Source organism: Micromonospora sp. WMMD1155 (assembly GCF_029581275.1).
Lineage (GTDB): Bacteria > Actinomycetota > Actinomycetes > Mycobacteriales > Micromonosporaceae > Micromonospora.
Genome location: NZ_CP120742.1, coordinates 1821403 through 1936334, shown reverse-complemented (window position 1 = coordinate 1936334; position 114932 = coordinate 1821403). Strand labels below are relative to the sequence as shown.

The following is a 114932-nucleotide window of genomic DNA, read 5'->3' as shown; positions in this document are numbered from 1 at the left end:
CGGTCGCGGAGGCGTTCCCACCGATGTCGGTGACGGTACGACTGGACGACGAGATCGACATCTCCCGCGGTGACCTGATCTGCCGGCCGAACAACGCACCGGCGGTCGCCCAGGACATCGAGGCGATGGTCTGCTGGATGGACGAGACGGCCCCGCTGCGGGTCGGCGGCCGGTACGCGATCAAGCACACCACCCGGTCGGCGCGGGCGATCGTGCGCGGGTTGCACTACCGGTTGGACATCAACTCGCTGCACCGCGACGAGTCGGCCGACGAGCTGCGGCTCAACGAGATCGGTCGGGTGCGGCTGCGGACGACGGTGCCGTTGCTGGCCGACGAGTACCGGCGCAACCGCACCACCGGTGGCTTCGTCATCATCGACGAGACCACCAACCGCACGGTAGGCGCCGCCATGATCGTCGAAGCCGCCTAACCGACCCCACCCTGCGTCCCCCGGCCCCCGTTCCGCCCCCGGTGATCAAGAGGTTTGCGTCAGTCCGGGCCCGGATTCTGACGCAAACCTCTTGATCAACCGCGGCGGTCAGGGTCAGGCTCAGGGGAGGCGGGTGGCGCCGGGGGAGGGTAGGACCGTCACGGTGGTGGGGGCGGTGAAGCCTCGTTCGGCGTACGCGGCCGTGACGGCGGCGGCCACCTCGTCGGCGCGGTCGGCCTCGACCAGGGCGAGGACGCAGCCGCCGAAGCCGCCGCCGGTCATCCGGGCCCCCAACGCGCCGGCCGCCAACGCCGCCTCGACCGCGGTGTCGATCTCCGGCACGGTGATCTCGAAGTCGTCGCGCATCGAGACGTGTGAGGCCGTGAGCAGCGGGCCGATGTCACGGACCCGGGCGGCGCGGAGCAGCGCCACGGTGTCCAGTACGCGCTGGTCCTCGGTGACCACGTGCCGGACCCGTCGCCGGGTCTCCTCGTCGTCGAGCCGGGTCAGCGCCGCGTCGAGCTGGTCGACGCCGACGTCCCGTAGCGCGGCGACGCCGAGCGCACTCGCCCCGGCCTCGCAGGAACGGCGGCGGGCAGCGTACTCACCGTCGGCGTGCCGGTGCGGCGCCCGGCTGTCGACGACCAGCACCGCGAGCCCGGCGGCGTCCAGGTCGAACGGGATGTGCTCGACCGACTCGTCCCGGCAGTCCAGGAAGAGGGCGTGCCCGGCGCGGCAGCGGATCGCCGCGGACTGGTCCATGATTCCGGTCGGCGCACCGACGTAGACGTTCTCCGCTCGCTGCGCCAGCCGGGGTTGCCGCTCCGGCGGCAGCTCCAGCCCACCGAGGTCGAGCAGGGCGGCGAGCACCGCCGACTCCAGCGCGGCCGACGAGGACAGCCCGGAGCCCAGCGGAACGTCGGAGGTGATCGCCAGCCGGGCGCCCGGCACCGGGTGACCCGCCTCGCGGAGCGCCCAGACCACTCCGGCGACGTACGCGCCCCAGCCGGTCACCCGACCCGGCTCGGCGACCTCGTCCGCGCCGAAGGTGATCGTCTCGTCGGAGAGCTCGGACCACACCGTCCACTGCTCTCCGTCCTGCCGGTCGGCGGCGACGACGGTGCGCAACGGCAGCGCGAAGGGCAGCACGAACCCCTCGTTGTAGTCGGTGTGCTCGCCGATCAGGTTGACCCGGCCGGGAGCTGCCCAGCGCCCGGCGGCCTGGCCGCCGTACCGGATGGTGAAGCCCTCGGCGGCCCGTGCGGCGACCTCGCCGTTCGGGCCGGTCACGACTGCCCCAGGATGTGCTCGCGGTAGAAGGCCCAGGCGTCGCCCACCATGTCGTGCAGGGTCGGCTTCTGGGGCGTCCAGCCCAGCTCGTCGTGGGCCAACGCGGAGGAGGCGACCAACTCGGCGGGGTCGCCCTCGCGGCGCGGTGCCACCTCGACCGGCACGGGTTGCCCGGTGACCTCCCGGACCACGTCGACGACCTGGCGGTTGCTGAAGCCGTTGCCGTTGCCGAGGTTGTAGATCCGGTGTTGACCCGGGGTGGCGGTGTCCAACGCCAGCAGGTGTGCCCGGGCGAGGTCGGCGACGTGGATGTAGTCGCGGACGCAGGTGCCGTCGACGGTCGGGTAGTCGTCGCCGAACAGCTGGAGCTTCTCCCGCCGACCGGCGGCGACCTCCAGCGCGATCGGGATCAGGTGCGTCTCCGGGTCGTGTCGTTCGCCGAGCGAGACGTCACCGTCGAGGTGCGCGCCGGCCACGTTGAAGTAGCGCAGCGAAACGGCGGCGAGCCCGTGTGCGACGGCCTCGGAGGTGAGCGCCATGTCGACGGCGAGTTTGGTGGCACCGTACGTGTTGGTGGGTGCCTTGACGGCGGTCTCGGTGATGGGCAGCTCGGTGGGGTTGCCGTAGACGGCGGCGGTGGAGGAGAAGACCATCCGGGGCACCCCGGCGGCCCGGACCGCGTCGATCAGGGCGAGCGTGCCCACGGTGTTGTTCTGCCAGTACAGCTCCGGCTTGACCATCGATTCACCGGCGGCGATCAGGGCGGCGAAGTGCAGCACCCCGTCGAAGCCGGCGTCGGCGGTGACGATGCGGGCGGCCTCGTGGATGGGCGCCTCGACGTGGGTCGCATCCGGGGCGAGCGCCTCGCGGTGCCCGGTTCGCAGGTCGTCCAAGACGACCACCTGGTGGCCTGCGTCGAGCAGCATCCGGGTCACCACGCTGCCGATGAAGCCGGCGCCCCCGGTCACGAGCAGTTTCACGTCGTTGCCTCCCTGCCTGGCCCGCCCGGGACGTGGCCCTTCGGTGATCACCCTAAGGCGGCGGTCGGCACCCTCGCCGACCCGCCATCATCCCCATCTCACCATAATCTTTCACGATTAAACAGAGCCGAACATTCACCGTCCGGCCCGTCCGATTCCGAGTGCGATGGGCGAACGGTGTCTACCATCTCTGTCATGCGGGAAGCGGCCCGTACCGGGCTCCGGCGACGCGTGCGGGTGCCGCCCCGCCGCGATCCCGGTCCGCTCGCCCGGGCCGTCGCCCGCGTGCTGGTTCGCGCCGCAGATGGTGCCACCCGACTCGTCACCGACCTGCTCGGGGCCGGGCCGGCGGCAGGCCGCGAACGCATCTCCGAGGCCGACCTGCGGGACCTGGTCGCGGCGAACACGGTGCTCGACCCGGACGAACGCCGGATCATCGACGAGGTCCTGGTGGCCGGCGCCAGCCTGATCCGCGAGGTGATGATGCCGCGCACCGAGGTGGTCTTCCTCCCGGCGCGGCTGACCATCGCCGAGGCCGCCCGACTGGTCCGCGCCGAGACGCACACCCGCTACCCGGTCACCGACGGCACCCACGACGACGTGGTCGGCTTCGTGCACCTCCGTGACGTGCTGCTGCGCCCGGACGCCGACCGGTGCGTCACCGTCGGCGAGCTGGCCCGGGAGGTGAAACGGCTCCCCGGCAGCAAGCGAGTGCTACCGGCGCTCACCGAGATGCGCCGGGAGGGCCAGCACCTGGCCGTGGTGGTCGACGAGTACGGCGGCACCGCCGGGATCGTCACCCTGGAGGACCTCATCGAGGAGGTGATCGGCGAGATCCACGACGAGTACGACGCGGCGCCGGATCCCGTACACGACGGCCTGCCCGCCGTGGTGGACGGCCGCCTCAACCTCGCCGACTTCGCCGAACGGACCGGAGTGGCACTCCCCAGCGGCCCGTACGAGACGGTCGGGGGGTTCGTGATGGCGTCGCTGGGCCGGTTGCCGGTGGCCGGCGACGAGGTGCCGGTGACCGGTGAACTGAGCGAGGTCGCCGTGCCCGACCCCGCCGAACCGCCGGGCGGCTGGCTGCTGCGGGTGCTCACACTGGACGGCCGCCGGGTGGCCCGGATCGCGGTCTCCGCCGTCCGGCTGTCCGAGCAGTGTCACGAGCAGAGCGGGGGGTCGGGCCGGGAGGTCGGCCCCGGGCGGCCGTGGGAAACCATTTCCGGGCAGCACCGCCGGGTCGTCGTCGGGCCGACGCGCCGGGTCGGCGCGGGCGAACCACGCCAGGTCAGCAGCCCGACACCGGCGGGCCGGAGCCGACCCGCCGGCCCGTCATGACGGACCCGGTCGCGTGCTGACAGAATTGTCGCCATGTCCGACGTTCCCGCCCGCCCCCGCGTCTTCTCCGGCATCCAGCCGACGGCCGACTCGTTCCACCTCGGCAACTACCTGGGCGCGGTCCGGCACTGGGTGGCTCTCCAGGAGACCCACGACGCCTTCTACTGCGTCGTGGACCTGCACGCCATCACTGCGGGGCACGATCCGGCGCTGCTGCGTCAACGGTCCCGGGTGGCCGCCGCCCAGCTCTTCGCGGTCGGGCTCGACCCGGAGCGAAGCACCCTGTTCGTGCAGTCGCAGGTGCCCGAGCACCCCCAGCTGGCCTGGGTGCTCGGCTGCATCACCGGCTTCGGCGAGGCCAGTCGGATGACCCAGTTCAAGGACAAGTCGCAGAAGCACGGCAACGAGCGGTCCAGCGTCGGGCTGTTCACGTACCCGATCCTGCAGGCCGCCGACATCCTGCTCTACCAGGCCAACGCGGTGCCGGTGGGCGAGGACCAGCGCCAGCACCTGGAACTCTCCCGGGATCTGGCCCAGCGGTTCAACGCGACGTTCGGCCAGACGTTCACGGTGCCCGCGCCGCACATCGTCAAGGACACCGCGAAGATCACCGATCTTCAGGACCCGACGGCGAAGATGTCCAAGTCGTCGTCGTCACCGGCCGGCATCATCGACCTCCTGGACGACCCGGCGCGGTCGGCCAAGAAGATCCGCTCGGCGGTCACCGACACCGGCCGGGAGATCGTCTTCGACGCCGAGACCAAGCCGGGTGTGTCCAACCTGCTCACCATCCACTCGGCGCTCAGCGGGCGCGGCATCGACGAGCTGGTGGCCGCGTTCGCCGGCCGAGGTTACGGCGACCTCAAGAAGGAGTTGGCCGAGGTCGTCACCGACTTCGTCCGTCCGATCCAGGAGCGCACCCGCACCTACCTCGACGACCCGGCGCAGTTGGACAAGCTGCTCGCCGGCGGTGCGGAGAAGGCCCGAGCGGTGGCCGCGACGACCCTGCGGTCGGCGTACGAGCGGGTCGGCTTCTTCGCGCCCGTCCGCGGCGAGTAGCTCCACGGACAGGTGGGCGGGTCGGTGGCCGAAGGGGCGGCGCGAAGCGTGGATCGCAGTGGCGGGGTTTCGCCGACCGGCGACACCACCCAGATCGGCATCGCGGTGGACATTCCCGAGCCGTGGGGTGGCCTGCTCACCCGGCGACGGGTCGAGGCCGGTGACCCGCTCGCGGTGCCCGCGCATGTGACGTTGCTGGGGCCCACCGAGATCCAGACGGCCACCCTGCCGACAGTCGAGCGGCATCTGGCCGCCGTCGCCGCCGCGCACCTGCCGTTCACGTTGCACCTGCGCGGCACCGGCACGTTCCGCCCGGTCACCCAGGTGGTGTTCGTCGCGGTGGCGGCCGGGATCAGCGAGTGCGAGCTGTTGGCCGCCGCCATCGCCGCCGCGCCGGGTCTGCATCGCCAGGCGCGCTTTCCGTACCATCCGCACGTCACCGTGGCACAGGACGTGGCACCGGAGGCTCTGGACAAGGTGTACGAGGACCTGGCCGACTTCTCCGCGATGTTCGAGGTCGACGCGTTCACCCTGTTCTCGCACAGCGGGCAGGCCCGGTGGCAACCGCGCCGGGATTTCCGCCTCGGCGACTGACCGTCGGCGACGCGCCGGTCGGCGAGCATCGTCAGCCGGTTGCCGACACAGCAGTGGGAGATCGGCGAGGATGATCGCGTGAACGTGATCGGCCGGATCGAGGCGGGCATCGACCGCTGGGTGAGCGCCGCGCGCCACCGGTCGAGGATCTTCGACCACGTGTGGCGGGCCGGCACGCTGTACGCCGACGTGTTGGCCGGGCGGTTGGCCGCCGCGATCGCCTACTACGGCTTCTTCGCGGTGTTCGCCCTCGCCCTCGTCGCGTACTCCGTCTTCGGGGCGATCCTCGAGGACAACGACGAGGTCAGTGCGGCGGCAGCCGACTTCCTCAAGGACAATCTGCCGTTCCTGGACGCCCAGCAGATCGCCAACTCCAGCAACACGGTCGGCGTGGTCGGCCTCGTCATCCTGGTCTTCACCGGCATCGGGTGGGTGGAGGCGATCCGGTCCTCGCAACGGTTGATGTACCAGCTCAACCAGCAGCCGGGCAATCTGGTGATCCGACGGTTGGTCGACCTGGGTGTGATGATCGGCGTCTTCGTGCTGCTCGGCGTCTCGGTCGCGGCGGTGGACGCGTTGGAGTCGCTGCTGCGTTTCCTGCTGCGCAGCACCGGGTCGGTCGGTCTGACCACGATCAGCGCCGTCCTCAGTGTGCTGGTCAACGCGGTGCTCGCCACCGCGTTGCTCCTCGCGGTGCCCCGGCTGCGGATGAGCAGGTCCCGGTTGCGCCCGGTGGTGCTGCTGGTGGCGGTCGGCATCACGCTGCTGAACACCGTCGGGCGGTACTACGTGGTGCGTACCGAGCGCAATCCGGCGTACACCGTGGTGGCCGGTGCCGTCGGTCTGCTGCTCTATCTCTACCTGCTCAACCAGTTGGTGTTGTTCGGTGCGGCGCTCCTCGCGACCTCCTCGAGCGGGCGGGTGGTGGACCTGGCGGAGGCCGCCGCCCCGCCGAGGGATGTGGACGAGGACACCGACCCCGGTACGCCGGGCGGTGCGGGCTGATGACAGAAGGTGCAGAGGTGCTGATCTCGGTCGACCCGGACTCGTCGGTGCCCCCGTACGAGCAGGTACGCGGGCAGCTCGCCGAGCTGATCGGTGACGGCCGGTTACCGGTCGGCAGTCGACTCCCCACCGTTCGGCAGCTCGCCGCCGACCTGCGGTTGGCCGCGAACACGGTGGCCCGGGCGTACCGGGAGTTGGAGGCGGCGGGGCTGCTGGAGACCCGGGGACGCAACGGCACCTTCGTCGCCCCCGGCCGCGACGACGCCGTCGACCGGTTGCAGCGGGCGGCGGCCGGGTACGCGGCCGAGGCGGCTCGCCTCGGTGTGGCGCCGGCCACCGCGCTCGCTCTGGTCCGCGCAGCCCTGGATGCCGCCCGCCCCGGCTGACCGACCACCGATCGGCCGCCGGACGGGCGGTAACTGTGCCGAAAGGCGTCGTGAATCGTGTTCGCGGACCATGATGAGCCGGTGGGCGCACTCATGACACTGGACCTGCCGGCGGACTCACCGCTCCTCGGCCTGCCGTGGATCATCACCTTCGGTCCACTCGGTGACCTCGACGAGTGGGAGCCGGTGGTCTGCGGGCCCTACGAGCGGCCGCACGCGTTGGCGTTGGCCGAGGCGGTGGTGGCCGAGGAGCAGTTGATGGCCGTGGTGGAGCCGTTGCTGCCGGCGCTGTCGGCCGACGAGATCCGCAGTGAGATCGCCGCCGCGCAGGTCGCCGCCGAGGACGAGGCCCGTCAGACGGAGGGGGCCGACCTCTACGGCGACTTCGAGGACGTGATCGACGAGGAGTTGGACGCCGCCGCCGACGAGGCGGGGCACGGGGAGCCCGTCGAGCCGCCGAACGAGGCCGAGGTGCGGGCCGGCTTCACCCGGATCGCGGCGCTGCTGACCGCGAAGTGATCCGAGGGCGTCGGTGCCTCGTGCGGTACCCGGGGTGGCGGCGGCGCACACATCGGCCCAGACGGACACCGGCGCCGCGCGGAGTCGAATCCGCGTGGCGCCGGTACCACCTCGCCCCCCACCACAAGGGGCCGGCAGCCCAGTCGCCCGTCGGCGCGGGGCACGACGGACGACCAGGTCGAGAACGAGGTACCCGCTGAGCGCCGTTCCAACCAGGCGTCCGCGCGGTGGGCGACGACCTGCCGGCCGGACCGGGCGTCAGAGGTGCGGGCCGGCAGGCTAGGCGGACCTCGCGTAGGGGAGCCGCCGCGCGGGGTTCGGGACGACCGCGGTGGAGCCGCGCACCACCAGTTCCGGGCGGAACAGGTACTCCGAGTGCGGGGCGCCGTGCCCGTTGATCTCGTCCACCAGGGCCCGGACGGCGGCCACCGCCATCGCGGTGACGGGCTGCCGCATGGTGGTCAGCGGCGGGTCGGTGAACGCCATCAGTGGTGAGTCGTCGTAGCCGACCACGGAGAGGTCATCGGGGACGCCGAGGCCGCGTTGGCGGGCCGCCCGGATCGCGCCGAGCGCCATCAGGTCGGAGCCGCAGACGATGCCGGTGACGCCCCGGCCCAGCAGGCGACCGGCCGCCGCCTCGCCGCCCTCCACACCGAACAGCGACAACTCGGCCAGCGGGCCCAGTTCGGATTCGGCGACGCCGGTCAGACGGGTCATCGCCGAGCGCCAGCCGGCCGCCTTGCGTTGCACGGGAACGAACCGGTCCGGGCCGGTGATCAGACCGATCCGTCGGTGCCCGAGCGCCACCAGGTGCGCGACGGCCAGTTCGGCCGCCTCCCGGTCGTCGCAGGAGACGAAGGGGGCGCCGATGCCGGGTACGTACCCGTTGATCATCACGACCGGCAACGGTCGGGCGAGCAGCGCGCGGTAGCGGTCGTGGTTCGCGGCGGCGTCGGCGTGCAGACCGGAGACGAAGACGATCCCGGAGACCTGCCGGTCCAGCAGCATCTCCACGTACTCGTCCTCGGTCACCCCACCGGCGGTCTGGGTGCAGAGCACCGGTGTGAAGCCGCTCTGCGCCAGGGTCGACTCGATGACCTGGGCGAAAGCGGGGAAGATCGGGTTGTCCAGCTCCGGCACCACCAGGCCGACCAGGCCGGCGCTGCGTTTACGCAGTCGGGCCGGGCGCTCGTAGCCGAGCACGTCGAGTGCGGTGAGGACGGCCTGGCGGGTCTCCGCGGCCACGCCGGGGCGGTCGTTGAGCACCCTCGACACCGTCGCCTCGCTGACGTCGGCCTGCTGGGCGATGTCGGAGAGGCGAGCGCGCATGGCGGCACTGTATCCGCAAGCTCTCCCGATGCCATCCCGGCGACGGGGCGCCGGGACACGCCACGCCGGCCGACCCCCTACTACAAACCGTCGTTGATAGGAGAGGATGTGCGGCGTGGAAGCACTTCGACTAATCCTCCTCTATGTCCATCTGATCGGCTTCGCCCTGCTGCTCGGCGGCTCGATCGCCCAGTACGTCAGCGGCCCGATCCGGATCAACCAGGCCATGCTCTGGGGAGCGGTGATCCAGCTGCTGACCGGGCTCGGGCTCTCCGCCCCGCTCCGCGACGGCGACGAGCCGGCACCCGCGAAACTCGTGACGAAGCTGGTGATCGCTCTGCTGATCTTCGTCATGGTCTTCTTCTCCCGGAAGCGGGACGTGGTGAACCGCGGCCACTTCCTGGCAATCGTCGGCCTGACCCTGGTCAACGCGGCGGTCGCGGTCTTTTGGCGGTAACGTCCGGGGAGGGGACCGCCCCCCGAGAAACGGACGTTGCGGACGCCTTGGCGCTCGGTTACCAGCACGAAGAGTGACTTGCCCCACGCAAGGGTTACACCCGGGTAACAGGCGCTCAACAGTCGTGCACGATTGTCGGCCGGTGGGTGGGCGCGGGCGTACGCTCCCGTCCGTAACGTGGGACAGCCGGCGGCACACCCGCAGGCCGGCTGATGGGCTGCCACCGCACAAGGCGCGGTGAGCAATGGGAAGGAGACGTCTTGCGCTCGGTGCGTGGGATGCGGATCGCTTCGATTATCGCGGTGGGTGGGCTCGCGCTCACCGCCGCCGCTTGTGGCGAGGCCCCCGAGGATGACAACAACGCCGGCAGTGGCGCCAAGAAGTTCAGCGCCTGCATGGTGACCGACGTCGGCGGCATCGACGACAAGTCGTTCAACGCCTCGGCCTGGAAGGGTCTGCAGGAGGCCAAGGCCGCCAACGACAACATCGACATCAAGTTCGTCGCGTCGAAGGCCGAGGCCGACTACGAGCCGAACCTGACGCAGTACGTCAACCAGAAGTGCAACTTCATCCTCGCGGTCGGTGGCCTGATGGCCAACGCCACCTCGAAGATCGCCAAGGCGAACCCGAACCAGGAGTTCGGCATCGTCGACGCGAACCCGGGTGACGCCAACGTCTACCCGATGCAGTTCGACACCGCCCAGGCCGCGTTCCAGGCCGGTTACCTGGCCGCCGGGATGAGCAAGTCCGGCAAGGTGGCCACCTACGGCGCGCTGCCGATCCCGCCGGTCACCATCTTCATGGACGGCTTCGTCGACGGCGTGGCGTACTACAACACCACCAAGAAGAAGAACGTCCAGGCGCTCGGCTGGAACAAGGAGACCCAGAAGGGCTCCTTCACCAACGACTTCGCCAAGCAGGACGAGGGCAAGAAGGTCTCCGACGCGCTGGTCGCCCAGGGCGCGGACATCATCATGCCGGTCGCCGGCGGCTCCGGCCTCGGCACCACCGCCGCGGCCAAGGCGTCGGGCGGCAAGTACAACACCATCTGGGTGGACGTCGACGGCTGCGAGAGCACCCCGGACTGCTCCGCGATCATCACCACCGTGGTCAAGAACATCCCGGAGGCCGTCAAGGAGGCCGTGGTGAAGGCCGCGGCCGGTGACAAGCTGCCGGCCAAGCCGGGCTTCGTCGGCACCCTGGCCAACAACGGTGTCTCGATCGCCCCGTACCACGACTTCGACAGCAAGGTTCCGGCCGAGCTGAAGGCCGAGGTCGACAAGATCAAGGCGGACATCGCCGCCGGCACCATCACCGTCACCTCGAAGGCCCAGCCGACCAAGTGACAACCGGCCGCCTGCTCCGATGAGATCATCGGGGAGGTCGGCGGGGAACAGGTACGACCGATCGGCCGCTTCGGCCCTGCGGGTGACCGTGGGGTCGGAGCGGCCGATCGCGCACCACGTCGGCCGGGCCGGTCCGGCCGGGCAGACGGCAGCTAGGCTGCACCATCGCTCGCACTCCAGGAGGTTGCGCTGAGACTCGAACTGCGCGGCATCACCAAGCGGTTCGGTGATCTGGTCGCCAACGACCACATCGACCTGACGGTGGAGCCTGGAGAGATTCACGCCCTGCTCGGCGAGAACGGCGCGGGCAAGTCGACCCTGATGAACGTGCTCTACGGGCTCTACCAGCCCGACGAGGGCGAGATCCTGGTCGACGGCGAGCCGTTGAAGCTGAAGGGCCCGTCCGACGCGATCGGCGCCGGGATCGGCATGGTGCACCAGCACTTCATGCTGGTGCCGGTGTTCACCGTCGCCGAGAACATCATGCTCGGCGCCGAGCAGACCCGGGGCGGCATCGCCGGTTTCCTGGACCGGCGTCGCGCCCGGCGCGAGGTCGCCGAGGTGTCCGAGCGCTACAACCTGCGCGTCGACCCGGACGCGGTGATCGAGGACCTGCCGGTCGGCATCCAGCAGCGAGTCGAGATCGTCAAGGCGCTCACCCGCGACGTCGACCTGCTCATCCTGGACGAGCCGACCGCGGTGCTCACCCCGCAGGAGACCGAGGAGCTGCTGACGGTCATGCGGTCGCTCAAGGCGGCCGGCAAGTCGATCGTCTTCATCACCCACAAGCTCGGCGAGGTCAAGGCCATCGCCGACCGGATCACGGTGATCCGACGCGGCAAGACCGTCGGCACCGCCTCACCGGAGGCCAGCCGCGACGAGCTGGCCGCGCTGATGGTCGGGCGCAACGTCCGGCTCACCGTGGACAAGGCCCCGGCCACCCCGGGCGAGCCGGTCCTGGAGGTCGCCGGTCTGGTCGTCGACGACGACCGGCAGATCCGCGCGGTCGACGGGGTGGACCTGACCGTGCGCGCGGGTGAGGTGCTCGGCGTCGCGGGCGTACAGGGCAACGGTCAGACCGAGCTGATCGAGGCGATCATGGGCCTGCGGCCGGTGCTCGCCGGCACGGTCAGCCTGGCGGGCGACCGGATCGACGGCTGGAAGCCCAAGAAGGTGCTCCGGGCGGGCGTCGGTTACGTGCCCGAGGACCGCAGCGTGGACGGCCTGGTCAAGGAGTTCAGCGTCGCGGAGAACCTGGTGCTGGACATCTACGACCGGCCGCCGTTCGGCGCCGGGCTCGCGCTGAAGCCGGACGCCATCGCGGCCTCCGCGAAGGAGCGGATCGAGCAGTTCGACGTCCGCACCTCATCCGCCGACGCGGCGGTGGGCACCCTCTCCGGCGGCAACCAGCAGAAGGTGATCGTGGCCCGGGAGCTGTCCCGGCCGCTGAAGCTCTTCATCGCCGCCCAGCCGACCCGTGGCGTCGACGTCGGGTCGATCGAGTTCATCCACAGCCAGATCATCCACGAGCGCGACATCGGCACCGCCGTCATGGTGGTCTCCAGCGAACTCGACGAGGTCATCGGTCTGGCCGACCGGATCGCCGTGATGTACCGCGGTCGGATCATCGGCATCGTCGGCCCGGACACCCCGCGCGAGGAGATCGGCCTGTTGATGGCCGGCATCAGCCCGGACGCCGCACACGAGGCCGTCGCGGCACCGGCCGCCGACCAGGCCGCCGCACCCGCCGCGGGCGAGTCCGGCGTGGCAGACGGGAGCCCGGCGAGTGACGCGGGCTCCGCGAGCGAGGACAAGGCATGAGCGAGCGCCAGCGAGCGAATAGTCGATACCGGGGTTTGGTGCCTCATGGCGTCACGCAGCGAAGCGGAGTGACGGCATGAGCGACTCCCCCAACCCGCAGTCGGGTTCGCCGGACAAGGAGCCGGCGAGCGAGGCGCAGGCCGCGCAGAACGCGCTCGGCAACACCGAACGGGCCGAGGTGGCGACCCAGCCGGACCGCTCCACCTCGACGCCGGGGGAGAGCCCGGAGCCGAAGCCCAGCCTGGGCCGGTTGTTCCTGGACAACCTCTGGGCGGCGAACACCTTCACGGTGACGCTGCTGTCGTTGGTGCTGGCCATCGTGGTCGGCGCGGTGCTGATGATCGTTTCCGATCCGGCGGTGCTGTCGACGTACTCGTACATCACCTCGCGCCCGTCCGACGCGATCAACTCCAGTTGGACGTTGGTCAGCGAGGCGTACGCGAACCTGTTCAAGGGCTCGGTGTTCGACCCCGAGGCGTTCACCGGCTGGTTGAACGGCTCCAACGGGTGGGAGCCGGTGCTCGCGCCGATCTCGGAGACGCTCACCTACAGCGCGCCGCTGGTCTTCACCGGCCTGTCGGTGGCGTTGGCCTTCCGGGGCGGCCTGTTCAACATCGGCGCGCAGGGTCAGGCCACCATCGGCGTGATCATCGCGGCGCTGGCCGGCTTCCTGCTGCCGCTGCCGCCCGGCCTGCACCTGCTGGTGGCGGTGCTGGCCGGCGCGCTCGGTGGGGCGATCTGGGGGTTCATCCCCGGCATCCTCAAGGCCCGCGCCGGTGCGCACGAGGTGATCAACACGATCATGCTCAACTACGTCGCCACGTACTTCCTCACGTGGTTGATCGTGCAGAACGGCGTACAGGACCCGACCCGTACCGACGCGATCAGCAAGGCGGTGGACCCCTCCGCCCAACTGCCCCGACTGCTCGGCGACAACCTGCGGGTGCACGCGGGCATCCTGCTCGCCGTGCTGGCGACCTGGGCGGTCGCCTGGTTGCTGAACCGGTCGACGCTCGGCTTCGAGCTGCGGGCGGTCGGCGCCAACCCGGACGCCGCTCGTACCGCCGGCATCAGCGTCACGCGGACGTACATCCTGATCATGGTCTTCGCCGGCATCCTGGCGGGTCTCGGCGGTTCGAACATGGTGCTCGGCTCCACCGCCAGCGCGTTGACCCCGCTGGTGGTCGCGCAGATCGGCTTCGACGGCATCCTGGTGGCGCTGCTCGGGCGGGTGAAGCCCTGGGGTGTGCTGCTGGCCGCGCTGCTGTTCGGGGCGTTGCAGGCCGGAGGTAACCGGATGCAGTCGTACTCCGGGATCTCGCTGGAGCTGGTGACCGTGCTCCAGGCGCTGATCGTCATCTTCATCGCCGCGCCGGCCCTGGTGAAGGCGATCTTCCAGCTCCGGGCCGCACGCGCCGCCCGGTTGCAGACGAGCCTGGCGAAGGGCTGGTAACTCATGTCCACCATGGCTGTCCCCGATATCGCCGTCGCACCGGTCGACGAGGGTTTCTGGACCCGTAACCGCAAGGTCGGCATCACGCTGCTGGGGCTCGGCGTGCTGGCGGCGGTGCTCTTCGGTGCGCTCGCCACCGACCAACAGGCCCGGTTCACGCTCAGCGACGACGCGGCCGGCACCGCACTGGAGATCAACGGCACGATCGGGGCGATCCTGTTCGGGATCATCACGATCGCCGCCGGTGCGGCGCTGCTCGCCGGGGTGCCGAAGCGGTGGTTCCTCCTCGTGCTCGGGGTCGGGCTGGTCGCCTTCGTTCTCTCCTTCCTCTGCTGGCAGGTCTCCGCCGCACCGGCCGGGCAGAACTTCATGCCGCTGGTCAACATCATCCGGGGTACGTTCATCCTGGCCCTGCCGTTGATCTTCGGTGCGCTCGCCGGGGTGCTCTGCGAACGCTCCGGCGTGGTCAATGTGGCGATCGAGGGCCAACTGCTGATGGGTGCCTTCAGTGGCGCCCTGTTCGGCAGCATCTCCGGCAGTGTCTGGGTGGGCCTGGTCGCCGCCGCCATCGGCGGCGCGTTCATCTCGCTGCTGCTGGCCGTCTTCGCCATCCGTTACCTGGTCGACCAGGTCGTCATGGGCATCGTGCTGAACCTGCTGGCGGTCGGCGTCACCGGCTTCCTCTACGAGCGGCTGATGCAGACCGACGCGGCGAAGTACAACAGCGCACCCCGCTTCAGCAACTGGGAGATCCCGCTGCTGAAGGACATCCCGGTGCTCGGGCCGGCGCTGTTCCGCGGCAACATCTTCCTCTACCTCGGGCTGCTGCTCGTGCTGGTGATCCACATCGGGCTCTTCCGCACCCGGTGGGGTCTGCGTACGCGCTCGGTCGGCGAGCACCCGATCGCCGCCGACACGCTCGGCGTCAAGGTGCTGCGGATCCGCTACCGCAACGTGCTGCTGGCCGGAGTGGTCGCCGGGATCGGCGGCGCGTCGTACACCCTCGCGCTCTACTCGTTCACCAAGAACATGATCGGCGGTAAGGGCTTCATCGCCCTGGCCGCGCTGATCTTCGGCCGGTGGAACCCGACCGGTGCGCTGCTCGCCGCGCTGTTCTTCGGCTTCGCCGACCAGCTCGCCACCTACCTGGGCGCGATCAGCAGCTCGATCCCCAGCCAGTTCCTGGCCATGCTGCCCTACCTGGCGACCATCCTCGCCGTCGCCGGGCTGGTCGGCCGGGTCCGCGCACCGGCGGCCGACGGCAAGCCGTACATCAAGGGCTGACGCCCGAGCCGTGCCCGGCGGGCCTTTCCGCCGGGCACGCTTCGTGCGCCGTCCAGCCCCTCCCACACGTTCTTCCATGGTCAAGTGATGAGAAGTAGGCGTCAGAGGCGTCTCTCACCTACTTTTCATCACTTGATCACGAATGCGGGAGCGCGAGCGGGAGCGAATGCGGGAGCGGGAGTGGAGTGGGGAGTCAAGCGGGAGTGGGAGTGGGCGGGAGCCCTGCCCGCTTCTGACCTGGGCTACTTCGGCAGAATGGCAGCATGACCGACATTGACTGGGCGCGGTTGCGCGCCGCCGCGACCGACGCGATGCGGCACGCCTACGCGCCGTACTCGACGTTCCCGGTGGGTGCCGCCGCGCTGGTCGACGACGGCCGCGTGGTGGTGGGTTGCAACGTGGAGAACGCCGCGTACGGTGTGACGCTCTGCGCGGAGTGTGGGGTGGTCTCCAGCCTGCACGCCACCGGCGGCGGTCGACTCGTCGCGCTGTCCTGCGTCGACGCCACCGGCCAACCGCTGATGCCGTGCGGTCGCTGCCGCCAGTTGCTCTGGGAGCACGGCGGCCCGGAGTGCCTGATCGAGACCAAGGGCGACCCGCTGCGGATGGCCGAGTTGCTGCCGCACGCCTTCGGCGTGGAGGACCTGGAAGCCGTCACCGGGGAGACGCCGGTGCCGGTGGTGCCGGAGCGGTTGGCCGCATGGCGTGGGCGCGGCACCGTCTTCGTGCACGCCGACCTGTCCGCCGGCCGGCAGGTCTGGACGGCGTACTGGGAACGCTCGGCCGGAGACGACGCGGGCGCCGAGACCGGTGTGCTGGAGGAGGCGCCGAGCTGGGATGATCCGGCCGAGGCGATCACCTGGGGGATGGCCCGCACGCCCCGGGTCGTGGTGGTGGACGAGACCGGCACGATCTTCTGGGCCGGTGAGGGTGAGCCGCCGGCGGAGATCCCGGTTCGTTGGGGTTGAGCTTTGGGGATTGGGCCGACCGTGCCCGGCTCCGGGCGGTCAGGCTTGATCCCTCCGCCGGGCACGGTCGGCCCAATCCCTCGGTGCTCGCTGTCCGTGGGCCGGGATCCCAGACGACGAGGAAAGATATTTCTTGATGAGTGGGTTTGCTGCTGTTGACGTTATTCGGGCCAAGCGGGACGGCGGGGTGCTGTCGGACGCGCAGATCGACTGGGTGGTCGACGCGTACACCCGGGGAGCTGTCGCGGACGAGCAGATGTCCGCCCTGGCGATGGCGATCCTGCTCAACGGCATGACCGGGCCGGAGATCGCCCGCTGGACCGCCGCGATGATCGCCAGCGGCGAGCGCCTCGACCTCTCGGCGGTACGCCGGCCGACAGTCGACAAGCACTCCACCGGTGGTGTCGGCGACAAGATCACGCTGCCGCTCACTCCGCTGGTGGCGGCGTGCGGAGCGGCCGTGCCGCAGTTGAGCGGCCGGGGTCTCGGGCACACCGGTGGCACGTTGGACAAGTTGGAGTCCATCCCGGGTTGGCGGGCCACGGTCAGCAACGACGAGTTCATCAAGCAACTGGACGACGTCGGCGCGGTGATCTGCGCGGCGGGCGCCGGGCTCGCACCAGCGGACCGCAAGCTGTACGCGCTGCGCGACGTGACCGGCACGGTCGAGGCGATCCCGCTGATCGCCAGCTCGATCATGAGCAAGAAGATCGCCGAGGGCACCGGTGCGCTGGTCCTCGACGTCAAGGTCGGCTCGGGCGCCTTCATGAAGTCCGTCGACCAGGCCCGCGAGCTGGCGCGCACCATGGTCGAGTTGGGCGGCGCGCACGGCGTCCGGACGGTCGCCCTGCTCACCGACATGTCCACCCCGCTCGGCCTGGCGATCGGCAACGCCGTCGAGGTGACCGAGTCGGTCGAGGTGCTGGCCGGTGGTGGGCCGGCCGACGTGGTGGAGCTGACTCTCGCCCTGGCTCGGGAGATGCTCGACGCGGCGGGACTGCCGGACGCCGACCCGGCGGCGGCGTTGCGCGACGGTCGGGCGATGGACTCCTGGCGGGCGATGATCCGGGCGCAGGGCGGTGACCCGGACGCTCCGATGCCGAGGGCCGCCGAGGTCGAGGTGGTCCGCGCCGATCGGGACGGGTACGTCGCCGCCGTCGACGCGTACGCCATGGGGGTTGCGGCGTGGCGGCTCGGCGCGGGTCGGGCCCGCAAGGAGGACCCGGTCAGCGTGCCGTCCGGTGTGGTTCTGCACAAGCGACCGGGGGACCCGGTGCGGGCCGGTGACGCGCTCTACGAGGTGCGGGCCGAGGACGCGACGCGGATCCCGGCGGCGTTGGCGGAGGCCGCGAGTGCGGTGCGCGTCGCGCCGACGGCTCCGGCGTCGACCCCGCTGGTCATCGAGCGGGTCGGCTGACCGGAACAAGGGCCGGGGTGGGCGTGGTGCCGGTCACCTGGGAGCGCTATTGTCGCAGGCCAAGGGGGGACACCGGCCGTGCGCCGGCGCGAGCAGACAGGAAGATCCGCCGTGACCGTTGCTGCCCCCGACCCACGTGAGGTGCGCGAGGCGAGCCTGGAGGAGCTGTCCCGGCTCGGCCTGCCTCTGCCGCCGGCTCAGTTCCCGCTGGTGTGGGAGCCGGGTGACGAGATCGACCTGCGCCCCACGGGGGAGATCGAGGCGCGGATCGCCGTTCTGCACCTGATCCTGGCCCGGTGCTTCGGGATGCCCCCGCAGGCGGCGATGAGCTGGCTGCTCGGCTCACACCTGGTGGAGATGGTGACCCCGCCGGAGTGGCAGTTCGTGATGGGCGGCAAGGGCGACCACCGGTCGTTCGTGCTGCACCACGACGCGCTCTTCGCGCTGGCCTGGGTGCTCGGGTTGAGCAAGCAGCTCGACCCCACCCTGGCCGTCGACGAACGGCTGGTCGAGCAACTGCCGCACATCGCCGGCGGGGAGACCTTCCCGCACTGGCGCTCCCGGATCCTCACCGCGCCGCAGCACCCGGCGGACGCGGCGGCTCTGCTCGACCTGCACTACTGCCTGGACTGGGCCTACCTGGAGACCGAGCGCGACGGCCGCCGGGCACCGGGGCTGGTCGACGCGAACGCGATCGGGCAGCGCCGCTGGGCACTGGAGTGGGCGGTGATCCTGCGCGGGCCGTACCACGACGAGCCTCCGGGTTGGGAAGAGGTCGACCTCTCCACCTGAGGTCAGCGGGGTCGGTACGCGGCCACCCGGACCGCCACCGTCACCCGGACGGGCTCGGGCAGTGCGGCCAGTCGCTCGGTGCGGGAGACCTGATCGGTGTGCCACGCGCTCGGGCCCATCCCGACCAGGCTGGCGGCCTCCGCCCGGGTCAGGGCCAGCTCCGCTCGGTGCCCGGTGGAGCTGACCTCGGTGAAGTGCCCGCCCAGGGTGGCGGTCACCCGGTCCGCCTTCTCGGGGTCCACCCGGAGCAGGTCGAGCGCGTCCACCAACTCGGCGAGGTGGTCGGTGTCCGGTGTGACCACGAGCAGGGTGCCGGCCGGGTCGAGCACCCGGTGGAACTCCGGGCCGTTGCGCGGTGCGAAGACGTTCAGCAGTACGGCGGTCGAGGTGTCCGCCAGTGGTAGCCGCTGCCAGGTGTCGGCGAGCGCGGCGGCGGCCCGGGGATGCGCGCGGGCCGCGCGACGCAGCGCCGGCTTGGACACGTCCAGGGCCAGACCCACGGCGTCCGGCAGCGCCGCCAGCACCGCGCCGAGGTACCGGCCGGTGCCGGCGCCAGCGTCCACCACCAGGGGGTACGCGTCGACGTCGGGCACCGGGGGCTCGACGCGTACCCCCGGGGTGGTGTCCTTTGCTCTGCTTACCTCGGTGCGACGGTGCCGCCCGGAACCGGCCGACGCGTGGAGACGGCCGACGGCCTCGGTGGCGGCGGTGGCGAGGGCGGCGGAGATGACGTCGTAGTGACCGGCGGCCTGGAAGTCCGCCCGAGCAGCGATCATCTCGGCGGTGTCCCCGACGTGCGGGGCCCGACCGGCGAGCAGGTTGACGTAACCCTGGCGGGCGATGTCGAAGCTGTGCCGGCGCGGGCAGCGCAACGCCCGGGCGGTGCCGGCGGTCGTCTCGTTCAGCGGCTCACCGCAGACCGGGCAGCGCAGTCGGTGCAGGATGCGGGGATCCACGTCAGGTCGCCGGCTCGTGCCGGGGGCGGGGCGTCCGGCCGCCGAGGTGGTCGACGACCCGGTGGGTGAGTGCCCCGAGGGCTTCGACCTCGGCCGGGGTGAGCAGGTCGATGAGGTTTCGACGGACGGCGGCCAGGTGGCCGGGGGCCGCGGCCTCGATGGCCTCCCGGCCGGCCGGGGTGAGCACGACCATCGAGCCCCGGGCGTCGTCCGGGCACTCCTCCCGGGTCACCAGGCCACGGTGCTGCATGCGGGTGAGGTGGTGCGAGAGCCGACTGCGGGACCAGAGCATCCGGTCGGCCAGGTCGCGGAGGCGCAGCCGTCCCTCGGGTGACTCGGAGAGGTCGGACAGCACGTCGTAGTCGGGCTCGGAGAGACCGCTGTCCTGTGTCAGGTCCCGGGCCAACTCCAGGTCGAGCAGGCGACGCATCCGGCGGTAGCCCCGCCAGGCGCGGTCCTCCCGCTCGTCCAGCCACCGTGGCGCGTCCATGCCGCCAGCCTACCCGGATCGTTGACATGTCATCGAGCTGACCCCTACGGTCGATGACATGTCAACGAATTCTCTCTGGCGGCTCTTCGGCGAACGCGGGCGCGGGGTCCTGGTCACAGTGCGCCGGGACGGCCGACCCCAACTGTCGAACCTCGACTACCTGGCCGAGCCGGGGCTCATTCGATGCTCGACGGTCGGCGACCGGGCCAAGGCCCGCAACCTGCGCCGCGACCCCCGGGCGAGCTTCCACGTGACCACCGCCGATGGTGGCGCGTACGCGGTCGCCGACGGCACCGCCAGCCTCACCCCGCCCGCCGCCACCGAGGACGACGCCACGGTGGAGGAGTTGGTCGAGGTCTACCGGCGCATCCGTGGTGAGCACCCCGACTGGGCGGAGTACCGGGCCGCCATGGTCACCGACGGCCGGTTGGTCATCCGACTCGCCGTCGAACGCGTCTACGGCTGGCCCGGATGAGCGGCCTGGTCCGGTGGACGGCGGCCGGCTGACTAGGGTCTGACCATGGTCGCAACAATCCGGTACGAGGACATCGTCAAAGCTCCGAAGGCACTGCTGCACGACCACCTCGACGGCGGGCTGCGGCCGGCGACAATCGTCGACCTGGCCGCCGAGGTGGGCCACGAGCTGCCCGCCACCGATCCCGAGGCGCTGGGACGCTGGTTCGCGGAGGCGGCCGACTCCGGTTCCCTGGAGCGCTACCTCGAGACGTTCGCGCACACCGTGGCGGTCATGCAGACCGCGCCGGCACTACGGCGGGTCGCCCGCGAGTGCGCGCTGGACCTGGCGGCCGACGGGGTGGTCTACGCCGAGGTGCGCTTCGCCCCGGAGCAGCACCTGGAGCATGACCTCAGCCTGGACGAGGTGGTCGAGGCGGTGCTGGCCGGGTTCGCCGAGGGCACCGCCCAGGCCGTCGAGGCGGGCCTGACCATCCGGGTGGGCACCCTGCTCACGGCGATGCGGCACGCCGCCCGCTCCCAGGAGATCGCCGAGCTGGCCGTGCGGCACCGGGACGCCGGGGTGGTCGGCTTCGACATCGCCGGTGCCGAGGCGGGCTTCCCGCCCACCCGCCACCTGGACGCCTTCGAGTATCTCCAGCGGGAGAACTTCCACTTCACCATCCACGCCGGCGAGGCGTTCGGTCTGCCCTCGATCTGGCAGGCGATCCAGTGGTGCGGAGCGGACCGGCTCGGCCACGGCGTGCGGATCGTCGACGACATCGCCCCCGACGGCGCGCTCGGTCGACTGGCCGCGTACGTCCGGGACAAGCGGATCCCCCTGGAACTGTGCCCCTCGTCGAACGTGCAGACCGGTGCGGTGCCCTCCATCGCGGACCACCCGATCGGCCTGCTGCGGGACCTGCGCTTCCGGGTGACCGTCAACACCGACAACCGGCTGATGAGCGGCACCTCCATGTCGCGGGAGATGTCGCTGCTGGTGGACGCGTTCGGCTACGGCTGGAAGGAGTTGCAGTGGTTCACCATCAACGCGATGAAGAGCGCCTTCATCCCGTTCGACGAGCGGCTGCGGATCATCGATGAGGTGATCAAGCCGGCGTACGCCGAGTTGCTGGCCTGACCGCCTCAGCCGTGCGGGTGGCCGGCGAGCAGGCCGGCCACCCGGCGCAGCACCTCGCGTGCGCGGGCCGCCTCCGCGCCCAACCCGGTCTGCCGACGCAGGACCGCGGGCTCGGCCCGCAGGAGCGCCACGCCCCGCCGGACCAGCACCCGGGGAGCCTTGCGCTGTTCGGACAGATCGCGGGCCAGCCGACGGAGGAAGGTCGCCCCGCGCGGGCGACGCAGCGCGTACGCCCCGGCAAGCAGCCCACGGCGTCGACACTCCTCGACGATCTCGGCGGCGAAGATCCCTTCGGCCACGAAAAGTGGCGATCCGTCGACGTCGAATGGCCGGGTGGCCACCCTGCGGTCCGCACCGATCGCATAAACCGGCACTTCGGCTCGGCCTTCGCGAGCTAGACGAGCAATGATTTCCACCGCTGTCGAGGCGTCCCAGGACTGGGGGGATTCCCAATCCACCTGGCCGTTTCGTCGCGGCAACGTAGGGTCATCGCCGTCTTTGTAGAAGTCGTCCAAGCACAGCACGGGCAACCCGGTTTGCTGTGCTATGTACGACTTTCCGGAGCCCGAAGGGCCGGCGAGCAGGACAACACGGTGCGGATGTTCCATTACCTTCAGTTACTCCGGCCAGACGGACTGCTATCAAATCGCATCAACATCTCATCACACCTTCGGTCGGGGACAACCTGGGCTTTCTTCTTGCGGACCGGCGTGATGGAATCTCGGGGGTCCGACCCGCCGGGTCGGTCGCTGGGCGTTGCCCGGGGCAACGCGTTGAAGCTGTAATCGCGAGGGCGGTGTTGTGAGCAAACGGCCAAAGATGGCGGGCTCCCTCCTGTCGCGGCTGCGCCAGCCGGCCAGCCGGCTCGGGGACATGCCGATCTGGTCCAAGCTCGGTCTAATCATGATCGTGCCGACCATCGCCACGGTCGTGGTGGGCACCAGTGGTCTGGTCGACCACGTGGAGACGCTCAACAATGCCAACCGGGCCGGCGACCTGGCGAACCTGTCGAGCTACTCCGGTGACCTGGTCGACAGCCTGCAGGACGAGCGCACCGCCGCCGTGCTGCTGCTGGGCGCGGACGGGACGCAGCCGACGGCGCAGTACCAGGAGGCCTACAACCGGGTGAACTCCCGGGTGGACCAGGACGCGATCCCCTACCGGCAGCAGCGGGCCGACATCGAGGACCTGCCGGGCAGCCTGGAGGGCCTGCTCGACGGCATCGACCAGAACCTGCAGGACCTGTCGGGCATCCGCAGCCAGGTGTTCAACGGCAAGCTCGCGCTCACCGAGACCGTGCAGGCGTACGAGGGTCTGATCAGCGACCTGCTCGCCATCCGCGACTCGGCCACGCAGCTCGCCGGTGACAACGACCTGAGCGACCGGATGCGCGCCGCCGCGGCGGTCGCCCGGGAGAAGGAGTTCCTCGCCGTACGCCGGGTCGTGGTGCACCGCGCGCTCGGTGTGAAGGGCGGGAAGCGCCTGACGCCGGCGCTGCGCACCGACTACATCGCCAGTGGCACCGGCCAGCAGCAGGCGCTGCAGAGCTTCAAGGCCGTCGCCACCCCGGACGACGCCAAGTTCCACGACCAGACCGTCGCGGGTGGCGACCGTCGGCAGGCACAGAACTACACCGGCTGGATCGACGGCAACACCACCGGCGACATGCGGGGCGCGCCGTTCGGCCCGGACCAGTGGGAAGCCGCCATGACGGCCAACGCGAAGCTGATCCGCACCGTGGAGACGCAGCTCGACAGCCAGGTGGTCAAGGAGGCCGACGCCCTCCGCTCGGACGTCCAGCGCCAGGTCTTCCTGGAGACCGGTCTGCTGCTCAGCATGCTGCTGCTGGCGATCCTCTTCGCGTACCTGGTCGCCCGTTCCATGGCCCGTTCGCTCCGCGAGCTGCGGCAGGGTGCCCTCTCCGTCGCCCAGTACGGCCTACCGCAGGCGGTTGCCCGACTGCGTGACCCGCAGGTCGTCGGGCAGCTCACCCCGGTGCAGCTGGCCAACCAGATCGCCGAGCCGCTACCGGTCCGCAGCCGTGACGAGTTCGGCCAGGTGACCGAGGCGTTCAACGCCGTCCACCTGGAAGCCGTCCGCACGGCCGCCGAGCAGGCGGCACTGCGCGCCTCCGTCGCGACCATGTTCGTCAACCTGGCCCGCCGTTCACAGATCCTGGTCGACCGCCTCATCGGGCACCTCGACCGGCTGGAGCGCGGCGAGGAGGACCCGGACCGGCTGGCCGAGCTGTTCCAGCTCGACCACCTGGCCACCCGAATGCGCCGTAACGACGAGAACCTGCTGGTGCTCGCCGGTGCCGACTCCACCCGTGTGCAGCGGGAGCCGGCCGCGCTCATCGACGTGCTGCGCGCCGCCCAGTCCGAGGTCGAGCACTACACCCGGATCGAGTTCGGCGTCATCGACCGGGACATCGAGGTCGCCGCGCACGCGGTCAACGACCTGGTGCACCTCGTCGCCGAGCTGTTCGACAACGCCACCGCGTTCTCCCCGCCCGACTCGCAGGTGATGGTCGAGGCCCGCCGGGTCGGCGACCGTGCCTCGCTCTACGTCGAGGACCGCGGCATCGGCATCAGCGCCGACCAGCTGCACGACCTCAACGAGCGGCTCGCGACGCCGCCGCAGGTCGACGTGGCCGTCTCCCGGATGATGGGCCTGGTCGTGGTCGCCCGGCTGGCGTCCCGGCACGGCGTACGGGTCGAGCTGCGCCCCGGCTCCGACCGCGGCACCGTCGCCGACGTGACCCTGCCCACCTCGGTGCTGGTGCCCAGGGCGCTCTCCGGTCGGGTGCAGCAGCCCCCGGCCCTGCCCGCCGTCGGCAACCCTCAGCAGAACGGGCCCGCCCCGGTCTTCGGCGCGCTGCCGGCGCTGGGCAACGGCCCTCGCCCCAGCGAGTCCGGCAACCAGGTCACCCTCGGCGGTCGCCCGTTCGAGCCGGCGTCGCGCAACGGATCCGGCACCCCGGCCAACGCCGGTGGCTACCGCTCGATGCCGGCCTGGTCCGACCTGACCGGCGCGGCCGGGACGAACGGCGTCAACGGTGGCGACGGGTTCACCCCGCGGCCCGCCAACGGCCAGGGAATCGACCCGCTGCCGCAGCGTCGCGCCGGAGATGACGGCCCGAGCACCGGCCAGCAGCCGTCGATTCCCCGGCAGTTGCCGAGCAGCCCCGAGACGCAGCCGTACTCGGCGCCCCCGGTCTCCGCGCAGCCCTACTCCGGTGCGCCGGTCTCCGCCTCGCCGGCTTCCGGTCAGCCCTACTCCGGCCAGCCGTACTCCGGAGCTCCGTACACCGGTCAGCCGGTGTCCGCCGCCCCGGCCTCGGGCCAGCCGTACGGCGTTCCGCCGGTGTCCGCCTCGCCCGTGTCGGCGTCGCCGGCGTCCGGTCAGCCGTACTCGGTGCCGCCGGCCTCCGGCCAGTCGTTCAGCGGGTTCACGCCCCGGTCGGCTCCGCCCGCGCCGGCCGCCGGAGCCCCGGCGCCGCCGGCCTGGCCGCCGGTGCCGAACGGCGACCGGGACGCCGCGACCCCGCCGGTGCCCGAGCGGCTCGCCGCCGCTCTGGACATGACAACCGAGCTGCCGCGAGTGCCGCGACCCGGCGAACAGCCGTCCGCCGCAGCCGCCCAGCCTCCGGCTCCGGCCCAGCCTCCGGCCCCGGTTCCCGCCTCGGCTCCCGCTCCGGCTGCGCAAGGTCGACCGGCCCCGCAGCAACCGCAGGCGCAGAACCGCCAGCGGTACGCGGACGAGACGATGGAGCTGCCGATCTTCCGGGAGCTGGAGTCGGCCTGGTTCCGTACCCGCCGCCCGGGTCCGGAGGAGGGTGCCGGCGGTGCCCAACCGGCGAAGAACGGCGACAACGCGACCCAGCAGTTCGCCACGGTCGAGGCCACCGGTCAGGCGGTCCACAAGACACCACCCGGGACGACAGGTAACACACCGATGGCAGACACTCCGACGGCCGGAGGAGCGCCGCGGGGCACCGGCTCCACAGCAGCTGAGGGCGGTCGCCCCAGCCTCGCTGAGAGCCTGCCGAACCGCCGGCCCCAGCCGCAGACCAACGGCTGGCAGACCGCGGCCGACGACGGCTGGCGTGCTGCCTCGGCAGCCGCTGACGCGGTGCCGGTGAGCGAGACCACCACGACCGGTCTGCCGAAGCGCAAGCCGATGGCGCAGTTGGTGCCGGGTGCCGTGGAGAAGCCCACCACCTCGGTCCAGCGGCGCTCCCCGGAGGCGGTCCGTGGCCTGCTCTCCGCCTATCACCGGGGCGTGCAGCGAGGGCGTAGCACCTCGGACAACCCGACCAACCCGGAGGCGACTTCGGGTGGGCAATCCTCGCAGTCTGGCTCAGGCCCGGTGGCCGGGAGCGGGCAGAAGGAGCAAGAAGGATGACAACTACTCAGGATCTTGGTTGGCTTCTGGCCAACTTCGCCGACCGGGTGCCCGGTGTCGCGCATGCGGTCGCCGTCTCGGCCGACGGCCTACTCCTGGCGTCGTCACGGGACCTGCCGCGCGACCGGGCCGACCAGCTCGCCGCGATCTCGTCGGGTCTGGTCAGCCTGACCCAGGGGGCAGCGCGCTGCTTCGAGGGAGGCGCGGTTTTGCAGACCGTCGTGGAGATGGACAATGGCTTCCTGTTCCTGATGTCCATCTCGGATGGCTCGTCCTTCGCCGTGCTGGCTGCTCGCAGCTCCGACGTGGGCCAGGTCGGCTACGAGATGGCGCTGCTGGTCGACCGGGTCGGTGACGCGCTGACCCCGCAGCCGCGTGCGGCTGCGGGAATGCTGGGTTGACGCCTCGCCGATCGATGAGGTCGGCACAACTGCAACGACGACAACGACGGGTTTCACCGGTGGGAGCCGGTAACGGGTGCGAAGGAGGTGAGCGGCGAGATGGCCGATCGTGACGAACCGACCGGAGCGTTGGTCCGTCCATACGCCGTGACCCGTGGTCGTACCCGTCCCCGGCTCGACATCGCGCTGGAGGCGCTCGTCGAGACGACGGTGCGCGGTCGCGCCGCTGCCAACGGCAACGGCGGCCAGGGCCGCGAACACCAGTACATCGCCGCGCTGTGTGACGGACGCGTGCAGTCGCTCGCGGAGATCGCGGCGCGGATGCAGCTCCCGCTCGGTGTGGCCCGGGTGCTCATCGCCGACATGGCGACGGACGGCCTGGTCGCGGTCCACGAGCCGACCATCCTGGACGACTCCGACGACGCGGTGGGCACTGAACTGCTGGAGAGGGTGCTGAGTGGACTTCGCAGGCTCTGACATGTCGCACCGCCCGCCGAACCCGGGCGGCCGCGTGACGTCGGCGAAGATCGTTATCGCCGGTGGATTCGGCGTCGGTAAGACGACGCTGGTCGGCTCGGTCTCGGAGATCACGCCGCTGACCACCGAGGCCATCATGACCTCGGCCGGCGTGGGCGTCGACGACACCCGGCAGGTGCCGGGCAAGTCGACGACCACGGTGGCCATGGACTTCGGCCGGATCTCGATCGACCGAGACCTGATCCTGTACCTGTTCGGTACGCCGGGTCAGACCCGATTCTGGTTCATGTGGGACGAACTGGTTCGGGGTGCGATCGGCGCGGTCGTGCTGGTGGATACTCGCCGGCTGGCCGACTGCTTCGCGGCGATCGACTTCTTCGAGCACCGACGCCTCCCGTACCTGGTGGCGATCAACTGCTTCGACGGGATGCAGTACCACGACCCGCAGGACGTTCGGGACGCCTTGGCGATCTCCAGCGACGTGCCGGTGGTGGCCTGCGACGCCCGTAACCGGGAGTCGACGAAGCACGTGCTGATCTCGCTGGTCGAGTACGTGCTCACCATGCGCCGTACGCGCGCCGTCGCCCCGGCCTGATCGGGACGCCGTACGCCCGGTGGTGGCTCCGGCCCCCACCGGGCGCGGCACCCTGCGCGCCCCACGCCGCTTCCAGAGAGCCTTGGAGCTGTCGACCCCCGGGCACCCGGTGGCCGGTAGCTCTCCGGGCTCTTCAGGAGGCGGCGTTGTCGCGTCCTGGCCCCCCTGCCCCCACCACACATGCGACAGCGCCCCCGGTCGACCGACCGGGGGCGCTGTCGTGTGTAGAGGGTCAGGACTGGTAACCGGCGGAGCGGTACTCGTACTCCCGGTCGTCGTCGCGGTCCCCGTGGTCGCGGCTGAAGTCCCAGCCGCCGGCCGCCTCGCGGCCGGGCCGACCGCCCACCGCGAAACCGCCGATCTCCTGACCGCGACGCCAGCCACGGAAGTAGCCGGTGGTGTTCTCCGCGAGGCTTGCCGCATCGCGCACTATCCGCAGTGGACGCTCCTCGCGCAGCGGGGAGCCCGGGACCAGATTGGCCTGTGGCACGCGCTTCGGCAGCCCGGCGTTGGTCTCGGCGCCCACCGCGGGACGGGCGGCCTGTTCGGCGGCCTGCCAGCCGGTGTCGGCAGTGGTCGACCAGTCCAGGTCGGACTCGTCGGCATGGCCGACGAACCACGCCGACTTGGCCTGCGCGAAGATCAGCAGGTCACCGTCGCCCTCGTCGGCGACCGGCGGTGGCCGATGCTCGACCGGCGGTGGCCGGTGCTCCATGGGCGGCGGTCGGTGCTCCATCGTGGGTAGTGGCCGGTGCTCGGCGGCGCGAGCAGCCGCTCGGCCGCCACGAGCAGCCTGCTCCCGGTCGACCAACCGCAGCGGGGGCGTCTCCAGGTGCGGCTCGGTGGGCGGGTTGAGCCCTTCTCGCAGCGCGCGGTCGGCCAGCGGCGGTGGCTCCACCAGCCGCAGCATGGGCGGCTCCTGGGGCAGGTCGTCGGCCAACCAGGGCGGGGTCACCCGACCGTCGGCCCGGCCCGGGTCGGTGGGGGCGTCGATACCGCGCCCGCCACCGTACGGGTAGGCCACCGGGTTGTTCGGCGAGCTGTCGGCCGGGTCCTCCGGGTTGTTGACCAGCGGCCAGTTGGCCCGGGATCCGGGGGGAGCGGCGTCCTGACCGGGCCGGGGGATCGGCACCGGGATGCTCAGGTCGGTGGCGCTGAACCCGCCGGTCGGCGGTTCCTCGACCGGGCGTTGCAGGTGGCTCGGCCGCTCGCCGTTGGTCTTCGGGCGGGGCGGGATGACGGTGCGCTGCCGCTCGGCCCGAGCGCTGTTGATCGCGGCGGTGGTCAACGTCGGCCGGAACGGCTCACCGGCCTCGGCCGGAGGCACCGTGCCGCGTTGCGCGGGTGCGATCGGGGTGATCCCCGGCGGCGGAGGTGGCGGCGACGACACCGGCCGGTTGGTCGGGCCGTCGATCCGGCTGGGCGCCGGCTCGGTGCGACTGGGCAGTGTGGACGCCGGGGGCGTGGCCGAGGCGGCCGGAGCCACCGGCGCGGGTGCGACCGGCGGAGGCGTGACCGGAGCCGGTGCCGTCGGCGGAGGCCCGAGTGGGCGGGGCGACGCCACCGGAGTGTTGCCGGGGACCGGCTCGGGACGGCTGCGTCGACCCACGGCGGGGGCGGGCTCGGCGGGCGGCGTGGGCCGGACCGAGCGCAGCCCGGCACCGGTGCCGGCGAGCCCGGTCAGCTCGCCGACCGGCTCACCGCGACGGGCGGCGGCACGGCGGCCGGGCGCCTGGGCAGGCGTGGTCACCCGGGAGCCGAGCGCACTGACCAGAGCCTCACACCCCGCGTCGCAGGCGCGGACGGAGGCGACAGCCTGCCGGACCGTCTCGGCCACCGCCGAGGTGAGCGCCCGGTTGACCGCGGCACGTCGGGGCGTCTCGGAGATGGCGACCCGCAGGGCGGTGACCGCCTCGTTGATCTCCTCGGCGTCGGCGACCCCGTCGGCGGCGAGATGCGCGGCGATGGCGTCGGCCGCGACCGACACCTCGCGACCACGGGCGACGGTGCCGCCGAGCATGCCCGGCTCGGGCAGCGCGTCGAGCACCGCCAGCGAGACCGGCTCGGCCGGGTCCGGGTATGCCCGCAGGGCCGCCGGGTAGAGCTCACGGAGGACCTCGCGCAATGCGACGGCGGCGGAGTGTCGACCACTGGCCAGCGCGGCGTGCGCGGAGAGCACCTGCTTGTAGCCGGCGAGATCCCGGGGCGCCGGCAGGGTGACGGCCGAGAGCGCGCCCGCCTGCAACGCGCGGGCCAGGCCGACGGCCCGTCGTTCGGCCGGCGGCGACTGCATCTCCTCGAGGGAGTCGTCGTCGGCGAACCGCTCGGCGAAGTCGTCCACCGAGTCGTCGTCGGCGATCGCCAGGGGTCGACCCGCCGCGCTCAACAGCGAGATGACCGTGTGGTCGTCGCTGTCGGCGGCGATGGCCGCACCGCTCGGCCCGCCCGACCGCTCCACGAGCAGCGCGACGAGCTGGGCGTAGCCAGCGGCGTCGTCGCCGATCTCGCAGACATGCAGCAGACGGCCTGCGTCGTCGACCACAGCGGACGTCAGCGTCGAGCCGGCGGAGGCCGGTCGGTCAGCCGGATCCGCCGAGGCCAGACCGCAGTAAACGCGCACGAGCGCCACGGCGTCGTCCTCCTCCCGGGACAGGTCTTTCCTCTGCCAGCAACTGATGCTCCCCGGTACGGGTCAGTCGCGCCAGTCCACCACCGCAGAGATCTTGCCGACAATGGTGCGCCAACCCAAACTCGCGGTCTGCGCACCGATCTTCTTCAGCCGCCGCCGACCCATGAAGGCGCCGATGCCACCGTTGGCGGTGGCGCGCAGCGCCTCGTCCAGATCGTCGAGGCTGGAGCCGGCAGAGAGCATGTCCAGCACCGCAGGCAGCCGCAATGCGTACGAAAGGTCACGAGCGACCTCGCCGGCCTCGATCAGAAGGGTCGAATCCCAGCTGTCGTGACCGCCGCGCAGGTTCTCCACGACGAGGTCGAGCTCGTAGGTGTCCTCGTCGAGCGGCACGATATCTGCCGGCTCCACCCGTTCGGACAATTCATTCCAGCTGTCCAGTTGGGACAGATCGTTGGGAGCACCGGACCGGATGAAACTGACCAACGACTCGGGCGTCTTGAACAGCAGCAGCTTGCCCTGGTTGCTGAGGAAGACCGGCACCTCCTCGTCGTCGGCCTCGTCCTCGTCGGCCTCGTCCTCGGTGTCGTCGGTGCTGGCGTCGCGGCGGCGCGTCGACTCGTCCTCGTCGCTGTCGGCGAACTCGGCGGCGACCTCCTCGTCGAGGATGACGACGGTCTCGTCGTCCTCCTCCTCCTCGATCACCTGGCGGCGGGCGAGGAACGGGTCGTCCAGGTCCCGCTCGGTGACGTCGGTCGGGGTCAGCGTGTTGGCCGGCCGGTACGCGCGCAGCGTGAAGCCGGTGCCGGCGGGGAGGGCGATCTCCACCGGATCGATGCGCAGCTCGTCCCAGAGCGCACGGTCGACCGGACCGGCTGGGCGGTCGGTCTCCTCGATCTCGTCTGGCTCGGCCGCGCCGGTGGTGTCGTCGAGCTCGGGCTCGTCGGCGTCGGGCCGTTGGGGCGACTGGCGGGCCACGCTGACCTCCGTGTGCTTCGGGTTGCCCACTCGCCGGGGTCTCCGACCGGCGAGTGACTCTGGGCACATACCCTAGTCGGCGGACCTGGGTGACCGATGCCCGCACCCCGGTGGCCGCTCGGCGCACGGATCCGACCTGCTGGTTGCGGGCGCTGGCGAACCGGCCGTTCGACAAGTAGCGTAGCTACGTATGAAGGCCCAGGCGTTGCACGGCCACCTCGACGCTCTGCTGCTCGCCGTCCTCGAACAGGGCGCGCTGCACGGCTACGCCATCATCGAGGCGCTGCGCGAGCGCAGTGACGGCAGCCTCGATCTGCCCACCGGCACCATCTATCCGGCGTTGCGTCGCCTGGAGCGCGCCGGGCACGTGGCGAGCACCTGGAGCACCGTCAACGGCCGGGAGCGACGGACGTACCAGCTCACCGACTCCGGTCGGCGGGCGCTGGCCGGGGAACGCGCCGGTTGGCACGACTTCCAACTGACCGTCGGCCGGTTCCTGGGCCCCGGCGACACGCCCACCTCCCCGGCCTGACGCCCAGGCCGGGCGTGGCTCAGCGGGCGACGGCCAGCAGCCAACCGCGTACCGCCCGGGTCAGCGAGAAGTAGGCGCCGCCGACCAGCACCGCACCGATGATCATCGGAGGCCAGCGCAGCGCGGCGTCCCAGAGGTTGACCGACCAGCCGAAGAGCGCGCATCCGGCGAGGATGGACAGCGCCAGCACTCCGGTCAGGCCGACGCCCACCGCGCGCTGCGCCCGCGCCAGGGCCGGCCGTGGCGACCGGGCGCTGGCCGCGACCACCAGCAGACCGGCCACCGCGAGCAGCAGTGCACCCGCCCAGATCCAGTCGACCGAGGTGGAGAGCAGCAGGTAGCCGGCCGGAGGGCGTGGGCCGTCGTTCCAGCTCGCCCCGTGCCAGGTCAGATCACCCGCGACCATCCCCACCCCGGCGATCGCCAGCATCCGCAGGGACAACCCGCGCAGCGCACCGGTCGCCAGCTCGGCCTGCCAGGAGGGCAGGAGCTGCGCCGGCGAACCGAACTCGACGACGGCCCGGCGCTGCGCCTCGGTAGGCGGCACCCCACTCTCGCGGTACGCCTCGACAGCATCCAGCAGCCCGTGCCGGGCCTCGGTCAGCAGGTCGGACTTGAGTCGCGCCGGCCCCTGCAACCGGGCGGCCAACTCCCGCAGGTGCTCGTCGACCAACACGTCCTCACGGTGCGGCATGACCCCACCCTGCCATGCCGAACCCGCCCCCGACGTCGGGGAGAACCCTGGTCCGTCCCCGAGCCCGGTCAGGGAGCGAGAGCCAGGTAACCCCGTTCGGCAGCGGCCTGGAGCAACCACTGGTCGCGGTACCAGCCCGGGACGGCGACCAGTTCGGCGTGCCGACCGCGCTGGATCACCCGGCCGTCGTCGAGGACGACGATCTCGTCCAGCTCGGCCAGCCCGCTGAGCCGGTGGGTGATCAGCAGCACCGAGTGCGTGGCGGGCGTGGCGGCGAGAGCGGACGCGAGCACCGCGTCCGCCGCGGCCGGATCCAGACCTTCGGTGGGCTCGTCGAGGACCAGCACCGGTGGCGCGGCGAGCAGTGCCCGGGCGAGCGCCAGGCGTTGCCGCTGGCCACCCGAGAGTTGCCCGCCCTCCTCGCCGACGAGCGTGTCCCAGCCCGCCGGCTGGGCGCGTACCCACTCCAGCAGACCGGCTGCGGCGGTGGCGGCCGTCAGCTCGTCCTCGTCCGCACCGGCCCGTCCGAGCAGCAGGTTCTCCCGCACCGTGGCGTGGAAGACGTACGCCTCGGCGAGCAGGCCGCCGACCGCCCGGGGCAGTGCCTCCTCGGCGTACGCCGAGAGGTCCCGGCCGTCGACGGTGACCCGGCCGGACACGGGCCGGACGGTGCCGGTCAGCACGGCGGCCATAGTGCTCTTGCCGGCGCCGCTCGGGCCGACCACGGCGATCCTCCGCCCGGCGGGCAGGTCCAGGCTGACGCCGTCCAGGGCGGGCGCCGCACCTTCCCGGTACCGCACTGTCACGTCGACGAAGCGCAGCTCGTGCGGCCCGACCAGCTCGGTGGTCGCATCGGGGGGTGGGGGAGCCGGCGTACCGGCGTCCAGCAGGGCGGCCACCCGGGCCAGGCCGGGCCGCAGCTGCGTCCACTGCCGCGCGGCCGTGACCAGGGCCAGCGTCACCTCGACGGCGGCCAGCGTGCCCACGGCCAGGACACCCACCAGCACCCCGGACACGTCGGCGGCCAGCGCGGCGAGCACCACCGCCGCCGCGGTCAGGCCGGCGGTCAGCACGCCGGCCGCGTCCACCGCGAACCCGGTGGCGGCCAGCCGTCGCTCCAACCGGGCCAGTCGGTCGGCGCGCTCCTCGGCGGCGCGCAACGCGACGTCGGTCGCCCCGAACGCGGCCAGGTCGGCGGCGCCGTGGGTGAGGTCTATCGCGTCGGTGGCCAGTGCGCCGCGCAGAGGCGCCACCTGGGCCGCGCTGCGGCGGGTGACCGCGGTGGCCAGCGCGGGCAGCGCCACCCCGGCGACCAACACCCCGACGGCGAGCACCCCGGCGGCGGACGGTGAGATCAGCGCCGCTCCGGCCACCGCGAGCACACCGACCAGGGCCGCCGCCGAGCCGGGAACCAACACCCGCAGCAGCAGATCCTGGACGGCCTCGACGTCGGAGACCAGGCGACTCAGCACGTCCCCCGACCGGTGCGTGGCGTCGCGGCGGGCCGCGAGGGTGGCGAAGACCCGGGCCCGGACGTCAGTGATCATGCGCAGGACCGCGTCGTGCCCGGCGAGCCGTTCGGTGTAGCGGAACACGCCACGGCCGATCGCCAGTGCCCGGACCGCGACGATCGCGACGGTGAGCCGGTCCAGTGGGGGCTGGCCGGCGGCGCTCATCAACAGCCAGGTGGCGGTGGCCATCAGGGCCAGCCCGGCGAACTCGGTGGCGGCGGCGAGCAGCCCGGCCCCGACCAGCCGATTGAGGTACGGGCGGGCCAGGCGCAGCACGGCCCGCTCGGCGGCGGCCCGGCCGCCCGGTGCGGCGTCGGTGGCGGCCCGCCTGGGCGGTGCCGGGTCGGCGACCGGCGTCGCGTCTGCCGGGCCCGGCCCGGGTGGCGCGCTCATCGGGTCGCCTTCCCGGTCGGCTCGGGGGTCAACTCCGTCACCCGGCCGTCCTCCACGCGCAGGATCCGGTCGGCGTCGGCGAGCAGCGCGGGCCGGTGCGCCACCAGCAGTGCGGTCCGTCCGGCGACCAGGCGGCGGGTGGCGTCGAGAACCACCGCCTCCGCCGCCGTGTCCAGGCGGGCGGTGGGCTCGTCGAGCAGCACCACCGGCGCGTCCCGCAGAAACGCCCGGGCCAGCGCCACCCGCTGCCGTTGGCCGCTGGACAGCCCGTGACCGCGCTCGCCGAGCAGGGTCTCCAGGCCGTCCGGTAGGCCGGTCACCACGTCGTCCAGCGCGGCGTCGCGCACGGCGGCGGCGAGTGCGTCCGGAGGGGTGTCGGGTGCGCCGAGCTGGATGTTGTCGGCCAGCGAGGCGGCGAAGAGGTGCGCCCGCTGCGGCACCCAGGCGAGCTGTCGGCGCCAGGCGTCCGGGTCGGCGGTGGCGAGGTCGACCCCGCCCACGGTGATCCGGCCGGTGGTCGGGGTGACGAAGCCGAGCAGCAGGCCGAGCAGAGTGCTCTTGCCGGCGCCGCTGGGGCCGATGACGGCGATCCGTTCGCCGGCCCGGATGGTCAGTGTGACGTCGCGCAGCGCGGTGGTCCGCTCGTACGCCACGGTCACCCCCTCGAACCGGATGTCGCGCCGGGCGTCCGGCACGGCGGCGCCCTCGGCGGCCCGGGGTGTGGCCGGCGCGGCCGAGACGGTTAGCGCCTCGTCCAGCGCGGCGAGGCCCTCCATGCTCGCGTGGAAGCGGCTGCCGGCGGCCCGCAGCGGCAGGTACGCCTCCGGGGTGAGCAGCAGCACCAGCAGCGCGGTCTGCAGGGCCAGCCCGCCGCCGAGCAGCCGGATGCCGACCGGCACCGCCACCAGGGCCACCGAGAGGGTGGCGACCAACTCCAACACCAGCGCGGAGAGGAACGCGATCCGCAACGTCTTCATGGTGGCGACCCGGTGGCCGTCGGCCATCCGGCGCACCACGTCGGTCTGTGCCCGGGCCCGCCCGAACGCCCGCAGCGTGGGCAGCCCCGCGACCATGTCCAGGAAGTGCCCTCCCAGCAACGAGAGCCGCCGCCACTGCCGTTCGGTGGCGGCCTGTGCCTGCCAGCCCAGCAGCGCGCCGAAGACCGGGATCAGCGGCAGGGTCAGCGCGATGATCACCGCCGAACTCCAGTCGGCGAAGACGACCCGGGCCAGCACGGCCACGGGCACCGTCACGCTGAGCACGAGCTGCGGCAGATATCCGGTGAAGTACGCGTCCAGCGCGTCCAGCCCGCGACCGGCCAGGGTGGCGACCTCACCGGCCCGTTGCCCGGCCACCCAGCCGGGCCCGTGTCGGCCGACCGCCCCGAGCAGGTCGGCCCGCAGTGTGGCCTTGACCGTGGCGGCGACCCGCGCCGAGACCGTGCCCTGCGCCCAGACCAGTGCGGAGCGGGCGGCGACCGCGACCACGAAGGCGCCCAGCGCCGGCCGGTCGAGCCGACCGTCGAAGGCGGTGGCCAGCACCGCCGCGAGGGCCGTGGCCTGCGCCACGATCAAGCCGGCGGCGAGCACGCCCAGGAGCGCGAGCACGGCGAGGTCGCGCCGGGCCGCAGGGACCCGGCGCAGCAGACGCCTGTCGAACGGACGGCGCTTCACCAGTACACCGGTGCCCTACCGTCGGTCCGTCCTCGAAAAACCCACCAGCACATCGCCTGGAAGCCTAGTAGGGCCGGAAGGAGCGGCAGCGCCACCCAGCCGAGCAGCCGCAGCGTCGGTGCGCTCGCGGCGGCGTCGGCCACGGTCAGCGACGCGCCGGGGTCGGTCGTGGACACCAGCACGTAGGGCCAGAGGGCGGCGCCGACCAGCACCACCGGCAGCGCCAGGGCCGCGCCGGTGGCGATCAGAGCCCACCCCGGCCGCCGCCGCCCCAGCGCCGCGCGGGCCGCCAGCAGCGCCACCACGAGCAGCATCGGCAGGAGTACGGCGACCGCCGGCCGCTGGATCGCGTCGCGTACCCGGGCGGAGAGCAGACCCACGACGGTGGCCAGGGCGACCGCGGTGAGCGCCACCGGCACCAGTCGGCGGGCCGTGCGGCCGACCACGGCGGCGGCCTCGGCCGGTAGGCGCAGGGCGAGGAACGTCGCGCCGTGCACCGCGACCAGCGCGACCATGGCCAGCCCGACGGCTGCGGCGAACGGGGTGGCCAGGTGCGACACCCCGGCGACGTGCCCGTCGGCCTGCCGGGGCACGCCCTGCAACAGCGCGGCGAGCACCACGCCCCAGCCCAGTGCGGCGAGTGCGCTGCCGATCATGACGACCCGGTCCCAGCGCGCGCGGACCCGTTCGTCGTCGGGTCGGCTGCGGAGCTGCACCCCGACGGTGACCAGGATGACGCCGGTCAGCGCGCCGACGACGGCCGGATAGCAGCCGGAGAGCAACTCACCCTCCAGCATCGGGAACGCGCCGAAGAGGATGCCCACGGCGGCCACCAGCCAGACCTCGTTACCGAGGAAGAACGGGCCGAGAGCGGTGAGCGCCTCCCGCCGCCGCGCCGCGCCGCCGCCTCGGGCGAGCAACAACCCGACGCCGTAGTCGTAACCGGCGAGCACCAGGTAGCCGGCGAACAAGAGGCCGAGCAGGGCGTACCAGGCGAGGTCCACGGTCTTCTCCTCAGGTGCTCAGACGAGGGCGGGTTCGGGGTGGGTCGGCTCGTTCGGGGGCGCGGGCGGGCGGCCGAGCGCCGGATCGGCCGCGCCTCGGGCCGCGTGCCGGGCGAGCAGCACCCAGTTGGTGACGGCGAGGGTGCCGAGCAGCAGGCTGAAGCCGATCAGCGAGGTGAGCATCACCGGCGCGCCGACCGGGGAGACGGCCTGCTCGGTGGGGAGCAGCCCGTACGCCACCCAGGGCTGGCGGCCGACCTCGCGGGCGATCCAGCCGAGGATCACCGCGACGAACGGCAGCGGCAGGGCGAGCAGGACCAGCCAGAGCGGGAAGCGCAGCCGGATGATCCAGTCGCGGAAGAGCAGGGGGAGCAGCAACCACACGCAGCCGAGGGTGAACCCGATCAGGATCATGAAGCCCAGCCCGACGTTGGCCAGCACCGGCGGCGTGTAGTCGCCGGGGCCGAAGCGGGTGGTCCATTCGGCGATCAACGCCTGGCCCTCGGGGCCTTGGCCGAACTTGGTGGGCTGCACCGCACCGACCGGGCCGAACTGGGCGAACCCGAAGCCCTGCACCATGCTGATCGCGAACGCCGAGGTCACCAGACCGATCCGCAGCGAGGTGCGGAACAGCGCGAAGTCGGGAGTGCGCCGGATCAGGTGCCAGGCGCTGACCGCTGCCATCAGCATCCCGCCGACCAGCAGCGCGGCCGAGACGACGTGCCCGAACGCCATGCCGAGGCTGGGGTTGGTGAGCAGCGCGCCGAAGTCGGTGAGGTGGGCGATGCCGTCGCGTACCTCGTAGCCGACCGGGTTCTGCAGCCACGAGTTGGCCACCATGATCCAGAACGCCGAGGCGTACGCGGTGATCGCCACGCCCCAGAGCAGTGCGAGGTGGACGCCCCTGCGGAGCCGGTGCCAGCCGAAGATCCACATCCCGAGGAACGTGGATTCGAGGAAGAACGCCACCAGCGTCTCGATGGCCAGTGGCGCGCCGAAGACGTTGCCGACGTAGCGCGACAGGCCACTCCAGTTCAGCCCGAACTGGAACTCCATCACGATGCCGGTGGCGATGCCGAGCACGTAGTTGATCACGTAGAGCTGGCCCCAGTAGCGGGTCAGCCGCTCCCACTTCGGGTTGCCGGTGAGCACCCAGGCGGTCTGCATCGCGACCAGCAGTGTGACCAGCCCGAGCGTGACGACCACGAAGAGAAAGTGGATCGAGGTGGTGGTGGCGAACTGCAGGCGGGCGAGGAGCAGGGTGTCCATGGCCGGCTCTCCGTAGTGTTGGCTCCCTTGTCGTAGCCACCCTACACGTAGTTTCTCTACACGTCTGTCTACTACGCGACGTCGTAGGCAAGTCTACGACATGGCGTAGTAGTTGTGGGGTGGGTGGATCGAGCGCGATCTTGTGATCAGCGGGTGGCGTTGCGGCGGCGGCGCGGGCGTTGCGGTGCGGTGCGGTGCGGGGCGCGGGCGTCGCGGTGCGGGGGTGGCGGCGCGGGCGTCGCGGCGCGGCAGTGCGGGGCGCAGGGGTGCGGGTGCTCGGGCCAGGCGACCCCGCGTCAGGTCGCCCAGGTCAGCTCAGGACAGGAACAGGGTGATCGGGAGGGCGACGAGCGTGCTGGCCACCGCGAGGGCGGTGGCGCCGAGCACCCGGGGCGGGCGGTCGCTGACCAGCAGACGCTGCACCCGTACGTCGAGGTCCCGGTCGCCCACGCCCAGCGCACCGGCCGGGGTGATCCGGTGACCGGCTGCGGCGAACCGGCGCAGCGCGCCGGCCAGCGGCGCCTCCGCGTGCAACTCGCGCGCCTTGTCGTCGGCGCGCATCTCGACCAGCAGGGCGACCCGCTCGTGGGCGTCGTGGACCCAGCCGAACCAGGGCAACGCCCGGCACAGCGCGGTGAACGGCAACAGCACGAGATCGTGCCGTTCGTGGGCGTGCGCTCGCTCGTGGCTGAGCACCGCGGCCAACTCGGCGCGGTCCAGCATGCTCAACGTGCCGGCGCTGACCACCACCTGCGGCTTCACCCCGGGCAGGCAGTACGCGGCGGCGCTCGGATGATCCAGCACGAGCGCGCCGGGCGCGGCCGGATCGTCCCGGGCGACCAGCGAGAGCAGGTCCCGGTGCCGACGCTGGGCGCGTACGGTGCCGTGGATGCTGCGCACGGTCGTGGTGACCAGGACCGCGCCGATGCCGAAACCGACCCCGACACCAGCGAGATGGAAGGTGCTCAGCCCGACCGGCAGCGTGCCGTGGGCGAGGTCGTCGGCCAAGGTGAGCAGTGCGCTCCCGGTCGGCAGGCCGTACGCGCTCAGCCCGAGCGCCATGGGCAGGCCCATCGCCGATAGCCCCAGCGCCAACCCGACCGCCTGCCAGCAGACGATCGCCACCCGCGGGCTGCGCCACGTCCAGGTGGAGCGGGCCAACACCTGGGCCGTCAGATAGCAGGCCAGCATGGTTGCGGCGAAGTGCACGGCGTAGGCCACGGCGTGCGCCCTACCGCTCCGCTGCCTCGCCGGCGGGCCGTCGGCCCGTCGGCCCGTCCAGACGGTCGGTCAGCTCGGAGCCGCCGTCGGCGTCGGCGGAACCCGGCCCGGTCAGACCGGCCTCGCTCCCCAACGCCGCCCGTAGCACCTCCGCCTCGGTGCCGGTCACCGATCGGGCGAACCGCACCAGCGCGGCGTCCCGGCTGCCGCCCAGGTCGAGGGCGTCGAGCATGAGCTGGGCGATGTGCGCCTCCCGGCTGGCCGCCGGCCGGTACCGCCAGGCCCGGCCCTCACGCTCCCGCTGCACCATGCCCTTGCCGGCGAGCCGGTCCAGCACGGTCATCACCGTCGTGTACGCCAACTCGCGGCCGTCGAGCGCGTCGGCCACCTCACGCACGGTCACACCATCCGACGTGCCGGGGACCACGTCCCACAACACGTCCATCACCGCACGCTCAAGATCGCCCAGCCGAGTCACGAGCCAATCCTACCCCCGGTAGTAGACCCCCAGCTCACCCCGGGCCGGCCTAGGAGCACCCCAAGATCCGCACAAGAACGGGGATATTGCTGCCTCCAGCGCTCCAGAGGCAGCAACATCCCCGAAGTTGCGCAGATCTTGGCCCCGGCGCGGGAACCCGTTGACCGGCAACCCGACCCGAGGCAAGACCCGTGCGCTGACCCGCCCGACGGGCCCGGCCCACGTCAGGTTTTCCGGGGGAGCCCGCCCACGCAGGGATCAAGCCTGACCGCCCGGAGTGGGCGGGCTCCCCCGGAAAACCCAAAAACCAAGACCGATCACACCCCCTTGGGGTGCCACACCGTCTTGGTCTCCAACAGCGTCGTCATCCGGGTCACGCCCGGGTCGGCGGTCCAGTCGTGGTCGGTCGGGGTGGGTCGGAGCACCCGCTTGAGGTTCTCGGCCGCCTTGACCTCCAACTCGGTGGCGAGCGAGGCGTCGGTCACCCCGGTCAGGTCGAGCGCGTTGACGTCCATGTGCGCCGCCAGCGTCGGTGCGGTCTCGGTGATCGCGCCGGTGAGGATGTTGACCACCCCGCCGGGCAGGTCGGAGGTGGCCAGCACCTCGGCCAGCGTCACCGCCGCCAGCGGCTCGGTCGGGGAGGCGGCCACCACCACCGTGTTGCCGGTGACGATCGCCGGGGCGATCACACTGACCAGACCGAGCAGCGCCGGGCGCTCCGGGGCGACCACGGCGACCACGCCGGTCGGCTCGGGCGCGGAGATGTTGAAGTACGGGCCGGCGACCGGGTTCGCGCCGCCGTACACCTGGGCGAGCTTGTCGGCCCAGCCGGCGTACCAGACCCAGCGGTCCACCGCCGCGTCCACCTCGTCGCCCGGGATGCCCAGGGCGACGAACTGCTCCCGGCGGCCCTCCAGCATCTCGGCGACGCGGTAGAGGATTTGACCCCTGTTGTACGCGGTCGCGCCGGCCCAGCCCTTCACGGCGGCGCGGGCGGCGACCACCGCGTCCCGGGCGTCCTTGCGGGAGGCCAGTGACACATTCGAGGACTGCACGAGATACGACCGTCCCGACTCGCTGCGCGGGAACTTCCCGCCGATGAAGAGCTTGTACGTCTTGCGTACGGCGACCCGCTCAGACATTGAGGTACCCCTCCAGCCCGTGCCGGCCGCCCTCGCGACCGTAGCCCGACTCCTTGTAGCCGCCGAACGGCGAGGTGGGGTCGAACTTGTTGAACGTGTTGGCCCAGACCACGCCGGCGCGTAGCCGGTCGGCCATCCACAGGATCCGTGAGCCCTTGTCGGTCCAGATGCCCGCCGACAGCCCGTACGGCGTGTTGTTGGCCTTCTCCACGGCCTCGGCCGGGGTGCGGAACGTGAGCACCGACAGCACCGGCCCGAAGATCTCCTCGCGGGCGATCCGGTGGGCCTGGGTGACGCCGGTGAAGATGGTGGGCGCGAACCAGAAGCCGCGGTCGGGCAGTTCGCACGGCGGTGACCAGCGCTCGGCGCCCTCGGCGGAGCCGGCGTCGGACAGCTCGCGGATCCGCTCCAACTGTGCGGCGGAGTTGATCGCGCCGACGTCGGTGTTCTTGTCCAGCGGGTCGCCCACCCGGAGCTGGGCCATCCGCCGCTTCAGCGACTCCAGCACGCGGTCGGCGACGTTCTCCTGGACCAGCAGCCGGGAGCCCGCGCAGCAGACGTGCCCCTGGTTGAAGAAGATGCCGTTGACGATGCCCTCGACGGCCTGGTCGATCGGCGCGTCGTCGAAGACGATGTTGGCCGCCTTGCCGCCCAGCTCCAGGGTGAGCTTCTTGCGGGTGCCGGCGACGGACCGGGCGATGGCGCGACCCACCTCGGTGGAGCCGGTGAAGGCGACCTTGTCCACGCCGGGGTGCTCGACCAGCGCCCGGCCGGTCTCACCGGCGCCGGTGACGATGTTGACCACGCCGGCCGGCAGGTCGGCCTGCTGGCAGATCTCGGCGAAGAGCAGCGCGGTCAGCGGGGTGGTCTCGGCGGGCTTCAACACCACCGTGTTGCCCGCGGCGAGCGCCGGGGCGATCTTCCAGGCCAGCATGAGCAGCGGGAAGTTCCACGGGATGACCTGCGCGGCCACGCCGATCGGTTGCGGGTTCGGCCCGAAGCCGGCGTGACCCAGCTTGTCGGCCCAGCCGGCGTAGTAGAAGAAGTGCGCGGCGACCAGCGGCAGGTCGACATCCCGGGACTCGCGGATCGGCTTGCCGTTGTCGAGCGATTCCAGGACGGCCAGCTCGCGGGAGCGCTCCTGGACGAGCCGGGCGATCCGGTACAGGTACTTCGCCCGGTCCCGGCCCGGCATCGGGCCCCACACCTTGTCGTACGCCTTGCGGGCGGCCCGGACCGCGCGTTCCACGTCCTGGGCGCCGGCCTCGGCGACCTCAGCGAGGACTTCCTCGGAGGCGGGGTTGATCGACTTGAAGCTGCCGCCGTCGCTCGGGTCGACGAACTTACCGTCGATGAACAGCCCGTACGAGGGTTTGAGGTCCACCACCGAGCGGGACTCGGGGGCGGGGGCGTATGCGAACATCGGCTATCAGTCCAGGGTGAAGTAGTCGGGACCGGAGTAGGTGCCGGTCGTCAGCTTGGTGCGCTGCATCAGCAGGTCGTTGAGCAGGCTGGACGCGCCGAAGCGGAACCAGTCCGGGTCGAGCCAGTCCGGGCCGACGGTCTCGTTGACCATCACCAGGTACTTGATCGCGTCCTTGGTGGTCTTGATGCCACCGGCGGGCTTCACGCCCACCTGGCGCCCGGTCGCCGCCCGGAAGTCGCGGACCGCCTCCAGCATCACCAGGGTCACCGGCAGGGTCGCCGCGACCGGGACCTTGCCGGTGGAGGTCTTGATGAAGTCGCCGCCGGCCAGCATGGCCAGCCAGGAGGCGCGCCGGACGTTGTCGTACGTGGCCAGTTCGCCGGTCTCCAGGATGACCTTGAGGTGGGCGTCCCCGCAGGCTTCCTTGGTGGCCACGATCTCGTCGTAGACCTCCTTGTACCGCCCGGCCAGGAACGCGCCCCGGTTGATCACCATGTCGATCTCGTCGGCGCCGGCCGCGACGGCGGCCCGGGTGTCGGCCAGCTTGATCTCCAACGGGGCCTGGCCCGACGGGAAGGCGGTCGCCACGCTGGCCAGATGGACACCGGACCCGCGCAGCACCTCGGCGACGTACGGGACCATCGCCGGGTAGACGCAGACCGCCCCGACGTGTGGGCAGGACGGGTCGGCCGGGTCCGGGCGCAGCGCCTTCGCAGCCAGCGCGCGCACCTTGCCCGGGGTGTCCGCCCCCTCCAGCGTGGTCAGGTCGACCATCCGGATCGCCAGGTCGATCGCCTGGGCCTTGGCGGTGGTCTTGATGGATCGGGTGCCGAGCTGTGCCGCCCGCTGCTCCGCGCCGACCTGGTCCACCCCGGGCAGGCCGTGGAGGAAGGTCCGCAGAGCGGTCTCGGATCGTCCCAGCTCGGAGAGCTCCGACCGGGCCGACGTCGTTGTCGCCGTCATGCCCCGAAGTCTACGCACCGGAACGCGGAGTGATCTTGCTCACGATCGGTGCGCGGACGTGAGCGGCGTCGCTGGTCCGACCGCGCGCGCACCACCGCGCCCTACGGAACGGTAGGTTGAGCGATCGTGGACGTACACGTCATTGACCACCCGCTGGCCCAGTCCAGGTTGACCGCCATGCGGGACGCGCGCACCGATTCCTCGACGTTCCGGGCCGCGCTGCACGAACTGACCACCATGCTGGTGTACGAGGCGGCGCGCTCCTTCCCCGTCGAGCGGTACCCGGTGCAGACGCCGGTCACCGGCACCGAGGGCACCCGGCTGGCCAACCCGCCGCTGCTGGTGCCGGTGCTGCGGGCCGGTCTCGGCATGGCGGACGCCGCACTCGGCCTGCTGCCCGAGTCGTCGATGGGCTTCGTCGGCCTGGCCCGCGACGAGGAGACCTACGAGCCGCGCGCCTACATGGAGTCGCTGCCCCGCGACCTGGCCGGGCTGCCGGTGCTGGTGCTGGACCCGATGCTGGCCACCGGTGGCTCGCTGGAGCACTCCTGCCGCCTGCTGGCCGATCGCGGCTGCACCGACATCACGGTGCTCTGCGTGCTCGCCGCCCCGGTGGGCATCGAGCGGTTGGAACGCTCCGGTCTGCCGATCCGCCTGGTCACGGCCTCGATCGACGAGGGGCTCAACGACAGCATGTTCATCGTCCCCGGGCTCGGGGACGCCGGTGACCGTCAGTTCGGCGGCATGCCCCGGTTCTGAGGGCTCCACCCGGTCGATGCCGGGTCCGGCGGGTCCGCGCGCGGTGGTGCGCGGACCCGCTACCGTCTGCGGCCATGACTGGTGTTGCGCTCGCCGAGGAGTTGCTGCTCCTCGCCTACGACGACTCGACCGGCAAGGCGACCATGCCGCGGATCAGCCTGGACCTCGGCATGGCCGCCGCGGTGCTGGTCGAGCTGGCCATCGCCGGCCGGATCGCATACGCCGACGGGTCGTTGGCCGTGGTCGACCCGACGCCCACCGGTGAGCCGGTGGCCGACGAGGTGCTGGGCCGGATCGCGGCCGACACCCCGCACACCCCGGCGTCGTGGGTGCAACGCCTGCGGCACGGCCTGCGCGACAAGATCCTCAACGACCTGTGCGCCCAGGGTGTCGTCCGGGATGTCGACGAGACCGAACTGGGGTTCATCCACGTGCACCGTTATCCGGTGGTGGACGCCTCCGTCGAGGCGGAGACCCGTCAGCGGCTGACCGAGGCCCTGACCGGCGCGGCGGCCCCGGACGAGCGGACCGCCGCGCTGGCCACCCTGGTCGTCGTGCTCCGGATGGAGACGGCGCTGGGCGTAGGTGCCGAGGAGGTCGCCACCGCTCGCCGACGGCTGGAGGAGATCGCCACCGGCGCGGGCTTCTCCGGTCAGGTGAGCACCGACGACTCGGTGGTCCGCCCGTCGGTGGGTCTGGTCGTCGCCGCCCTGGCCGGAGCGGTGGACGCGGCGCTCGGCAAGCGCGCCTGAGCGTCCGACCCGGCGCACCCCCTGACCGCAGCGTTCGGCGCGGCGCTCGGTGAGCGCGCCTGACGGCCCGCGCCGTCAGAGGCCGAGGGCGGCGCCGACCTCGGCGCGCAGCCCGGCGACGGCCTGCGCCGCCCGGCTGCGCGCCGCCGGGACGTCACCGTCGGTGACCGGCTCCACCACCTCGAGGTACGCCTTGAGCTTCGGCTCGGTCCCGGAGGGGCGGATCACCACCCGGGCCGACCCGGTACGCAGGATCACCACGTCCGCCTCGGGCAGCAGGTCCCGGACGCTGTCCACCGGCTGGCCGAGCAGGGTGGTCGGCGTGGCCGCGCGGATCCGGGCCATCGCGTGGGTGATCACCCGCAGGTCGTCCACCCGGGCGGACAGTTGGTCGGTGTGGTGCACGCCGAACTCGGCGGCCAACTCGTCCAGCCGGTCGGTCAGGGTGCGACCCTGCGTCTTGAGGCCGGCGGCCAGCTCGGCCACGGTCAGCGCGGCGGTGATGCCGTCCTTGTCCCGGACGTGCTCCGGTGCGACGCAGTAGCCGAGCGCCTCCTCGTAGCCGAACACCAGGGGCGCGCTCCCGCCGCCGGCCCGCACGATCCACTTGAAGCCGGTGAGCGTCTCGTCGTAGGGCAGACCCCGGGCCGCGCACATCGCCCGCAGCAGTGACGACGACACGATCGTGGTCGCGTAGAGCCCGGTCACCCCTCGGCGCATCAGGTGGTCGGCCAGCAGCACGCCCACCTCGTCGCCGCGCAGCATCCGCCAGCCGTGCCGGTCTTCGCGGACCACCACCGCGCAGCGGTCGGCATCCGGGTCGTTGGCGATGGCGAGGTCGGCGCCGGTGGCGTCGGCCAGCGCGATGAGCCGGTCCACCGCACCCGGCTCCTCCGGGTTGGGGAACGACACGGTGGGGAAGGCCGGGTCCGGTTCGGCCTGGTCGGGGACGACGCCGGGCACCGGGAAACCGGCGCGGGCGAAGGCGGCGGTGAGCACCGCCGCGCCCACCCCGTGCAGAGGGGTGTACGCCACCGACAGGTCCCGTGGCCCGTCCGGGTCGATCACCGCGGTGGCCTGCTCGACGTACGACGCGACCAGGTCGTTCCCGAGCACCTGCCCGGGTCGGCCGAGCGGGACCTGGGTCAGCGGACCGACCGCTCGGATGGACGCCTCGATGCCGGCGTCGGCGGGCGGCACGATCTGTGCGCCGGCACCCAGTTCACCGCCCAGCTCCGCGCCGAGGTAGACCTTGTAGCCGTTGTCCTGGGGCGGGTTGTGGCTGGCCGTCACCATCACCCCGGCGACCGCGCCGAGGTGGCGCACCGCGTACGCCAGCACCGGGGTGGGGAGCGGGCGGGGCAGCAGCAGCGCCGGGCGGCCGGCCCCGGTGGCCACCTGGGCGGTCCGCTCGGCGAACTGCTTGGAGCCGTGCCGAGCGTCGTACCCGATCACCAGGGGACCGGTGCCGCCCTGGGCCGCGAGCCAGCCGACCAGGCCGGCAGCGGCCTGGGTGACCACGGCGAGGTTCATGCCGTTCGGGCCGGCCCGCAGCGGCCCACGGAGGCCCGCGGTGCCGAAGGTCAGCGGGCCGGCGAACCGGTCGGCCAGTTCCGGGGCGCTCGCCGGCAGCCCGTCGAGCACCGCCGTCAGCTCGTCCCGGCTGGCCGGGTCGGGGTCCTCGGCCAACCAGCGCCGGGCTTGCTCGCGAATGTCGTCGATGTCAGTGGTGTCCGCCGCCATGCCCCTTGATAGCACGGCGGCGGATCATCGCTGCGGGTTCCCTCCGGCTCAGCCGTCGCCGGTGAGCTGGAACGTCCGCACCATCTCGTCGAAGATCGGCTTGCTCTCCGCGAACTTGGCGTCGGTCGCGGTGAGGTAGAACGAGTACGCCTTGCCGCCCTCCGCCACACCACGCCACACGCCGTGCCGCATGGTGTCGCCCTCGCCGCAGGTGTACTCGAATTCGGCGGCCGCCTTGCTGGCCAACTCGGTCTCGGTGGCGCTGACCTGCTGGTACGGCTTGACGCAGGAGGTCGACTTGGACTTCAGACCGTTTTCGGCCGTCTCCGCCCACCGGGCCGAACTGCTGGACCACTTCTCGGTGATGATGCGCACCTTGCGGCCGCTGTCCTCCGGGTCGATGTAGTCGGTGTAGGAACCGCCGGTGGCCTTCTTCCAGCCCTTCGGCACCATGACCTGGATGCCCCGGGCGGCGTGTTCCTGCATCTCGACCGCAGGAGCCGCCGGAGCGGACGGGGTCGGTTGCGCCACCGGGGTGTTCGGCGGGGCGTCGTCGCCACCGCTGAGCGCCACCGCGGTGATCAGCAGCACGACGACCAGGCCACCGGCTGCGGCGAGCTGAACCTTGCGCGGCCAGCCCTTGACCCGGTCGACGAGCTGACCACCGGTGGCGCGGACCTTGCCCAGAGCGCCACCGTTCGAAGCGCCGGGGGTGGTGGCCCAGGGCTGGCCGGTGCCGGGCACCGACCACTGGTTGCCGCCGCCGTAGGTGCCGCCCACGCGCTGGGTGGCCTCCGGTGCGCCGCCGAAGCCGACCTGCTGGGTGGCGTCGGCCGGCGTGCCGTAGGTGACCCGCTGGGTGGCGTCCGGGTGCGCGCCGGCGTCCACCCGCTGGGTGGCGTCCGCGCTACCGCCGTAGGAGCGCCCGGGTGTGGGCATCGCCCCGGTGGGAGTGTGCAGTGGGCCGGCCAACGCGTCCGCGCTCGTCTCGTCGAGCCCGGTGGCGCCGGCCGGGGCGGCGGACGGCTGGCGTTTGCCCCGGTTCAGTGCCGCCAGCCGGTCGGTCAACGACTCGCCGGGGGCCAGCATGGCGGGCCCACCGATCTGGCTGTCCGGCTTCGGCTCCGCCGGAGGTGGGGGCAGGACGGGCACCGGGCGCTGCTGCACCGGCACCACGGCGTACGGGTCGGTGACCGAATGCACCGCGGTCGCGGTGCTGCCCAACGGGCCGGCGAGCAACTCGCGCAGCATGGCCCGGGAGGTGTGCACGTCCAGACGACGCGCCGGATCCTTCTCCAGCAGGCCCATCAGCACGCGGGTCAGCGGGCCGCTGCGCTGCGGCGGCGCGGGCGGGTCCTCGACGACGGCGTGCATGGTCTCGATCGGGTCGCCCTTGTCGAACGGCGGCCGCCCCTCGACCGCTGTGTAGAGCGTCACACCCAGCGAGAAGAGATCGCTCGGCGGGCCGAAATCCTGACCCATGGCGCGCTCGGGGGAGATGAAGTGCGGTGAGCCGAGCACCATGCCGGGGGTGGTGAGCTGCACGTCGGTGGGCATCCGGGCGACGCCGAAGTCGGTGAGCACGCAGCGTCCGTCGGTGCAGATGAGCACGTTGGCGGGCTTCACGTCCCGGTGCAGCACGCCGATCGCGTGCGCGACCTCCAACGCGCCGAGCAGGGCGATGCCGATCTTGGCGACGGCCCGGGGCGCGACGGGACCGTCCTCGATCACCATGTCGGCGAGGCTGCGGGCGTCCAGCAGCTCCATCACGATCCACGGTCGACCGGCCTCGGTGACCACGTCGTACACCTGCACCACAGCGGGGTGCTGGATGGCGGCGGCCGCGCGGGCCTCGCGCAGGGTGCGTTCGTACATGGCGTCACGGTCGCTGGGGGCCAGCCCCGGAGGTAGGACGACCTCCTTGACCGCCACGTCACGGCGCAGCAGGGTGTCTGTGGCGCGCCACACCGTGCCCATGCCGCCGTTGCCCACCGAGGACCGCAGCGAGTACCGGCCACCGATGGTGGTGCCGGGCGCCGCTCGTCCGTTGGCGGGACTGACTGGTCCGCCGCTCCACGTCGGGATCTGAGTCACAGAAAAGCCACCGGGGGAAATCGAGGGGGGCTGGGACACAACCCCCCTATCTTGCTGGTTCCGACGCCCGATGCGAAAGCCGACGCGACGGACGTTTATCGAAGTCGACAGAACGTGCCCTGTCGTTCACCTCGTGTCGACCGCTCGGGACGCACTGTGCGGTATCCCTCACCCGACGGCGTGGCCAGGCGTCCTACCATCCGGGGATGAGTGAACGGCGGTCAAGCGAGTCCGGTTTCCCGATCAACGGCGTCTACACGGCTGCCGACCTTCCGGAGGACCTGGACTCCCGGCTGGGCGGCCCGGGCGAGTTCCCGTACACCCGGGGGGTCTACCCCACGATGTACACCTCCCGTCCGTGGACCATGCGCCAGTATGCCGGTTTCGGCACCGCCACCGAGTCCAACGCGCGGTACCACCAACTGTTGCGGGCCGGCACGATGGGTCTCTCGGTCGCCTTCGACCTGCCGACCCAGATGGGGTACGACTCCGACGAGCCGATCGCGCACGGCGAGGTCGGCAAGGTGGGTGTCGCCATCGACTCCATCGAGGACATGCGGCTGCTCTTCGCCGACATCCCGCTGGACAAGGTCTCCACCTCGATGACCATCAACGCGCCCGGCTCGGTGCTGCTGCTGCTCTACCAGCTCGTCGCCGAGGAGAACGGGGTGCCGGGCTCGGCGCTCAACGGCACGATCCAGAACGACATCCTCAAGGAGTACATCGCCCGGGGGACGTACATCTTCCCCCCGAAGCCGTCGCTGCGCCTGGTGGCCGACACGTTCGCGTACTGCCGCAAGGAGTTGCCGAAGTGGAACACCATCTCCATCTCCGGCTACCACATGGCCGAGGCCGGCGCGACGCCCGCGCAGGAGATCGCGTTCACCCTGGCCAACGGCGTGGAGTACGTGCGGGCGGCGCTGGCCGCCGGGCTCGCGGTGGACGACTTCGCCCCCCGACTGTCGTTCTTCTTCGTGGCCCGCACCACGCTGCTGGAGGAGGTGGCGAAGTTCCGCGCCGCCCGGAAGATCTGGGCCCGACTGATGCGTGACGACTTCGGCGCCAAGGACCCGAAGTCGATGATGCTGCGGTTCCACACCCAGACCGCCGGTGTGCAGCTCACCGCGCAGCAGCCCGAGGTGAACCTGGTCCGGGTGGCGGTGCAGGGGTTGGGCGCGGTGCTCGGCGGCACCCAGTCGCTGCACACCAACAGCTTCGACGAGGCCATCGCGCTGCCCACCGAGAAGGCCGCCCGGCTCGCGCTGCGCACCCAGCAGGTGCTGGCGTACGAGACGGACCTGACCGCCACCGTCGACCCGTTCGCCGGCTCCTACGTGGTGGAGGCGATGACCGCCGAGATCGAGGCCGCCGCCGTCGAGTTGATGGAGCGGGTCGCCGACCACGGTTCCGCCGTGGACGCGATCGAGGCCGGGTTCCAGAAGCGGGAGATCGAGCAGTCCGCGTACCGGATCGCCCAGGAGATCGACTCGGGCGAGCGGGTGGTGGTCGGGCTCAACCGGTTCACCGTGGACGAGGAGGAGCCGTACGAGCCGCTGCGGGTCGACCCGACGATCGAGGCGGCCCAGGCCGAACGGCTGGCGCGGCTGCGCGCCGAGCGGGACGCCGACGCGGTGGCGCGGGCGCTGGCCGATCTGCGGGCGGCGGCCGACGGCACCGACAACGTGCTGTACCCGATGAAGGCGGCACTGAAGGCCCGCGCCACGGTGGGTGAGGTCTGTGGCACCTTGCGCGAGGCGTGGGGACTGTACCGGCCGACCGATCGCTTCTGATCATCGCCGACCGCTGAGCGCGGTGTGTCCATCGCGCTCAGCGGGTACCCCCTCGGTCGAGTGCGAACGCACACCGTGTGCGCCCGTGGTGGGTGCCTGCGTGTGAGCGTCCTTATCCGGCTCGTTGCGGAGTGTGGTCGGCTAATTGTCGGAGTGTCAGTTCACCACCCCGACTAATGCGACAATTTGCAACAGGGGTCCCCTGAGTGTCGCCGGATTCGTGACCGCCACGACTGGTTACGCGTTGTAGGAGGTGAGGGGCGGATGGCGGCGTTCGAGCACGATCTACCTGCTGTCCCGCACATCTCCGAGCGTCCTCAGCAGGGCATACGTGACGCTACGCGCACCGATCATTACCGTAACGAGGTTGCGCAGCGTCACCGCCGGAGGTCTAGGCTGTCTGCTGTCCCCGATGATCCATCCATTCCTAGTGATCGAGAATTCGACGTGACGAGTGCGTTGACGCTGCCCACGGATGGCCAGCTTGCGTCGTCCTGGCTGGAGACGCCGCCCGGGTCCCAGCCCCTGCCCCGCGACCTGGACCACCTCCTCGCGCTCCGGGTACCGGGGCTGATCGCTACGCGCCGTCACCTCCACTCGCATCCCGAGCTGTCCGGCAACGAGTTCGAGACGGCCGCGCTGATCGCCAGGGAGCTGTCGCTGGCGGGGCTGACCCCGCGCCTGCTGCCCAAGGGCAACGGTGTGATCTGCGACGTCAACGGCAGGCCGGACGGCCCGGTCGTCGCGCTGCGCGCCGACATCGACGCCCTGCCCCTCGACGACCCGAAGGACGTGTCCTACCGGTCGACCGTGGAGGGCGTCTGCCACGCCTGCGGCCACGACGTGCACACCTCGATCCTGCTCGGCGTCGGCATGCTGCTGGCCCAGCTCGCCGACCTCGGCGAGCTGGACGGGCGGGTCCGGCTCATCTTCCAGCCGGCCGAGGAGATCCTGCCCTGCGGCTCGCTGGAGGTCATCGAGGCCGGTGGCCTGGACGACGTGGTGCAGATCTTCGCGTTGCACTGCGACCCGAACCTGCCGGTGGGACAGGTCGGCCTGCGGGTCGGCCCGATCACCGCCGCCGCCGACAACGTCACCGTCCGGCTCTCCGGTCCGGGCGGCCACACCGCCCGGCCGCACCTGACCGTCGACCTGGTCGACGCGCTCGGCCGGTTGATCACCGAGGTGCCCGCGCTGGTCAGCCGCCGGGTGCCGGCCAACAGCGGGCTGCTGCTGGTCTTCGGCCACGCCTCGGCCGGCACCCGGTACAACGTCATCCCGTCCGAGGCGAGTGCCTCCGGCACCCTGCGGGTGATGGACCGCGACACCTGGGAGCAGGCTCCCAAGATCGTCGCTCAGGTGGTCCGGGACGTGATCGCCCCGACCGGCGCGACTGTCGACCTGGAATACCTGCGTGGCCGACCGCCGGTGTGCAACGACTCCCGGGCCATCCAGGTGCTGACCGCCGCCACCGCCGCCGCGCTCGGCCCGGAGGGGATCGCCGAGACCCCGCAGAGCATGGGTGGCGAGGACTTCTCCTGGTATCTGGAGTACGTCCCCGGCGCCCTCGCCCGGCTCGGCGTGGGTCGCTCCGGGCCCAACGTCGACCTGCACCGCGCCAGCTTCGACGTGGACGAGCGGGCCATCCCGGCCGGCGTACGCGTCATGGTGCAGACCGCGCTGCGGGCACTGGCGGCGGCGCGCTGACCGGTGCGGCCGGGCCCGCGGTCTTCTTCCGCCGACGCAGCACCAGCAGCAGCACCGCCACCGGCACGCCGAACGCCACCAGCCAGGGCAGCAGCGCCCCCAACACGGTGAGCAGGACGGTCAACGAGGCGACGAAGGCCTTCCAGCCGCCCTTGAGCCCGACCAGGAAACCGGTCTCGGCCTCCTCCTGGGCGGCCTTCTTCGCCGCCGGCCCGGCCAGTGACACGGTGATCGTGGAGAGAGCGGTCAGGTCGGCCAGTCGCCGCTTCTTCGCCTCCAACGACGCCAGGTCGGCCTCCCGGCGACCCAACTCGTTCTCCAACGTCACCAGGTCGGTGATCGAGCTGGCCCGGGAGAGCAGCCGGCGGGCGCTGTCCACCCGGGCCCGCTGACTCGTGATCCGGGCGTCCAGGTCGACGGTCTCCTCGGTGACGTCCTGGGTGTCGATCTCCCGGCTCTGTTGCTGGCCGAGCTTCGAGATCTCCTCCACCACCTCGGTGAACTTCGGTGCCGGCACCCGCAACTGCAACTCCGCCACCGCGTCCTGGTCGGCACTGCGGCGTTGGTCACCGCCGACGAAGCCACCGGCCCGGGTGGCCACGGCGACGACCTCACGGGCCTTCGCGTCCACATCGTCCACCTGCACGCGCATCGTTCCGGTGTAGATGATCGCCCGCTGGTCGACCCGCAGGTCCGGGGCGCCGGCACCGGCCGCCTGCTGCTCCCCACCCTTGGCGGCGTCCCGAGCCGCCTCGCCGCCGTTGGCCGCCGCCGGTGCCTCGGCCGCCGAGCCCGCGGTGTCCTCCGCCCCGCTGTCGCCGGCGCTGCAGCCCGTCAACACCAGTGCGGCCGCCAGTGCCGCTACCGCCAGCGGTGTCCCGCGCCGTCGTACCGTCCATTCATCCATCCCCGCTCCCATCGTCATCGTCCGGTGTGGCGATAGCTCGGACGCGGCGCACGCACCGGCTGGTTCCGGCAGACTGCGCTGAGGACGTCACGATTCGATAATCGAGGAGTCACGATGCGGCTCACCAAGTACGCCCACTCCTGCCTTCGGGTGGAGCACGACGGCGGGGTGCTCGTCGTCGACCCGGGGGTGTTCAGCGACCCGACGGTGGCGCTGGACGGTGCGGACGCGGTGCTGATCACCCACGAGCACCCGGACCATCTCGACCTGGCGGCGCTCCGCCTCCAGCTCGACCGGCGGCCGTTCCCGATCCACGGTCCCGCCTCGCTCGCCGAGGCCCTGGGCGACGCGGCCGAAGCCCTGCGCCCGGTCACCGCCGGTCAGTCGTTCACCGCCGCCGGGGTCGCCGTGCGCGCGTACGGGGGGCGGCACGCGGTGATCCACCCGGACATCCCGGTGATCGACAATCTCGGCTACCTGATCAACGACGTCGTCTACCACCCGGGGGACTCCCTGGTGGTGCCCGACGAGACACCAGTCGACACGCTCTTCGCGCCGATCCATGCGCCCTGGTCGAAGTTCTCCGAGGTGCTCGACTTCATCCGGGCGGTCGCGCCGCGACGCGCGTACGCCCTGCACGACGCCCTGCTCAACGACAACGGGCTGGGTGTGCTCGACAGGCAGTACGCGGCGCTGTCCGGCACCGACTACCAGCGGCTGGAGCCCGGCAGCCGGGTGGACGTCTGACCCGATGCCCGGCCCCTCGACGGAGCTGGTGCAGCAGCTCTACCGCACCCCACCGGACCGGTTCGTGGCCGCCCGGGACGCCGCCGTGGCCGAGGCCCGCCGGGCCGGGGACGCGAGCACCGCCCGACAGTTGGCCCGGCTACGTCGCCCGACGGTGGCCGCCTGGCTGGTGAACCTGCTCGCCATCAGACGCCCCGAGCTGGTCGCCGACCTGGTGCACCTCGCGGACGCGCTGCGCACCGCCCAACGGGAGCTGCGCGGACCCCGGCTGCGGGAGCTGTCCGCGCAGCGCCGGGCGGTGGTGGGTGCCCTGGTCGTCGAGGTCCGCAAGCTCGCCGCGGCGGAGCCGGACGCGCCACCGGCGGGTCGGCTGCCGCTGGCCGAGGTGGAGGCGACCCTCAACGCCGCGTTCTCCGACGCCGAGGTCGCCGAGCAGGTCCGGGCGGGCCGGCTGCTCCGGGCGGCCAGCTACGCCGGTTTCGGTGAGGTGCCCCGGCCACAACTGCGGCTGGTCACCGACGACGAGGAGCCGGAGGAGGAACGCCCGGCCCGCCGACCCGGTGCCCAGCGGGAACGCGCCGGGGCAGCTCCCCGCCCGGACCAGGTGACCTCCCGCACCGACCAGGCGACCTCCCGCAAGGACCGGGCAGCGGAGCGCGCCGAGCAGGCGGAGCGGGCTGCGCAGCGGGCGGCCCGCGCCGAGCGGGCCCGGCAACGCCGCGCCCTGGACCGGGAACTGGCGGCGGCCCGGGCCGACCAGGAACGCGTCGAGGCGGAACTGACCGAGGCGACCGCCCAGGAGCGGGACGGCGTGGCCGTACTCGACGGGATCGGGGCCGAGCTGGCCGAGTTGGAGCGGCGGCGGGCGGTGGCCGAGCAGGATCTCAGCCGGGCCAAGCTCGCCCGGCGCGCCGCGGAGCGCACGGTCACCTCGGCGCGGCGGCGCGCGGGCGAGGTGGAGGCGGCGATCGAGGCGTTGGCGGCCGAAGAGGGGGATGCGGACGCGGGTGCCGGCGCGGCAGACTGAGGATCGATGGACGACGACGAGTACGCGGAGCGTCCACGGCGGGTGACCCCGATGCGGGGAGCCGTCGTCGTGGGTGCCGGGTCGGGTTGTCCGAGGACGCCCGTGACCCGAGGGCGATCCGGATGGGCGGCGCTCGGATGACACCGGAGCAGGCCGCCGCCGCCAGCAAACCCCTCGTGCTCGACCTGGGGGACGCGTTCAGCCGGGACCCGACCACGCTGCGCCGGGCCCGGTTGCTCGGCATCTCCGGCTGGGCGTTCTACATCGGCGGCCGGGCCGGCGCCCTCGGTCACGTGCGGGCGGAGACCGTCGCAGCCGCCCTCGGTTTCCTCGCCCCGGACGCCGTCGCCGACGGTTGGGACGCCGCAGGCCGGGTCGTCCCGCCGATCGAGGTGGCCGCCGCGAGTCTCGCCGAGTGCTGTCGATGGGGCGCGCAGCGACTCGGCGCCCTGCCCGGCACCGAGCGCCTGGCGGCGCTCGTCGAGCGGGCGGTGGTCGCCGCGGACGCCAGCGGCATGCCGCTCTTCGCCGCCTGGCGGGCCATGCCGCTGCCGGATTTCAGCGCGGGGGCCCGGACTGCCGCCGGCCTGCGGTTGCTCCGCGAACACTTCACCGGCGCGTACCTGTTGGCGGTACGTGCCGCCGGGATGACCCCGCTGGAGGCGGTGCTGGCCGGGCCGGAGGGGGAGGCCGGGGCGGTGGCCTGTGGCTGGCCGCCGCCGTACCCGCCGATCGGGCCGCTGGTGCGTCGGCGACTCTGGGCCGAGGCCGTGACCAACCGGCTGGCCGCGCCGGCGTTCACCGCCCTCGGCCCGGCCGACTGCGCCGAGTTGGTGGAATTGCTGCACCGCACCCGGGCCGACCTCGTTGGGCAGGCCGAACACCTGGGTACGTAGAACATATTGTTCTACACTTCGTCCATGGAGCGCATCGGTGTCCGGGAGCTGAACCAGAACACGAGCCAGGTGTTGGCGCGGGTGCGCGGCGGCGAGACCGTTGAGATCACCGACCGCGGCCACCCGATCGCCCGCCTGGTTCCGGTCGGAGATGACAGGTCGATGCTGGCCAAGCTGGTAGCTGCGGGGCGAGCGGTCCCCCCGAACGGCACCGGTCCCGTGCCACTTCCGCCGAAGCTCGGTGACGAGGACGTCGACGTGGCCGCCACGCTCACCGCGATGCGTGACGAGGAGCGCTGGTGATCTACCTCGATTCCGCCGCGGTCGTGAAGCTGGTTCGGCAGGAGGCGTGCAGTGCTGAGCTCGTCTCCTGGCTCAACGCCCATCCCGACGCGGCTTTGGTGTCCTCTGCCCTCGTCGAAGTGGAAGTGCCCAGAGCGCTGCGCCGATCAGCTCCGCAGGCGTTGATCGGAGTGCCTGCGGCCGTCGGGCGGCTTTTCCGGCTGGAGATCGACAGTACGATCCGCGCGACCGCCGCCGCGTTCGCCGAACCGATGCTGCGCAGTCTCGACGCCATCCACCTGGCCACCGCCCAGGTCCTGACCAACGAGTCCGGAACCGAACTCGTCGCCTTCGTCTCCTACGACCGGCGACTGCTCGACTGCGCCAAGGAAGTGGGGCTGCCCGTGGCGAGCCCCGGCCAGAACTGACTCGCGGTCCCGCGCCTGCCGGCACCGACCCACCCGCCGCTGCGGTCGCGGCAGGATTCCCACCCCTCGACCCGCGGAAAATGAGCGGCGCCGTCGGCTGTCCGCTGTCAGGATGCTCTGCCGTGACCCTTCCCGCAGGTTGGACAACGCGTCGGCCCACCCTCGCCGACGTGCCGGCGATCCTCGCGGTGGTGCACGCCGCCGACACCTTCGCCATCGGCCATCCCGACTTCGACGCCGAGGACGTGGCGGAGTCGCTGACCGCCCCACACTTCGACCCCACCCGGGACTCCTGGCTGGCGGTCGACCCGGACGGCACGGTGGTCGGCTGGGCGACGGTGGACAACCCGACCGGCGTGGGCCGGGAGTTCGTGGAGGTCTACGTCGACCCCGTACGCGCGTCGACAGTTCGGGCGGCCCTGCTGGGCCGGCAGCTCGACCGGGTCGCCGAGCGTGCCGCCGAGCGCGGGCTGCCGGCGCTCACCGTCCGCTGCGCGGTCTTCGCGCCCGAACGCGCCTGGGAACGAGACCTGACCGAGGCCGGGTTCACCCTCGCCAAGCGGTACGTCCGGATGAGCCGCCCGCTGACCGACCTGCCCGACGAACCCGCACCGCCACTTGGTGTGACGGTGCGACAGGTACGCCCCGACGACGAGGCCGACCTTCGGGAGTTCCACCGGATCTACGACGCCTCCTTCGCCGACACCCCCGATCACGAGCCACTGTCGTACGAGCGGTGGCGGGCTCGGATCGGCGATCTCACCGCCTGGGACGAGTGGTTCGTCGCCGAGGTGGACGGGGTGCCGGCCGGCGTGTTGCAGTCCTCGGACCAGGCGCTCGACCAGCAGGAAGGCTTCGTGAAGAACCTGGCGGTGGGGTCCGCGTACCGCCGGAGGGGTGTCGGTGCGGCGCTGCTGCGCCGCGCCTTCGCGCGCTACGCCGAGAAGGGCCGGCGGTCGGCCGGTCTGGGCGTCGACCTCGGCAACCCGACCGCGCCGCTGTCGCTGTACGAGTCGGTCGGCCTCCGCACGACCCGGTGGACCGACATGTACGAGCGGTCCGTCCCGGCCGCCGGTGTGTGATTGACGACCCCGGCCGGGCCCGACGGGCGACCCGGTCGACAGCGGGAGCAGACTGGAGGCGTGCGATACGCGCTGCTACGCCGACGCGGTGCCGGTGGGGCGGGACCGCAGCTCGGTGACGTAGTCGTCCGGGGCGCCCGCCTTCTCGGCGGCGTTCGCGATCTCGGAGAGATACCACGACGTCGGCAGGCCACCCTCGTACCCGTTGAAGACGTAGATCCACGCGGTCACGTCACCGTCGAGGGTGGAGACCCGGACGTGCAGCTTGCGGTACGTGCCGGCGGCGACGCCCTCCAGCTCGTCGAGCTGCTCGGCGTCGTACGGGTGGATGTCGTAGAGCGCCACGAAGACCCGGTCGCCGGGAGACTCGACGAGGGTGCTCACCGCGCCCTCCCAGCCGATCACGTCCGCCCCGGCGAAGGTCAGCCGCCAGCCTTCCAGCCAGCCGGTGCCCACCATCGGCGAATGCGGACAGTAGGCGCGCATTCGGGCGGGGTCGAGATTTGAGCCGTAGGCGGCGTGATGACGCACGGCGATGACGATAGCCCGGCGGACGGGTGGGGGAGAATACGACTGTGCGTGTCGAACGCGCTCGGGAGAAGAAAGTCACTGTGAGCATGGACGAAGGGCGAACGCTGTGAGCCGGATCGTGATCATCGGTGGAGGGCCGGCCGGGTACGAGGCGGCTCTGGTCGCCGCCCAGCTGGACGCCGATGTCACAGTGGTGGAGGCGGACGGTGCGGGTGGGGCCTGTGTGCTCTCCGACTGCGTGCCGTCGAAGACCTTCATCGCCAGCTCGGGGGTGGTGACCGGTTACCGCGACACCGAGGAGTTCGGGGTGCACTCGGACGGCCTGGAGGCGGTCACCGTCGACGCCCAGGCGGTGCACGAGCGGGTGAAGCGGTTGGCGTTGGCGCAGTCCGCCGACATCCACGCCAAGTTGCTCAAGGCCGGTGTCACCTTCGTGGCCGGCACCGCCCGGCTCGGTGAGGACTCCCTCGGGCACACCCACCGGGTCGTCGTCACCCCCGCCGACGGGGGCGAGCAGTACTTCATCGACGCCTCGACCGTGCTGGTCGCGACCGGTTCGACACCCCGCCAGTTGCCCACCGCCGTACCGGACGGTGAGCGCATCCTGACCTGGCGTCAGGTGTACGACCTGCCGGAGCTGCCCGAGCACCTGATCGTGGTCGGCTCGGGTGTGACCGGCGCGGAGTTCGCCAGCGCGTACCTGGCGATGGGGGTGCAGGTCACCCTGGTCTCCAGCCGGGACCGGGTGATGCCGCACGAGGATGCCGACGCCGCGTCCGCCATCGAGCGGGTGTTCCGCAACCGGGGCATGGAGATCCTCAACAACTCCCGGGCCGACGCGGTCCGGCGTACCGCCGACGGCGTCGAGGTGGAGCTGTCCGACGGCCGGAAGGTGACCGGCTCACACGCGTTGATCACGGTCGGCTCGATCCCGAACACCGCCGACCTGGGCCTGGTGGAATACGGGGTGGAGCTGGGCCGGGGCGGCTACATCACCGTCGACCGGGCGTCCCGGACCAACGTGCCCGGCATCTACGCCGCCGGCGACTGCACGGGCGTGCTGCTGCTGGCCAGTGTCGCCGCCATGCAGGGCCGGATCGCCATGTGGCACGCCCTCGGCGAGGCGGTTCGTCCGCTGCGGTTGCGTACCGTCGCGGCGAACGTCTTCACCGATCCCGAGCTGGCCACCGTGGGCGTCTCGCAGGACGAGGTGGACGCGGGCAAGGTGCCGGCCCGGCAGGTGATGTTGCCGCTGTCCGGCAACGCCCGGGCGAAGATGGACGACCTCGCGGACGGCTTCGTGAAGCTCTTCTGCCGCCCGGCCAGCGGTCAGGTGATCGGCGGTGTGGTGGTCGCCCCGAAGGCCAGCGAGCTGGTCCTGCCGATCACCATGGCGGTGGAGAACAACCTGACGGTCAACGAGTTGGCCCAGACCATCACCATCTACCCGAGCCTGTCCGGCTCGATCACCGAAGCGGCCCGCCAGCTCATGCTGCACGAGCTGGAGTGACAGGCCGGACCTGGAGGAGCGCGACGGTGGCCAGGACCCCAACCTCGGTGAGGATGAGGAGGCGTTCGGCCAGGCCGATCAGCAGACGGTCACCGGGGTAGGCGGACCAGATCATCGCCGCCGCCAGGGCCAGGCTCAGCAGGACGAGGGTGCGTAGCGTCCGGGCGGCGGGGGCCAGGTCGGGCCGACGGGCCAGCAGCCAACCGGCCGCCGGAAGGGCGAGAAAGGCGACCACCGAGGCGTACCGGTGCACGTACGCCGCCGTGGTCATGGCGGTGCCGGGCTCGTTCGTCGGCACCAGCGCGGCCAGCAGCAGCCCGGACACCCACGCGCCGAGCAGCAGATCGACCGGGCGACCGGGCTGTGCCGGGCCGGTGCGGCGCAGCCCGTACAGCAGCGCCACGGTGGCGAGCGCGAGCACCACCATGGCGCCGTCGATGACCCCGCCGCGATCGGAGACCGCGAAGTCGCTGATGGTCAACGCCCACGGGCTGAGGTCGTCGTTGACTTCCAGGTGGCCGATCACGGTGAGCAGCGCCGCCACGGCGATCCCACCGAGGGCCAGCAAACCGGTGCTCCGGGTTCCAGGCATGCCTCAGCCTGTCGCCGGAGGCACCCGAGCCGAATCCGGGACGCCCACCGAATTACGACCCCGGGAACACCCCTAGTCAGTCGATCGGTAGGTCGGCTCCGGCGGTGCGGGCGTGGCGGGCGCTGACCAGTGTCATCGCCCATCCGGCTGCGGCGAAGCCGACGGCTGCGGCGGTGGCGATGATGGCCAGGCGCCACGCCGACTCGGTGAGCGCGGTGCCGCCGAGATGCCCGACCAGTGCGCCGTACGTGGCCCAACCGAGCGCGGCGACCGCCTCGTAGAGCATGAACAGCCGGTACGGGTAGCGGCTGCGACCGGCCGAGAAGCAGGCTGCCATGCGCCCGCCGGGCACGAACCGGCAGAGCAGGATGACCATCGGCCCGGGTTGTCGGAGCCCCTGGGTGACCCGGCTGGCGACCCGGCGGGCCCGGCTCAGCTCGGCGTGCCGGGGTGGCCGCCGGTCCGGTGCGCTCCGCCCGAGCAGATAGCAGGCCAGGTCACCGGCGAACACGCCGAGCGCGCCGACGGCGATGGTGACCGGCAGGCTGAGCCCGCCGTAGACGGTGAGCGCACCACTGGTGATCATGACGATCTGGGTGGGGATCACCGGGACGAAGGCGTCCGCGATCAGCAGGGCGACCAGCACGAGGTACGCCCACGTCGGAGACGCGACGTCAGTCAGTAGTTCGGGCACGCCTGCCACCTCGCCGGATGCGGCCGATTGGGTGACTTGAGCCTGACGGCGTGTCCGGCGTCACCGTGGACAACCCCGGCCGGTCGTGACCGCCGACACGGCGAGGCCGCCCGGAGTACAACGAGGCAGAACGATCCCGGGTGACGGTTCCACTACCGTCCCACGGCCGCCGGAGCGGTCGGCGGATCGGCGTACGTCGGCGTACCGTTGTCCGCGCGGCCACGCCCGTCGGGTCCCCCGTTCCCGACGATTCCGGCCGCCAGGGCCGCCGGCGGGTCCCGCGCCGGCGGCCCGCCCCCGTCCACGCTCCGACGGTCGTAATCCAGGTGCGTCAGCGCTCGCGCGACGGGTAGCGTCGCGGTATGCGCAGTGCGGTAGTGGTGACCACGACGCCGGGTGTCCCCGGCGCGCCGCTCTGATGTAACCACCGTCGACCAGGCCCCGGGGCGATCCGCCCCCGAGGGCCGTGCGGCGTTCGGTGCCCAGGTCGCCTCCGGGTCGTACCCGATCCAGGAGCTTGACATGATCGACCACCGTAGGCTCGGCCGCGAGCTGGACCTCTTCGTCTCCGATCCACTGGCCGGCGCCGGCCTGCCGATCTGGCTGCCCGCCGGTGCCGCCGCCCGGCACGCCGTCGAGGAGTACGTCCGGGAGTTGGAGCGTCGCTCCGGCCACCAGCACGTCTACTCGCCGCCGCTGGGCAAGCGGGAACTCTTCGAACTCTCCGGCCACCTCGGCTACTTCGCCGACGACATGTTCCCGCCGATGCGGCTGAGCGCCGACGACGAGTTCGTCCTCCGTCCGGCGCTCTGCCCGCACCACGCGCTGGTCTTCCGGGCCCGCGGCCGCTCCTACCGGGAGCTGCCGCTGCGGATCGCGGAACTCGGCGGCATGTACCGCCCGGAGCGCTCCGGGGTGCTCGGCGGGCTGTCCCGGGTACGCGCCATCTCGCTCAACGACGCGCACACCTTCTGCGCCCCCGAGCAGGTCGGCGACGAGGTCGCCGAGATCCTCCGGCTGATCCGGGAGGCGCACGCCGCGCTCGGCGTACGCCCGGCCGGGTTCCGGCTGTCGCTGCGCGGGCCGGGCGAGAAGTACGTCGGCGACGACGCCCAGTGGGCCCGCGCCGAGGACCTGCTCCGCGGTGCGTTGGCCGGGATGGCGTACGTCGAGGCGCCCGGTGAGGCCGCGTTCTACGGGCCGAAGATCGACATCCAGATCGTCGACGCGGCCGGTCGGGAGTCGACCATCTCCACCATCCAACTCGACTTCGACAAACCCGAGCGCTTCGACCTGTCCTACACCGACTCCGACGGCAGTCGGCGTCGACCGGTCATGCTGCACCGCAGCCTGGTCGGCAGCATGGAGCGGCTGTTCGCGTACCTCGTCGAGGTGCACGAGGGTGCCTTCCCGGCCTGGTACGCGCCCGTCCAGTTGCTTCTGCTGCCGGTCGACGCCGCGCAGGTCGACGCGGCTGCGGAGCTGGCCCGGCAGGCCGTCGACGCGGGCCTGCGGGTCGAGATCGACGCCTCCGGCTCGCTGGGCGCCCGGATCCGGGACGCGGCCCGCCGCCGCGTCCCGTACCTCGGGGTGATGGGTGCCCGGGAGGCGGCCGACGGCCGTCTCGCGCTGCGCCTGCGCGGCGGCCGGGCTCTGGACCCGATGCCCGCCGCCGCCGCACTCGCCCTGATCGGCGCGCAGGTCGCCGCCCGCGCGACCGACCTGCTCCCGGACTGACATCGCTAGACCGACGCCGGCTGCGCGGCCGGTTCCTCGTCGGTCACGGCACCGGTGAACTGGGATCGGTAGAGCCGGTGGTACGCGCCCTGGGCGGCGAGCAACTGCTCGTGGGTGCCCTGCTCGACGATGCGGCCGTTCTCCATCATCAGGATCAGGTCGGCGTCGCGGATGGTGGAGAGCCGGTGCGCGATGACGAAGCTGGTCCGGTCGGAGCGCAGCGCGGCCATCGCCCGTTGGAGCAGCACCTCGGTGCGGGTGTCCACCGAGCTGGTGGCCTCGTCGAGGATGAGCAGTGACGGCTCGGCGAGGAACGCCCGGGCGATGGTGATGAGCTGCTTCTCGCCGGCGCTGACGTTGCTGCCCTCCTCGTCGATGACCGTGTCGTAGCCGTCGGGCAGGCTGCGCACGAACCGGTCCACGAAGGTGGCCCGGGCCGCCGCGAGGATCTCCTCCTCGGTCGCGTCGGGCCGCCCGTAGGCGATGTTGTCGCGGATGGTGCCGCCGAAGAGCCAGGTGTCCTGCAGCACCATGCCGATCCGTCCGCGCAGGTCGTCGCGGCGCATCGTGGTGACGTCCACCCCGTCCAGGGTGATCCGGCCGGCGTCCAGCTCGTAGAACCGCATGATCAGGTTCACCAGTGTGGTCTTGCCGGCGCCGGTCGGGCCGACGATCGCCACGGTGTGCCCCGGCTCGGCGACCAGCGACAGGTCGTCGATCAACGGCTTGTCCGGCTCGTACCGGAACGAGACGTGCTCGAACTCGACCCGGCCGTGCGGGTCGGCGACCCGGGTCGGCTCGACCGGGTCCGGGGTCTGCTCGTCGGCGTCGAGCACCGCGAAGACCCGCTCGGCGGACGCCACCCCGGACTGGAGGAGGTTGGCCATCGACGCGAGTTGGGTGAGCGGCTGGGTGAACTGGCGGGAGTACTGGATGAACGCCTGCACGTCGCCGAGGCTCATCGTGCCGGACGCGACCCGCAGGCCACCCACCACGGCGATCGCCACGTAGCTGAGGTTCCCGATGAACATCATCGACGGCATGATGATCCCGGAGATGAACTGCGCGCCGAAGCTGGCGCGGAACAACTCCTCGTTCTTCGCGTGGAACGCGGCCTCCACCTCGCGCTGCCGACCGAAGACCTTCACCAGTTCGTGGCCGGTGTACGCCTCCTCGATCTGACCGTTCAACGCACCGGTGTGGGTCCACTGGGCGACGAACTGCTTCTGCGAACGCTTCGCGATGCGCTGGGTGACCAGCACCGACAGCGGCACCGCGACCAGCGCCACCAGGGCCAGCAGCGGCGAGATCCAGAACATCACGCCCAGCACGCCGACGACGGTCAGCAACGAGGTGAGCAGTTGGCTGAGGGTCTGCTGGAGGCTTGTGGAGATGTTGTCGATGTCGTTGGTGACCCGACTGAGCAGCTCGCCCCGGGGTTGCCTGTCGAAGTAGGGCAACGGCAGCCGGTTGAGCTTCTCCTCCACCTCGGCGCGCAGCCGCAGCACGGTGCGCTGGACCACCCCGTTGAGCAGCCACCCCTGCCACCAGGAGAGCAGGCTCGCCGCCAGGTAGAGGCCGAGCGCCAGCAGCAGCACCCGGCTCAGGGCGCCGAAGTCGATGCCCACCCCGGGCACCACGTCCATCCGGGCCAGCATGTCGGCGAAGCCCTCGTTGCCGCTGGCCCGGGCCGCCGCGACGGCCTGCTCGGTGCTGGTGCCCGGCTCCAACTGCCGACCGATCACACCGTTGAAGATCAGGTCGGTGGCGTGACCGAGGATCTTCGGCCCGGCCACGCTGAAACCGACGCTCACCACGGCGAGGGTGATGATCGCTGCCAGGTGCACCCGGTGCGGGCGCAGCCGGCCGAGCAACCGCCGGGCCGACGGCCCGAAGTTCATCGACTTCTCGGCGGGCATCCCGGCGCTCATCCACCCCGGACCGCCGCCCGGTCGACCCGGAGGCAGCCGCTTCGGCGTCCGCGCGTCGCCGCCGGGTGGCTTCGCGGCCTCCGCGCCGGGCTGCCGCGCCGCGTCGCCGGCCGGCTTCTGACTGGGTACGGCCGCGGTGCGCGGCTCGTCGTGCTCGCTCATGCCGCCACCTCCGCCGTCTGCTGCGAGGCGACGATCTCGGCGTACGTCGGGCAGGTCTCCACCAACTCCGCGTGCCGTCCCACCCCGACGACCCCTCCGTTCTCGAGCACGATGATCTGGTCGGCGTCGACGATCGTGGAGACCCGCTGGGCCACGATCACCACCGCGGACTCCGCGGTGACCGGCCGCAGCGCCGCCCTCAGCCGTGCGTCGGTGCCGAGGTCGAGCGCGGAGAACGAGTCGTCGAACAGGTAGATCTCCGGCTTTCGGACCAGGGCACGGGCGATGGCCAGCCGTTGCCGCTGCCCGCCGGAGACGGTGGTGCCGCCCTGCGCGATCGGCGCGTCCAGCCCGCCGGGCATCTGCGCCACGAAGTCCCGGGCCTGGGCGATCTCCAGCGCCGCCCACAGCTCCTCGTCGGTGGCGTCCGGGTTGCCGTAGCGAAGGTTGCTCGCGATCGTCCCGGTGAACAGGTACGGCCGCTGTGGCACCAGACCGATGCGCCGCCACAGTTCGTCGGGTGCCAGCTCCCGCACGTCCACCCCGTCGACGAGCACCGCACCGGCGGTGACGTCGACCAGGCGGGGGATGAGCGACAGCAGTGTCGTCTTGCCGGCGCCGGTGCTGCCGATGATCGCCGTGGTGGTGCCCGGGGTGGCCCGGAAGGAGATGTCGCGCAGCACCGGCTCCACCGCGCCCGGGTACTGGAAGCGCACCCCGCGCAGCTCCAACTCGGCGCGGCCGGGCAGCTCAGTGACCGGCGCGCTGGCCGGGACCACCGAGGAGTCGGTGTCCAGCACCTCCACGATCCGCTCGGCGCAGACCGCCGCCCGGGGCACCATCATCAGCATGAAGGTGGCCATCATGACCGCCATCAGGATCTGCATCAGGTACGCCAGGAACGCCGTCAGCGCGCCGATCTGGATGGCGCCGGAGTCGACCCGGTGGGCGCCGAACCAGAGCACCGCCACGCTGGAGACGTTCAGCACCAGCATGACCACCGGGAAGATCAATGCCAACAACCGGCCGGTACGCAGCGCGGTGGCGGTCAGGTCGGCGTTGGCGACACCGAAGCGGTCCGTCTCGTACGGCTCACGGACGAACGCGCGGACCACCCGGATTCCGGTGATCTGCTCGCGCAGCACCCGGTTGACGGTGTCGATGCGGGTCTGCATCAGCCGGAAGCCCGGCACCATCCGGCGGATGATCGCGCTCAACGCGACGGCCAGCACCGGCACGCTGACCAGCATCAGCCAGGACAACCCGAGGTCCTCGCGCAGGGCCATGAACACCCCGCCGACGCTCATGATCGGTGCGGCGACCAGCATCGTGCAGCTCATCAGCACGAGCATCTGCACCTGTTGGACGTCGTTGGTGTTGCGGGTGATCAGCGACGGCGCCCCGAACCGGGCCACCTCACGGGCGGAGAACCGGTTGACGTGCCCGAACAGTTCGGCGCGGACGTCCCGGCCGAAGCCCATCGCGACCCGTGCGCCGAGATAGACGGCGGCGATCGAACAGGCGATTTGGACCAGGCTGACCAGCAGCATCCAACCGCCGGTGCGAACGATGTAGTCGGTGTCGCCCCGGGCGACGCCCTGGTCGATGATGTCCGCGTTGAGGCTCGGTAGGTAGAGCGAGGCCATAGTGCCCACGAACTGGAGCAGCACCACCCCCAGCAACGGTCGTCGGTAGGTGCGCAGTTGGTCGCGCAGTAGTCGGATCAGCACGCCGGATCCTTCGGTTCGGTGAGGCGTCCGGTCATCCGCGGGTCGTCCCCGCTGCCGATGACCTCCAGCAGGAACTCGCGGATCACCTGGGCCTTCTCCGGGTCGGCGTCGACCGAGGTGAGCGGGCGTCCGGAGTGCATCAGCGCGCTGAGCGCGGCGGCCCGCTCCCGCCCGGCGGGAGTGAGGGCGAGTCGGATGCTGCGCCGGTCGCTGTCGTCGCGCTGCCGCTCGACCAGACCGTCGCGTTCGAGGGTGTCGACGATGCCGGTCAGGGTCGCCGGGCGGACGAAGCCCTTCTCGGCGACCTGCCGGTGGGGCAGCTCGCCGTGTCGGGCGAGCGTCATCAGGGTGATCATGCCGGCCTGGGTGAGGCCGTGCTCCTCGGCGAGGTAGCGGTTCCACCGCTGCCCGACCAGGTGCCCGGCCACCACCAGGAGCCGGCCCAGCGGCACGTCCTGAAGGGTCACGAGTTCCACGGGAAGTAGATTAGCCCCCTGATAGTCAGGGGCCAAACAAAATAGCCGCAGCAGCCGCGACGAACACGAGTTGCAGTGCGGTGCGCTGCCCGAGCGGGGTGACCGGGCGTCCGGCGAGGGTCAACCTCCGGTGGGCGGCCGAGACGTTGGCCGGGAACATCGCGAGCATCAGCAGGGCGAGCCCGGCCGCCGCGACCCGGGCGGTGGCCGGCACCAGCAGGCCGACCGCGCCGACCAGTTCCAGCACTCCGGTGAGGGTGACCAGCACGCCCGGTCGGGGCAGGCGGGGCGGGACCATCGCGATCAGGTCGGCGCGGCGCTCGCCGGCGAAGTGCGCGACGGCGGTCAGCGTGAACATCGCGGCCAGTCCGACGCGCAGCGCCGGGTGCCATCCGTCCAGGGCGGAGACGCCGGCCAGGCCGGCGAGACGGGCCAGCGTCATGCCGACGAGCAGGGCGATCAGGGGTGCCATCGAATCCTCCTCAAAACTTGTCATTGACAAGATTGCGTGCCGAAGCGGCATCTTGTCAATGGCAAGATAGGATTCCGGCGTGACCGAAACGCGTGCGTACCATCACGGGGATCTCCGCCGCGCACTGCTCGTCGCCGCGCAGGAAGCCATCGAGGAGGTCGGACCTACCGCGTTGAGCCTGCGTGACCTGGCCCGCCGCGCCGGCGTCTCGCACGCCGCCCCCGCGCACCACTTCGGAGACAAGGCGGGCCTGCTCACCGCACTCGCCGCCGAGGGTTTCGACCGGTTGGCGCAGGCGCTCGTCCGAGCCGATGACGACCTGCTCGAAGCCGGCGTCGCGTACGTGGACTTCGCCGTCCGGCACCGCGCGTACTTCGAGGTGATGTTCCGTCCCGAGCTGCACCGGGCCGACGACCCCGAGCTGCTCGCCGCACGGGAGCGCGCGGGCGCGGCACTCCGCTCCGGGGTGGCCGCCCTGCCCGGCGGTGGCGCGCCCACCGACACCGACCGGGACGCGCTCGCCGCCTGGTCGATCGCCCACGGCTTCGCCACCCTCTGGCTGGCCGGCGCTCTACCCGACCGCGTAGGAGACAACCCGAGCGACGCGGCCCGCGAAGTCCTAAGCCGCCTGACGACGTAAACCCCAGGCCCGCCCCCCGCCCCTGTTGATCATGAGGTTATCGCCACGACACGCCGACGCGAGAGGCGATAACTTCATGATCAACGGAGGGTCGGAGGGCGGGCGGGTCGGTGGGTGGGTGGGTGGGTGGGTGGGTGGGGGTTACCAGCTGGTGGGGAGGGGCATCCCTTCGGTGTAGCCGGCGGCGCTCTGGACGCCGACGATCGCCCGCTCGTGGAACTGCGTCAGGTTGCGGGCGCCGGCGTAGGTGAAGGCGCTGCGCACCCCGGCGATGATCTCGTCGATCAGGTCCTCCACGCCGGGGCGGGCCGGGTCCAGGTACATCCGGGCCGAGGAGATGCCCTCCTCGAACACCGCCTTGCGGGCCCGGTCGTACGGGCTGTCGTCGGCGGTACGGGCGCTGACCGCCCGAGCGGACGCCATCCCGAAGCTCTCCTTGTACCGCCGGCCGTCCGCGTCCGTGTACAGGTCACCGGGGGACTCGTAGGTGCCGGCGAACCAGGAGCCGATCATCACGTTGGACGCCCCGGCGGCGAGCGCGAGCGCCACGTCCCGCGGGTGCCGCACCCCGCCGTCGGCCCAGACGTGCCGGCCCAGAGCGCGGGCCGCCGCCGCGCAGTCGAGGACGGCGGAGAACTGCGGTCGGCCCACGCCGGTCATCATCCGGGTGGTGCACATCGCGCCCGGGCCGACGCCGACCTTGATGATGTCCGCCCCGGCCTCGACCAGGTCCCGTACCCCCTCGGAGGTGACCACGTTGCCGGCCGCCACCGGCACTCCCGGGTCCAGCTTCCGGACCGCCTGGAGGGCGGAGATCATCCGCGCCTGGTGGCCGTGCGCGGTGTCCACGACCAGGGTGTCCACCCCCGCCTCCAGCAACGCCCGGGCCTTGCCTGTCACGTCACCGTTGATCCCGACGGCCGCCGCGATGCGCAGCCGACCCCGCTCGTCCACGGCGGGTGTGTAGAGGGTCGCCCGCAGCGCGCCCTGGCGGGTCAGCACCCCGACCAGCCGACCGTCGGCGTCCACCACCGGGGCGAGCCGACGTCGGCCCGCCGAGAGCCTGTCGAACCCGGTACGCGGGTCCGCGTCCGCCGGAACGGTGTGCAGTTCGGTGGACATCACGTGACGCAGTTGCGCGAAACGGTCCACACCGGTGGTGTCCGCCTCGGTGACGACGCCCATCGGTCGGCCGGCGTCGTCGACCACGATCACCGCGCCGTGCGAGCGCTTCGGCAGCAGGTGGATGGCGTCGCCCACGGTCTCGGTCGGCCCCAGGGTGATCGGCGTGTCGTAGACCAGGTGCCGCTGCTTGACCCAGGCGACGACGTTCGCCACCACCTCGATCGGGATGTCCTGCGGGATCACCGTGATCGCGCCTCGACGGGCCACCGTCTCCGCCATCCGCCGCCCGGCGACAGCCGTCATGTTCGACACCACCAGCGGGATGGTGGTGCCGGTGCCGTCACTGGTGGAGAGGTCGACATCGAGCCGGGAACCCAGGTCGGAGCGGGCCGGCGCCATGAAGACGTCGGTATAGGTCAGGTCGTGCGCGGGAACCGCGCCGTGTAGGAACCGCACCCGGCCATCATTCCCGCCCTTGGTCGCCATCGCCCACGCCGGTGCCGCAAACCACCCCCGCCGTGCGGCGCCCAGCCCGACAAAGCGGACGGGACGGCACTCCTGCGACCGGCCGTCGCAGCCCGGCCGGTCCTTCGCCCCGCCGTCAGGCGATGGTGCAGATCGGGGCCCCGGCGGTGATCACGGCACCGACCTCGGCGGTGAGCCCGCTGACCGTACCCGCCTTGTGGGCGTGCAGCGGCTGCTCCATCTTCATCGCCTCCAACACCACCACCAGGTCGCCCTCGGCCACCGTGTCGCCGTCGGCGACCGCGATCTTGACGATGGTGCCCTGCATCGGCGAGGTGAGCGCGTCTCCACCGACTGGAGCACCGGCCTTCGCGCCGCCGCCACCGCGCCGAGTCGGCTTGCGGGAGGCGGGTGCCGCGGTGGTCGTACTCCCGCCGAAGCCGGCGGGGAGGCTGACCTCGAGGCGCTTGCCGCCGACCTCGACCACGACGGTCTCGCGTTCGGCCGGCGCCTCGGCGGCGCCGACGGCGGCGGCGAACGGCGGCACGGTGTTGTGGAACTCGGTCTCGATCCACCGGGTGTGCACGCTGAACGGCTCGGCGGTGAACGCCTCGTCCCGCACGACCAGCCGGTGGAACGGCAGCGCGGTGGCCATTCCGTCGAGGACCATCTCGTCCAGCGCGCGACGGGCGCGTTCCAGCGCCTCGGTCCGCGTCTCACCGGTGATGATCACCTTCGCGAGCAGCGAGTCGAAGTTGCCGCCGATCACGTCGCCGGCCGAGATGCCGGTGTCGACCCGCACGCCCGGGCCGGTCGGCAGCCGCAACGCGGTGACGGTGCCCGGCGCGGGCAGGAAGTTGCGGCCCGGGTCCTCGCCGTTGATCCGGAACTCGATGGAGTGCCCGCGCGGCGTCGGGTCCTCGGTGATCCGCAACTTGTCGCCGTCGGCGATTCGGAACTGCTCGCGGACCAGGTCGATGCCGGCGGTCTCCTCGGTGACCGGGTGCTCGACCTGCAGGCGGGTGTTGACCTCCAGGAAGGAGATCGTGCCGTCCATGCCGACCAGGTATTCCACGGTGCCGGCGCCGTGGTAGCCGGCCTCTCGGCAGATCGCCTTGGCGCTGTCGTGGATCTGCGCCCGCTGGGCGTCGGTGAGGAACGGCGCGGGGGCCTCCTCGACGAGCTTCTGGTGCCGACGCTGCAACGAGCAGTCCCGGGTGCCGACCACGATCACATTGCCGTGGTGGTCGGCGAGGACCTGCGCCTCGACGTGCCGGGGCTGGTCCAGGTAGCGCTCGACGAAGCACTCGCCCCGGCCGAACGCCGCGACCGCCTCCCGGGTGGCCGACTCGAAGAGCTGGGGGATCTCCTCCATGGTCCGGGCGACCTTGAGGCCGCGGCCGCCGCCACCGAAGGCCGCCTTGATGGCGACCGGCAGGCCGTGGTCGACGGCGAACGCCATCACCTCGTCCGGGCTGCCCACCGGGTCCGGGGTGCCGGGGACGAGCGGCGCGCCGGCGCGCTGAGCGATGTGTCGGGCGGTGACCTTGTCGCCCAGGTCGCGGATGGCCTGCGGGGTGGGGCCGATCCAGGTCAGCCCGGCGTCGATGACCGCCTGGGCGAAGTCGGCGTTCTCGCTGAGGAAGCCATAACCCGGGTGTACGGCGTCGGCGCCGGCCCGGGCGGCGACGTCGAGCAACTTGTCGATGCGCAGGTACGTGTCGGTCGCGCTGTCACCGCCGAGCGCGTACGCCTCGTCCGCGAGGGTGGCGTGCAGGGCGTCGCGGTCGGAGTCCGCGTAGACGGCGACGCTGTCCAGGCCGGCGTCACGGCACGCACGGATCACCCGGACGGCGATCTCGCCGCGGTTGGCGATGAGTACCTTGCGCACCTTCGTGGCTCCTCCCGGGCAGGTTACTGACGGGGAGTGTATCGGCCACCCTGCCGGCACCCTAACGATCACTCAGTGTGGGATGCGGCACTGCACCGCCCCGGCTTAGTCAAACTTGGCTATTACGCTTGTGGGGTGTCTGCGACTCGAATGATGATCCTTGGTCTGGTGCGGTGGATGCAGCCCGTGCACGGCTACGACGTACGCCGTGAGCTGCTGAGCTGGAGCGCCGACAAGTGGGCCAACGTGCAACCCGGATCGATCTACCACGCGCTGCGCAAACTCACCGAGGAAGGTCTGCTCAACGCCGTCGCGACCGAGCAGGTCGGCGCTCGTCCCGCGCGGACCACCTACGAGGTGACCGCCAAGGGGGAGGACGAGTTCGAGACGTTGTTGCGCAACCTCTGGTGGAACCTCAGCGAGCCGCCCGACCCGTTCACCGCGGCGTTCTCGTTCCTGCCGGCGATGCCCCGCTCGGAGGCGGCGGCGGCCCTGCGGAACCGGGCCAACCTGCTCCGCGCCAACGTCGCCTCGATGCGTGCCTCGCTTGAGTCGGACTGGATCCGTAACGCCAAGCCGGTGCACGTCAGTTGGATGGTCGAGCTGTGGTCCGCCCGCGCGGAGGCGGAGATCGGCTGGTGCGAGCGAATCGCGGAACGTGTCGAGTCAGGTGTGTCGTACCTGCCTGCTGAACTGGAGAACGCGGATGGTTGGCCGGGGTGGCGGGACGGTGAGGAGCGGCCCGAGCCCGGCGCGAAATAATCAACGTTGACTAAAAAAGCTATATCGCGTTAGCCTGCTGATGGCACAGCGGGGGAGTGCGCCGTCCGGCGTCGTCCCACTCGGCGGCCGGCTCGACCGGCCCGATTTCGGCGGCCGGCTCGACCGGCCCGAACGACCAGGAGCAGAAATGATCGAGACCAGGGGGCTGCGGAAGTCGTTCCGCTCCCGCGCGGGTCGAGAGACGAAGACCGTGGACGCCGTGCGGGGCGTCAACCTCTCGGTCGCCGAGGGCGAGATCTTCGGCTTCCTCGGCCCGAACGGCGCCGGCAAGACCACCACGCTGCGGATGCTCGCCACGTTGATCGAACCGGACGGCGGCGAAGCCACCATCGCGGGCGCCGACCTGCGCAAGGACCCGGCCGAGGTGCGCCGCCGCATCGGCTACGTGCCACAGGGCGGCAGCACCTGGGACGAGTCCACCGCCCGCGAGGAGCTGGTGCTGCACGCCCGCATGTACGGCATCGGCAAGGCCGACGCGCAGCGCCGCGCCGTCAGCGCGCTGGACGCCTTCCAACTCACCGAGTACGCCGACCGCACGTGCAAGACCTACTCCGGCGGTCAACGCCGACGGGTCGAGATCGCCCTCGGCATCATCCACGAGCCGAAGATCGTCTTCCTGGACGAGCCGACCACCGGCCTCGACCCGCAGAGCCGCGCCCACATGTGGGACGAGATCCGCCGACTCCGCAGCGAGGGCATGACCGTCTTCATCACCACGCACTACCTGGACGAAGCCGACGCGCTCTGTGACCGGATCGCGATCATGGACCATGGCGAGGTCGTCGCCGAGGGCACCCCCGCCGAGCTCAAGCGGGAGATCTCCGGCGACGTGGTGCTGGTCGGCCTCGACCTGAGCGCCACCCAGCAGGCCGCCAAGGCCCTCGACGGCGAGCCGTTCGTCAACAAGCTGGAGACCGTCGACGAGGGCGGCCTGCGCCTCTACGTCGACGAAGGCGCCACCGCCATCCCGCAGGTGCTGCGCCGACTCGACCACGCGGGCCTGGAGCTGCGCTCGATCGAGCTGCACCGGCCCAGCCTGGACGACGTCTTCCTCACCAAGACCGGCCGCTCGCTGCGCGAGTCCTGATCGTTCGCTCGTACCGCTCGCTGCGGCTCGTTGCGCTCGTTGCGCTCGTTGCGCTCGTTGCGGCTCGCTGCGCGAGTCCTGACCACTCGGAGACGACTCATGAAATTCGCCCGTGACACGTGGCTGATCTTCCAGCGGCAGACCCAGCTGCTGCTGCGCAATCCGGTCTGGGTCTTCGTCGGCGTGTTCCAGCCGGTGATGTACCTGCTGCTCTTCGCCCCGCTGCTCAAGCCAGCCCTGAACGCACCCACCCAGGCCGCCGCCTACAAGATCTTCGTACCCGGTCTGCTGGTGCTGCTGGCCATCTTCGGCGGCCTGTTCCAGGGGTTCGGCCTCATCGCCGAACTGCGAGCCGGGGTCATCGAACGTTCCCGGGTCACCCCGATCAGCCGACTCGCCCTGCTGCTCGGCCGCTCACTGCGCGACGTCGTCTCGCTCCTCGTGCAGGCCGTCATCATCACCCTGCTGGCGCTCCTGTTCGACCTGCGGGTCTTCCTCGGCGACCTGCTGCTGGCGTACCTGATGCTCGCCCTCATCGCCCTGATGACCTCGGCCGTCTCCTACGGCGTGGCGCTCAAGGTCAAGAGTGAGGACGCGCTGGCCCCGCTGATGAACACCGTGGCGCAGCCGGTGCTGCTGCTCTCCGGCATCCTGCTGCCGCTGACGTTCGCCCCCGGCTGGCTGCAGGGAATCGCCGACTGGAACCCGTTCTCCTGGGCGGTCGACGGCACCCGTGCGCTGTTCGCCGGCGACCTGGGCAGCGACAAGGTCTGGCAGGGCCTGAGCATCACCGCAGTGCTCGCCGTGCTGGGCGTCGTCTGGGCTGCGCGACAGTTCGCCCGCAGCGTCCGCTGACGTACGGCCCTGGTCCTTGGCTCGGCCCTGGCCCGGCCTGGCTTGGCCCGGCTCGGTCTGGCTTGGCCTGGCTTGGCCTGACTCGGCCCGGCCCTGGCCCGGCTCGGCCTGGCTTGGCCTGACTCGGCCCGGCCCTGGCCCGGCTTGGTGCGGCCCCTGGCTTGGCCAGGCCTTGGCCCGGCCTGGCTTGATCGACTCGGTTTTCTGGAAGTCGGGGTGTCCTGCCGCTCGGGATACCGCGACTTTCAGGAAACCGAGTGAATCAAGCCGTCGCTCAGCGCACCCGGGCCAGGGTCAGGCCGTCCGCGACGGGCAACATCACCGGATCTACCCGTACGTCGGCGAGCACCTCGTCGTTGAAGGCGGCGATCGCCCGGTCGCTGACGTCCTGCGGCGCGATGACCCGGCCGCCGCGCAACACGTTGTCGACAGCGATCACCCCACCCGGACGCATCCGGGGCACCAACTCCGCCCAGTAGACCGGGTAGCCCGTCTTGTCCGCGTCGATGAACGCGAAATCCAGGTAGCGCTCCTGCGGCAACTCCCGAAGCCGGTCCCCGGCCGGGCCGATCCGCAGGTCGATCCGGTCCTGCACACCGGCCCGATCCCAGTAGCGCCGGGCGATGCCGGTGAACTCCTCCGAAATGTCGAAGCAGGTCAGCCGCCCACCTTCGGGCAGACCGCGGGCGATCGCCAGCGACGAGAGCCCGGTGAACGTGCCGACCTCGACGGCCTGCCGCGTGTCGAGAAGTCGGGTGAGGAAGGTCAGAAATGCCGCCTGCTCCGGTGCCACCTGCATCGTGGCGTGCTCCGGCAACACCGACCGGGTCTCCTCGGCCAGGTCCCGGATGATCTCGTCCGGCGGGGAACCGTGTGCGACAAGGTACGCGTGCAGCTCGTCGGTGAGCGGGATCGATTTGGTGGTCATGAACGGACGTTACCGATCGGATCGACGGTTTGGCCGCCCGGCGCGACGGTCGTCCAGAGATCGGTGATCCGCAGGTCGAGTTCGGCGAGAAGACGGCGCAGCAGCGGCATCGACAACCCCACCACCGTGCCCGGGTCCCCCTCGATCCGCTCCACGAAAGACCCGCCCAGCCCGTCGATCGTGAACGCCCCGGCCACCGCCAGCGGCTCGCCACTGCCCACGTACGTGGCGATCTCGTCGTCACTGATGTCGGCGAAGTGAACGGTCGTCGAGGCCACCGCCTCAGCGCGCCGCCCGGCGACGACGTCGATCAGGCAGTGCCCACTGTGCAGAACCCCGCTGCGCCCCCGCATCCGCAGCCAACGGCGCGTCGCGTCAGCCGGATCCGCCGGCTTACCGAGAATCTCCCCGTCGAAGGCCAACACCGAGTCGCAGCCGACCACCAGCGTCCGCTGATCACGGGCCGGGCTCAACCTGGTCAGCACCGCCTGCGCCTTGAGGCGCGCCAACTCCAGGCACAACTCCTCGGCCCGGTCGGCCATCACCAGGGATTCGTCCACCCCGCTGACCAGCACATCCGGCTCGATGCCAGCGGCCTGGAGGAGCTTACGACGGGCAGGGCTCGCCGACGCGAGCACAAGACGGAGCGGCAGAGAATCAGACACGAACCCGACGTTACCGGCTACCCAGTCGCCGCGTCCGGCGCTGCTCCCCAGCGTCGCGCGCCGCCCGCCCATGATCCACTCCACATCGCCGATATCGGCCTAACCAGCTCAACGGATACCGCCACATCGGGGACCTGGAGTCGATCAGCCAACCTGACCTCGGCGACGCCCGCCCTTCGCGAAACCGGGGTATCCGACGCTGCCGGACACCCCGATTCCGCGAAACCCGAGGCGATCAGAGCGCCTTCGCGCCGGTCAGCGGCTGATCCTGGGCGGCGGATCATCACTACGGCGGCGACGCCGCGCCACCACCGCCCACCCGACCCCGGCAGCCAGAATCACACCCAGGGTGGCCAGGCCACGCGCCGTAGCAGCGCCGTCGTCATCACCCCGCTCGCCGCCGGCCCACGTCGTAGGGCCAGCACCGACCGGAGCGCTCGCCGATTCGAACCCCAGCGGCGGTACGTCTGCCGTCAGCGCTGCCACGAGATCAATCACGCCGTAGCCGTACTCGTCGTCACGCCCAGGTGGACCCTTGTCGATAGCGGTGGCCGTGAGCCGGTGCGCGACCTCGCGGGCAGGCAGATAGGGGTACTTGGACCTGATCAAAGCCGCCGCCCCGGCCACAATCGCCGTCGCATCAGAGGTTCCGGTGCCCTTGCGGTACTTGCCGTTGAGGCTTGTGCTGTAGATGTCGACCGCAGGTGCAACCACGTCGATCTCCGGTCCGGTGACGGAGATAGCTGCGCGATTCCCGTCTCGGTCGATTCCGCCGACAGCGATAACGCCCTCAGCAGACGCGGGGTATCCCACATGGTTGTCGGCTGGCCGGTTACCAGCGGCAGCGACGATTAGGACATTAGCGGCGAGTCCCGACTTGATCGCTTCACGCAAGGCAGGGCTAGAGCCGCCTGCACTCGAAATGCTGATGACGCTGGCACCGGAAGATATTGCGTAATCAATTGCTTTACCTAGGTCGTCTGGGCTGCTTTGGTTATTTGTTCCGGCGATTAAGATCGGTAGAATCTTGGATTTCGGCGCAATGCCGCGGGCGCCTTGGTTGTTGTCTTGTCCGTGGGCGGCGATGAGACCCGCCATTCCAGTGCCGTGACTGTTCTGGTCCCCATGGCCATTGCTGCGCCCTCCGTCGACAATGTTAATCCCTGAGAGAAGGTTGCCTGTCAGGTCTGGATGTGGGGAAACACCCGTGTCTGGGACTGCGACAATGACACCTTCGCCTTGGCTGACCTTGTTTGCCTCAGCGCAGGCGAGTGTTGCCAGATGCCACTGGTCCGCACGAATCCGATCAGCGCCTTCGTTGGGTGGTTGGCTCTGCTGTCCAGCAGCAGTTAGATCGCCGCACAGGAGGGTGGGCCATATGCATGCCAGAATCACGATTACTGTACGTATTGCCGGTGCCCTCACCGGCCCATGCCGATGGCTGGTCCTGGGTCTATCGGGCCATCTTCTTCTGGGGGCAGGACCACTGGATTAACCCCCCGCCTGGTCTCCCAGGGGTTGTCGGGGTCCCAATCGTTTGGTTCTTTGAGATTGTCGTCGCGTCGGGCGGGTCGGCCGGTCCCGCTCGACCCGCCGTTCCAGATTCCGGGTGCTCCACCGATCGGCGAAATGCCATGTCCGCCGGAGGGGCTTCTGCCCGCCGAAGGGCGGGAGCCTGCCGCGCCTGTGGGAGCTGTTCCCGCCCCGCCGCCGCCAATGACGCCTCCGACTGGGTTGACGCGCCGTGAGGGACTGCCACTGCCTTCCGGTTGGCGGATTGATGTCCCTGGTGTGCTGCCGATGATTTCCCCCGGGGGCGCAACGCGTAGTGGCTCCGGCGGGGTTCCGCGAAGTGTGCCGTGCGGGTAACTCGAAATCGGCCTGCCTAGCGATCCTCGATTGTGTTCATTCGATGTTGAAATGCCGCGCATCGGCGGATGTTGTGGCGCGATACCCGGTTGGGACGCAAAATGGCTCGAATTTGATGCAGGGTTCGGAAGTGCGCTACCAGGGTTCGGGGGCCCCACCGTCCCGGCGCCGCCGAGTACGGGGCCCTGGCCGGTCGCGATGGGCAGAGGTGTAGCGGCTACTTTGGTTGTCGGGAAAGTGGCCCTAGTTTCGTTTCTGGCCATAGGCACTGGAATTACTGGTGGAATAATCGGCGCCGCCCCGCCGCCGTAAATATCTGAACTCGAAATATCCTTGCCGGCCTGCGAAGGGGTTGCCGGTGGTTTTTGGAGGGTTGCTTGGGCTTGTTGGAGTTCGCTGCTGAGGCCGAACATCATGCTCCGGGCCTGCGCGTTCAGCTGTTCCAATTCCCCGTCCGCAACCGGCGGCGTCGTCACCCGGTTGCCCATCACCGCTTTCGGGTCGGCGGCCATCGCGTCGTACGCCTGCTTCTGTTGGAGCTTGGTCGCGTACACCTCGTGGATTTTGCGGAGCGCGGCGCGGGTGGTGCCGATGGCCTGGGTGGCGGCGGACAGCGCGGTGTAGTTCGCGGCGGCGGCGTCGTGGGTGCGTTGGACCTTGTCGATGAGCTCGTCGAGTTCGGCGAGGTACGTGCTGGAGGCGGCGCTGGTTTCGGGTGGCCACGCGGCGGCGAGGCCGCGCCGGTATTCGTGGAGACGGCCGAGGTGGGTCTGTGCGAGGTCGCAGACCTTGCGCCAGCCGGCGACCTGTTTCCAGTGGTTGGCGGTGTCGTGGTCCTGGAGGCAGGCCCACATGCTGTTGACGTCCATGAGCTGCCAGTCGGTGAGGCCGGAGGTGCGGCCGGTGCCTCGTTCGATCACGGCAGCACCACCGGCCCTTCGATGTCGGGGCTGGTCGGGTCGGTCAGCATCGGCGTCGGCCCGCCGGGAAGGACGGCGCTCGGGTCGGCGAGGGCACGTCGGACGTCGACCACTCGCGCGGCGGTGAAGGCGTCGCTGTCGGCGTAGTGGGTGGCGACTCGGTCGGCGGCGGCGGCGAGGTGGCCGGTGGCGCCTCGGACGGCGTACACCATGTCGGCGGTGGCCTGCTGCGTCTCGTGGTGGGCGTGCAGGAACGTGACCAGCTCGACGAAGGCGTCGCACGGGTTGGGGAGCTTCGCGGACATGTCCTCGGCGATGTACGACAGGTGCGGCGCGTAGTTGCTCTCGACCTCGGCGGCGAGCCGGTCGGCGAAGTCGCGGAGCCGGCTGATGTCGGCCTCGATGCCGCCGTAACCGCGCAACCAGGGCGCTGGCCGGTCCTCCTCAGGGATCACGGATCCTCCCTACGTGTGACGGCACCACTTCCCTGAGTGAGGGTAACGGCTCGACCGGCCCCTGGCAGCCCCCGTCCGGGTAGGTCGGGTCAGCGGGGCAGCCCGGCGGCGCGCCACCCGCCGGGACCGGCCGGTCGCCCGCTGCGCGCCCAGGCGGACGCGGTCTTCGGGACGGGGGTCACGGCCGGGCGGGAGCGGACGACGACCGCCCCGACGAGAGCGGCCAACTCCTCGGCGGTGGGCACACCGCGGACGACCCGGATCAGCGGCTCTTCGGCAGACATGACGCCAGGGTACGCCGCGCGAAGTCGCGGGAAGCGGACAGTGGCGTGCCGACGGTGTGAGCGTCGGCGGGTCCGGGTACCGTCTCAGCGATGTCGAACGCGCTTCCCCAACTTGTCGCTGACCGATACCGGCTCCTGTCGCCGCTCGGCCAGGGTGGCATGGGCCGGGTGTGGAAGGCGCGTGACGAGGTGCTGCACCGGGACGTCGCCATCAAGGAGTTGGTGCCGCCGCCCGGCCTCACCGACGAGGAACGCCGCGAGATGCGGGAGCGCTCGTTGCGGGAGGCCCGGGCCATCGCCCGGCTCAACCACGCCAACGTCGTCCGCATCTTCGACGTGCTGCGCACCGACGGCGATCCGTGGATCGTCATGGAGTACGTGCCGTCGAAGTCGTTGCAGGACACGCTCGCCGAGGACGGCCCGGTGTCGGTGGCCCGCGCGGTGGAGATCGGGCTCGGCGTGCTGGGTGCGCTCAGCTCCGCGCACAAGGCGGGCGTCATGCACCGCGACGTCAAGCCGGGCAACGTGTTGCTCGGCGAGGACGGCCGGGTGGTGTTGACCGATTTCGGTCTCGCCACGATCCCCGGCGACCCCAACGTGACCCGCACCGGCATGGTGCTCGGCTCACCCGCGTACATCTCCCCGGAGCGCGCCCGCGACGGCACCGCCGGGCCCGAGGCCGACCTGTGGTCGTTGGGCGCGACGCTCTACGCGGCGGTCGAGGGCAAGTCGCCGTACGCCCGGCCGTCGGCGATCGGCACCCTGGCCGCGTTGGCCACCGAGCCGATCCCGCCGCCGAAGAACGCCGGTCCGCTCAAGGCCGTGCTCAACGGGCTGCTGCGCAAGGACCCGAACGAACGGATCACCGCCGAGGTGGCGGAGCGTCTGCTGCGTCGTGCCGGCGGCAAGCGGTCGCGCGGAATCTCACTGCTCGATGGCGTACGACGGCCGGGGCCGAACGGTCCGCGCGAACCGCGCCCGCCGCTGGTGCCGGCACCACGACCGGCCGAGAGTGTCGACCGGCCGGTGTCGCCGCCGCCGGCCGCCGCGTCTGTCGCCGCCGTGACCTCGCCCGCGGACGCGGCACCGGCCGAGGCTCCCTCGCCGACGGCCGACGCCACACCGACTGCCGTGGTGTCGTCCGGTGTGGACGCCGGTCCGGCCGCGTCGGAGCCGACCGCCACGATCGACCGCCCGGCCCCGGCCGACGCCGACCCGACCGCGAAGGTCACGGCGGCGAGCGACACGACCGGCGACGGTACGACGAATGACGACGACGAGCCGACCGTCGTCGACGGTCCGCCGGTGGCGCCGGTGCAGCGCAAGCCGTCGACGCCGACGGCGCTCATGCCTCCGGTGGGTCCTTCCGGTCGTGCGGCGGTGCCGCTGTCGGACGGCACGAAGCCGAACAACACCCGTCGCAACGTGCTGGTCGGGGCCCTGGTCGCGCTGCTGCTGATCGGCCTCGTGGTGATCGTGCCGATGCTCACCAAGGAAGACGACAAGACCCCGCAGGCCGACCCGACCGGTGCTGCCGCGACCTCGGGGGCGGCCCCGACGTCCGCTGCCGCGCCACCGCCGCCGACCAGCGGCGCGGCCAGCCCGACCCCGTCGGCGACGCCCTCGGCGGACCCGAACGCGCTCCCGGCGGGCTGGAAGCTGCACAAGGATCCGACCGGCTTCATGCTGCCGATCCCCGACGGGTGGGTGCGCAGCCAGCCTGACGGCAACACGGTCGTCTTCGACCAGTCCAACGGGCCGGGTGAGCTGCTGGTGCAGTGGACCCCCACCCCGGCGAAGGATGCGGTGAAGGACTGGCAGAAGCAGGAGCCGAACCGTAAGAACTTCGTCAACAACTACCAGAACCTCGGCATCAAGTCCTGCGACTTCTGGAAGACCTGCGGTGACTGGGAGTGGTTGGAGACCCGCGACGGGCAGCGGATCCACGTCCGTAACCGGGGTTTCGTGACGGCCAGTAACCGGGGGTACGCCCTGCGGTGGGAGATCGCCGAGAAGGACTGGCAGGCCAACCTGCCGAACTTCGACCGGATCGCCAAGGGCTTCGTGCCCGACCGTCAGGACTGAAACTCATTCGCATGACCCTCCGTCGTCCTGGGTACTTGACCTTCGACGACGGAGGGAGGCACGACATGGGTTACCGACGGAGGGACACCCGGCCTCGGCTGGCACTGTGGATGCTCGTCGCGCTCGGCGACGCGATCCTGCTGCTGGTCGCCGTGGGGGTTCCGGCGCTCATCGCACTGCTCAGCGTCGTGATCGTTGCCGGTTCCGGGGTGGCCGCCTGGCGGCTGTCCCGCCGGGGTGCGCTGGCTCGCGAGGAAGCTGTGGTGCCCGCTCTGAGCCGACGGCGGGCCTGAATCGACGGTGTGGCGGCAGCAGGACCGATTGTCGACCGTCAGGTGATCGTCGATCCCGCTGCCGCCAACGGCACGGTCAGGTGTTGTTCGCCAGGGCGATCAGACGACTCCGGTCGCCGTTCCAGTAGTTGCGGTCCACGTTGCCGCTGATCCCGGAGACAGCGCCGGTGCTGGTGTACTGCCAGAAGCTCCACACCGACGCCCCGGCCGGCAGGGCGCCCGGCGTGCTCGACCAGCGGGCCAGCCAGAGCGGGTGGTTCGCCCACGGGCCGGTCCAGCTGCCGGTGCACTGGTTCCACCAGCTCGTGGTGGTGTAGATGACCGCGTACCGGCCGGTGCGGGAACGGTAGGTGTTCAGGAAGTCCTGCACCCAGTTGCGCATGCCGGTCGTGCTGAGCCCGTAGCAGTAGCCACCGCTGTACGGGTTGGCCTCGATGTCCAGCGCCGCCGGTAGGGTGCGGCTGTCCGCCGACCAGGCGCCGCCGTTGGAGGCCAGGTAGTTGGCCTGGGTGGAGCCGGCGGAGATGTTCGGCCGGGCGAAGTGGTACGCCCCACGGATCACCCCGGCGTTGTACGCGTTGACGTAGTTCGCGTTGAAGTTCGGGTCCTTGTAGCTGGTGCCCTCGGTCGCCTTGATGAAGGCGAACTGGACTCCGGCGTTGCGGACGCTGGTCCAGTTGATGGTGCCCTGGTAGCGGGACACGTCGATGCCGGGTGTGGTGGCCGCGGCCGCCGGTCCGGCGGTCGCGACGAGGGCCGCCGCCGCGGTGGCGAGGACGGTGAGGCCGGCCGCGAGCGCGCGGCGCAGCGATGACGGGGTACGGGCCATGAGTGCCTCCAAGAGGATCGCTCTATCGACAATCATCTTTGGAGTTTAGTGCCCAAGATCGCAAGTGCAGCTGAAGAAAGCTTCATCGACGGGACGTGAAGGCTCGGTGTTCGAATTCGAAAGGATCAGTGCAGCGCGGCCGGGTCGAGCTGCCAACGGAACGGCTCGACGATTGTCAACGTCTCGCCGGCCTTGGCGATCTGGTCCTCGACGTAGTGCTCACCGTCGAGCCGGTACAGCCGCAACGAGTGCCTGTCCCCGTCCTGCTCGACAAGCAGGTACCAGGGAATTCGCGCGATGGCGTAGAGCTGCATCTTGAGCAGGCGATCGGCGGCGGCGTTGCCCGGTGAGACGACCTCCCCGACCAGGCGCACCCGGTCGGCGTCGAGGAAGGTTCCCTCGTCGTCGTCGTCGGTCACCACGAGGTCCGGGATGACGACCCGGTCGACGCCGAGCCGGACGTTGATCGCGTCGTAGACCAAAAGGCCGCGGGGCTCCGCGGCAGCCTCGATGCTGTTCGCCAGCCGGCGCGACACCCGCTGGTGCCGTCGGCTCGGGGCAGGGCTCACCAGCAGGCTCCCGTCGAGCAGCTCGATCCGGTCAGGCGTCTCGCCCAGGGCGAAGTAGTCGGCTTCGGTCCACAGGCCGATGTGCGGCTCCAGAGGGGCAGTGCTCACCGGCGCTCACCTCCCGCTCCACTCGCCACCCGATCCGTCTCACAGGATACGAGCCGGTGCCCCGCCAGCGACACACAATGCCGCCGGTAGGCTCGCGCCCCATGATGTCGATCGACGGGCTTGGCGAGAAGTGGGACACGCTGTTCGGCGCGCAGCCGGACCCGCCCGCGCTGCTGGTGCTGATCACCGCGGCCGTCGCGCTGGTGGTGGTGTCCACGCGCCTGCCCTGGCGGATCGCCCGGAACGCCATCACGATCGCGCACGAGGGTGGGCACGCCCTGGTGGCCCTGCTCACCGGCCGTAAGCTGCGCGGCATCCGACTGCACTCGGACACGTCCGGGTTGACGCTCTCCGCCGGCCGTCCCACCGGGCCGGGAATGATCCTCACCCTGCTCGCCGGGTACGTCGCCCCGCCGCTGGTCGGGCTGGCCGGCGCCTGGCTGCTCGGCGGGAACCGGATCACCCTCCTGCTCTGGGTGGCGGTGGCCCTGCTGCTGGCCATGCTCGTCATGATCCGCAATGCCTTCGGCGTGGTGTCGCTGCTGGTCACCGGTGCGCTGGTGTTCGCCGTCTCCTGGTACGCATCGCCGCAGGTCCAGGCCGCGTTCGCGTACACCGGGGTGTGGTTCCTGTTGCTCGGCGGGGTGCGGCCGGTGGTGGAGCTGCAACGGCTGCGCTCGCGGGGCCGGATGCCCGCCTCCGACGCCGACCAGCTCGCCGGGCTGACCCCGTTCCCGGCGATCGTCTGGGTGACGGTCTTCGCCCTGATCAACCTGGCCGCGTTGGTCGCCGGCGCACTCCTGCTGGCCGGCCCGATCCTGACGAACGCCGGCCTGACGGCCTGACCCGGCCCCTCCCACGCGGCCCCCTGCCCACGCGGCCCCTGCCCGGGCCCGCGCGTGGGCTCGGGCGGCGGGCAGAATGAGGGCATGCGATACGTGATCATCGGGGCGGGCGCGGTCGGCGGAACGATCGGTGTGCGGCTGGCCGAGGCGGGCCGGGACGTGACCCTGGTGGCCCGGGGAGCGCACCTCGACGTGATCCGGGAACGGGGTCTGACGCTGCGGCAGCCCGACGGCGAGGTCACCGCCCGGCTCACCGCGACGGACGGGCCCGGCGACGAGCCGCTGCCGGCGGACACGGTGCTGATCCTCACCGTCAAGTCGCAGGACACCGCCGGCGCGCTCGCCGCCTGGGTGGACGCGCCGGTGGCGGGCGGCGGTACGGCGGGCGAGCGGCTGCCACTGGTCACCGCCCAGAACGGGGTGGCGAACGAGCAAGCCGCGTTGCGTCTCTTCGCCGACGTACACCCGGTCTGCGTCTGGCTGCCCGCCACCCACCTGGACCCGGGCGTGGTGGTGGCCAACGGCTACCCGCACCCGGGGATGCTCCACATCGGCCGCTACCCGGGCGGCGCCGACGACACCGACCGGGCGATCGCCGCCGACCTCGACGCCGCGGGCTTCGTCGCCCCGGTACGCGCGGACGTCATGCGCTGGAAGTACGGCAGGCTGCTGAGCAACCTCGGCAACGGCCTACAGGCGCTGCTCGGCGGGGACATCCCCGACGAGCTGGCCGGGCGGGTACGCGCCGAAGGCGTCGCCGCGCTCGCCGCCGCCGGGATCGCGCACACCACCCCGGAGGAGGAGAAGGCCGAACGCGGTGACCTGGTCGGGCAGCGCCCGGTCGACGGCGAGGCCCGATCCGGTGGCTCCACCTGGCAGAGCCTGGCCCGGGGCACCGGTTCGACCGAGGTGGACCACCTCAACGGGGAGATCGCGTTGCGCGGCCGGCTGCACGGCGTACCGACGCCGGCCAACGTCGCCGTCCAGCGGGCGGTACGCCGGGCGGTCCGGGAGCGGATCCCGGCCGGCGCGTTCCCGCTCGCCGAACTGGAGAAGATGATCGCCTGATCGCGGCAACCGGCGCCCGTGCCCGGTGCGTGTTCCCTGCGACCGACACGGGGAGGTGGAGGGTGCCGGACGTCGACGGGTTCGACGAGTTCTACCGGGGCAGTCGGCAACGGCTGCTCGGGTTCGTCTACGTGCTCACCGGCGACCGGGGTGAGGCGCAGGACGCCGTGCAGGAGGCGTACATCCGGGCGTGGCAGCGCTGGTCCACGGTCAGCGGCTACGACGACCCGGAGGCGTGGGTACGGGTGGTGGCCAGCCGGATCGCCGTCAGCAGGTGGCGCAGCCTGCGCAGCCGGGCCCGCGCGTACCTGCGGCACGGCGCGACCGAGAGCGTTCCCGGCCCGGGCACCGACACCGTCGAGGTGGTCGCCGCCCTGCGTCGGCTGCCCGAGGAGCAACGCGTCGCCATCGCCCTCTACTACCTGATGGGTATGCCGGTCGCCGAGGTGGCACGGGAGACCGACGCCCCGGTGGGCACGGTGAAGGCTCGACTCTCCCGGGGGCGTGCCGCGCTCGCCGGGCTGCTCGCCGTCTCTGACCTGGAGGAGGCCACCGATGCGTGACGACCTGACGTTCGTCGAACAGGTCCGGCGAGACCTGCAGAACGTGCGTTGGCCCGCCCCGGAGGAGATCCGGGCCCGGGCCCGCCACCGCAGTCAGCGCAGGATAGTGGCGGCCACCGCTGTACTGGCCCTCGCCGGGGTTGCCGGCGTGGCGGTCGCGGCTCCGCGGAACTCCCCGTCGCCGGCCCTCCCGGTCGCGTCCGCCTCGCCGACCCGGCACGAGATCACCACCGACGCACTGTTGCAGCCAGCCGACCTGCCGCAGCAGGTCGGTGTGCAGCTCAGCGATTCCGGGCTCGGTGAGCCGGTCCAACTGGATCACGAGCTCGACTACTGCCGGACGAGCCAGGGGCGCTCGGACGGACGGAAGATGTCCATCCTGTCCCGCTCGCAGACCCTGGTGCACAAGCAGTCTCCGAGCGTTGCCACGCAGAGCAAGGGCGTGTTCACGCAGGATCTCTTCCGAATGGTGCCGGAAGCGGCCACGCAGCTCTTCGCCGATCTGGACGAGCTGGTCGCACCCTGCGCCGAGTGGCGCAGCGTCGGGCCGGTGAAGACGGCGGAGGGCATCCGCACGATGGAGGCGGTCCACCGGTGGGCGGTGGCGCAGAGAGGTTTCGCCGGGGACGACGCCGCCATCCTGCGCGACTCGCTCACGGCCGCCCGAGACATCCAGACCGGGCAGACAACCGGCGATGACCCGCCGCCCATTCTCCTGGCGGTCGTCCGCGTCGGCGACACCGTCTCGGTGCTCCGTTCATGGGTCGGGGGCACCGAGGCGGAACTCATGCAACTCGCCGTGGTGGCGGCAGCCCGCATGTGCGCCGCCGCCAACCCGCCCTGCTGACCCCGCCCCGCACGGCGATGATCCGCACAACATCGGGGATGTTGCTGCCTCGCGACGCCCGGAGGCAGCAACATCCCCGATGTTGCGTGGAGTGGGTGCGGGCTTCGCGCAGGCCGGGCCAGGCGCAGGGGGACCAGGCCAGGCCAAGGGCCTCGGCCGAGGGTCAGGGCGGGTACCGGTGAGATCAGAGTGGGATGTTGCCGTGCTTCTTCGGGGGCAGGGTCTCCCGCTTGGTACGCAGGACGCGCAGCGCTCGCACGATCTGGGTACGCGTCTCGTGCGGCGGGATGACCGCGTCGACGTACCCGCGTTCGGCCGCCACGTACGGGTTGGCCAGGGTGTCCTCGTACTCGGCGATCTTCTCGGCCCGGACCGCCGCCGGGTCGTCGGCACCGGCCAGCTCGGAGCGGTAGAGGATGTTCACCGCTCCCTGCGCGCCCATCACCGCGATCTGCGCTGTCGGCCAGGCGAAGTTCAGGTCCGCGCCGAGGTGCTTGGAACCCATCACGTCGTACGCCCCGCCGTACGCCTTGCGGGTGATCACGGTGACCTTGGGGACGGTCGCCTCGGCGTACGCGTAGATGAGCTTGGCGCCCCGACGGATGATGCCGTCCCACTCCTGGCCGGTGCCGGGCAGGAAGCCGGGTACGTCCACGAAGGTCAGCACGGGGATGTTGAACGCGTCGCAGGTGCGGACGAACCGGGCGGCCTTCTCCGAGGCGGCGATGTCCAGGGTGCCGGCGAAGTGCATCGGCTGGTTGGCGACCACGCCCACCGGCCGCCCTTCGACCCGGCCGTAGCCGACCACGATGTTCTGCGCGTAGAGCGGCTGGACTTCGAGGAACTCCCCGTCGTCCAGGACGTGCTCGATCACCGTGTGGATGTCGTACGGCTGGTTGGCAGAGTCCGGGATCAGGGTGTCCAGCTCACGGTCCTCGTCGCTGATCTCCAGCGCGGCGGTGGCGTCGATGACGACCGGCTCGTCGAGGTTGTTCGACGGCAGGTACGACAGCAGCGCCTTCACGTAGTCGACGGCGTCCTCCTCGTCGCTGGCGAGGTAGTGCGCGTTGCCGCTGCGGGAGTTGTGGGTACGGGCCCCGCCCAACTCCTCCATGCCGACGTCCTCGCCGGTCACCGTCTTGATCACGTCCGGGCCGGTGATGAACATGTGCGAGGTCTGGTCGACCATCACGGTGAAGTCGGTGACCGCGGGCGAGTAGACGGCGCCACCGGCGCAGGGGCCCATCACCAGCGAGATCTGCGGGATGACACCGGAGGCCCGTACGTTGCGGAAGAAGATCTCCCCGTAGAGGCCGAGCGAGACCACGCCCTCCTGGATGCGGGCGCCACCGGAGTCGTTGATGCCGACCACCGGGCAGCCGATCTTCATGGCCAGGTCCATCACCTTGACGATCTTCTCGCCGAAGACCTCACCGAGTGAGCCGCCGAAGACCGTGAAGTCCTGTGCGAAGACGCACACCTGCCGGCCGTCCACCGTGCCGTAGCCGGTGACCACCCCGTCGCCGTACGGGCGGCTCTTCTCCAGCCCGAAGGCCGTGGACCGGTGCCGGGCCAGCTCGTCCAGCTCGACGAAGGAGCCCTCGTCGAGGAGCATCTCGATCCGCTCACGGGCGGTCCTCTTGCCGCGCGCGTGCTGCTTCTCGACCGCGCGGGCCGACCCGGCGTGCACCGCCTCGTCGACCCGGCGCTCCAGGTCCGCCAGCTTGCCCGCGGTGCTGTGGATGTTGGTCCCGGTCTCGGTAGTCACCCAGGGAATATAACGATGGTTCAGGTGGGTGCCGCTGTGCAGTACGCCTCAGTGCCGACACGGCCGCCGCCGTAGGCTGACGGGATGCCGGGCTCCCCGTACACCGATCTGGATCGCCCGCCGCTGTCGGCGGCCCGGCTGCGCCGCGCGTTGGTCGCGCCGAACGGGCCGTGGGCCCGGCTGGAGCTGCGCACCGAGACCGGCTCCACCAACGCCGACGTGGCCGAGGCCGCTCGGGTCGGTGAGCCCGAGGGCCTGGTCGTGGTCGCCGAGCAGCAGACCGCCGGGCGTGGCCGTCGCGGTCGGGTCTGGCAGTCGCCGGCTCGGGCCGGCATCACCACGAGCGTGCTGCTGCGGCCCGGCGAGGCCGTGCCGGACCGCGGTTGGCTGCCGGTGCCACCGACGGGGTACGGCTGGCTGCCGTTGCTGGCCGGTGTGGCGCTGGTGGAGGCGGTGGCCCGGCTGGCCGAGCTGGAGGCCGCCCTGAAGTGGCCCAACGACCTGCTGATCGACGGCGCGAAGTGCGCGGGCGTGTTGGCCGAGGTGGTGCCGGGGCGTTCGGCTGACGAACCGGCGGCCATCGTGCTCGGCATCGGGCTCAACGTGACGCTGCGCGCCGACGAGCTGCCGGTGAACCCGACCGGGCTGCCGGCCACGTCGCTTCAGCTCGCCGGCGCGGCGGCCACCGACCGGGATCCGCTGCTGCGGGCCCTGCTCCGCTCGGTGGCCGACTGGTACGACAGGTGGCGTTCGGCGGGCGGGGACGCGGTGGCCAGCGGCCTGCGGGACGCCTACCTGGCGGCCTGTTCGACTGTCGGCCGTGAGGTGCGCGTCATGCTCCCCGACGGCGAGGTGCTGACCGGCACCGCCACGGGGGTGGACCGGGACGGCCAACTCCAGGTGGCCACCGCCGCCACCACCCGCACTCTGGCCGCGGGTGACGTCCTGCACCTGCGCTGATCGCGCGGCCGGCGTCGACCGCACGACGGCCGTGACCGGCCGCCCACCTTGCAAGATCGTGAAGTGCGGGGTGGGGCCGCGTGGCGGATGTCGTGGTGGGCTCTGGGGGGTTTACCGTCTGCGCGTCGAGAAGATGGCGTTGGAGGTTTGCCGTGGCGTTTCCCGAAGACGTGCTCACCAAGGACGAGCACGTCGTGCTGCACCTGCATCCGCACTGGAAGGCGCTGATCCGGCCGATCGTGGTGCTGGTGCTGGCCATCGCCGCAGTGGTGGTCGGCGTGCTGCTGCTGCCCGAGAGCAGCGGCGGTTCGATCGCCCTGGCCGTGATCGGGGCGATCGCCCTGGTCGCGGTGCTCTGGCTCGGTCTGTGGCCGTTCCTGGTCTGGCGTACCACCCACTACCTGTTCACCAACGAGCGTGTGCTGTTGCAGCAGGGTGTCTTCTCCCGGGACCGGCGGGACCTCCCGCTCACCCGGATCAACGACCACTCGATGAACCAGCACTTCTTCGAGCGTCTGCTGGGCTGCGGCACGCTCACCATCGAGTCGGCCGGGGAGCGTGGCCAGTCGGTGCTCGCCGACGTGCCCGGGGTCGGCCGGGTGCAGACGACCCTCTACGAGTTGGTCGAGGCGCAGCACGACAAGCACTCGCTCGGCGACGGGGAGATGCGCGACATCCTCGCCGACATGCGCGAGGGTAAGCCGCTGCGCGACACCACGACCTGATCCGTCAGCGACGACCGTGACCCGCCCGGACCGACGTCGGGGCGGGTCAGTTCCGGGTTTCGACGCTGGGCGGGCCGCTCGCGGGCGGCACGGCCCCGGCCGGAGTGGCCCGGGCCGGGTCGGTCTGGGCCGGGTTGCTGGACGGCGGCTGGTCGGCCGCCGGTGCGCCCGCACCGGGCAGGTCCGGGGCGGGAGTGTCGCCCCCGGTCGGTCGCGCGGCGAACCAGCCACGGAACCGGGTCCGGAGCACCTCCTGCTCGGGCCGGTCGTCCGGGCCGAGGCGGAGCATGGTGCCGGTGAGGCTGACGGTGCCGAGCCCCGGCCGGGCGGTGGACGGTCGGGCACCCATCACGTCGACCCGTACGGCGAGCCGGTCGCCGGCGCGCACGGGAGCGAGCCAGCGCAGCTCCTCCAGGCCGGGCGAGGCGTCCGCCGCCGCCCGGGACAGCAGATGGTCGACGTAGGCGCGCATGAACAGGCTGACGGTGTAGAAACCACTCGCGATCAGCCCGCCGTGCCGACTCCGCCCGGCCAGGTCGGGGTCGACGTGGTACCACTGCGGGTCGAAGCGACGGGCGAACGCGACCATCTCGTCGCCGTCCACGGTCACCACGCCGAGGTCGACGGTCAGCCCGGGGACGAGATCCTCGAAGAACAGCTCTGCGGGTTGCCCGGTGCCGGAGCGTGCGGCGGGTGCCGTCACCGGCGGGGTGAGCGGCGAGTGCCGACGTGCAGCTCCGCGGCGAGTTCCGCGTCCAAGTCGGCGGCGGGGCTGACGCTCAGCCGGGCGGGCCGCCCCTGGGTGGGGGCGCCGGGCGGTGGGTCGCCGCGGTGCGCGGCCTCCGCCTCCTCCAACTCGGAGACGGATTCGGCGAGTTCGGCGACCGGGTCCATCTCGGCCATGGTGTCCCACTCGTCGCGCGGGATGTCGTGCCAGGTGGAATCCGGCTTCGTCTCGTCCTCGATCGCCGCGACCGGCTGGAAGACGAACGTCCGGTAGGACCAGAACCGGAACAGCGTGGCGAGCAGGACGCCGACGGTCTTTGCCACGTTCAGGGCGAGCAGGCCGTGCACGCCGAGGCCGTACTTGGCGGCAGCCACCGCGCCGAGCTCAATGAGCAGGCCGGCGCCATTGAAGAGGAAGAAAAGGAGGTATTCCCGACGAAGTGCCGATTTCGGACGATCCCGGTACGTCCAGTGCCGATTCATGAGGTACGACGTGATCGTGGCGACAATGGTCGCGACCACTGTTGCCTTCAACTGGCCGTTAACGAAAACGGTCAGTGCAAGGGCATTGAACACCGCGTAATTGATGACGGTGTTGATGCCGCCGACGATGCCGAACTTGAGCGCCTCGTGGATGAACTTCTGCCAGCGCTCAGGCAGCAGACGGACAAGACGCATGCGAAACACCTTAGGGCAGTCGTGGCGGCCGGCGATCACCGGCCGAACAGGGTAGGCGGCAGGTCACGCCCCGTGGTCACGGTCGGGCATGACCGGCGGAAGGGTTGGGGTTCCCGCTTCGACGAAGACGAACCGCCGGTACGACCAGAATCGGAACAGCGTGCCGAGCCCGGTGCCGACGATGTAGCTGGCCACGTTGTCGGCCAGGCGCGTCTCGAACACGGCCGGCCAGATGCTGCCGAGCCCGTACCGACTGATCGCGAGGCAGGCCACCGCGATGCCCAGGCCGACCGCGTTGAACAGGAAGAACAGCGCGTACTCGCGGGCCGGGTTGTTGCGCTGGCGGTGGCGCCACGTCCAGAACCGGTTGCCCAGGAAGGCGACGGAGGCCGCGATCACCGTGGAGATCGTCTTCGCCGTCAACTCCTCCACGCCGCGACTGCTCGTCAGGTAGTTGAAGAGCGCGAAGTCGATGAGGAAGGCGATGCCGCCCACGGTGGCGAACTTGCTCATCTCGCGAACGAGGTGACCGAAACGGTCCAGCAGTTTGCCGACCAGACCCGGTCGGGTCTGCCGGGAACCCGGTTGCTCCCCGGTCATCGTGGCGGCCACGGGGCGAGCCTACCGGCTGTGGCCCGGTCAGCGGGGTAGCAACCGCGAGCGGGTGTGGCCGCACACGGGAGCCCAGCGCCGTGTGCGGAACGGTTGAACGCAGCGTAACCAATTGGGAGGACTGTCGCGGCCCGGAACGGGAATCCACGCACCGGTCGGCAGGGCATGGCCACGCCCGGCCGCACCAAGAGTCCGCCGGAGTGCACAACAAGATTTGCGTGAAACTGCGCGGGAAAGCGGGTATCAGCTCGCGATGCCGCAGCGTAGCCGTAGCTTGTGCAGTTCTTCACAACCAGTCCCACTGACTCGGAACGCTGTCCGGTTTACGCTGAGGCCAATCCCAGGTTTCCACGAAGGCGACGCATCGCGCCGCTGAGTCTCGTGCATCCCATAGATCGGTCAGCGTCGACCACAAGGAGATGTGTCATGGTTGCTCCGGCTGTTGTGCGGGGTATCGATCAGGCCCCGACGTCCCACCCGAAACTGCTCGCCTGGGTCCGTGAGGTCGCAGAACTGACCACCCCCGACCGTGTCGTGTGGGTGGACGGGTCCGACGAGGAGTGGCGCCGCCTCACCGACGAGCTGGTGGAGGCCGGGACGCTGATCCGGCTGAACCCGGAGAAGAAGCCCAACTCGTTCTACGCCCGTACCGACCCGTCCGATGTCGCCCGGGTCGAGGAGCGTACCTACATCTGCTCCGTCGACGAGGCGGACGCCGGCCCCACCAACAACTGGATGGCGCCGGCCGAGATGAAGCGGACGATGACGGATCTGTACCGGGGCTCGATGCGCGGTCGCACGATGTACGTCATCCCGTTCGTGATGGGCCCGGTCGAGGCCGAGTCTCCGATGTTCGGTGTCGAGATCACCGACAGCCCGTACGTGGTCGCCTCCATGCGGATCATGACGCGGATGGGCGCGCGGGTCCTCGAGGCGATGGGTGACGACGCGGACTTCGTGCACGCCCTGCACTCGATCGGCGCGCCGCTCGCCCCGGGCCAGCAGGACGTGGCCTGGCCGTGCAACGAGACCAAGTACATCTCGCACTTCCCGGAGACCCGGGAGATCTGGTCGTACGGCTCGGGGTACGGCGGAAACTCGCTGCTCGGCAAGAAGTGCTACTCCCTGCGGATCGCCAGCGTGATGGGCCGGGACGAGGGTTGGCTCGCCGAGCACATGCTGATCCTCAAGATCACCTCGCCGGAGGGCCGGGTCTACCACATCGCCGGCGCGTTCCCGTCCGCCTGCGGTAAGACCAACCTGGCCATGGTGGAGCCGACCATCCCGGGTTGGAAGGTCGAGACCATCGGCGACGACATCGCCTGGATGCGGTTCGGCCCGGACGGCCGCCTGTACGCGGTGAACCCGGAGTACGGCCTCTTCGGTGTCGCGCCCGGCACCGACTGGAAGACCAACGCCAACGCCATGCGCACCCTGGACCGGGGCAACTCCATCTTCACCAACGTGGGTCTCACCGACGACGGTGACATCTGGTGGGAGGGCATGGGGGAGCCGCCGGCACACCTGATCGACTGGAAGGGCAACGACTGGACGCCGGAGAGCGACAGCCTCTCCTCCCACGCGAACAGCCGTTTCTGCACCCCGATCACCCAGTGCCCGATCCTCGCCGACGAGTACTTCGACCCGAACGGCGTGCCGATCGACGCGATCCTCTTCGGTGGGCGCCGCAAGGACACCGTCCCGCTGGTGACCGAGGCCCGCGACTGGGTGCACGGCGTCTACATGGGTGCCACGCTCTCCTCGGAGACCACCGCGGCCGCGTCCGGCGCCGTCGGCGTGGTCCGCCGCGACCCGATGGCGATGCTGCCGTTCATCGGCTACCACGCGGGCGACTACTTCCGGCACTGGATCGAGATGGGCAAGGGCGCCGACGGCGACGAGGCGAAACTGCCGAAGATCTACTACGTCAACTGGTTCCGTAAGGACCCGGACGGCTCGTTCCTCTGGCCGGGCTTCGGGGAGAACTCCCGGGTGCTCAAGTGGATCGTCGAGCGGATCGAGGGCACCGCCGACGCGGTCGAGACGCCGGTCGGTATGGTCCCCGCGCCGAACGCGCTGGACGTCGAGGGTCTGGACATGACCCCGGAGGACGTCCGGATCGCCCTCAAGGTCGATCCGGACGAGTGGCGCAACGAGCTGCCGATGATCACCGAGTGGTTCGAGAAGTTCGGTGACAAGCTGCCCGGCGTGCTCTGGGCCGAGCTGGACGCGCTGCGCGCCCGCCTGGATGCCGTGCAGCCGCAGCGCTAGGTGTGAAGACCTGCCCCTCCGGGCATCACCGGATCCCATGAGGACGGCCGCCGAGACCGAGGTCCGGCGGCCGTCCGCCGTCCGGGCGCTCACCATCCTGCTGGCGACGACGGCGGCGGCCACCGTCGCGGTCGAGCTGCTCAACTGGTGGTACGCCCCGGAGCAGGGCTTCGGTCTGGCCGTACGCACCGGCTGGGCGATGCTGCGCTCGTTCGGCTTCCTGCTGCTGATCGCGCACGTCCGGCGGGGCCGCACGGTGGCCCGACCGTTCGGCTTGATCCTCGCGGTGACCACGATCTTCGCGGTCGGCCGTCTGATCGTGCCCCGGCAGGGGGTGCCGCCGTTGCCCGGCCTGCTCGGCTTCGCCGTGCTCAGCGCGCTCTGCGCCACGGTGGTCTGGCTGCTCTACCGCTCGTCGGCGCTGGCCGGCCACCTGGTCCGGCACCGCCCCCGGCTCGTCATCGACCGGGCCGGCATCTCCTGGCGGGAGACCCCTCCGCGCCGACCGCAGGCCAACACCTGGCTGTTGACCAGCCGGGTGGCGGCCTTCACCTACAGCCCGCTGATGCTGGTGCCGGCCCTGGTGGCCGGGGGATCCATCCTGGACGGGCGGCTGAGCGCGGTACCGGCAGTGCTGTTCTGGTTCGGAGCGGGCATCGCCGCGAGCTACGCGGTGCTGTTCTGCACCGCCTTCCTGATGCGGGACAAGGACTGGGCGCGTGGCCTGCTGGTCGCCGTCACCGTGGCCGTCCTCGCGGTGGACCTGCCGCTGTGCTGGTGGCTGCTGGGCGTGGACGGCCTGGTCCGCGACGGCGGCCCGCTGCTCGCCGCCGCGGCGCTGGCCCTCTACGGCCTGCGCCGGGCGGGGCGTGCCTCCGACGCAGCCCGACCCGACCGTCAACCCTGACCACGGCGGGCCCCACACCGACGCCGCTGGACGCCGACCCGTCGGCTGACCACGGCCCAGCCCTTGCCCATTCCCTCCTTTGCTCTGCACTCCTATATGCACCGGTTGCGGACGGTAACCGTCGCGTCCGTGGGTGCAGAGCAAAGGGGGCGGGTGAGACCTGCCGGGCCGGTGCGGGAGCGCTCGTCAGGGGCGGACAGGGGGCAGGATGACGGGTGGCGTCGGTCACAGCGGCCGACGTCCGGCCGACCGCAAGGCCGACCGCGTCGACGGCGGCGGAAGCGGACGCGCCGGGTCGGACCGGAGGGAGGCGCGGTGAGCGACGAGTTCGACGTGGTGGTGGTGGGAGCCGGGCCGGCGGGGGCGGCCGCCGCGCTCACCGCTCGCCGGGCGGGTGCCAGCGTGCTGCTGTTGGACCGGGCCGACTTCCCCCGCGACAAGGCGTGTGGCGACGGGATCGCCGCGCACTCGGTGGACGTGCTCGCCGAGCTGGGGGTGACCGAGGCGGTGGCGGGATACGCGCCGCTGCCCGCGTTACGCATGATCGCGCCGGGGGGCGGTGCGGTGGCCCGGGCGCTGCCCCGACCCGCGTACACCGTGCCGCGGGAGGTCTTCGACGCGCGTCTCGTGGCGGCTGCCGTGGCGGCCGGCGCCCAGCTACGTCGGCACACCGTGCGCCGGGTCGAGCCGCGCGCCGACCGGGTGGTGCTCGACGGGGAACTGTCCGGACGGGTGGTGGTGGGGGCGGACGGCGCCGGGTCGGTGGTGCGGCGTGCGCTCGGTCACCCGCAGAATCCCGACCGGCACCTGGCGCTCGCCATCCGGGGGTACGCCCCGGCTCTGCCCGGCCCGTCCGAGCAGCTCATCGTCACCTCGCAGGCGCGCTGGCCGGCGTACGCCTGGTCGTTCCCGATCGGCGACGGGCGGGCCAACGTCGGGTACGGGGAGGTGCTGCGCGGTGAGCCGTTGAGCCGCGCCTACCTGCTGGACCGGCTGGCCGCACTGCTGCCCGGCACCGACCTGGCGACGGTGACCGCGTTGCGGGCCCACCATCTGCCCCTGTCCACCCACCGACCGGCACCGGGTCGGGGTCGCACCCTGCTGGCCGGGGACGCGCTGTCGTTGATCAATCCGTTCACCGGTGAGGGCATCTTCTACGCGCTGCTGTCCGGTGCGCTGGCCGGCGCGGCAGCGGCCCGGTCACCCGAGGAGGCCGCCATCCGTTACGCCCACGGACTGCGTCGCCGCCTCGGCACCCACCTGCGGCACAGCTCGTTCGCCGCCTGGTTGGCGCGGCGGCGGCGGGTGGTGGACGCGGCGGTCCGGGCTGCCCGCCGGGACGACCGGGTGTTCTACGACGTGGTCGAGCTGGGCCTGGGTGACGGGCGTCTCAACGGACGCACGCTGGCGATGATCGGCATCGGTCTGGCCGGCCGTGGTGGGGCTCCGAGGCAGTGATCTGGGAGAAGGGTCGCTACGCTGCAAGGTGATGACGCTGCGGAACCTTATCTACTCCGTGTACGAGCGCCGGCTCACGGCGAAGCTCGCCGGTAAGCCGGTGCCCCGCCACGTCGGGGTGATGTGCGACGGCAACCGCCGATGGGCGAGGGAGATGGGCTTCGTCGACCCCAACGACGGGCACCGGGTCGGCGCGGCGAAGATCAAGCACGTTCTCGGCTGGTGCGACCAGGCCGGCGTCGGGCACGTCACCCTCTATCTGCTGGCCACCGACAACCTGCGCCGTCCGGCCAGTGAGCTGGACCCACTCCTCAAGATCATTGAGGACCTGGTGGTGGAGCTGGCCGAGGAGGGAAACCCCTGGCGGCTGCGCATCGTCGGGGCGCTCGACCTGCTGCCGGCGCAGACCGCGGCGGCCCTCAAGGGCGCCGAGGAGCGCACCCGCGAGCGCAGCGGCGGCGCGGAGGTCAACATCGCCGTGGGGTACGGCGGTCGCCGGGAGATCACCGACGCGGTCCGCTCGCTGCTGCTGGAGCATGCCGCCTCCGGCGGCACGCTCGAGGAGTTGGCCGAGGTGCTGGACGTCGAGCACATCTCCGAGCACCTCTACACCCGTGGCCAGCCCGACCCTGACCTGGTCATCCGCACCAGTGGCGAGCAGCGGCTGTCCGGCTTCATGCTCTGGCAGTCCGCGCACTCGGAGTTCTACTTCTGCGAACTCAACTGGCCGGATTTCCGGCACATCGACTTCCTGCGGGCACTCCGGTCGTACGCCACCAGGCAGCGCCGCTACGGCGCCTGAACGGGCCGGCGACGCGACCGTCGCCGACCCGGCCGGTCAGGACAGGTGGGTCAGTGCCTGGGTGAGGAAGTCGCCCAGGGCGGCCGGCGACTCGATGGTCAGGTCGGCGGCGTTGGCCACCTCGTGGCCGGTCTCCGGGTTGGCCACCGCCACACACACGCCGAGGAAGTCCGGGTCGGCGGCGGCGCGGGCACGCAGCGCGGCGAAAGCCTTGATGTCGGAGACGTCGTCACCGAAGTACCAGGCGCCGGTGGCGTCCTTGATCGCCTCGCCGATGACCATGCCCTTGTCCCGGTCGACGGGCGGCTTGAGCTCCAGCACCATCCGCCCGGCCTGCACCCGCAAGCCCAACCGTTCGGCCTGGGTCTCACCCCACTGCTGCACGGTCGAGCCGAGCTGCGGGGCGGTGCGCCAGTGCAGCGCGACGGACAGCCGCTTGTACTCCACCAGGGTGCCGGGTGGCAGCTCCGCCCGGGCCTGGTCGGCCAGCTCCGCCATGGTCGGCACCCAGGGCAGCGCGGCCGGCTCGGTGACGGTCTCCCCGCCGGAGTGGCTGTGCTCCAACCCGTAGAGGCCGTAGAGGTCCACGCCGTCGAGCCCGCCGAGCTGATCCCGGAGGAACTCGACGGGTCGGGCGGAGACGATCGCCACCCGCCGCACGACCGGGGCCAACGCCTCGATCGCGGTCAGCGCCTTGGGCGCCGGGCGGACCGCGGTCGGATCGTCGTCGACGGGCGCGAGCGTGCCGTCGAAGTCGAAGAAGAGCACGGTCCCGGCCGCCCGGCTGGCGGTCGTCCGCCAGGCCTGGTCGGCGTTCAACGGGGTCCTCGGCTGCTGATTGCCCAGATTCAACGGCGGCACGCGCGTCAGCGTACCCCGGCGATCGGGGCTCATTCCTGGCCGAGCGGACCCGTTCGGTGGTGGGCGATCAGCGTTCGGCGGCTCCCCGTCCGCGCCGCCCGAACGGCACCACCGCTGCCTCCTGGCCGTGGCTCAGCAGGTAGCCCTCCACGAACCCGGTGTTGCGATCACCGGTGTGGTTCTCGATCTCGTTGAGCCGTGCCACCAGGAACTCGGTGAGGGCGGTGATCCGGTCGTTCAGACGCTCGTGCAGCTCGGCGACGACGGCCAGGACGACCGCGGTGCCGGCGGCGATGAGCGCGAAGAGATTGACGAGCAGCGGAAGTTGCCCGCCCTCGACTGCGAGAGTCACCGCGTTGCCGGTCGCCCACAGTGTCATCGACACCGTCGCGACCACGACTGCCAACCATTTCAGGGTCATGGACAGACCCCTCCTTCTGTCCCGCAGGGCTGGGTTCGGCCTTGTCCCGTCCCCCCGCCGATGACGAGCCCAAGCAGTACGAATAGGGACGCTAGCGTGCCCGTTCCTGCCCCGGAGGTAAACGAATGAACCTGACCAGGCGTTCTTTCGCTATCTGAGGAACTACCCGGCTTGATTGCCCCTTTTTCGGACATCGACCGGCAACGTTGGGCGGTATGCGAGGTATCTGATGGTTTCGCGGATGTGGAACTTCTCCGCGTCCGACACGTTCGGGTCGACCAGTCGACGCAGCAGAGCCTCGACGTCGGGGTCCATCGGAGGGGCGGGCTGACCGGTGCGGGGACCGGTCGCGGTGCGGTCCCAGCCGAGCGCCGCGAACGCGGCGGCGGGGTTCAACCCCAGGCCCTCGCAGAAGGCGACCACCCGCTCGGCCTCCGGGTCGCTGGCCCAGTCGCCCCGGACCCACCGGTTGATCGTCTGTCGGGAGACGCCGGTGCGCCGGGACACCTCGGTGCCGCTCCAGGCACGGGTCGCCCGCGCCTCGTCCAGGGCGCGCCGGACGAAGGTGGCGAAGGCGATCTTCCGCGCATTGGCCGTCTCGGTCACCCCGTGACCGTACGGCCAGCCGGAGTCGAGCGCGCGCCTCGGCTCGCCATTGTCACGCAGACGTGACGGGACCTTCGGATTTCCGGTAAACGATTCGACTGCTTTGTTGAGGGGCGTCACGCGGGCAGAATAGATGCCCGTAGTGGTCAACGTAAGGGGACGAAAAGCTGATACTGTCACGCCCATGGGACAATCTACGGTGTGTCACGTGCATGAGACGATTGGTGCTCACATGCGTCATGCCCCCGGTGCCGAGGGGGTGTGGTGACCGAGCTCGCCACCCGCGCCCAGGCCTTCGGGCTGATCGCCGAGGGGGTGGCCGCGGGGCTGACCGCCCCCTGGCGCCTCTACCTCGCCCGAGGCTGCCGTTATCTGTCGCTGAGTGTCGGCGATCGTGCCGAGTGGAACGCCTGGCGTACCCATCTCGGCTGCCCTGAGCTGAGCGTCCGGGTCTACGACGCCGGCGGTGAGATCCGCCGCTCCTCGGTGGCCGAGGTCGTCCTCGACGGCTGTCGGATCAGCGTCGAGCTGGTCGAGGAGGTCAGCACCGACGACCTGGACCGGCTGCTCGTCGCGGATCCCACCACGATCGAGCCGGAGGAGCGATGACCCGGCGTCCGAGCGGGGCCGGAGCTGCCCGATGAGCCCCTTCCTCGCGGTCTTCCTCGTCCTGGTGCTCGGTGCCACCAGCTATGCCGCCGGTCGCCTGCACGGGCAGCTGAGCTACCGCATCGGCTACCGCTTCGGCTACCGGCAGGGCTACTTCGACGGCGACCGGGGCGCCTGGAACAGGCGCCGCCGCGACGCCCAGGCGGCGATCGCGTCGGCCCTGTCGGTCGCGCCGGCGAGCGTCGCCCGCTCGGGCGCTGTCGCCCCCCGACCCGGCACCACGTACACCGGCTCGTCGTTCACCACACCGGCCGCCCCGATCACCGGGCGGCACCCGACCGGCACGCTCGTCCGACGTACCGGTTGAGGTCGGTCCGCGGGCGACGCCCGCCGACCGCCGCCACGAACGCGGTGCGTCGTCCGCGGCGGACACGCACCGTCGGGGTCACGTCAGACCGGTGACGGTGGCCCCACCGGCCGGGATGCGCGCAGGGGGCATGCATCCCGGCCGGTTCCGCCGCGCCCGCCGCAGTGCCTTCCGGCTGGTGAGCGCCCCGACGGAGGGGTGTTCACGCACAGGTCTTGGGAGATCCACGTCAGCCCCTAGCCGAGAGGGTCCGGCGCGGCTAGCGTCTAGGCATGGCACGGGGTTCTCCCGAGCCAGCCGGTCCGCCCGGATCTGCGACCTCGCGCACGGGGTTCCGCATCCGACCCCGTGTCCCCGGGCACCGGAGGAGGCGGAACGCGGGTGGCGGGTGCCCATCCGTCGGAGCAGGCCTGTGACGACTCGCCGTACCCCTGCCGGTGCCGACCAGACCCCGGCCGCGACTGCCACGACCCGCCGTGCCACCAGGAGCCGCCGTTCGGCGGCCGCCGCGCCGGCCGACCCCAAGGAGCCGCGACCAGCAGGCCAGGCCTTTGTCCTGGACACGTCCGTGCTGCTCTCCGATCCGGCGGCGTTCCACCGGTTCGCCGAGCACGAGGTGGTGCTGCCCCTGGTGGTCATCACCGAGTTGGAGGGCAAGCGGCATCACCCGGAGTTGGGCTGGTTCGCCCGGCAGTCCCTGCGGATGCTCGACGACCTGCGCATCCGGCACGGCCGCCTGGATACTCCGGTGCCCGCCAACGACGCGGGCGGCACCCTGCGGGTGGAGCTGAACCACACCGACGACGGGGTGCTGCCGCCCGGCTTCCGCAACGAGAGCAACGACGCCCGGATCCTCTCCGTCGCCCTCAACCTCGCCGCCGAGGGGCGGGAGGTGACCCTGGTCAGCAAGGACATGCCGCTGCGGGTGAAGGCGGCCTCGGTGGGTCTGCGCGCCGACGAGTACCGCCACGGCCAGGCCAGCGACCCGACCTGGACCGGCATGTCCGAGATGGAGTTGAGCGACGAGCAGATCGGCCGGTTGTACGGCGGCGAGACGCTCGACCTCGACGAGGCGGCCGGGTTGCCCTGCCACACCGGCCTGGTGCTGCACTCGGGCCGTGGTTCCGCGCTCGGCCGGGTGCTGCCGGACAAGTCGGTCCGGCTGGTCCGGGGCGACCGGGAGGCGTTCGGGCTGCACGGCCGCTCGGCCGAGCAGCGGATAGCCCTCGACCTGCTGCTCGACGAGTCGATCGGGATCGTCTCGATGGGCGGCCGGGCCGGCACCGGCAAGTCGGCGCTGGCGCTCTGCGCCGGGCTGGAGGCGGTCATGGAGCGTCGCCGGCACAAGAAGGTGATCGTGTTCCGCCCGCTCTACGCCGTCGGTGGGCAGGAGTTGGGTTACCTGCCGGGCTCGGAGTCGGAGAAGATGTCACCGTGGGCCCAAGCGGTCTTCGACACCCTCGGCGCGGTGGTGCACGAGAACGTGCTGGAGGAGGTCACCTCGCGGGGCATCCTCGAGGTGTTGCCGCTGACCCACATCCGGGGCCGCAGCCTGCACGACGCCTACGTGATCGTGGACGAGGCCCAGTCGTTGGAGCGTGGGGTGCTGTTGACGGTGCTGTCCCGGATCGGGCAGGGCTCCCGGGTGGTGCTCACCCACGACGTGGCCCAGCGGGACAACCTACGGGTCGGCCGGCACGACGGGGTCACCGCCGTCATCGAGGCGCTCAAGGGCCATCCACTCTTCGCGCACGTCACGCTCAGCCGTTCGGAGCGTTCGCCGATCGCCGCGATGGTGACCGATCTGCTGGAGGACATCCCGATCTGACGACCCTTTAGGTGCTTTTGTCCATATTTTCAGTGTGGCGCAGATCACAAACCTGTCGTCCGGTTTCCCATCGGCCTCACTGTGCGCAATCGTGTCCCACGAGCGTCCACGCACCATGCGCATCGTTGGTGATCGTTCGTCCCGAGCGGGACGGCATCGGCGGCGGTCGGTGCGTCGGCGCGACCGGCAACCGGTCGGGGCGCTCGTGGCACGGCTGACGGCCCCTGCGGCCCGCGCCGGGCCACGTCCTTGCCCCCGACGAAGGGACCACTTCGTGAGTCGGCTGTGGAGCCGGTTGGGTGCCCGTACGGCCGCCGTTGCCCTGCTCTCCGTGGGCGTGGCCGGTGGCTTCTACCTGGGCGAGAACCGGGAAACCCAGCAACAGGGTCTGGCCGAGCAGGTCAGCCACGAGGTCGACCGGGCCGATCTCGCGTACCAGCGCGAGCGGCAGGCCACCCACCAGGTGAAGTTCGCCCAGCAGCGGGCCGCCGAATACCAGGCCAAGCTGCGCGCGGCGCAGGCCGCCAAGGAAGCCGCCGAGCGGGCCCGTCGGGCCGAGGCCGCCGCGGCGTCCCGCAAGCGCGAGCGCGACGCGGCGAACGCTCCCACGAAGCCGTACGACGGGCCGATCCCGGCGTCCTGCGAGGAGTACAGCGGCAACCGCAAGATCGGCTGCGCGCTGATGATCGACTCGGGCTTCGGCATCGCCGAGTTCCCCTGCCTGGAGAAGCTCTGGAACAAGGAGAGCGGCTGGAACCACAAGGCCCGCAACTCCTCGTCCGGCGCGTACGGCATCCCGCAGGCGTACCCGGGCAACAAGATGAGCGCCTTCGGCGACGACTGGCAGACGAACCCGGCCACCCAGATCAAGTGGGGACTGAGCTACATCAAGGGCCGGTACAAGACGCCCTGCGGCGCCTGGACCTACTTCCAGAACAACAACCACTACTGACGGATCGACGGCAGGGCGGGTGGCAGTCCACCGCCCTGCCGTCGCCCGTACACCGGTCTGCTCGTACGGGACGCGAGTGGCGGTCGCCCGCTTTTGCTGATAGCAGTTGTAGCGTGACCCTGCACCCGTCAAACGGCGACCCCTACCGGTTCGGCACCGAGGCGTTCTACGCCGCGCTCGGCCGGGCCTTCGTCGCCATGTGCGCGGTGGTCCCGTTCCTCTTCCTCATCGAGGCCGCCGACCAGGGCCTCGCGTTCGGCCTGGACGCCACGGCCGGCATCATCCCGCAACGCATCGACGGGCTGGACGGTGTCTTCTTCTCCCCGTTCCTGCACCACGGCTTCGACCACCTCTACAGCAACAGCATCCCGCTGATCCTGCTGGGCACGTTCGTCCTGGCCGCCGGAGCGCGCCGCTTCCTCTGGTCGACGCTCGTCATCATCCTGGTCAGCGGTCTCGGCGTCTGGTTCACCGGCTCGCCCAACTCGGTGGTGGTCGGCGCGAGCGGCGTCATCTTCGGCTACCTCGGCATCCTGCTCACCCGGGGCATCGTCGAGCGGAGCTGGTGGAACTTCGCTGTCGTCCTCCTGGTCGGCCTGCTCTACGGCTGGCAACTGGTCGGCATCCTCCCCACCGACGAGCGGATCTCCTGGCAGGGGCACCTGTTCGGGCTGCTCGGCGGTGTCGTCGCGGCGATCCTGTTCCGGCGACGGCGGCCCACCGTGGAGGGGCCGGACTACTCGGGTTCCACCCTCAGCCTGCCCTGACCGAATCCTCGGCGCGCCCCTGGGACGTCCTTGCCCGACCGCCGCCGCCCGCCTACGGTCGAGATCAGCAAGCGTTGATCCGTAAGCGGAAAGCGACGGTGCGCCATGCGTGAGGTCGATGTCGCCGTGATCGGGGCCGGTCCGGCCGGGCTCTTCGCCGCGTACTACGCCGGGTTCCGGGGTCTGTCGGTGGCGGTGATCGACGCGCTGCCGGAGCCGGGCGGTCAGGTCACCGCGATGTACCCGGAGAAGTTGATCCTCGACGTGGCCGGCTTTCCCGCCGTCAAGGGCCGTGACCTGGTGGCCAACCTCGTCGCCCAGGCGGCTCCGTTCAACCCCCGATACCTACTGGGCAGCCGAGCCGAGAAACTCTCGTACGCCGACGGTCGACCGGTGCTCGGCCTGGCCGGAGGCGAGCAGCTCAGCTGCGGGGCGGTCGTGATCACCGGTGGGCTCGGCAGCTTCAGCCCCCGGCCGCTGCCGTGCGCGGACGGGGCTCCCGGCACGGGGATCGTCTACTTCGTCACCGAGCCCACCGAGCTGGCCGACCGGGACGTGCTGATCGTCGGCGGTGGCGACTCCGCCTTCGACTGGGCGTTGACGCTGCAACCGTTGGCCCGTTCGGTGACCCTGGTGCACCGCCGGGAGAAGTTCCGGGCCCACGCCTCGACTGTCGCCCGGGTGCTGTCGCTGCCGATACGCGTGGTGGTCAACGCCGAGGTCACCCGGCTGCTCGGCGACACCACGGTGACCGGCGCCGAGGTGACGGTGCGGGGCGGCGCGGCCGAGACGCTGCCGGTGGACATCGTGGTGGCGGCCCTCGGCTTCACCGCCGACCTGGGCCCGCTCGCCGAGTGGGGGCTCCACCTGGACCGACGGCACATCCTGGTGGACAGCGCGATGGCGACGAACCTGCCGCGGGTCTTCGCGGCCGGTGACATCACCGAATACCCGGGCAAGGTCCGGCTGATCGCGACCGGCTTCGGCGAGGCGGCGACAGCCGTCAACAACGCCGCCGTGGCGATCGACCCGAGCGCACACCTCTTCCCGGGGCACTCCTCCGACGCCGGCTGACCGACGGTACCGGAAGCAGACCGGCCCGTGGCCGGACCGAGACGCACTCACCGGACCCTGAGTGAATGACCGGTCCCGAGGCACGGCTCGACGGCGCACCGACGACCCTGTCCTGGCTCTGCCACCCCACCACGCTGCTCGCCCTGGTCCTGCTGCTGGTCAACGACCACGTGTGGAAACCCGCCTTCCCCGGGCTGCTGACCGGCAAGCTGAGCGACGTCGCCGGGCTGGTGCTCGCTCCGCCGCTGGTCGCGGTGTTGCTGACCCTCCTGGTGCCGCGAATGCCGGCCCGGATCGCCGCGGTGGCCGGCCTGGTCGCGGTGGGCGCCGGGTTCGCGATGGTCAAATCCAACGGGTACGCGGCGGAGCTCGCCTCCTCGGCCTGGACCGTGCTGGCCGGGCCGTCGCTGGTCCGGGCCGACTGGACCGACCTGCTCACCCTGCCGGCCCTCGGCCTGGCCTGGTGGAGCTGGACGCGTGCCCGCGAGCGTCCGGTGCGGCAGCGGGCCGCGCGGGTGGCCCGGATGCTCGTGGTGCTGCCACCGGCGTTGCTGGCCGTGGCCGCCACCAGCGCCGTCTGGTACCCCTACGCCCTGGGAACCGCGATGCTCGACGGCAAGCCCGCGATCTCGGTCGGCAGCGGCTACAGCTCACAGAACTGGCCGACCAGTCCGTCGGACGGGGTGTGGGCGGTCAGCGACAGCGGCGCGGCCACCTGGCGCGCGGCCACAGTGGACGAGCAGCAGCGGCTGAACGATCAGGACTCGCCGCGTCGGCAGGGCTGCGCACCGGACGATTCCCGCCGTTGCTACCGGGTGGTCACCGGGCACCTGCGGGTGGAGCAGAGCGACGACGCCGGGGTCACCTGGCGGGTGGCCTGGGAGGTGCCGGACGGGAAGCGGGAGGCGCTGGCCCGCCAGTCAGACAATCCGGGCGACATCGGCCGCCACTTCGCCTCCCGCGAACTGATCGTCCATCCCCTCGCCGGCGGTGGCCACGAGGTGCTGGTCGCCAACGGCCGGGACGGCTTCCTCCGTCGCCTGCCGGACGGGGAATGGCAGCGGGACGGCTTCCTCTTCGAGGGCGGCCGTAGCGCGATCCACTGGGAGGACCCGCCCAGCCTGGACGGCAGCAGCCCTCGCACCCGGACGTTCGATCTGCTGCTCGCCGTGGTGCTCGCCGTGAGCCTCGGCGCCCTGGTCGTCCTGGTGGCGAGTTCGCTCGCCGTCCGCCGTGCGGGTGGCGGGATCTGGTGGGGGTTGGTCGGAGCCCTGCCGATGCTGCTCTCGGGCCTCGCGTTGTCGGCGTTCTGGCCCCGGGCTGACGATTTCGTCGGGGTGTCGTTCATGTTGGCCGCCACCCTGGCGGTGGGCATCGCGCCGGCCGTCGTCGTGTCCGTTCGCGCCTGGTACCAGGGCGCGACGACGCGCTGGGTCGGCTGGACGCTGGCCGGCCTCGTGTTCACCGTCCTCCTGGCCGGAGTGCCGCTGATCGGCTGGGTGAACGGCCACCCGCCGGACACCCGGTCGGCCGTGTCGTTGGCTCTGCTGGCCACCGTGCCGGGCCTGGTGCTGGCCGTCCTGACCTCCGGGCTGGTCGACCCGACCCTGACGCGCGGCCGACGGAACAGGCCGCCCTACCTGCCCAGTCCGCCCTACCCGCCCTATCCGCCGCCGTACGCGCCGCATCCGCACCAGCGGGTGCCGCCGCCCTGACCCCGACCCGGTGTCAGCGGCGGGCGGGTGGCGCCAGCGCGGCGACCAGCACGGCGACCATCGTCAGCGCCGCCCCGAGCAGGGTGTTCAGGCCGGGGTGCGACGCCGCGGTGGGCAGCAGCAGGTCCAGCAGCACGGCCCCCACGATCTGCCCGGCGATGGTGGCCAAACCGAGCAACAGCACCCCGGTGAACCGCACGATCGCGGCGGCGATCGCGATGAACACGATGCCGATCGGGCCGCCCAGGTAGAGCCACGGCTCGGTGGGTAGCTGCCCGGTGGGCCAACCGCGTACCGCCGTGTCGATCGTGAACGCCACGAGCAGGGTGACAGTGCCGACGGTGAAGTTGACCAGGGTGGCCGTCAACGCGCTGTCGGCCGCGGCCCGGACCTGTCCGTTGACCGCCTGTTGCCAGGCGATGGCCACCCCGGCGAGCAGGGGCAGCAGGGCGAGCGCCAGCATGCCCGGGTCTTCGAGCCGGTCACCGACCGCCAGGACGACAGCCAGCACGGTGAGCACCGCGCCGGCCAGCCGCTGTCGGGTGACCGGCTGTCGGCCCGTCGGCCCGATCCCCGCGCGGTCCACGGCGAGGCTGCTGCCGGTCTGCCCGGCCACCACCGCGACGGTGAAGACGGCCACGCCCAGCGAACCGATGGTGAGGCCCTGGGTGGCCACCAGGAACGCCCCGCACATCCCGCCGAGGCACTGCCAGGGTCGCAGTGCACCGCTCGCCAGCGCACGCCGCAAGGCGACCAGGCCACGCCGTCCGCCGGGAGTGGCGGGCACCAGCACCAGGAGCACCACCAGGCCCACGCCGAAGGACACCACCGCCGCGGCGAAACCGTCGGCGAGGCGTACCCCCAACTCGCCGTTGATGCGTGACTGCACCGCCACCGCGACCCCGGAGATCGATGCCAGCGCGACACCGGTGATCCGGCGAGTGGCCGACAGGACCTGCGGGGCCGCCGTGTCGGCGGTGGTCACTCCTGCTCGGCCAAGGGACGGCCGTCGAAGTCGACCGCGGAGTAGAGCGCCAGCTTCTCCAGCCGGTGGTACGAGTCGATCACCCGGATGGTGCCGCTCTTCGAGCGCATCACGATCGACTGGGTGTACGCGCCGCCCGCCCGGTAGCGCACCCCGCGCAGCAGATCCCCGGAGGTGACACCGGTGGCCACGAAGAAGCAGTTGTCTCCGGTGACCAGGTCGTCGGTGCCCAGCACCCGGTCCAGGTCGTGCCCGGCGGCGATCGCCTTCTCCCGCTCCTGCTCGTCGCGCGGCCAGAGCTTGGCCTGCATCGCGCCGCCCATGCACTTCAGCGCGCAGGCGGAGATGATGCCCTCCGGGGTGCCGCCGATGCCCATCAGCACGTCGACGTCCGACTCGCCCCGGGCGGCCGCGATGGTGCCGGCGATGTCGCCGTCGGAGATGAACCGGATACCCGCCCCGGTCCGGCGGATCTGCGCGACCAGGTCGTCGTGGCGGCTGCGGTCCAGCACGCAGACCGTCACCTCGGAGACGTCGGTGCCCTTGACCTTGGCGATCCGGTGCAGGTTGGCGGCCACCCCGGCGTTGATGTCGATCACGTCGGCGTACGCCGGGCCGACGGCGAGCTTCTCCATGTAGAACACGGCGCTGGGGTCGAACATCGCGCCCCGCTCGGAGACGGCGAGCACCGCCACCGCGTTCGGCATGCCCTTGCTCATCAGGGTGGTCCCGTCGACCGGGTCGACGGCGACGTCCACCTCCGGACCGGTGCCGTCGCCGACGTGCTCGCCGTTGAAGAGCATCGGGGCGTTGTCCTTCTCGCCCTCGCCGATCACCACCACGCCGCGCATCTGGATCGAGTTGATCAGCTTGCGCATGGCGTCGACGGCGGCGCCGTCGCCGCCCTCCTTGTCGCCGCGGCCCACCCACCGACCGGCGGCCATCGCCGCCGCCTCGGTGACCCGTACCAGGTCGAGGGCCAGGTTTCGGTCGAGATCCTGCGGGATCCGCGTCCTGGTGTTCGTCATCACGCTGCTCCTCCTCGCGACGGTGCGGGGACGACCGACGGCGGGGCGGTCTCCGCTGTCGGCTTTGTCGCTGATCCTCACACGATGGCCGACCCGGCGTCGGCGCGGGGCGGTGATGGCCCGGATACCGCCGGTCGGGCTGCTGCGAAGATGGAGGGGTGGAACCCGCACAGCCAGCCGACCGCGCCCCCGCCGACCGCACGCCGCCCGACGGTCAGCCGCCGGTCGACGCCCCGAGCGGCGCCGGTGGCGAGCCCGCCGCGATCGACCCGACGCCGCCGCCGGTGGTGTCCGCCAAGTCCGAGCGCTCGCCGAAGGACATGGCGATCTCGCTGCTGGTGCTGCTCGTTCCGATCGCGCTGCTGCTGGCGTTCTATCGGGGCTTCCTCGGTGGCGACCAGCCCACGACCGTCGATCCGGCCCCGGCCATCGAGCAGGCCCGGTCGGCGAACGTGTTTCCGGTGAGCCAGCCGCAGGGGCTCGGCTCCGACTGGTCGACGGTCAGCGCCCGCTACCAGACCGTCGAGGGGGGCGCGAACCTTCGGCTCGGCTACCTCACCCCGGAGGGCCAGGGTGTCCAGCTCCTGCAGAGCAGCGTGCCGGCGGAGCGACTGCTCCCCGCCGAGCTGACCGACCGGGCTCAGCCGCAGGGGCCCACCGAGCTGGCCGGGCGCACCTGGCAGCGCTACACCGCCCGGGACAACCAGCAGGCACTGGTCCTGCTGGAGCCGAACCGTACGGTGATCGTCGTCGGCGACGCCCGGGACAACGAACTGCGCGAGTTGGCCGGCTCGCTGCGCTGACCCGACCCCTGGTGGGCAGCGAATATGGGCAACCGGACAGAAGGGTGATTGTCCGACGCGTCAAGCGGGAACAAAGAGGGAGTGACCCGGGCGCGTTGCTCGGCCCGGGTCGCGCGACGCAGCCGACGGTGCTGCTGCGTCGCCCGGTTTCCGGCGCCGCCCAGGTCGTCGGGTGACCCTCTTGGGAGACACGTATGACTGTCCGACGACTCGGCGCCGGCCTGGTGGCCGCCGCATTGATCACGCCCGCCCTGGCCGCCTGCGGCAACGGTGGCACCGGCACCGCCGGCTCGACCGCGACCCCGACGGTGACCGCGTCCGGCACGGCGAGCCCGTCCGGTGCCCCGGCGGCGGGTGACGCCAAGCAGGCCCTGCTCGACTCCACCAAGGAGATCAGTAACGGCAACTTCCGGTTCGCCCTCACCGGGGTCGGTTCGACCGTAGAGGGGCAGGTCCACCAGCCGAGCCAGAGCGCGGCCATGAAGATCGCCATCGGCGGCCCCTCGTCCGACCTGGCGATGAAGCTCGACGTGATCCACTACAAGCCGGACAGCTGGGTCAAGCTGGAGCTGAGCGGTTCCACCGCCAACAGCCTGCCGGAGATCAAGCAGCTCAACCTCGGCAAGTACCAGCACCTGGACCAGGCCCGGATCAAGGGCAACCGCAACCTCGGCTTCGACTTCGAGAAGGTCGACCCGGCGGGCAGCGCGGTGCTGACCCAGGGCATCACCGAGGTACGCAGCACCGGCACCGGCGCGTACGCCGGCACCATCGACGTCACCAAGGCCGCCGAGGCCGGCTCCCTCAACGCCGCCACGATCGCCGCGTTGGGCACCCAGGCGAAGACGGTCCCGTTCACCGCGAAGGTGGACCCGCAGGGCCGGCTCAGCGAGCTCGTGCTGCAGTTGCCGGCCGCCGGGCAGACCGCCGCCCAGGAGATCAAGATGACGTACTCCGACTACGGCGCCGCCACCGCCGCGCAGAAGCCGCCAGCCGACCAGGTCGTCGAGGCACCGGCGGAGCTGTACAACCTCTTCAACTGACGTACGCGGGTGGGGCGGCTCCGCCCGCCCCACCGGCGCTCGCTGCTCGCCCGCCAATCGCCAAGATCCGAGCAACTACCTTGATGTTGCTGCCTCCGACCTGAGGGAGACAGCAACATCGCCGATGTTGCGCGGATCTTGGGGGCCGGCGGCGCGGTGGTGGTTCTTAGGAGGCCGGCTCCTGGCGGGCGGCGTCGATCCGCGCCCGCGCGCCGTCCAGCCAGCGTTGGCAGATCACTGCCAGCGCCTCGCCGCGCTCCCAGAGCGCCAGGGACTCCTCCAGGGACGTCCCGCCGGCCTCCAGCCGCTCGACCACCGAGGCCAGCTCGGCGCGGGCCTGCTCGTAACTGAGCCGCTCATCCGGCCCGGCCTTCGTGTCGTCAGTCATCGCGTCCATCTCAACACACCGCTCGCCAGGCCACCGCGTCGCCACTCGGCCGTTCCGCCGCGTCGCCACTCGGCCGTTCCGCCGCGTCGCCACTCGGCCGTTCCGCCGCGTCGCCACTCGGCCGTTCCACCCGATCGGCGCTCACCCGTCTCATCGGGTCGGCGCTGACCGCTTCCATCGGGTCGGCGCTCACCCGTCCACCGTGGCGGCGAGTTCGCCGTCGGACAGTCGTACCCGCAGCGGGTCGCCCTTGCCGACCTCCGCCGCCGCGCGGACCACGTGGCCGTCGGCGCGCTGCACGATCGCGTACCCCCGGTCGAGGGTGGCGGCGGGGGAGAGCGCGCGCAGCCGAGCCACCGTGTGCCGCAGGTCGTCGTCGGCGGCGGAGAGCCGGTGCTCCAGGCAGCGGCCGGCCCGCTGGCGCAACGCGGTCAGCTCGGTCGCCCGTTGCTCCACCATCACCTGCGGGCGGGCCAACACCGGCCGGGACCGCAGCCCGTCGAGCCGGTGGGTCTCCCGGTCCACCAGGTTGCGGACCGCCCGTTCGAGGCGGTGCCGGGCCTGACCGATGAGGCGTACCTCCTCGGTGAGGTCGGGGACGACCCGCTTGGCCGCGTCGGTCGGCGTGGAGGCGCGGACGTCGGCGACGTAGTCGATCAGGGGCGCGTCGGTCTCGTGGCCGATCGCGCTGACCACCGGCGTACGGCAGCCGAACACCGCGCGGCAGAGCGCCTCGTCGGAGAAGGGCAGCAGGTCCTCGATGCCGCCACCGCCCCGAGCGATGATGATCACGTCGATGGTCGGGTCGGCGTCCAGCACCTTGAGCGCGTCCACGATCTGCGGCACGGCGGACGGGCCCTGCACGGCCACGTTGACGGTGCGGAACTCCACGGCGGGCCAGCGCCGCCGGGCGTTCGTCAGCACGTCCCGCTCCGCCGCCGACGCGCGACCGGTGATGAGCCCGATCCGGCCGGGCAGGAACGGCAGTCGGCGCTTGCGGGCACGGTCAAAGAGCCCTTCGGCGGCGAGCAGCTTCTTGAGCTTCTCCAGCCGGGCCAGCAACTCCCCGAGCCCGACCTGGCGGATCTCGTCGGCCCGCAGGCTCAGCGTGCCCCGGGCGGCGTAGAACTCGGGCTTGGCGTGCAGCACCACGCGGGCGCCCTCACGCAGCTCCGGTGCACCGGCGTCCAGTACGTCCCGATTGGTGGTGACGGTCAGGCTCAGGTCCGCCGACGGGTCGCGCAGGGTGAGGAACACGGTGCCGGCTCCCGGGCGGCGGCTGATCTGCGCCACCTGCCCGTCCACCCACACCCAGCCCAGCTTGGCGATCCAGGCCCCCACCTTCTGGCTGACCACCCGCACCGGCCAAGGCTCCTCAGCGCTGCTGGCCCCGCCGCCGCCCACCCGTCCACCCTCAGTCACTAGCCCACCCTACGGACCCTCCCGGTGATCAAGAGGTTTGCGTCAGCGCTGGGCGCGTTTTTGACGCAAACCTTTTGATCACCGGCTCTGGGTGGCGGCCTGCGGCCCGATGGTGGTTCTGCGGGGTGCACGTAGGATGGGCGGGTGACTGAGGCTGAGGCGACTCCCCGGACCGGCAAGCGCGTGCTCCTGGCGAAGCCCCGCGGTTACTGCGCCGGCGTCGACCGTGCGGTGCAGACCGTCGAGGAGGCGCTCAAGCTCTACGGTGCTCCGATCTACGTACGCAAGCAGATCGTGCACAACAGGCACGTGGTGCAGACCCTCGAGGCCCAGGGCGCGATCTTCGTGGAGGAGAACGAGGAGGTGCCGGAGGGGTCGACGGTCATCTTCTCCGCGCACGGCGTTGCCCCCGAGGTCTACGAGCAGGCCAAGGCGCGTTCGTTGAAGGCGATCGACGCGACCTGCCCGCTGGTCACCAAGGTGCACCACGAGGCGAAGCGGTTCGCCGCCGAGGACTACGACATCCTGCTCATCGGTCACGAGGGGCACGAAGAGGTCATCGGCACCGCAGGCGAGGCCCCCGCGCACATCCAGCTGGTGGACGGCCCGGACGGCGCCGACAAGGTCACCGTCCGTGATCCGGAGAAGGTGGTCTGGCTCTCCCAGACCACGCTCTCGGTCGACGAGACGCTGGAGACGGTGGCCCGGCTCAAGCAGCGGCTGCCGCTGCTGCAGTCCCCGCCGAGCGACGACATCTGCTACGCCACCTCCAACCGGCAACACGTGGTGAAGGAGATCGCCGCCGACTGCGACGTGGTGATCGTCGTCGGCTCGACCAACTCCTCCAACTCCGTTCGCCTGGTCGAGGTCGCCCTGGACGCGGGCGCCCGTGCCGGTCACCTGGTCGACTTCGCCCACGAGATCGACGACGCCTGGCTGGAGGGGGCCACCACGGTCGGCCTGACCTCGGGCGCGAGCGTCCCGGACGACCTGGTCCAGGACGTGCTGGCCCACCTCGCGGCCCGGGGCTTCGGCGACGTCGAGGAGATCACCACCGCCAACGAGCGGCTGACGTTCTCCCTCCCGCAGGAGTTGAAGCGGGACATGAAGGCCGCTGCGGCGCGCGGCTGAGAGCGGGAACGAACCCGACCCGGCGTACGTCAGATTCGGTATGAGGACTCTTCGGCTCGCCGTCTCCGCGCTGGCCCTCTGCCTGGCGCTGAGCGCCTGCGGCAGCCAGGACACCGGAGGTGGCACACCCACCCCGACCCCGACGGGAGCGCAGCCGGTGACCAGCTCGCCCACGCCCGACCCGACCGCTTCGCCATCGAGTATCGACCCCACCCCGCCGGCCGGCCCGACGACTCCGAGCGTCCCGAAGCCAGGCGGCCCCAGCACGCCACCGGGAGTCGGCGCGACGACCCTGAGCGGCACCGTGCAGGGTGGTGTGGAGCCCGGTTGCGTACTGCTCGACGGCTACCTGCTTCTCGGCGGTCCCCGTGACGTGCTGACGCCCGGCGCGCGGGTCGAGGTCACCGGTCGGGTGGAGCCCGGCATGATGACGACCTGCCAGCAGGGCACCCCCTTCGTCGTGTCGGCCGCCCACCGGTCCTGACGCCGTCGAGGTCGACCGGCTCAACGCGGCTCGCACGGCAACCCCTCGCTCTGACAGACCGGAGCCCGCCCCCGGATCCGGGGACGGGCTCCTGCTGGTCTTACCCAGCGATCAGTTCACGGTGCCGATCGACACGGTGCCGCGGCCGACGACCGCGCCCTCGGTGGTGACGATCGCCAACTCACCGGAGAGCTGACGACCGTCGGCCGGAACGGCCACCGCCGTCACCGTGCCGGTGATGGTCGTCGACTCGCCGTGCATCAGCGGCACCGCCGTCGCCGGGGCGGTGATCGTGCCCAGCGACGCGGACGCGAACGCGTCGTAGTAGTCGTACGCGGTGCTGGTGCCCGGCCCGTCGACCCCGTACGGCTCCACCACCACGCGGTAGGTGCCCGCGGGTGGGTTGGTCAGCGTGACCGCTTCCTCCGAGTCGCCGTCGGCGGCCCGGCCGACCTCGGTGGTGCCCCGGTAGACGTACAGGTCCAGGTCGGCGCCCGCGTTCGCGGGGTTGCCGATCCGGGCGGTGAACGTCGACGTGCCCGCCGGGATCTCGACGGTCCACTCCTGGTTGGGGCCGCCCTCGGTGATCGTCGGACGCTCGGTGCGCACACCGGTCAACGCGCCGCTACGGCCGCTGACCGAGACCGGGCCGAAGACGTTCGTCACGTCCCAGCTCACGTTGGTCGGCTCGCCGGCCCCGACGCTGGGCAGCTCGACCAGCGCCGGCTCGACCGCCAGGCCCTGTACCCGCACCTGGAGCTTGAACGGGTTGTTCAGTGCCGGCGAGGTCCGCCGCGACTCCACCTCGATCTCCCAGACCCCGGGCAGGGGGTTCTGGTAGTCCCGCTCCTGCGGCTTGCAGACGTTGACGTCGGAGAAGTTGGTGTAGCAGACGGTGCTGGTGGTCGCCTCGACCGGCACACCCAGCGGGTTGATGGCGATGAACCGGGTCTGCGAACCGGTGGCGATCCCGGACAGGTTCACCTGGAGCGCCTTGGCGCCCTCCGGCACGG

At 71.4% G+C, this 114932-nt stretch carries 110 protein-coding genes and 2 pseudogenes (2 of these 112 only partly in view); 61 read left to right on the top strand and 51 right to left on the bottom strand.

The genetic code is table 11. The features are described 5' to 3' along the window. A protein-coding gene (locus O7617_RS08565; RefSeq protein WP_282264678.1) for a GTP-binding protein crosses the window boundary here: on the top strand, positions 1-431 show its final stretch. It extends 877 nt beyond the left edge of the window; the window shows 431 of its 1308 coding nt (coding positions 878-1308); its start codon lies off the left edge, out of view; its stop codon occupies positions 429-431. A 120-nt stretch (positions 432-551) separates the two neighbouring features. Here the strand turns inward: O7617_RS08565 and galK are convergent, their stop codons facing one another. Both galK and galE read right to left on the bottom strand, forming a co-directional pair. Beyond that, positions 552-1721 (bottom strand): galactokinase, encoded by a 1170-nt coding sequence (gene galK, locus O7617_RS08560; RefSeq protein WP_282262679.1) that lies wholly within the window; start codon positions 1719-1721, stop codon positions 552-554. Beyond that, complete coding sequence (galE, locus tag O7617_RS08555; RefSeq protein WP_282262678.1) at positions 1718-2752, bottom strand: UDP-glucose 4-epimerase GalE; 1035 nt, start codon at positions 2750-2752, stop codon at positions 1718-1720. The genes galK and galE overlap by 4 nt, the downstream gene beginning before the upstream one ends. A gap of 144 nt (positions 2753-2896) precedes the next feature. On the opposite strand from galE, the pseudogene O7617_RS08550 reads away from it, so the two are divergent. The 6 genes and pseudogenes from O7617_RS08550 to O7617_RS08525 all read left to right on the top strand — a co-directional run. After that, positions 2897-3859, top strand: a pseudogene (locus O7617_RS08550) (hemolysin family protein); the annotation flags it as partial. A gap of 216 nt (positions 3860-4075) precedes the next feature. Beyond that, the gene (trpS, locus tag O7617_RS08545; protein ID WP_282262676.1) at positions 4076-5101 is read left to right on the top strand and encodes a tryptophan--tRNA ligase; all 1026 of its coding nucleotides are present in this window, start codon (positions 4076-4078) and stop codon (positions 5099-5101) included. A gap of 24 nt (positions 5102-5125) precedes the next feature. Continuing rightward, positions 5126-5695, top strand: a complete 570-nt coding sequence (locus O7617_RS08540; RefSeq protein ID WP_282262675.1) for a 2'-5' RNA ligase family protein — start codon at positions 5126-5128, stop codon at positions 5693-5695. Between the two features lie 78 nt (positions 5696-5773). Continuing rightward, positions 5774-6700, top strand: coding sequence for a YhjD/YihY/BrkB family envelope integrity protein (locus O7617_RS08535; RefSeq protein ID WP_282262674.1), 927 nt, complete (start codon positions 5774-5776; stop codon positions 6698-6700). Next, positions 6700-7086, top strand: a complete 387-nt coding sequence (locus O7617_RS08530; RefSeq protein WP_088986419.1) for a GntR family transcriptional regulator — start codon at positions 6700-6702, stop codon at positions 7084-7086. Before O7617_RS08535 ends, O7617_RS08530 begins: the two co-directional genes overlap by 1 nt. A gap of 81 nt (positions 7087-7167) precedes the next feature. Beyond that, positions 7168-7605, top strand: coding sequence for a hypothetical protein (locus tag O7617_RS08525; RefSeq protein WP_282262672.1), 438 nt, complete (start codon positions 7168-7170; stop codon positions 7603-7605). A 279-nt stretch (positions 7606-7884) separates the two neighbouring features. Here O7617_RS08525 and O7617_RS08520 read toward each other — a convergent pair whose 3' ends face one another. Next, positions 7885-8934, bottom strand: a complete 1050-nt coding sequence (locus tag O7617_RS08520) for a LacI family DNA-binding transcriptional regulator (RefSeq protein WP_282262670.1) — start codon at positions 8932-8934, stop codon at positions 7885-7887. A gap of 115 nt (positions 8935-9049) precedes the next feature. On the opposite strand from O7617_RS08520, the gene O7617_RS08515 reads away from it, so the two are divergent. The 8 genes from O7617_RS08515 to O7617_RS08480 all read left to right on the top strand — a co-directional run bounded on the left by O7617_RS08515 (position 9050) and on the right by O7617_RS08480 (position 18472). Further along, positions 9050-9391: a hypothetical protein gene (locus O7617_RS08515; protein WP_282262669.1), complete on the top strand. Its 342-nt coding sequence runs from the start codon at positions 9050-9052 to the stop codon at positions 9389-9391. Positions 9392-9669: 278 nt separating this feature from the next. Continuing rightward, complete coding sequence (locus tag O7617_RS08510) at positions 9670-10737, top strand: BMP family ABC transporter substrate-binding protein (RefSeq protein WP_278147888.1); 1068 nt, start codon at positions 9670-9672, stop codon at positions 10735-10737. 189 nt (positions 10738-10926) lie between these two features. Further along, entirely contained in the window at positions 10927-12558 is a 1632-nt protein-coding gene (locus O7617_RS08505; RefSeq protein ID WP_282264677.1) for an ABC transporter ATP-binding protein, read from the top strand. A 76-nt stretch (positions 12559-12634) separates the two neighbouring features. Continuing rightward, complete coding sequence (locus tag O7617_RS08500) at positions 12635-14011, top strand: ABC transporter permease (protein ID WP_282262668.1); 1377 nt, start codon at positions 12635-12637, stop codon at positions 14009-14011. Positions 14012-14014: 3 nt separating this feature from the next. Further along, positions 14015-15295, top strand: a complete 1281-nt coding sequence (locus O7617_RS08495) for an ABC transporter permease (RefSeq protein ID WP_282262667.1) — start codon at positions 14015-14017, stop codon at positions 15293-15295. A 263-nt stretch (positions 15296-15558) separates the two neighbouring features. Further along, the gene (locus O7617_RS08490; RefSeq protein ID WP_282262666.1) at positions 15559-16263 is read left to right on the top strand and encodes a cytidine deaminase; all 705 of its coding nucleotides are present in this window, start codon (positions 15559-15561) and stop codon (positions 16261-16263) included. A 136-nt stretch (positions 16264-16399) separates the two neighbouring features. Further along, positions 16400-17680, top strand: coding sequence for a thymidine phosphorylase (locus O7617_RS08485; protein WP_282262665.1), 1281 nt, complete (start codon positions 16400-16402; stop codon positions 17678-17680). Positions 17681-17791: 111 nt separating this feature from the next. Then, positions 17792-18472, top strand: a complete 681-nt coding sequence (locus O7617_RS08480; protein ID WP_278143839.1) for a DUF4272 domain-containing protein — start codon at positions 17792-17794, stop codon at positions 18470-18472. A gap of 2 nt (positions 18473-18474) precedes the next feature. On the opposite strand, the gene O7617_RS08475 is transcribed toward O7617_RS08480, so the two are convergent. Continuing rightward, positions 18475-19428 (bottom strand): putative RNA methyltransferase, encoded by a 954-nt coding sequence (locus O7617_RS08475; RefSeq protein WP_282262661.1) that lies wholly within the window; start codon positions 19426-19428, stop codon positions 18475-18477. 1 nt (position 19429) lies between these two features. Further along, positions 19430-19918: a MarR family transcriptional regulator gene (locus O7617_RS08470; protein WP_282262660.1), complete on the bottom strand. Its 489-nt coding sequence runs from the start codon at positions 19916-19918 to the stop codon at positions 19430-19432. Between the two features lie 58 nt (positions 19919-19976). Here O7617_RS08470 and O7617_RS08465 point away from each other — a divergent pair, with 58 nt between their 5' ends. Together O7617_RS08465 and O7617_RS08460 are read left to right on the top strand one after the other, a co-directional pair. Then, positions 19977-20393 (top strand): PPOX class F420-dependent oxidoreductase, encoded by a 417-nt coding sequence (locus O7617_RS08465; protein ID WP_282262659.1) that lies wholly within the window; start codon positions 19977-19979, stop codon positions 20391-20393. Between the two features lie 45 nt (positions 20394-20438). Then, positions 20439-21512, top strand: a complete 1074-nt coding sequence (locus O7617_RS08460; RefSeq protein WP_282262657.1) for an adenosine deaminase — start codon at positions 20439-20441, stop codon at positions 21510-21512. A gap of 5 nt (positions 21513-21517) precedes the next feature. Here O7617_RS08460 and O7617_RS08455 read toward each other — a convergent pair whose 3' ends face one another. Further along, positions 21518-21853 (bottom strand): hypothetical protein, encoded by a 336-nt coding sequence (locus tag O7617_RS08455; protein ID WP_282262656.1) that lies wholly within the window; start codon positions 21851-21853, stop codon positions 21518-21520. A gap of 460 nt (positions 21854-22313) precedes the next feature. Here O7617_RS08455 and O7617_RS08450 point away from each other — a divergent pair, with 460 nt between their 5' ends. The 4 genes from O7617_RS08450 (at position 22314) to O7617_RS08435 (ending at position 27392) form a co-directional block, all read left to right on the top strand. Then, positions 22314-25919, top strand: coding sequence for a nitrate- and nitrite sensing domain-containing protein (locus O7617_RS08450; RefSeq protein ID WP_282262655.1), 3606 nt, complete (start codon positions 22314-22316; stop codon positions 25917-25919). Continuing rightward, entirely contained in the window at positions 25916-26320 is a 405-nt protein-coding gene (locus O7617_RS08445; RefSeq protein WP_030329023.1) for a roadblock/LC7 domain-containing protein, read from the top strand. The genes O7617_RS08450 and O7617_RS08445 overlap by 4 nt, the downstream gene beginning before the upstream one ends. A gap of 99 nt (positions 26321-26419) precedes the next feature. Then, complete coding sequence (locus O7617_RS08440; RefSeq protein ID WP_030329021.1) at positions 26420-26797, top strand: DUF742 domain-containing protein; 378 nt, start codon at positions 26420-26422, stop codon at positions 26795-26797. 1 nt (position 26798) lies between these two features. Then, complete coding sequence (locus O7617_RS08435) at positions 26799-27392, top strand: ATP/GTP-binding protein (RefSeq protein ID WP_088986404.1); 594 nt, start codon at positions 26799-26801, stop codon at positions 27390-27392. A gap of 232 nt (positions 27393-27624) precedes the next feature. On the opposite strand, the gene O7617_RS08430 is transcribed toward O7617_RS08435, so the two are convergent. Continuing rightward, the gene (locus O7617_RS08430) at positions 27625-30045 is read right to left on the bottom strand and encodes a transposase (RefSeq protein ID WP_282264676.1); all 2421 of its coding nucleotides are present in this window, start codon (positions 30043-30045) and stop codon (positions 27625-27627) included. Between the two features lie 39 nt (positions 30046-30084). Then, positions 30085-31029 (bottom strand): DNA primase, encoded by a 945-nt coding sequence (locus O7617_RS08425; protein ID WP_282262653.1) that lies wholly within the window; start codon positions 31027-31029, stop codon positions 30085-30087. Between the two features lie 160 nt (positions 31030-31189). Here O7617_RS08425 and O7617_RS08420 point away from each other — a divergent pair, with 160 nt between their 5' ends. After that, a complete protein-coding gene (locus tag O7617_RS08420; RefSeq protein ID WP_282262652.1) occupies positions 31190-31531 on the top strand; it encodes a helix-turn-helix transcriptional regulator in 342 nt (113 codons plus the stop codon). 19 nt (positions 31532-31550) lie between these two features. On the opposite strand, the gene O7617_RS08415 is transcribed toward O7617_RS08420, so the two are convergent. From O7617_RS08415 to deoC, 10 genes are all read right to left on the bottom strand, one after another. Next, entirely contained in the window at positions 31551-32225 is a 675-nt protein-coding gene (locus tag O7617_RS08415; RefSeq protein WP_282262651.1) for a permease prefix domain 1-containing protein, read from the bottom strand. 68 nt (positions 32226-32293) lie between these two features. Beyond that, complete coding sequence (cydC, locus tag O7617_RS08410; RefSeq protein ID WP_282262650.1) at positions 32294-34129, bottom strand: thiol reductant ABC exporter subunit CydC; 1836 nt, start codon at positions 34127-34129, stop codon at positions 32294-32296. Further along, a complete protein-coding gene (cydD, locus tag O7617_RS08405; protein WP_282262649.1) occupies positions 34126-35802 on the bottom strand; it encodes a thiol reductant ABC exporter subunit CydD in 1677 nt (558 codons plus the stop codon). The genes cydC and cydD overlap by 4 nt, the downstream gene beginning before the upstream one ends. Further along, positions 35799-36806, bottom strand: a complete 1008-nt coding sequence (locus O7617_RS08400) for a cytochrome d ubiquinol oxidase subunit II (RefSeq protein WP_282262648.1) — start codon at positions 36804-36806, stop codon at positions 35799-35801. The genes cydD and O7617_RS08400 overlap by 4 nt, the downstream gene beginning before the upstream one ends. Before the next feature lie 18 nt (positions 36807-36824). Beyond that, positions 36825-38075, bottom strand: a complete 1251-nt coding sequence (locus O7617_RS08395; protein WP_282262647.1) for a cytochrome ubiquinol oxidase subunit I — start codon at positions 38073-38075, stop codon at positions 36825-36827. 315 nt (positions 38076-38390) lie between these two features. Further along, on the bottom strand, positions 38391-39296 hold the full coding sequence (locus O7617_RS08390) for a M56 family metallopeptidase (protein ID WP_282262646.1): 906 nt from the start codon (positions 39294-39296) through the stop codon (positions 38391-38393). Between the two features lie 10 nt (positions 39297-39306). After that, positions 39307-39774, bottom strand: coding sequence for a BlaI/MecI/CopY family transcriptional regulator (locus O7617_RS08385; protein WP_282262645.1), 468 nt, complete (start codon positions 39772-39774; stop codon positions 39307-39309). 317 nt (positions 39775-40091) lie between these two features. After that, entirely contained in the window at positions 40092-40916 is an 825-nt protein-coding gene (locus tag O7617_RS08380) for an aldehyde dehydrogenase family protein (RefSeq protein WP_282262644.1), read from the bottom strand. Beyond that, positions 40909-42339: an aldehyde dehydrogenase family protein gene (locus tag O7617_RS08375; RefSeq protein WP_282262643.1), complete on the bottom strand. Its 1431-nt coding sequence runs from the start codon at positions 42337-42339 to the stop codon at positions 40909-40911. Before O7617_RS08375 ends, O7617_RS08380 begins: the two co-directional genes overlap by 8 nt. 6 nt (positions 42340-42345) lie before the next feature. Further along, complete coding sequence (deoC, locus tag O7617_RS08370) at positions 42346-43305, bottom strand: deoxyribose-phosphate aldolase (protein ID WP_282262642.1); 960 nt, start codon at positions 43303-43305, stop codon at positions 42346-42348. A gap of 126 nt (positions 43306-43431) precedes the next feature. On the opposite strand from deoC, the gene upp reads away from it, so the two are divergent. Together upp and O7617_RS08360 are read left to right on the top strand one after the other, a co-directional pair. Next, positions 43432-44064: a uracil phosphoribosyltransferase gene (gene upp, locus O7617_RS08365; protein WP_145786266.1), complete on the top strand. Its 633-nt coding sequence runs from the start codon at positions 43432-43434 to the stop codon at positions 44062-44064. A gap of 74 nt (positions 44065-44138) precedes the next feature. Then, complete coding sequence (locus O7617_RS08360; RefSeq protein ID WP_282262640.1) at positions 44139-44816, top strand: GPP34 family phosphoprotein; 678 nt, start codon at positions 44139-44141, stop codon at positions 44814-44816. A gap of 75 nt (positions 44817-44891) precedes the next feature. Here O7617_RS08360 and O7617_RS08355 read toward each other — a convergent pair whose 3' ends face one another. Together O7617_RS08355 and O7617_RS08350 are read right to left on the bottom strand one after the other, a co-directional pair. Further along, positions 44892-46559, bottom strand: a complete 1668-nt coding sequence (locus O7617_RS08355; RefSeq protein WP_282262639.1) for a phospho-sugar mutase — start codon at positions 46557-46559, stop codon at positions 44892-44894. Between the two features lie 48 nt (positions 46560-46607). Beyond that, the gene (locus O7617_RS08350; RefSeq protein ID WP_282262637.1) at positions 46608-48653 is read right to left on the bottom strand and encodes a serine/threonine-protein kinase; all 2046 of its coding nucleotides are present in this window, start codon (positions 48651-48653) and stop codon (positions 46608-46610) included. Positions 48654-48859: 206 nt separating this feature from the next. Here O7617_RS08350 and O7617_RS08345 point away from each other — a divergent pair, with 206 nt between their 5' ends. Together O7617_RS08345 and O7617_RS08340 are read left to right on the top strand one after the other, a co-directional pair. Then, entirely contained in the window at positions 48860-50443 is a 1584-nt protein-coding gene (locus O7617_RS08345; protein WP_282262635.1) for a methylmalonyl-CoA mutase family protein, read from the top strand. Between the two features lie 447 nt (positions 50444-50890). Further along, positions 50891-52150 carry an amidohydrolase gene (locus O7617_RS08340; RefSeq protein ID WP_282262634.1) on the top strand — a complete coding sequence of 420 codons (1260 nt, stop codon included), beginning with the start codon at positions 50891-50893 and terminating at the stop codon, positions 52148-52150. Here the strand turns inward: O7617_RS08340 and O7617_RS08335 are convergent. After that, positions 52107-53057 (bottom strand): DUF4349 domain-containing protein, encoded by a 951-nt coding sequence (locus tag O7617_RS08335; protein ID WP_282262633.1) that lies wholly within the window; start codon positions 53055-53057, stop codon positions 52107-52109. The two genes, O7617_RS08340 and O7617_RS08335, sit on opposite strands and share 44 nt — an antisense overlap. 114 nt (positions 53058-53171) lie before the next feature. Here O7617_RS08335 and O7617_RS08330 point away from each other — a divergent pair, with 114 nt between their 5' ends. The 6 genes from O7617_RS08330 (at position 53172) to O7617_RS08305 (ending at position 57519) form a co-directional block, all read left to right on the top strand. Continuing rightward, positions 53172-53804, top strand: coding sequence for an MBL fold metallo-hydrolase (locus tag O7617_RS08330; protein ID WP_282262632.1), 633 nt, complete (start codon positions 53172-53174; stop codon positions 53802-53804). A gap of 4 nt (positions 53805-53808) precedes the next feature. Next, complete coding sequence (locus O7617_RS08325) at positions 53809-54831, top strand: hypothetical protein (RefSeq protein ID WP_282262631.1); 1023 nt, start codon at positions 53809-53811, stop codon at positions 54829-54831. Positions 54832-54968: 137 nt separating this feature from the next. Next, positions 54969-55727, top strand: coding sequence for a hypothetical protein (locus tag O7617_RS08320; protein ID WP_282262630.1), 759 nt, complete (start codon positions 54969-54971; stop codon positions 55725-55727). A 24-nt stretch (positions 55728-55751) separates the two neighbouring features. Beyond that, on the top strand, positions 55752-56030 hold the full coding sequence (locus O7617_RS08315) for a type II toxin-antitoxin system prevent-host-death family antitoxin (RefSeq protein WP_282262628.1): 279 nt from the start codon (positions 55752-55754) through the stop codon (positions 56028-56030). After that, positions 56027-56437 carry a type II toxin-antitoxin system VapC family toxin gene (locus O7617_RS08310; protein ID WP_282262626.1) on the top strand — a complete coding sequence of 137 codons (411 nt, stop codon included), beginning with the start codon at positions 56027-56029 and terminating at the stop codon, positions 56435-56437. Before O7617_RS08315 ends, O7617_RS08310 begins: the two co-directional genes overlap by 4 nt. Positions 56438-56559: 122 nt before the next feature. Then, positions 56560-57519 (top strand): GNAT family N-acetyltransferase, encoded by a 960-nt coding sequence (locus O7617_RS08305; RefSeq protein WP_282262625.1) that lies wholly within the window; start codon positions 56560-56562, stop codon positions 57517-57519. A 75-nt stretch (positions 57520-57594) separates the two neighbouring features. On the opposite strand, the gene O7617_RS08300 is transcribed toward O7617_RS08305, so the two are convergent. Further along, positions 57595-58050: a gamma-glutamylcyclotransferase gene (locus O7617_RS08300; protein ID WP_088986378.1), complete on the bottom strand. Its 456-nt coding sequence runs from the start codon at positions 58048-58050 to the stop codon at positions 57595-57597. 106 nt (positions 58051-58156) lie between these two features. Here O7617_RS08300 and O7617_RS08295 point away from each other — a divergent pair, with 106 nt between their 5' ends. Beyond that, entirely contained in the window at positions 58157-59560 is a 1404-nt protein-coding gene (locus O7617_RS08295) for an NAD(P)H-quinone dehydrogenase (RefSeq protein WP_282262622.1), read from the top strand. Here O7617_RS08295 and O7617_RS08290 read toward each other — a convergent pair. Both O7617_RS08290 and O7617_RS08285 read right to left on the bottom strand, forming a co-directional pair. Beyond that, entirely contained in the window at positions 59538-60152 is a 615-nt protein-coding gene (locus O7617_RS08290; RefSeq protein ID WP_282262620.1) for a DUF998 domain-containing protein, read from the bottom strand. The genes O7617_RS08295 and O7617_RS08290 overlap by 23 nt on opposite strands. Positions 60153-60228: 76 nt before the next feature. Continuing rightward, on the bottom strand, positions 60229-60846 hold the full coding sequence (locus tag O7617_RS08285) for a DedA family protein (RefSeq protein WP_282262619.1): 618 nt from the start codon (positions 60844-60846) through the stop codon (positions 60229-60231). 522 nt (positions 60847-61368) lie between these two features. Between O7617_RS08285 and thrS the strand changes: the two genes are divergently transcribed. Continuing rightward, positions 61369-62583, top strand: coding sequence for a threonine--tRNA ligase (gene thrS / locus O7617_RS08280; RefSeq protein WP_282262618.1), 1215 nt, complete (start codon positions 61369-61371; stop codon positions 62581-62583). A 5-nt stretch (positions 62584-62588) separates the two neighbouring features. Here the strand turns inward: thrS and O7617_RS08275 are convergent, their stop codons facing one another. From O7617_RS08275 to O7617_RS08260, 4 genes are all read right to left on the bottom strand, one after another. Continuing rightward, positions 62589-64502, bottom strand: a complete 1914-nt coding sequence (locus O7617_RS08275; protein WP_282264675.1) for an ABC transporter ATP-binding protein — start codon at positions 64500-64502, stop codon at positions 62589-62591. A 170-nt stretch (positions 64503-64672) separates the two neighbouring features. Further along, complete coding sequence (locus O7617_RS08270) at positions 64673-66406, bottom strand: ABC transporter ATP-binding protein (protein ID WP_282262616.1); 1734 nt, start codon at positions 66404-66406, stop codon at positions 64673-64675. Beyond that, entirely contained in the window at positions 66400-66882 is a 483-nt protein-coding gene (locus O7617_RS08265; RefSeq protein ID WP_088986373.1) for a MarR family transcriptional regulator, read from the bottom strand. Before O7617_RS08265 ends, O7617_RS08270 begins: the two co-directional genes overlap by 7 nt. Positions 66883-66907: 25 nt before the next feature. Beyond that, positions 66908-67354: a DoxX family membrane protein gene (locus O7617_RS08260; RefSeq protein WP_282262613.1), complete on the bottom strand. Its 447-nt coding sequence runs from the start codon at positions 67352-67354 to the stop codon at positions 66908-66910. Positions 67355-67433: 79 nt separating this feature from the next. Between O7617_RS08260 and O7617_RS08255 the strand changes: the two genes are divergently transcribed. Next, the gene (locus O7617_RS08255; protein ID WP_282262611.1) at positions 67434-67994 is read left to right on the top strand and encodes a TetR/AcrR family transcriptional regulator; all 561 of its coding nucleotides are present in this window, start codon (positions 67434-67436) and stop codon (positions 67992-67994) included. A gap of 141 nt (positions 67995-68135) precedes the next feature. Here the strand turns inward: O7617_RS08255 and O7617_RS08250 are convergent, their stop codons facing one another. Further along, the gene (locus O7617_RS08250) at positions 68136-69575 is read right to left on the bottom strand and encodes a GuaB1 family IMP dehydrogenase-related protein (protein ID WP_282262610.1); all 1440 of its coding nucleotides are present in this window, start codon (positions 69573-69575) and stop codon (positions 68136-68138) included. A 145-nt stretch (positions 69576-69720) separates the two neighbouring features. Continuing rightward, positions 69721-71475, bottom strand: a complete 1755-nt coding sequence (locus O7617_RS08245; protein ID WP_282262608.1) for a biotin carboxylase N-terminal domain-containing protein — start codon at positions 71473-71475, stop codon at positions 69721-69723. A 150-nt stretch (positions 71476-71625) separates the two neighbouring features. Here O7617_RS08245 and O7617_RS08240 point away from each other — a divergent pair, with 150 nt between their 5' ends. From O7617_RS08240 to O7617_RS08230, 3 genes are all read left to right on the top strand, one after another. After that, positions 71626-72237 carry a PadR family transcriptional regulator gene (locus O7617_RS08240; protein ID WP_282264674.1) on the top strand — a complete coding sequence of 204 codons (612 nt, stop codon included), beginning with the start codon at positions 71626-71628 and terminating at the stop codon, positions 72235-72237. A 148-nt stretch (positions 72238-72385) separates the two neighbouring features. Beyond that, positions 72386-73345: an ATP-binding cassette domain-containing protein gene (locus O7617_RS08235; RefSeq protein WP_282262605.1), complete on the top strand. Its 960-nt coding sequence runs from the start codon at positions 72386-72388 to the stop codon at positions 73343-73345. Positions 73346-73444: 99 nt separating this feature from the next. Further along, on the top strand, positions 73445-74200 hold the full coding sequence (locus tag O7617_RS08230; protein ID WP_088986366.1) for an ABC transporter permease: 756 nt from the start codon (positions 73445-73447) through the stop codon (positions 74198-74200). Between the two features lie 274 nt (positions 74201-74474). On the opposite strand, the gene O7617_RS08225 is transcribed toward O7617_RS08230, so the two are convergent. The 6 genes from O7617_RS08225 to O7617_RS08200 form a co-directional block, all read right to left on the bottom strand. Beyond that, entirely contained in the window at positions 74475-75128 is a 654-nt protein-coding gene (locus O7617_RS08225; protein ID WP_282262603.1) for an O-methyltransferase, read from the bottom strand. Further along, on the bottom strand, positions 75125-75793 hold the full coding sequence (locus O7617_RS08220) for a Maf family protein (RefSeq protein ID WP_282262601.1): 669 nt from the start codon (positions 75791-75793) through the stop codon (positions 75125-75127). Before O7617_RS08220 ends, O7617_RS08225 begins: the two co-directional genes overlap by 4 nt. Positions 75794-76048: 255 nt before the next feature. Beyond that, positions 76049-77020 carry a S8 family serine peptidase gene (locus O7617_RS08215; protein ID WP_282264673.1) on the bottom strand — a complete coding sequence of 324 codons (972 nt, stop codon included), beginning with the start codon at positions 77018-77020 and terminating at the stop codon, positions 76049-76051. A gap of 194 nt (positions 77021-77214) precedes the next feature. Then, positions 77215-78582 carry a hypothetical protein gene (locus O7617_RS08210; RefSeq protein WP_282262600.1) on the bottom strand — a complete coding sequence of 456 codons (1368 nt, stop codon included), beginning with the start codon at positions 78580-78582 and terminating at the stop codon, positions 77215-77217. Next, complete coding sequence (locus O7617_RS08205) at positions 78579-79037, bottom strand: hypothetical protein (RefSeq protein WP_282262599.1); 459 nt, start codon at positions 79035-79037, stop codon at positions 78579-78581. The genes O7617_RS08210 and O7617_RS08205 overlap by 4 nt, the downstream gene beginning before the upstream one ends. 89 nt (positions 79038-79126) lie before the next feature. After that, positions 79127-79321, bottom strand: a complete 195-nt coding sequence (locus O7617_RS08200) for an acyl-CoA carboxylase subunit epsilon (RefSeq protein WP_282262598.1) — start codon at positions 79319-79321, stop codon at positions 79127-79129. Positions 79322-79411: 90 nt separating this feature from the next. On the opposite strand from O7617_RS08200, the gene O7617_RS08195 reads away from it, so the two are divergent. Both O7617_RS08195 and O7617_RS08190 read left to right on the top strand, forming a co-directional pair. After that, complete coding sequence (locus O7617_RS08195) at positions 79412-81406, top strand: serine/threonine protein kinase (RefSeq protein ID WP_282262597.1); 1995 nt, start codon at positions 79412-79414, stop codon at positions 81404-81406. Positions 81407-81471: 65 nt separating this feature from the next. Further along, a complete protein-coding gene (locus tag O7617_RS08190) occupies positions 81472-81699 on the top strand; it encodes a hypothetical protein (protein ID WP_282262595.1) in 228 nt (75 codons plus the stop codon). A gap of 76 nt (positions 81700-81775) precedes the next feature. Here O7617_RS08190 and O7617_RS08185 read toward each other — a convergent pair whose 3' ends face one another. Together O7617_RS08185 and O7617_RS08180 are read right to left on the bottom strand one after the other, a co-directional pair. After that, complete coding sequence (locus O7617_RS08185) at positions 81776-82528, bottom strand: GH25 family lysozyme (protein ID WP_348773878.1); 753 nt, start codon at positions 82526-82528, stop codon at positions 81776-81778. Positions 82529-82653: 125 nt separating this feature from the next. Further along, positions 82654-83205: a Uma2 family endonuclease gene (locus O7617_RS08180; RefSeq protein ID WP_282262593.1), complete on the bottom strand. Its 552-nt coding sequence runs from the start codon at positions 83203-83205 to the stop codon at positions 82654-82656. Between the two features lie 101 nt (positions 83206-83306). Between O7617_RS08180 and O7617_RS08175 the strand changes: the two genes are divergently transcribed. The 4 genes from O7617_RS08175 (at position 83307) to O7617_RS08160 (ending at position 86528) form a co-directional block, all read left to right on the top strand. After that, complete coding sequence (locus tag O7617_RS08175) at positions 83307-84050, top strand: M50 family metallopeptidase (RefSeq protein ID WP_282262591.1); 744 nt, start codon at positions 83307-83309, stop codon at positions 84048-84050. A gap of 84 nt (positions 84051-84134) precedes the next feature. Then, entirely contained in the window at positions 84135-85118 is a 984-nt protein-coding gene (locus O7617_RS08170; protein WP_282262589.1) for a 2-dehydropantoate 2-reductase N-terminal domain-containing protein, read from the top strand. A 62-nt stretch (positions 85119-85180) separates the two neighbouring features. Continuing rightward, positions 85181-85681 (top strand): SigE family RNA polymerase sigma factor, encoded by a 501-nt coding sequence (locus O7617_RS08165; protein WP_282262586.1) that lies wholly within the window; start codon positions 85181-85183, stop codon positions 85679-85681. Next, positions 85674-86528 (top strand): hypothetical protein, encoded by an 855-nt coding sequence (locus O7617_RS08160; RefSeq protein WP_282262584.1) that lies wholly within the window; start codon positions 85674-85676, stop codon positions 86526-86528. The genes O7617_RS08165 and O7617_RS08160 overlap by 8 nt, the downstream gene beginning before the upstream one ends. A 184-nt stretch (positions 86529-86712) precedes the next feature. Here the strand turns inward: O7617_RS08160 and O7617_RS08155 are convergent, their stop codons facing one another. Further along, a complete protein-coding gene (locus O7617_RS08155) occupies positions 86713-88296 on the bottom strand; it encodes an acyl-CoA carboxylase subunit beta (RefSeq protein ID WP_282262582.1) in 1584 nt (527 codons plus the stop codon). 84 nt (positions 88297-88380) lie between these two features. Here O7617_RS08155 and O7617_RS08150 point away from each other — a divergent pair, with 84 nt between their 5' ends. Beyond that, positions 88381-89256, top strand: coding sequence for a biotin--[acetyl-CoA-carboxylase] ligase (locus tag O7617_RS08150; protein WP_282262581.1), 876 nt, complete (start codon positions 88381-88383; stop codon positions 89254-89256). Positions 89257-89408: 152 nt separating this feature from the next. Beyond that, positions 89409-89981 (top strand): PH domain-containing protein, encoded by a 573-nt coding sequence (locus O7617_RS08145; protein ID WP_282262580.1) that lies wholly within the window; start codon positions 89409-89411, stop codon positions 89979-89981. A gap of 46 nt (positions 89982-90027) precedes the next feature. Here the strand turns inward: O7617_RS08145 and O7617_RS08140 are convergent, their stop codons facing one another. The 3 genes and pseudogenes from O7617_RS08140 to O7617_RS08130 all read right to left on the bottom strand — a co-directional run bounded on the left by O7617_RS08140 (position 90028) and on the right by O7617_RS08130 (position 92287). Continuing rightward, the gene (locus tag O7617_RS08140) at positions 90028-90684 is read right to left on the bottom strand and encodes a MaoC/PaaZ C-terminal domain-containing protein (protein ID WP_282262579.1); all 657 of its coding nucleotides are present in this window, start codon (positions 90682-90684) and stop codon (positions 90028-90030) included. Beyond that, on the bottom strand, positions 90681-91385 hold the full coding sequence (locus O7617_RS08135) for a GtrA family protein (protein WP_282264672.1): 705 nt from the start codon (positions 91383-91385) through the stop codon (positions 90681-90683). Before O7617_RS08135 ends, O7617_RS08140 begins: the two co-directional genes overlap by 4 nt. 63 nt (positions 91386-91448) lie before the next feature. Next, positions 91449-92287: pseudogene (locus O7617_RS08130) on the bottom strand (GtrA family protein). A 136-nt stretch (positions 92288-92423) separates the two neighbouring features. Here O7617_RS08130 and O7617_RS08125 point away from each other — a divergent pair. The 4 genes from O7617_RS08125 (at position 92424) to O7617_RS08110 (ending at position 97435) form a co-directional block, all read left to right on the top strand. Continuing rightward, the gene (locus tag O7617_RS08125; protein ID WP_282262577.1) at positions 92424-94268 is read left to right on the top strand and encodes a phosphoenolpyruvate carboxykinase (GTP); all 1845 of its coding nucleotides are present in this window, start codon (positions 92424-92426) and stop codon (positions 94266-94268) included. A gap of 37 nt (positions 94269-94305) precedes the next feature. After that, positions 94306-95175: a hypothetical protein gene (locus O7617_RS08120; RefSeq protein ID WP_282262576.1), complete on the top strand. Its 870-nt coding sequence runs from the start codon at positions 94306-94308 to the stop codon at positions 95173-95175. A gap of 315 nt (positions 95176-95490) precedes the next feature. After that, a complete protein-coding gene (locus tag O7617_RS08115) occupies positions 95491-96633 on the top strand; it encodes a geranylgeranyl reductase family protein (RefSeq protein ID WP_282262575.1) in 1143 nt (380 codons plus the stop codon). Positions 96634-96664: 31 nt separating this feature from the next. Next, positions 96665-97435: an isoprenyl transferase gene (locus O7617_RS08110; RefSeq protein WP_088986344.1), complete on the top strand. Its 771-nt coding sequence runs from the start codon at positions 96665-96667 to the stop codon at positions 97433-97435. Positions 97436-97471: 36 nt separating this feature from the next. Here O7617_RS08110 and otsB read toward each other — a convergent pair whose 3' ends face one another. The 3 genes from otsB to O7617_RS08095 all read right to left on the bottom strand — a co-directional run bounded on the left by otsB (position 97472) and on the right by O7617_RS08095 (position 99323). After that, the gene (gene otsB / locus O7617_RS08105; RefSeq protein WP_282262574.1) at positions 97472-98296 is read right to left on the bottom strand and encodes a trehalose-phosphatase; all 825 of its coding nucleotides are present in this window, start codon (positions 98294-98296) and stop codon (positions 97472-97474) included. Positions 98297-98363: 67 nt separating this feature from the next. Next, entirely contained in the window at positions 98364-98717 is a 354-nt protein-coding gene (locus O7617_RS08100; RefSeq protein WP_282262573.1) for a hypothetical protein, read from the bottom strand. Between the two features lie 162 nt (positions 98718-98879). Further along, the gene (locus tag O7617_RS08095) at positions 98880-99323 is read right to left on the bottom strand and encodes an XRE family transcriptional regulator (protein WP_282262570.1); all 444 of its coding nucleotides are present in this window, start codon (positions 99321-99323) and stop codon (positions 98880-98882) included. 264 nt (positions 99324-99587) lie between these two features. Here O7617_RS08095 and O7617_RS08090 point away from each other — a divergent pair, with 264 nt between their 5' ends. The 7 genes from O7617_RS08090 to O7617_RS08060 all read left to right on the top strand — a co-directional run bounded on the left by O7617_RS08090 (position 99588) and on the right by O7617_RS08060 (position 106635). Then, complete coding sequence (locus tag O7617_RS08090) at positions 99588-99932, top strand: hypothetical protein (RefSeq protein ID WP_030328857.1); 345 nt, start codon at positions 99588-99590, stop codon at positions 99930-99932. Positions 99933-99963: 31 nt separating this feature from the next. Then, entirely contained in the window at positions 99964-100299 is a 336-nt protein-coding gene (locus tag O7617_RS08085) for a hypothetical protein (RefSeq protein ID WP_282262569.1), read from the top strand. Positions 100300-100711: 412 nt separating this feature from the next. Further along, a complete protein-coding gene (locus O7617_RS08080) occupies positions 100712-102127 on the top strand; it encodes a PhoH family protein (protein ID WP_088986339.1) in 1416 nt (471 codons plus the stop codon). Between the two features lie 274 nt (positions 102128-102401). Next, positions 102402-103079: a transglycosylase SLT domain-containing protein gene (locus O7617_RS08075; RefSeq protein ID WP_282262566.1), complete on the top strand. Its 678-nt coding sequence runs from the start codon at positions 102402-102404 to the stop codon at positions 103077-103079. 113 nt (positions 103080-103192) lie between these two features. Next, positions 103193-103846, top strand: a complete 654-nt coding sequence (locus O7617_RS08070) for a rhomboid family intramembrane serine protease (RefSeq protein ID WP_278137494.1) — start codon at positions 103193-103195, stop codon at positions 103844-103846. 105 nt (positions 103847-103951) lie between these two features. Beyond that, positions 103952-104920, top strand: coding sequence for an NAD(P)/FAD-dependent oxidoreductase (locus O7617_RS08065; RefSeq protein WP_282262560.1), 969 nt, complete (start codon positions 103952-103954; stop codon positions 104918-104920). A gap of 65 nt (positions 104921-104985) precedes the next feature. Next, the gene (locus O7617_RS08060) at positions 104986-106635 is read left to right on the top strand and encodes a hypothetical protein (RefSeq protein ID WP_282262559.1); all 1650 of its coding nucleotides are present in this window, start codon (positions 104986-104988) and stop codon (positions 106633-106635) included. 13 nt (positions 106636-106648) lie between these two features. On the opposite strand, the gene O7617_RS08055 is transcribed toward O7617_RS08060, so the two are convergent. Together O7617_RS08055 and glpX are read right to left on the bottom strand one after the other, a co-directional pair. Further along, positions 106649-107620, bottom strand: a complete 972-nt coding sequence (locus O7617_RS08055; RefSeq protein WP_282262558.1) for a DMT family transporter — start codon at positions 107618-107620, stop codon at positions 106649-106651. Then, positions 107617-108648 carry a class II fructose-bisphosphatase gene (glpX, locus tag O7617_RS08050; RefSeq protein WP_282262556.1) on the bottom strand — a complete coding sequence of 344 codons (1032 nt, stop codon included), beginning with the start codon at positions 108646-108648 and terminating at the stop codon, positions 107617-107619. Before glpX ends, O7617_RS08055 begins: the two co-directional genes overlap by 4 nt. A gap of 158 nt (positions 108649-108806) precedes the next feature. Between glpX and O7617_RS08045 the strand changes: the two genes are divergently transcribed. Together O7617_RS08045 and O7617_RS08040 are read left to right on the top strand one after the other, a co-directional pair. Next, positions 108807-109451, top strand: coding sequence for a DUF4245 domain-containing protein (locus tag O7617_RS08045; RefSeq protein ID WP_282262554.1), 645 nt, complete (start codon positions 108807-108809; stop codon positions 109449-109451). Positions 109452-109645: 194 nt separating this feature from the next. Continuing rightward, entirely contained in the window at positions 109646-110494 is an 849-nt protein-coding gene (locus tag O7617_RS08040; protein WP_282262553.1) for a hypothetical protein, read from the top strand. A gap of 166 nt (positions 110495-110660) precedes the next feature. On the opposite strand, the gene O7617_RS08035 is transcribed toward O7617_RS08040, so the two are convergent. From O7617_RS08035 to xseA, 3 genes are read right to left on the bottom strand one after another with little or no spacing between them, the layout of a single operon-like run. Next, entirely contained in the window at positions 110661-110882 is a 222-nt protein-coding gene (locus tag O7617_RS08035; protein WP_030328827.1) for an exodeoxyribonuclease VII small subunit, read from the bottom strand. 10 nt (positions 110883-110892) lie between these two features. Further along, entirely contained in the window at positions 110893-111075 is a 183-nt protein-coding gene (locus tag O7617_RS08030) for a hypothetical protein (RefSeq protein ID WP_282262552.1), read from the bottom strand. Next, positions 111072-112304, bottom strand: a complete 1233-nt coding sequence (gene xseA / locus O7617_RS08025) for an exodeoxyribonuclease VII large subunit (RefSeq protein ID WP_282262551.1) — start codon at positions 112302-112304, stop codon at positions 111072-111074. The genes O7617_RS08030 and xseA overlap by 4 nt, the downstream gene beginning before the upstream one ends. Positions 112305-112448: 144 nt before the next feature. Between xseA and O7617_RS08020 the strand changes: the two genes are divergently transcribed. Next, on the top strand, positions 112449-113435 hold the full coding sequence (locus O7617_RS08020; RefSeq protein WP_282262550.1) for a 4-hydroxy-3-methylbut-2-enyl diphosphate reductase: 987 nt from the start codon (positions 112449-112451) through the stop codon (positions 113433-113435). A 40-nt stretch (positions 113436-113475) separates the two neighbouring features. After that, a complete protein-coding gene (locus tag O7617_RS08015) occupies positions 113476-113919 on the top strand; it encodes a hypothetical protein (protein ID WP_282262549.1) in 444 nt (147 codons plus the stop codon). 111 nt (positions 113920-114030) lie between these two features. Here O7617_RS08015 and O7617_RS08010 read toward each other — a convergent pair whose 3' ends face one another. Next, positions 114031-114932, bottom strand: the 3' portion of a protein-coding gene (locus tag O7617_RS08010; protein ID WP_282262548.1) for a S8 family serine peptidase. It continues 2395 nt past the right edge of the window; the window shows 902 of its 3297 coding nt (coding positions 2396-3297); its start codon lies beyond the right edge, outside the window; its stop codon occupies positions 114031-114033.

Excerpts from the sequence above, each read along its gene's own strand:
- O7617_RS08375 (WP_282262643.1), bottom strand. The coding sequence starts at position 42,339 with ATGTTCGCATACGCCCCCGCCCCCGAGTCCCGCTCGGTGGTGGACCTC.
- O7617_RS08120 (WP_282262576.1), top strand. The coding sequence starts at position 94,306 with ATGAGGACGGCCGCCGAGACCGAGGTCCGGCGGCCGTCCGCCGTCCGG.
- O7617_RS08415 (WP_282262651.1), bottom strand. The coding sequence starts at position 32,225 with ATGCCGCACCGTGAGGACGTGTTGGTCGACGAGCACCTGCGGGAGTTG.
- O7617_RS08085 (WP_282262569.1), top strand. The coding sequence starts at position 99,964 with ATGAGCCCCTTCCTCGCGGTCTTCCTCGTCCTGGTGCTCGGTGCCACC.
- O7617_RS08510 (WP_278147888.1), top strand. The coding sequence starts at position 9,670 with ATGCGGATCGCTTCGATTATCGCGGTGGGTGGGCTCGCGCTCACCGCC.
- O7617_RS08435 (WP_088986404.1), top strand. The coding sequence starts at position 26,799 with ATGTCGCACCGCCCGCCGAACCCGGGCGGCCGCGTGACGTCGGCGAAG.
- O7617_RS08485 (WP_282262665.1), top strand. The coding sequence starts at position 16,400 with ATGAGTGGGTTTGCTGCTGTTGACGTTATTCGGGCCAAGCGGGACGGC.
- O7617_RS08195 (WP_282262597.1), top strand. The coding sequence starts at position 79,412 with ATGTCGAACGCGCTTCCCCAACTTGTCGCTGACCGATACCGGCTCCTG.
- O7617_RS08330 (WP_282262632.1), top strand. The coding sequence starts at position 53,172 with ATGCGGCTCACCAAGTACGCCCACTCCTGCCTTCGGGTGGAGCACGAC.
- O7617_RS08235 (WP_282262605.1), top strand. The coding sequence starts at position 72,386 with ATGATCGAGACCAGGGGGCTGCGGAAGTCGTTCCGCTCCCGCGCGGGT.
- O7617_RS08325 (WP_282262631.1), top strand. The coding sequence starts at position 53,809 with ATGCCCGGCCCCTCGACGGAGCTGGTGCAGCAGCTCTACCGCACCCCA.
- O7617_RS08200 (WP_282262598.1), bottom strand. The coding sequence starts at position 79,321 with ATGTCTGCCGAAGAGCCGCTGATCCGGGTCGTCCGCGGTGTGCCCACC.
- O7617_RS08150 (WP_282262581.1), top strand. The coding sequence starts at position 88,381 with ATGCCGGGCTCCCCGTACACCGATCTGGATCGCCCGCCGCTGTCGGCG.
- O7617_RS08135 (WP_282264672.1), bottom strand. The coding sequence starts at position 91,385 with ATGCGTCTTGTCCGTCTGCTGCCTGAGCGCTGGCAGAAGTTCATCCAC.
- O7617_RS08470 (WP_282262660.1), bottom strand. The coding sequence starts at position 19,918 with ATGGACGCGCCACGGTGGCTGGACGAGCGGGAGGACCGCGCCTGGCGG.
- glpX (WP_282262556.1), bottom strand. The coding sequence starts at position 108,648 with ATGACGAACACCAGGACGCGGATCCCGCAGGATCTCGACCGAAACCTG.
- O7617_RS08395 (WP_282262647.1), bottom strand. The coding sequence starts at position 38,075 with ATGGACACCCTGCTCCTCGCCCGCCTGCAGTTCGCCACCACCACCTCG.
- O7617_RS08225 (WP_282262603.1), bottom strand. The coding sequence starts at position 75,128 with ATGACCACCAAATCGATCCCGCTCACCGACGAGCTGCACGCGTACCTT.
- O7617_RS08345 (WP_282262635.1), top strand. The coding sequence starts at position 48,860 with ATGAGTGAACGGCGGTCAAGCGAGTCCGGTTTCCCGATCAACGGCGTC.
- O7617_RS08355 (WP_282262639.1), bottom strand. The coding sequence starts at position 46,559 with ATGGCGGCGGACACCACTGACATCGACGACATTCGCGAGCAAGCCCGG.
- O7617_RS08035 (WP_030328827.1), bottom strand. The coding sequence starts at position 110,882 with ATGACTGACGACACGAAGGCCGGGCCGGATGAGCGGCTCAGTTACGAG.
- O7617_RS08125 (WP_282262577.1), top strand. The coding sequence starts at position 92,424 with ATGGTTGCTCCGGCTGTTGTGCGGGGTATCGATCAGGCCCCGACGTCC.
- O7617_RS08040 (WP_282262553.1), top strand. The coding sequence starts at position 109,646 with ATGACTGTCCGACGACTCGGCGCCGGCCTGGTGGCCGCCGCATTGATC.
- O7617_RS08335 (WP_282262633.1), bottom strand. The coding sequence starts at position 53,057 with ATGGATGAATGGACGGTACGACGGCGCGGGACACCGCTGGCGGTAGCG.
- O7617_RS08495 (WP_282262667.1), top strand. The coding sequence starts at position 14,015 with ATGTCCACCATGGCTGTCCCCGATATCGCCGTCGCACCGGTCGACGAG.
- O7617_RS08460 (WP_282262657.1), top strand. The coding sequence starts at position 20,439 with ATGGTCGCAACAATCCGGTACGAGGACATCGTCAAAGCTCCGAAGGCA.
- O7617_RS08490 (WP_282262666.1), top strand. The coding sequence starts at position 15,559 with ATGACCGACATTGACTGGGCGCGGTTGCGCGCCGCCGCGACCGACGCG.
- O7617_RS08520 (WP_282262670.1), bottom strand. The coding sequence starts at position 8,934 with ATGCGCGCTCGCCTCTCCGACATCGCCCAGCAGGCCGACGTCAGCGAG.
- trpS (WP_282262676.1), top strand. The coding sequence starts at position 4,076 with ATGTCCGACGTTCCCGCCCGCCCCCGCGTCTTCTCCGGCATCCAGCCG.
- O7617_RS08530 (WP_088986419.1), top strand. The coding sequence starts at position 6,700 with ATGACAGAAGGTGCAGAGGTGCTGATCTCGGTCGACCCGGACTCGTCG.
- O7617_RS08315 (WP_282262628.1), top strand. The coding sequence starts at position 55,752 with ATGGAGCGCATCGGTGTCCGGGAGCTGAACCAGAACACGAGCCAGGTG.
- O7617_RS08465 (WP_282262659.1), top strand. The coding sequence starts at position 19,977 with ATGTCAACGAATTCTCTCTGGCGGCTCTTCGGCGAACGCGGGCGCGGG.
- cydC (WP_282262650.1), bottom strand. The coding sequence starts at position 34,129 with ATGAGCGCGCCACCCGGGCCGGGCCCGGCAGACGCGACGCCGGTCGCC.
- O7617_RS08175 (WP_282262591.1), top strand. The coding sequence starts at position 83,307 with ATGATGTCGATCGACGGGCTTGGCGAGAAGTGGGACACGCTGTTCGGC.
- O7617_RS08230 (WP_088986366.1), top strand. The coding sequence starts at position 73,445 with ATGAAATTCGCCCGTGACACGTGGCTGATCTTCCAGCGGCAGACCCAG.
- O7617_RS08065 (WP_282262560.1), top strand. The coding sequence starts at position 103,952 with ATGCGTGAGGTCGATGTCGCCGTGATCGGGGCCGGTCCGGCCGGGCTC.
- O7617_RS08360 (WP_282262640.1), top strand. The coding sequence starts at position 44,139 with ATGACTGGTGTTGCGCTCGCCGAGGAGTTGCTGCTCCTCGCCTACGAC.
- thrS (WP_282262618.1), top strand. The coding sequence starts at position 61,369 with ATGATCGACCACCGTAGGCTCGGCCGCGAGCTGGACCTCTTCGTCTCC.
- O7617_RS08440 (WP_030329021.1), top strand. The coding sequence starts at position 26,420 with ATGGCCGATCGTGACGAACCGACCGGAGCGTTGGTCCGTCCATACGCC.
- deoC (WP_282262642.1), bottom strand. The coding sequence starts at position 43,305 with ATGACGGCGACAACGACGTCGGCCCGGTCGGAGCTCTCCGAGCTGGGA.
- O7617_RS08190 (WP_282262595.1), top strand. The coding sequence starts at position 81,472 with ATGGGTTACCGACGGAGGGACACCCGGCCTCGGCTGGCACTGTGGATG.
- O7617_RS08275 (WP_282264675.1), bottom strand. The coding sequence starts at position 64,502 with ATGCCCGCCGAGAAGTCGATGAACTTCGGGCCGTCGGCCCGGCGGTTG.
- O7617_RS08110 (WP_088986344.1), top strand. The coding sequence starts at position 96,665 with ATGACGCTGCGGAACCTTATCTACTCCGTGTACGAGCGCCGGCTCACG.
- O7617_RS08420 (WP_282262652.1), top strand. The coding sequence starts at position 31,190 with ATGAAGGCCCAGGCGTTGCACGGCCACCTCGACGCTCTGCTGCTCGCC.
- O7617_RS08380 (WP_282262644.1), bottom strand. The coding sequence starts at position 40,916 with ATGTCTGAGCGGGTCGCCGTACGCAAGACGTACAAGCTCTTCATCGGC.
- O7617_RS08240 (WP_282264674.1), top strand. The coding sequence starts at position 71,626 with ATGATGATCCTTGGTCTGGTGCGGTGGATGCAGCCCGTGCACGGCTAC.
- O7617_RS08060 (WP_282262559.1), top strand. The coding sequence starts at position 104,986 with ATGACCGGTCCCGAGGCACGGCTCGACGGCGCACCGACGACCCTGTCC.
- O7617_RS08290 (WP_282262620.1), bottom strand. The coding sequence starts at position 60,152 with ATGCCTGGAACCCGGAGCACCGGTTTGCTGGCCCTCGGTGGGATCGCC.
- O7617_RS08500 (WP_282262668.1), top strand. The coding sequence starts at position 12,635 with ATGAGCGACTCCCCCAACCCGCAGTCGGGTTCGCCGGACAAGGAGCCG.
- O7617_RS08185 (WP_348773878.1), bottom strand. The coding sequence starts at position 82,528 with ATGGCCCGTACCCCGTCATCGCTGCGCCGCGCGCTCGCGGCCGGCCTC.
- O7617_RS08100 (WP_282262573.1), bottom strand. The coding sequence starts at position 98,717 with ATGACCCTGAAATGGTTGGCAGTCGTGGTCGCGACGGTGTCGATGACA.
- O7617_RS08170 (WP_282262589.1), top strand. The coding sequence starts at position 84,135 with ATGCGATACGTGATCATCGGGGCGGGCGCGGTCGGCGGAACGATCGGT.
- O7617_RS08160 (WP_282262584.1), top strand. The coding sequence starts at position 85,674 with ATGCGTGACGACCTGACGTTCGTCGAACAGGTCCGGCGAGACCTGCAG.
- O7617_RS08015 (WP_282262549.1), top strand. The coding sequence starts at position 113,476 with ATGAGGACTCTTCGGCTCGCCGTCTCCGCGCTGGCCCTCTGCCTGGCG.
- O7617_RS08445 (WP_030329023.1), top strand. The coding sequence starts at position 25,916 with ATGACAACTACTCAGGATCTTGGTTGGCTTCTGGCCAACTTCGCCGAC.
- O7617_RS08260 (WP_282262613.1), bottom strand. The coding sequence starts at position 67,354 with ATGGCACCCCTGATCGCCCTGCTCGTCGGCATGACGCTGGCCCGTCTC.
- O7617_RS08320 (WP_282262630.1), top strand. The coding sequence starts at position 54,969 with ATGACACCGGAGCAGGCCGCCGCCGCCAGCAAACCCCTCGTGCTCGAC.